Source organism: Nonomuraea sp. B12E4 (assembly GCF_039871825.1).
Lineage (GTDB): Bacteria > Actinomycetota > Actinomycetes > Streptosporangiales > Streptosporangiaceae > Nonomuraea.
In genome coordinates, this window is the sequence record NZ_JBDPME010000017.1 from 112,670 (window position 1) to 196,610 (window position 83,941).

83 protein-coding genes and 1 pseudogene (1 of these 84 only partly in view) are annotated in these 83,941 nt (G+C 71.9%); 42 read left to right on the plus strand and 42 right to left on the minus strand.

Annotation, left to right across the window (positions count from 1 at the left end):
* Positions 1-464, minus strand: the 5' portion of a protein-coding gene (locus ABGB18_RS31850) for a TetR family transcriptional regulator (protein WP_347699336.1). It extends 145 nt beyond the left edge of the window; the window shows 464 of its 609 coding nt (coding positions 1-464); it begins with the start codon at positions 462-464; its stop codon lies off the left edge, out of view.
* Between the two features lie 99 nt (positions 465-563).
* Between ABGB18_RS31850 and ABGB18_RS31855 the strand changes: the two genes are divergently transcribed.
* The 3 genes from ABGB18_RS31855 to ABGB18_RS31865 all read left to right on the plus strand — a co-directional run bounded on the left by ABGB18_RS31855 (position 564) and on the right by ABGB18_RS31865 (position 4,074).
* Positions 564-1,403: an oxidoreductase gene (locus tag ABGB18_RS31855; RefSeq protein WP_347699337.1), complete on the plus strand. Its 840-nt coding sequence runs from the start codon at positions 564-566 to the stop codon at positions 1,401-1,403.
* Positions 1,404-1,729: 326 nt separating this feature from the next.
* Complete coding sequence (crtI, locus tag ABGB18_RS31860) at positions 1,730-3,184, plus strand: phytoene desaturase family protein (RefSeq protein ID WP_347699338.1); 1,455 nt, start codon at positions 1,730-1,732, stop codon at positions 3,182-3,184.
* Positions 3,181-4,074 carry a phytoene/squalene synthase family protein gene (locus tag ABGB18_RS31865; protein ID WP_347699339.1) on the plus strand — a complete coding sequence of 298 codons (894 nt, stop codon included), beginning with the start codon at positions 3,181-3,183 and terminating at the stop codon, positions 4,072-4,074. The genes crtI (ABGB18_RS31860) and ABGB18_RS31865 overlap by 4 nt, the downstream gene beginning before the upstream one ends.
* Positions 4,075-4,079: 5 nt before the next feature.
* On the opposite strand, the gene ABGB18_RS31870 is transcribed toward ABGB18_RS31865, so the two are convergent.
* Positions 4,080-4,874 (minus strand): spheroidene monooxygenase, encoded by a 795-nt coding sequence (locus ABGB18_RS31870; protein WP_347699340.1) that lies wholly within the window; start codon positions 4,872-4,874, stop codon positions 4,080-4,082.
* Between ABGB18_RS31870 and ABGB18_RS31875 the strand changes: the two genes are divergently transcribed.
* Complete coding sequence (locus ABGB18_RS31875) at positions 4,849-5,445, plus strand: glycerol-3-phosphate acyltransferase (RefSeq protein ID WP_347699341.1); 597 nt, start codon at positions 4,849-4,851, stop codon at positions 5,443-5,445. The genes ABGB18_RS31870 and ABGB18_RS31875 overlap by 26 nt on opposite strands.
* On the opposite strand, the gene ABGB18_RS31880 is transcribed toward ABGB18_RS31875, so the two are convergent.
* The 7 genes from ABGB18_RS31880 to ABGB18_RS31910 all read right to left on the minus strand — a co-directional run bounded on the left by ABGB18_RS31880 (position 5,396) and on the right by ABGB18_RS31910 (position 13,729).
* Positions 5,396-6,529 carry a glycosyltransferase family 2 protein gene (locus tag ABGB18_RS31880; protein ID WP_347699342.1) on the minus strand — a complete coding sequence of 378 codons (1,134 nt, stop codon included), beginning with the start codon at positions 6,527-6,529 and terminating at the stop codon, positions 5,396-5,398. The genes ABGB18_RS31875 and ABGB18_RS31880 overlap by 50 nt on opposite strands.
* Positions 6,526-7,965, minus strand: a complete 1,440-nt coding sequence (gene crtI / locus ABGB18_RS31885; RefSeq protein WP_347699343.1) for a phytoene desaturase family protein — start codon at positions 7,963-7,965, stop codon at positions 6,526-6,528. The genes ABGB18_RS31880 and crtI (ABGB18_RS31885) overlap by 4 nt, the downstream gene beginning before the upstream one ends.
* Positions 7,953-8,723, minus strand: coding sequence for a carotenoid biosynthesis protein (locus tag ABGB18_RS31890; RefSeq protein ID WP_347699344.1), 771 nt, complete (start codon positions 8,721-8,723; stop codon positions 7,953-7,955). The genes crtI (ABGB18_RS31885) and ABGB18_RS31890 overlap by 13 nt, the downstream gene beginning before the upstream one ends.
* Before the next feature lie 92 nt (positions 8,724-8,815).
* Positions 8,816-9,922, minus strand: coding sequence for an FAD-dependent oxidoreductase (locus ABGB18_RS31895; RefSeq protein WP_347699345.1), 1,107 nt, complete (start codon positions 9,920-9,922; stop codon positions 8,816-8,818).
* 590 nt (positions 9,923-10,512) lie between these two features.
* Positions 10,513-12,006: an FAD-dependent monooxygenase gene (locus ABGB18_RS31900; RefSeq protein WP_347699346.1), complete on the minus strand. Its 1,494-nt coding sequence runs from the start codon at positions 12,004-12,006 to the stop codon at positions 10,513-10,515.
* Positions 12,003-12,626, minus strand: coding sequence for a TetR family transcriptional regulator (locus ABGB18_RS31905; RefSeq protein ID WP_347699347.1), 624 nt, complete (start codon positions 12,624-12,626; stop codon positions 12,003-12,005). Before ABGB18_RS31905 ends, ABGB18_RS31900 begins: the two co-directional genes overlap by 4 nt.
* Before the next feature lie 218 nt (positions 12,627-12,844).
* Complete coding sequence (locus tag ABGB18_RS31910) at positions 12,845-13,729, minus strand: LysR family transcriptional regulator (protein WP_347699348.1); 885 nt, start codon at positions 13,727-13,729, stop codon at positions 12,845-12,847.
* An 80-nt stretch (positions 13,730-13,809) separates the two neighbouring features.
* Here ABGB18_RS31910 and ABGB18_RS31915 point away from each other — a divergent pair, with 80 nt between their 5' ends.
* The 5 genes and pseudogenes from ABGB18_RS31915 to ABGB18_RS31935 all read left to right on the plus strand — a co-directional run bounded on the left by ABGB18_RS31915 (position 13,810) and on the right by ABGB18_RS31935 (position 19,974).
* Positions 13,810-15,030, plus strand: coding sequence for an MFS transporter (locus ABGB18_RS31915; protein WP_347699349.1), 1,221 nt, complete (start codon positions 13,810-13,812; stop codon positions 15,028-15,030).
* Between the two features lie 51 nt (positions 15,031-15,081).
* Entirely contained in the window at positions 15,082-16,296 is a 1,215-nt protein-coding gene (locus ABGB18_RS31920) for an MFS transporter (RefSeq protein ID WP_347699350.1), read from the plus strand.
* Between the two features lie 122 nt (positions 16,297-16,418).
* Positions 16,419-16,592, plus strand: a pseudogene (locus ABGB18_RS31925) (flavodoxin); the annotation flags it as partial.
* Between the two features lie 125 nt (positions 16,593-16,717).
* Entirely contained in the window at positions 16,718-18,697 is a 1,980-nt protein-coding gene (locus ABGB18_RS31930; RefSeq protein ID WP_347699351.1) for an ABC transporter ATP-binding protein, read from the plus strand.
* Positions 18,694-19,974, plus strand: coding sequence for a S41 family peptidase (locus ABGB18_RS31935; protein WP_347699352.1), 1,281 nt, complete (start codon positions 18,694-18,696; stop codon positions 19,972-19,974). The genes ABGB18_RS31930 and ABGB18_RS31935 overlap by 4 nt, the downstream gene beginning before the upstream one ends.
* On the opposite strand, the gene ABGB18_RS31940 is transcribed toward ABGB18_RS31935, so the two are convergent.
* Positions 19,975-20,775, minus strand: a complete 801-nt coding sequence (locus tag ABGB18_RS31940) for an SAM-dependent methyltransferase (protein WP_347699353.1) — start codon at positions 20,773-20,775, stop codon at positions 19,975-19,977.
* 494 nt (positions 20,776-21,269) lie between these two features.
* On the opposite strand from ABGB18_RS31940, the gene ABGB18_RS31945 reads away from it, so the two are divergent.
* From ABGB18_RS31945 to ABGB18_RS31960, 4 genes are all read left to right on the plus strand, one after another.
* Positions 21,270-22,937, plus strand: coding sequence for an FAD-dependent monooxygenase (locus ABGB18_RS31945; protein WP_347699354.1), 1,668 nt, complete (start codon positions 21,270-21,272; stop codon positions 22,935-22,937).
* A 39-nt stretch (positions 22,938-22,976) separates the two neighbouring features.
* Positions 22,977-23,687, plus strand: coding sequence for a methyltransferase domain-containing protein (locus ABGB18_RS31950; protein WP_347699355.1), 711 nt, complete (start codon positions 22,977-22,979; stop codon positions 23,685-23,687).
* 316 nt (positions 23,688-24,003) lie between these two features.
* Complete coding sequence (locus ABGB18_RS31955) at positions 24,004-24,378, plus strand: hypothetical protein (protein WP_347699356.1); 375 nt, start codon at positions 24,004-24,006, stop codon at positions 24,376-24,378.
* 63 nt (positions 24,379-24,441) lie between these two features.
* Positions 24,442-24,801, plus strand: coding sequence for a hypothetical protein (locus tag ABGB18_RS31960; protein WP_347699357.1), 360 nt, complete (start codon positions 24,442-24,444; stop codon positions 24,799-24,801).
* A gap of 171 nt (positions 24,802-24,972) precedes the next feature.
* Here the strand turns inward: ABGB18_RS31960 and ABGB18_RS31965 are convergent, their stop codons facing one another.
* Positions 24,973-25,779 carry a class I SAM-dependent methyltransferase gene (locus ABGB18_RS31965; protein ID WP_347699358.1) on the minus strand — a complete coding sequence of 269 codons (807 nt, stop codon included), beginning with the start codon at positions 25,777-25,779 and terminating at the stop codon, positions 24,973-24,975.
* Between the two features lie 80 nt (positions 25,780-25,859).
* Here ABGB18_RS31965 and ABGB18_RS31970 point away from each other — a divergent pair, with 80 nt between their 5' ends.
* The 3 genes from ABGB18_RS31970 (at position 25,860) to ABGB18_RS31980 (ending at position 27,634) form a co-directional block, all read left to right on the plus strand.
* Entirely contained in the window at positions 25,860-26,462 is a 603-nt protein-coding gene (locus ABGB18_RS31970) for a TetR/AcrR family transcriptional regulator (protein ID WP_347699359.1), read from the plus strand.
* Between the two features lie 111 nt (positions 26,463-26,573).
* Positions 26,574-26,756, plus strand: a complete 183-nt coding sequence (locus tag ABGB18_RS31975) for a hypothetical protein (protein WP_347699360.1) — start codon at positions 26,574-26,576, stop codon at positions 26,754-26,756.
* Positions 26,756-27,634 carry an NAD(P)-dependent oxidoreductase gene (locus tag ABGB18_RS31980; protein ID WP_347699361.1) on the plus strand — a complete coding sequence of 293 codons (879 nt, stop codon included), beginning with the start codon at positions 26,756-26,758 and terminating at the stop codon, positions 27,632-27,634. The genes ABGB18_RS31975 and ABGB18_RS31980 overlap by 1 nt, the downstream gene beginning before the upstream one ends.
* A 101-nt stretch (positions 27,635-27,735) precedes the next feature.
* Here ABGB18_RS31980 and ABGB18_RS31985 read toward each other — a convergent pair whose 3' ends face one another.
* The 11 genes from ABGB18_RS31985 to ABGB18_RS32035 form a co-directional block, all read right to left on the minus strand.
* On the minus strand, positions 27,736-29,181 hold the full coding sequence (locus ABGB18_RS31985) for a PLP-dependent aminotransferase family protein (RefSeq protein WP_347699362.1): 1,446 nt from the start codon (positions 29,179-29,181) through the stop codon (positions 27,736-27,738).
* A gap of 134 nt (positions 29,182-29,315) precedes the next feature.
* On the minus strand, positions 29,316-29,753 hold the full coding sequence (locus tag ABGB18_RS31990) for a MerR family transcriptional regulator (protein ID WP_347699363.1): 438 nt from the start codon (positions 29,751-29,753) through the stop codon (positions 29,316-29,318).
* Between the two features lie 228 nt (positions 29,754-29,981).
* The gene (locus ABGB18_RS31995; RefSeq protein WP_347699364.1) at positions 29,982-31,136 is read right to left on the minus strand and encodes a Glu/Leu/Phe/Val dehydrogenase dimerization domain-containing protein; all 1,155 of its coding nucleotides are present in this window, start codon (positions 31,134-31,136) and stop codon (positions 29,982-29,984) included.
* A complete protein-coding gene (locus ABGB18_RS32000) occupies positions 31,133-32,728 on the minus strand; it encodes a 5-guanidino-2-oxopentanoate decarboxylase (protein WP_347699365.1) in 1,596 nt (531 codons plus the stop codon). The genes ABGB18_RS31995 and ABGB18_RS32000 overlap by 4 nt, the downstream gene beginning before the upstream one ends.
* On the minus strand, positions 32,725-34,749 hold the full coding sequence (locus ABGB18_RS32005; protein ID WP_347699366.1) for an acetate--CoA ligase family protein: 2,025 nt from the start codon (positions 34,747-34,749) through the stop codon (positions 32,725-32,727). The genes ABGB18_RS32000 and ABGB18_RS32005 overlap by 4 nt, the downstream gene beginning before the upstream one ends.
* A gap of 37 nt (positions 34,750-34,786) precedes the next feature.
* A complete protein-coding gene (locus ABGB18_RS32010) occupies positions 34,787-35,956 on the minus strand; it encodes an acyl-CoA dehydrogenase family protein (RefSeq protein WP_347699367.1) in 1,170 nt (389 codons plus the stop codon).
* An 18-nt stretch (positions 35,957-35,974) separates the two neighbouring features.
* Positions 35,975-36,991 carry an ABC transporter ATP-binding protein gene (locus tag ABGB18_RS32015; protein ID WP_347699368.1) on the minus strand — a complete coding sequence of 339 codons (1,017 nt, stop codon included), beginning with the start codon at positions 36,989-36,991 and terminating at the stop codon, positions 35,975-35,977.
* Positions 36,988-37,773: an ABC transporter permease gene (locus ABGB18_RS32020; protein ID WP_347699369.1), complete on the minus strand. Its 786-nt coding sequence runs from the start codon at positions 37,771-37,773 to the stop codon at positions 36,988-36,990. The genes ABGB18_RS32015 and ABGB18_RS32020 overlap by 4 nt, the downstream gene beginning before the upstream one ends.
* Positions 37,770-38,621: an ABC transporter permease gene (locus ABGB18_RS32025; protein WP_347699370.1), complete on the minus strand. Its 852-nt coding sequence runs from the start codon at positions 38,619-38,621 to the stop codon at positions 37,770-37,772. Before ABGB18_RS32025 ends, ABGB18_RS32020 begins: the two co-directional genes overlap by 4 nt.
* Positions 38,618-39,661, minus strand: a complete 1,044-nt coding sequence (locus ABGB18_RS32030; protein ID WP_347699371.1) for an ABC transporter substrate-binding protein — start codon at positions 39,659-39,661, stop codon at positions 38,618-38,620. Before ABGB18_RS32030 ends, ABGB18_RS32025 begins: the two co-directional genes overlap by 4 nt.
* A 76-nt stretch (positions 39,662-39,737) precedes the next feature.
* Positions 39,738-40,331 (minus strand): TetR/AcrR family transcriptional regulator, encoded by a 594-nt coding sequence (locus ABGB18_RS32035; RefSeq protein WP_347699372.1) that lies wholly within the window; start codon positions 40,329-40,331, stop codon positions 39,738-39,740.
* Positions 40,332-40,633: 302 nt separating this feature from the next.
* On the opposite strand from ABGB18_RS32035, the gene ABGB18_RS32040 reads away from it, so the two are divergent.
* On the plus strand, positions 40,634-41,197 hold the full coding sequence (locus ABGB18_RS32040; RefSeq protein WP_347699373.1) for a DinB family protein: 564 nt from the start codon (positions 40,634-40,636) through the stop codon (positions 41,195-41,197).
* Positions 41,194-41,481, plus strand: coding sequence for a DUF1905 domain-containing protein (locus tag ABGB18_RS32045; RefSeq protein ID WP_347699374.1), 288 nt, complete (start codon positions 41,194-41,196; stop codon positions 41,479-41,481). The genes ABGB18_RS32040 and ABGB18_RS32045 overlap by 4 nt, the downstream gene beginning before the upstream one ends.
* A gap of 123 nt (positions 41,482-41,604) precedes the next feature.
* Here the strand turns inward: ABGB18_RS32045 and ABGB18_RS32050 are convergent, their stop codons facing one another.
* Positions 41,605-42,219 (minus strand): TetR family transcriptional regulator, encoded by a 615-nt coding sequence (locus tag ABGB18_RS32050; RefSeq protein ID WP_347699375.1) that lies wholly within the window; start codon positions 42,217-42,219, stop codon positions 41,605-41,607.
* Positions 42,220-42,268: 49 nt separating this feature from the next.
* Between ABGB18_RS32050 and ABGB18_RS32055 the strand changes: the two genes are divergently transcribed.
* Entirely contained in the window at positions 42,269-43,222 is a 954-nt protein-coding gene (locus ABGB18_RS32055; RefSeq protein ID WP_347699376.1) for an NADP-dependent oxidoreductase, read from the plus strand.
* A 430-nt stretch (positions 43,223-43,652) separates the two neighbouring features.
* On the opposite strand, the gene ABGB18_RS32060 is transcribed toward ABGB18_RS32055, so the two are convergent.
* A complete protein-coding gene (locus tag ABGB18_RS32060; RefSeq protein WP_347699377.1) occupies positions 43,653-44,153 on the minus strand; it encodes a MarR family transcriptional regulator in 501 nt (166 codons plus the stop codon).
* Between the two features lie 112 nt (positions 44,154-44,265).
* Here ABGB18_RS32060 and ABGB18_RS32065 point away from each other — a divergent pair, with 112 nt between their 5' ends.
* Together ABGB18_RS32065 and ABGB18_RS32070 are read left to right on the plus strand one after the other, a co-directional pair.
* Positions 44,266-46,446, plus strand: coding sequence for a hypothetical protein (locus tag ABGB18_RS32065; RefSeq protein WP_347699378.1), 2,181 nt, complete (start codon positions 44,266-44,268; stop codon positions 46,444-46,446).
* A gap of 122 nt (positions 46,447-46,568) precedes the next feature.
* A complete protein-coding gene (locus tag ABGB18_RS32070; RefSeq protein ID WP_347699379.1) occupies positions 46,569-47,600 on the plus strand; it encodes an LLM class flavin-dependent oxidoreductase in 1,032 nt (343 codons plus the stop codon).
* Here ABGB18_RS32070 and ABGB18_RS32075 read toward each other — a convergent pair.
* Complete coding sequence (locus tag ABGB18_RS32075) at positions 47,589-48,224, minus strand: GNAT family N-acetyltransferase (protein WP_347699380.1); 636 nt, start codon at positions 48,222-48,224, stop codon at positions 47,589-47,591. The genes ABGB18_RS32070 and ABGB18_RS32075 overlap by 12 nt on opposite strands.
* Before the next feature lie 109 nt (positions 48,225-48,333).
* On the opposite strand from ABGB18_RS32075, the gene ABGB18_RS32080 reads away from it, so the two are divergent.
* Entirely contained in the window at positions 48,334-48,567 is a 234-nt protein-coding gene (locus ABGB18_RS32080; RefSeq protein ID WP_347699381.1) for a hypothetical protein, read from the plus strand.
* 237 nt (positions 48,568-48,804) lie between these two features.
* Here ABGB18_RS32080 and soxR read toward each other — a convergent pair whose 3' ends face one another.
* Entirely contained in the window at positions 48,805-49,269 is a 465-nt protein-coding gene (gene soxR / locus ABGB18_RS32085; RefSeq protein ID WP_347699382.1) for a redox-sensitive transcriptional activator SoxR, read from the minus strand.
* 221 nt (positions 49,270-49,490) lie between these two features.
* On the opposite strand from soxR, the gene ABGB18_RS32090 reads away from it, so the two are divergent.
* From ABGB18_RS32090 to ABGB18_RS32100, 3 genes are all read left to right on the plus strand, one after another.
* The gene (locus ABGB18_RS32090; RefSeq protein ID WP_347699383.1) at positions 49,491-50,240 is read left to right on the plus strand and encodes an SDR family oxidoreductase; all 750 of its coding nucleotides are present in this window, start codon (positions 49,491-49,493) and stop codon (positions 50,238-50,240) included.
* A gap of 369 nt (positions 50,241-50,609) precedes the next feature.
* Entirely contained in the window at positions 50,610-51,536 is a 927-nt protein-coding gene (locus ABGB18_RS32095) for an RNA polymerase sigma-70 factor (RefSeq protein WP_347699384.1), read from the plus strand.
* A gap of 90 nt (positions 51,537-51,626) precedes the next feature.
* The gene (locus ABGB18_RS32100) at positions 51,627-51,836 is read left to right on the plus strand and encodes a hypothetical protein (protein ID WP_347699385.1); all 210 of its coding nucleotides are present in this window, start codon (positions 51,627-51,629) and stop codon (positions 51,834-51,836) included.
* Positions 51,837-52,032: 196 nt separating this feature from the next.
* On the opposite strand, the gene ABGB18_RS32105 is transcribed toward ABGB18_RS32100, so the two are convergent.
* Positions 52,033-52,473 (minus strand): hypothetical protein, encoded by a 441-nt coding sequence (locus tag ABGB18_RS32105; RefSeq protein ID WP_347699386.1) that lies wholly within the window; start codon positions 52,471-52,473, stop codon positions 52,033-52,035.
* 162 nt (positions 52,474-52,635) lie between these two features.
* Between ABGB18_RS32105 and ABGB18_RS32110 the strand changes: the two genes are divergently transcribed.
* The 3 genes from ABGB18_RS32110 to ABGB18_RS32120 all read left to right on the plus strand — a co-directional run bounded on the left by ABGB18_RS32110 (position 52,636) and on the right by ABGB18_RS32120 (position 57,837).
* Positions 52,636-52,875, plus strand: coding sequence for a hypothetical protein (locus ABGB18_RS32110; RefSeq protein ID WP_347699387.1), 240 nt, complete (start codon positions 52,636-52,638; stop codon positions 52,873-52,875).
* A 279-nt stretch (positions 52,876-53,154) separates the two neighbouring features.
* A complete protein-coding gene (locus tag ABGB18_RS32115) occupies positions 53,155-56,493 on the plus strand; it encodes a glycoside hydrolase N-terminal domain-containing protein (RefSeq protein WP_347699388.1) in 3,339 nt (1,112 codons plus the stop codon).
* Between the two features lie 141 nt (positions 56,494-56,634).
* A complete protein-coding gene (locus ABGB18_RS32120; protein WP_347699389.1) occupies positions 56,635-57,837 on the plus strand; it encodes a serine hydrolase domain-containing protein in 1,203 nt (400 codons plus the stop codon).
* Positions 57,838-57,877: 40 nt separating this feature from the next.
* Here ABGB18_RS32120 and ABGB18_RS32125 read toward each other — a convergent pair whose 3' ends face one another.
* The 3 genes from ABGB18_RS32125 to ABGB18_RS32135 form a co-directional block, all read right to left on the minus strand.
* Positions 57,878-58,111, minus strand: a complete 234-nt coding sequence (locus ABGB18_RS32125; protein WP_347699390.1) for a hypothetical protein — start codon at positions 58,109-58,111, stop codon at positions 57,878-57,880.
* Positions 58,112-58,166: 55 nt separating this feature from the next.
* On the minus strand, positions 58,167-58,532 hold the full coding sequence (locus ABGB18_RS32130) for a nuclear transport factor 2 family protein (protein ID WP_347699391.1): 366 nt from the start codon (positions 58,530-58,532) through the stop codon (positions 58,167-58,169).
* A gap of 223 nt (positions 58,533-58,755) precedes the next feature.
* Positions 58,756-59,517 carry an FCD domain-containing protein gene (locus ABGB18_RS32135; RefSeq protein WP_347699392.1) on the minus strand — a complete coding sequence of 254 codons (762 nt, stop codon included), beginning with the start codon at positions 59,515-59,517 and terminating at the stop codon, positions 58,756-58,758.
* 172 nt (positions 59,518-59,689) lie between these two features.
* Between ABGB18_RS32135 and ABGB18_RS32140 the strand changes: the two genes are divergently transcribed.
* The 6 genes from ABGB18_RS32140 (at position 59,690) to ABGB18_RS32165 (ending at position 64,916) form a co-directional block, all read left to right on the plus strand.
* Positions 59,690-60,943 (plus strand): sugar ABC transporter substrate-binding protein, encoded by a 1,254-nt coding sequence (locus ABGB18_RS32140; protein ID WP_347699393.1) that lies wholly within the window; start codon positions 59,690-59,692, stop codon positions 60,941-60,943.
* A 5-nt stretch (positions 60,944-60,948) separates the two neighbouring features.
* Entirely contained in the window at positions 60,949-61,890 is a 942-nt protein-coding gene (locus tag ABGB18_RS32145) for a sugar ABC transporter permease (RefSeq protein WP_347699394.1), read from the plus strand.
* Entirely contained in the window at positions 61,887-62,702 is an 816-nt protein-coding gene (locus ABGB18_RS32150) for a carbohydrate ABC transporter permease (protein WP_347699395.1), read from the plus strand. Before ABGB18_RS32145 ends, ABGB18_RS32150 begins: the two co-directional genes overlap by 4 nt.
* 63 nt (positions 62,703-62,765) lie before the next feature.
* Positions 62,766-63,995, plus strand: a complete 1,230-nt coding sequence (gene manD / locus ABGB18_RS32155; protein WP_347699396.1) for a D-mannonate dehydratase ManD — start codon at positions 62,766-62,768, stop codon at positions 63,993-63,995.
* Positions 63,985-64,521 carry a gluconokinase gene (locus ABGB18_RS32160; protein ID WP_347699397.1) on the plus strand — a complete coding sequence of 179 codons (537 nt, stop codon included), beginning with the start codon at positions 63,985-63,987 and terminating at the stop codon, positions 64,519-64,521. Before manD ends, ABGB18_RS32160 begins: the two co-directional genes overlap by 11 nt.
* Positions 64,521-64,916: a hypothetical protein gene (locus ABGB18_RS32165; protein WP_347699398.1), complete on the plus strand. Its 396-nt coding sequence runs from the start codon at positions 64,521-64,523 to the stop codon at positions 64,914-64,916. The genes ABGB18_RS32160 and ABGB18_RS32165 overlap by 1 nt, the downstream gene beginning before the upstream one ends.
* Positions 64,917-64,961: 45 nt before the next feature.
* Here the strand turns inward: ABGB18_RS32165 and ABGB18_RS32170 are convergent, their stop codons facing one another.
* Entirely contained in the window at positions 64,962-65,624 is a 663-nt protein-coding gene (locus tag ABGB18_RS32170; protein WP_347699399.1) for a phosphonatase-like hydrolase, read from the minus strand.
* A gap of 294 nt (positions 65,625-65,918) precedes the next feature.
* Between ABGB18_RS32170 and ABGB18_RS32175 the strand changes: the two genes are divergently transcribed.
* Positions 65,919-67,064 carry a TIGR03364 family FAD-dependent oxidoreductase gene (locus ABGB18_RS32175; RefSeq protein ID WP_347699400.1) on the plus strand — a complete coding sequence of 382 codons (1,146 nt, stop codon included), beginning with the start codon at positions 65,919-65,921 and terminating at the stop codon, positions 67,062-67,064.
* A 167-nt stretch (positions 67,065-67,231) separates the two neighbouring features.
* On the opposite strand, the gene ABGB18_RS32180 is transcribed toward ABGB18_RS32175, so the two are convergent.
* Together ABGB18_RS32180 and ABGB18_RS32185 are read right to left on the minus strand one after the other, a co-directional pair.
* On the minus strand, positions 67,232-68,482 hold the full coding sequence (locus ABGB18_RS32180) for an RICIN domain-containing protein (RefSeq protein ID WP_347699401.1): 1,251 nt from the start codon (positions 68,480-68,482) through the stop codon (positions 67,232-67,234).
* A gap of 120 nt (positions 68,483-68,602) precedes the next feature.
* Complete coding sequence (locus ABGB18_RS32185; RefSeq protein WP_347699402.1) at positions 68,603-69,679, minus strand: YihY/virulence factor BrkB family protein; 1,077 nt, start codon at positions 69,677-69,679, stop codon at positions 68,603-68,605.
* Between the two features lie 258 nt (positions 69,680-69,937).
* On the opposite strand from ABGB18_RS32185, the gene ABGB18_RS32190 reads away from it, so the two are divergent.
* Positions 69,938-70,474 carry a GNAT family N-acetyltransferase gene (locus tag ABGB18_RS32190; protein WP_347699403.1) on the plus strand — a complete coding sequence of 179 codons (537 nt, stop codon included), beginning with the start codon at positions 69,938-69,940 and terminating at the stop codon, positions 70,472-70,474.
* A gap of 130 nt (positions 70,475-70,604) precedes the next feature.
* Here ABGB18_RS32190 and ABGB18_RS32195 read toward each other — a convergent pair whose 3' ends face one another.
* The 6 genes from ABGB18_RS32195 to ABGB18_RS32220 form a co-directional block, all read right to left on the minus strand.
* Positions 70,605-71,738, minus strand: coding sequence for an acyl-CoA dehydrogenase family protein (locus tag ABGB18_RS32195; RefSeq protein WP_347699404.1), 1,134 nt, complete (start codon positions 71,736-71,738; stop codon positions 70,605-70,607).
* Between the two features lie 77 nt (positions 71,739-71,815).
* Positions 71,816-72,355 (minus strand): TIGR00730 family Rossman fold protein, encoded by a 540-nt coding sequence (locus tag ABGB18_RS32200; protein ID WP_347699405.1) that lies wholly within the window; start codon positions 72,353-72,355, stop codon positions 71,816-71,818.
* A 104-nt stretch (positions 72,356-72,459) separates the two neighbouring features.
* Complete coding sequence (locus tag ABGB18_RS32205; RefSeq protein WP_347699406.1) at positions 72,460-72,867, minus strand: VOC family protein; 408 nt, start codon at positions 72,865-72,867, stop codon at positions 72,460-72,462.
* A 154-nt stretch (positions 72,868-73,021) separates the two neighbouring features.
* The gene (locus ABGB18_RS32210; RefSeq protein ID WP_347699407.1) at positions 73,022-73,702 is read right to left on the minus strand and encodes a hypothetical protein; all 681 of its coding nucleotides are present in this window, start codon (positions 73,700-73,702) and stop codon (positions 73,022-73,024) included.
* Positions 73,703-74,555: 853 nt separating this feature from the next.
* Positions 74,556-75,185, minus strand: coding sequence for a carboxymuconolactone decarboxylase family protein (locus tag ABGB18_RS32215; protein WP_347699408.1), 630 nt, complete (start codon positions 75,183-75,185; stop codon positions 74,556-74,558).
* 60 nt (positions 75,186-75,245) lie between these two features.
* Positions 75,246-76,637 carry a cytochrome P450 gene (locus tag ABGB18_RS32220; protein ID WP_347699409.1) on the minus strand — a complete coding sequence of 464 codons (1,392 nt, stop codon included), beginning with the start codon at positions 76,635-76,637 and terminating at the stop codon, positions 75,246-75,248.
* 305 nt (positions 76,638-76,942) lie between these two features.
* Between ABGB18_RS32220 and ABGB18_RS32225 the strand changes: the two genes are divergently transcribed.
* The 3 genes from ABGB18_RS32225 (at position 76,943) to ABGB18_RS32235 (ending at position 78,847) form a co-directional block, all read left to right on the plus strand.
* Positions 76,943-77,578 (plus strand): cupin domain-containing protein, encoded by a 636-nt coding sequence (locus tag ABGB18_RS32225; RefSeq protein ID WP_347699410.1) that lies wholly within the window; start codon positions 76,943-76,945, stop codon positions 77,576-77,578.
* A 22-nt stretch (positions 77,579-77,600) separates the two neighbouring features.
* Positions 77,601-77,759 carry a hypothetical protein gene (locus ABGB18_RS32230; protein ID WP_347699411.1) on the plus strand — a complete coding sequence of 53 codons (159 nt, stop codon included), beginning with the start codon at positions 77,601-77,603 and terminating at the stop codon, positions 77,757-77,759.
* A gap of 140 nt (positions 77,760-77,899) precedes the next feature.
* Positions 77,900-78,847 (plus strand): sulfotransferase, encoded by a 948-nt coding sequence (locus ABGB18_RS32235; RefSeq protein ID WP_347699412.1) that lies wholly within the window; start codon positions 77,900-77,902, stop codon positions 78,845-78,847.
* A 119-nt stretch (positions 78,848-78,966) separates the two neighbouring features.
* Here ABGB18_RS32235 and ABGB18_RS32240 read toward each other — a convergent pair whose 3' ends face one another.
* The 3 genes from ABGB18_RS32240 to ABGB18_RS32250 form a co-directional block, all read right to left on the minus strand.
* Complete coding sequence (locus tag ABGB18_RS32240; RefSeq protein ID WP_347699413.1) at positions 78,967-79,563, minus strand: TetR/AcrR family transcriptional regulator; 597 nt, start codon at positions 79,561-79,563, stop codon at positions 78,967-78,969.
* A 4-nt stretch (positions 79,564-79,567) separates the two neighbouring features.
* Positions 79,568-80,536: an aldo/keto reductase gene (locus ABGB18_RS32245; protein WP_347699414.1), complete on the minus strand. Its 969-nt coding sequence runs from the start codon at positions 80,534-80,536 to the stop codon at positions 79,568-79,570.
* Between the two features lie 297 nt (positions 80,537-80,833).
* On the minus strand, positions 80,834-81,265 hold the full coding sequence (locus ABGB18_RS32250; RefSeq protein ID WP_347699415.1) for a hypothetical protein: 432 nt from the start codon (positions 81,263-81,265) through the stop codon (positions 80,834-80,836).
* A gap of 128 nt (positions 81,266-81,393) precedes the next feature.
* On the opposite strand from ABGB18_RS32250, the gene ABGB18_RS32255 reads away from it, so the two are divergent.
* From ABGB18_RS32255 to ABGB18_RS32265, 3 genes are all read left to right on the plus strand, one after another.
* Positions 81,394-81,609 (plus strand): hypothetical protein, encoded by a 216-nt coding sequence (locus ABGB18_RS32255; RefSeq protein ID WP_347699416.1) that lies wholly within the window; start codon positions 81,394-81,396, stop codon positions 81,607-81,609.
* A gap of 39 nt (positions 81,610-81,648) precedes the next feature.
* On the plus strand, positions 81,649-82,872 hold the full coding sequence (locus ABGB18_RS32260) for a hypothetical protein (protein ID WP_347699417.1): 1,224 nt from the start codon (positions 81,649-81,651) through the stop codon (positions 82,870-82,872).
* A 222-nt stretch (positions 82,873-83,094) separates the two neighbouring features.
* On the plus strand, positions 83,095-83,760 hold the full coding sequence (locus ABGB18_RS32265) for a tyrosine-type recombinase/integrase (RefSeq protein ID WP_347699418.1): 666 nt from the start codon (positions 83,095-83,097) through the stop codon (positions 83,758-83,760).
* Positions 83,761-83,941 lie beyond the last annotated feature (181 nt).

The window sequence follows — 83,941 nt, forward strand, 5'->3', positions numbered from 1 at the left end:
GCCAGGGTGAAGGCCAGCAGGTCCTCCGGCGTGAAGGCGGCCGCCACCTGCCCGCCCGCCTGCGCCGCCGCGATGGCGTCGGTCTTCTGGCGCATCGAGACACGCAGCCCGTCGGGCTCGTGACCGGTGCCCGAGCGTTCGAGGCGGTGCCAGCTCGCCAGGCGGAGCTGGTAGGGGTTGGCCAGCAGGAAGTCGAACAGGCGGCCCGCGTAGCCCGGCAGGTCCTCGGGCGTGAAGGGAACCTGGTCCAGGACGCGGGCGACGTGCGTGTCCATGACCGTGTCGAAGAGCCGCTCCTTGCTGCCGAAGTAGGTGTAGATGAGCGCCTTGTTGGCCTTGGCGGCGGCGCCGATGCGGTCCACGCGGGCGCCGGCGATGCCGTGGGCGGCGAACTCGTCCGTGGCAGCCTGGAGCAGCCGGGCCTTGGTCGCCTCGGCGTCGCGGGCGCGGGGTTCCTGGGGCATGATCCCAAGATAATCAACTAACTGGTTATTTGACAACGGGACGCGGAGGTCGCAGCATCTAAATGACTGTTTAGTTACAACTCGAAGCGGGGATGCATCATGTCCAAGACCTGGCTCATCACCGGAGGCTCGCGGGGTTTCGGCCTGGCGCTCGCCCACGCCGTGCTCGACGGCGGGCAGCGCGCCGTCGTCACCGCCCGCCGCCCCGAGCAGCTTGAGGACCTCGCGCGGCGCCATGGCGACCGCGTCCGGACCACGGCCCTCGACGTCACCGACGCCGGGGCCGCCCGCGCCGCCGTCGGGATGGCGCTCGACGCGTTCGGCCGCCTCGACGTCGTCGTCAACAACGCGGGCTACGCCACCAGCGCGGCCATCGAGGAGATGCCGGAGGAGGATTTCAGAGCCCAGATCGAGACGAACCTGTACGGGGTCGTCAACGTCACCAAGGCCGCCCTGCCGGTCCTGCGGCGGCAGCGCTCCGGTCACTTCATCCAGTTCTCCTCCATCGGCGGGCGCGTGGGCGGATCGCCGGGCCTCGGGGCGTACCAGACCGCGAAGTTCGCCGTCGAGGGCTTCTCCGAGGTGCTCAACGCGGAGGTGAAGCCACTGGGCGTCAAGGTCACCATCGTCGAGCCCGGCGGTTTCCGTACGGACTGGGGTGGCTCCTCGATGACCGCCCTGCCGGTGGGCGAGGACTACGAGCAGACCGTCGGCGAGATGAACCGCTACCGCGAATCCACCGTCGCCACCTGGCGCGGGGACCCGGAGCGCGCGGCGCGGATCATCACCGAGATCGCCGGCCTCGACGATCCGCCGCTGCGCCTGCTGCTCGGCGCCGGGGCGGTCGAGGCGGCGGAGACCTCCTCCAAGGCCCGCGCCGCGGAGGCCGGAAAGTGGGCGGAGGTGAGCCGCTCCGCCGACTTCCCGCCGGGCGAGTAGCCGCGTCCCCGGCAAGGGAAGACACTCCTGCTCACCCGCTGACCGTCGGGGAAGGGGCGGCTTTCCTGATCCTCGGATGGGTATGCGGGCGTGTCCCGTTTGGGAACCGGCGTCCCATGGTTACCGTGAAAGGGCGTTCCGGTCGGGTGCAACCGGGTCCTCTCCTCCTGCGAAGTGCGTTCCACAGCGACAGAAGGAGCTGCGTACATGGACACGGTAATCTCGCGGATCAGCCATGGGCGCGAGCCGGCCGGGCGGCGCCTGGCGCGATCGCTCGCCGGCGTGATGGGGGAGCTGGGAGGCCCGGGTTCCGAAGGTGAGCCCCGATGAGCCCCGTGGTGGTCGTCGGGGCCGGTCTGGGCGGCCTGGCGGCGGCCGTCCCCCTGGCCGCGGCGGGCCGCCGGGTCACCGTGGTCGAGGCGCTCGACGAGCCCGGCGGGTGTTGCGGCACCGCCCGCGTCGGGCCGTACCGGTTCGACATCGGCCCGTCCGTGCTCACCATGCCCGGCGTGCTCGCCGAGGTCTTCGGCGCGGCCGGGGAGGACCTGCGGCACTGGCTGCCGTTGCGCCGGCTGGACCCGTCGTACCGGATGGTGTTCGACGACGGGTCTCGGCTGGACGTGCTGCCGGAGCGCGAGGCGATGACCGAGCAGGTGCGGGCGGTATGCGGGCCGGTGGAGGCCGCGCGCTACGAGCGGTACCGGCGGCTGCTCGACGAGTTGTTCAGGGTGGAGTGGCCGGCGTTCATCGACGCGGACATGACGCGGCTGCGCGCCCTGGCCCGGCCGGCCGCGCTGCTGCGGCTGGCCGCGCTGGGCGGCTTCGGCCGGCTGGACCGCCTGGCGGCCCGCCACCTGAGGGACCCGCGGCTGATCAAGGCGCACACCTTCCAGTCCCTGTACGTGGGGCTGTCGCCGCGGCGCGCGCTGGGCATCTACGCCGTCATCGCGCACATGGACACCGTCGGCGGTGTGTACTTCCCCGAGCGCGGCGGCATGCACGCCATCCCGGCCGCCATGGCGGCGCTGCTGGAGAAGCTGGGCGCGGACATCCGGTACGGCGTGCGCGCCCGCAGGATCGACACCGACGGCGACGGCGTCACCGGAGTCCTGCTGGAGAACGGCGCCCGGCTGCCGGCCGGGAACGTGGTGGTGGCCTGCGACCGGCTGGCGGCCCGGCGGCTGCTCCCCGCCCTGGCGGACGACTGGCGGCTGTGCCGCCCCCGCCACTCCCCCTCCTGCCTGGTGATGCACGCCGGCCTGGACCGCCCGCTGACCGGCCAGGCCCATCACACGCTGCACTTCGGCCGGGCCTGGCGGGAGACGTTCACCGCGCTGGCGGCGGGCAGGCCGCAGCCGGACCCGAGCCTGCTGGTCACCTGCCCGGAGCCGGACGGCGAGGCGGCACCGGACGGGCACGCCACGCTCAGCGTCCTCGAACCGGCGCCGAACCTGCTCCGCGGCGGCTGGCACCGCCTGCGCCCGGAGCTGGAGGCTCGCCTGCTCGGCCGGATGACCGAACTCGGGTACGGCGATCTCGCGGGCGCGCCCCGGCTGGTCCTGGACCCGCCCGCCTGGGCGGCGCGCGGGCACAGCGCGGGCACCCCGTTCGCGCTGGACCACCGCTTCACCCAGACGGCGTGGCTGCGCCCGTCGGCCGTCGCCCGCCGGGTGCCCGGGCTGCACTTCGCCGGCATGTACACCGCGCCGGGCGTCGGGGTGCCCCCGGTGCTGATCTCCGGCCGGCTCGCCGCCGAACGCATCCTCAAGGAGGCCCGGTGACGCTCACCGCCAGCTACGAACGCTGCCGGCGGCTGCACGCCCGTTACGGCCGCTCCTACTACCTGGCCACCCGGCTGCTGCCCCGGTGGAAGCGGCGGCACGTGCACGCCCTGTACGGCTTCGCCCGCTACGCCGACGAGATCGTCGACTCCTTCACGATGACCGCCGACCGGTCCCGCGCGCTCGCCCGCCTGGCCGCCCGGGTGGAGGCCGGGCTGGCGAGAGCGAAGGCGGACGACCCGGTGCTGCCGGCGTTCCTGCACACCGTGCACTCGTTCGGCATCGACCACGGCGAGATCGGCGCCTTCCTGGCGTCCATGCGCGCCGACCTGTCGGTGACCCGGTACCCGACCTACGACGACCTGCTCGGCTACATGGCGGGCTCGGCCGCCGCCATCGGCACCATGATGCTGCCGGTGCTGGAGCCCGCGCCGGGCTGCGAGGAGGCGGCCCGCCTGCCCGCCCGCGAGCTCGGGCTGGCCTTCCAGCTCACCAACTTCCTGCGTGACGTTCGCGAGGACTTCGCCCGGGGGCGCGTCTACCTGCCGCTGGAGGATCTGGACAAGTTCGGGGTGCGGCCGGAGGAGCTGGGCGGCCACCGTACGGGGCCCGCTCTGCGGGAGTTGCTCGCTTTCGAGGCCGGGCGGGCCCGTGACCACTACCGGGTCGCGGCCGGCGGCATCGGCCTGCTCGCCGCCTCGTCGCGGCCGTGCGTGCGGGCCGCCTTCGAGCTGTACGGGGGCATCCTGGACGAGATCGAGCGCCGCGGGTTCGAGGTCCTGGCCGGCCGGGTACGGGTGCCGCGCCGCCGGAAGTCGGCTGTGTTCGCCCGCCAGCTGCTGGCCTCGGCCGCGGCGGGCAGGGCCGAGCTCCGCGTGGCGCGTCCGTGACCGGCTCAGCGCAGCGGGTCGGTCCCGTCCCAGGTGCCCTCGCCGGCATAGGGGGTGAAGCGGGCGAACAGCTCCTCGGCGTACCAGTCGTGCGCGCGCACCCGCTCGATGACCCGCTGGTGCGCCTCGCCCCGGTAGGCGAAGGCGCGCACCGCCGCGCGGTCGCGCCACAGGGAGAAGGTCGCCTGCCTGGCCAGCGGCCACTCCCCCATGCCGACCGAGGCCAGGCAGCCCTCCTGCCGCCGCAGCAGCTCGTCGACCGGCGGCACGGACCGGTAGAAGGCCACCAGGCGGCCGGGCCGGATCGACGCCCTGGTGAGCACCGCCACGGGCCCCTCCGCACCGCCACCCCGAGCCGCCGGGCCGTCGAGCGGGTCGCGTCCCGGCCGGACGTCGCGCGAAGGATCGCGTCCCGGCCGGACGTCGCGCGAAAGGGAGTGTCCCGGCCAGGCGCCGTGCACCGGGTCGTGTCCCGACCAGGTGCCGCGGGAGGTCACCGGGATCAGCCGTACCTGCCAGTGCTCGCGTGCCTCCGTCCGCCAGCGGGAGGCGATCGGCGAGGTGCGCAGGAACACCTCCAGGTCGGCCTCGCCGTGCCAGACCGCGAACAGCGCCCACCGGCGCAGGTCGGCGCCGAGCGACATCGAGCGACCCCGGCCGGTGCCGAGCAGCCGCCAGAACCGCAGGCCGCCCGTGCGCCGCAGCAGCGGCCGGTCGAAGGCCATGTGCCTCATCGCGCCGGCGCTGTCGTACCGGATGAGGTGGAACGACGCGATGGTTGAGGTGCCCGTGGCGGTCATCGCCGGTTACCTGCTCGGCTCGGTGCCGGTCGCGGTCCTGGTGGCGCGCGGGCACGGCGTCGATCCGCGTGACGTCGGAGACCGCAACCCGGGGTACTGGAACGTCAAGGAGCGGCTCGGGCGGCGGGCGGCCGTGCCGGTGTTCGCGGGCGACACGCTGAAGGGCACCCTGGCCGCCCTGGCGGGTCTGCTGGTCAGTGGCGCGCACACCACCGGGCTGGGTGTCGTGACGGGGGCGAGCGTGGTGCCGGTGTACGTGGCCGTGGCGGCGGCCATGGCCGGGCACGCCTGGCCGGTCTTCGCCGGCTTCCGGGGCGGCCGCTCCGTCCTGACCTTCGCCGGCGGCGTCGCGGTCATCTGCCCGCCGGCGTTCGTGCTGGCGGTGGGCGTGCTGGCGGTGGCGGCCCTGGCGCTGCGGTCGTTCGCGGTGGGGGCGCGCCTGGCGGTGTTCGGCGTGCCGGTGCTGCAACTGCTGTTCGCGCCCGTGGAGCTGGTGGCGGCCACCGGAGGGCTCATGTGCCTCATCGGGCTGCGTTTCGGCCAGGCCGCGCTGGCCGCGCGCCGCCGCTGACGGCGGGATACGTACGGACCGCCGGATACGTGCGGCCGCGCCACGTGCGGACCGGACGCAGCGTGGCCTGGGTCAGCCGCAGTGCGGAGGCCGGGTCGAGCAGCGGCGACAGCAGCAGGCCCGCGCCGGGCGTACGGTAGCTGCCGCGCAACGCGCCCGTCAGCAGCAGCCGCACCGCCAGCAGTGCCACGTCCAGGCCGGTGGGACGGCCGACGGCGAGCCGGAGCACGGGCAGCGCCCCGGTCAGCCAGATGACGGCGAGGTCGGCGGCCTGCCAGCCGGGCCCGGTCACGTCACGCAGCGGCAGCGAGCGCCCCCACTCCCGCCACAGCTCGCGGACCGAGTCGTGCATGTCGACCTCCAGCAGCCCGCCCGCGTCCAGGAAGCCCACCGACCAGCCCCGCCCGGCCAGGCACCGGGCCAGCGCCACGTCGTCGGCCATCCGGTCCCGCACCAGCGCGAACCCGTCCGCCTCGGTCATCCGCGCCCGGCGGAAGGCCATGCACTGGCCGTTGGCGACGACGCGGTGCGGCGGCGGCGGGCTCGCGGGGCCGACCGGTCCGAACCGATAGACCAGCGTGGCCAGCATGGAAGCGTGCAGGGCCTGCTCCAGCGCGCTGCCACAGGCGAACCGGGGGGCCGCGCTCACCAGGTCGTACCGCTCCAGGGCGCCCGCCAGCGCTCCGAACAGGCCGGGCGCGGGCCGGGCGTCGGCGTCCAGCGTGACCACGACGTCGCCGCCGGCGGTGGCCACCCCCTGGCGCAGCGCCCACTGCTTGCCCACCCACCCGCCGGGCAGCGGTCCCGCGGTGACGACCTTGGCCCCCAGCGAGGCCGCCACCTCGGCCGTACCGTCGCGGGAGCCGTCATCGACCACGATCACCTCGGTGACGGCGGCGGCCCCGAGCACGGCGCGCAGGCACGGCCCGATCCTGGCCGCCTCGTCGCGGGCGGGGATCACCACGGAGATCGTCCCGCGCGCGGCCGGGAGCGGCCGCAGCGGCGGCAACCGCCGCCGCCCCCGCGCGAGCCGCGCGACCACAACAGCACCCGCCACGACCTGCGCGGCGGTGAGAGGGCTCATTGGGGCCTGCTCGGGAAGTCCCGGGTGACCAGGTCGGCCACGATGTGGGCGCCCATGGTCACCATGGGCAGGCCGCCGCCCGGGTGGGCCGAGCCGCCCACCAGGTACAGGCCGCGGCGGGGTCCCCGGTTGCCGGGGCGCAGGAACGGGGCGAGCCTGCCCCGGTGGGCGGTGCCGTAGATGGCGCCGTCCCAGGCGCCGTAGCGGTCGCGCAGGTCCGCCGGGGTGAAGACGTCGGCGAAGCGCAGCCGGCCCGCCAGGTCGTGGCCGCGCTCGGCCAGCCGCTCCAGCACCAGGTCCCGGTACGCCTCCACCCGGATCGGCCACCGGCCCGGATCGCGGGCGGGCACGTTGACGAGCAGCGTCCAGTTCTCCGCGCCCGAGGGGGCCTGGGAGCCGTCGTCCACGGCCGAGCAGCCGACGTAGACGGTCGGGTCCCGGGGCGGGCTCCCGCGGTCGAAGATGTCGGCGAACTCCCGTTCGTAGTCGGCCGAGAAGAGCACCGAGTGGTGCGGCAGCCCGGGCGTGCGCCCCTCCACCCCGGCGAGCAGCAGCAGCGCCGAGGAGGAGGGTCCCAGCCGGGCGATCCGGCGCAGCCGCCGGCGATCGGGCAGCAGGCGCTCGTACAGGCTGGCGGCGTCGGTGTTGGCCACCACGACGTCGGCGCGGACGCGTTCCCCGCTCTCCAGCCGCACCCCCGTGACCCGGGAGCCGCGGGCCTCGACGGCGGCGACCGGCTCGGACAGGAACGCCCGCACGCCGGCGGCCTCCAGCAGCAGGGCCAGGTCGTCGGCCAGCCGCGCCATGCCGCCGGGCGCGTACCAGGCGCCCTGCCCGTGCTCCAGCGCCGGGACGCAGCCCAGCGCGGCGGGCGCTCGGTACGGGCTCGATCCGGCGTAGGTGGCGTAGCGGCCGACGTACTGCCGCAGGCGGGCGTCGCGGAAGTAGCGGCGGGCCAGCCCGTCCAGCGTGCGCGCGGGTGCCACCGCCAGCAGGTCGGACAGCCTGGCCTCGCCCGGCGGGCGGAGCAGCGGCCCGGTGAACGCGGTCCGGCCGGCCGCCCGCAGGCAGCCCAGCGCCCAGCCGTGGAAGGCACGCCAGGACCGCCCCTCCCCCGGAGCCAGCCGCTCCACCTCGGCGACCATCCGCTCCGGGTCGCGCCGGGCGTCCAGGACGGTGCCGTCGGCGAACCGGTAGCGGCACAGCAGCTCCGGCTCGACCAGCTCGCGCCGCACCCCCAGCGTGCGGAAGAGGTCCGGCATGGTGAGCAGCGTGGGCCCCAGGGAGAAGGTGAAACCGTCCCGGCGGTGCTCGGCCAGCTTGCCGCCCAGCCGCGGCAGCCGCTCGTACAGCCGGACCTCGTGCCCCTGCCTGGCCAGCAGCAACGCGCACACCATGCCGCCCACGCCGCCGCCGATCACCGTCACCTCCGCCATGACCGCCTCCAGGCCGGCGCGGCGAACGCGCCCATCGTGATTCCGCCGGCCACCGCCACCAGCGGGTCGGGCGGGTCGAACACCGCCGCGAAGGCGACCGTCTCCATCACCGCCATGACCGTGTACAGCGCGAGCAGCCCCCGGTCCGGCCCGGCCTCACCGGACACCCGCCCGACCGCCAGCATGACCAGCGCCGACACCAGCAGCCAGCCCGCGAAGTTGGTGAGCGGGATGCCGCGGTAGGAGCCGTCCTCCGCCCACGTCCACAACCCGAGGCGGACCATCTGCGGGTCCAGGAACAGGTCCCACGCCGTCAGCGCGCCCGCGCCCGCGCAGACGCGCGCCCACCCTCCGGCCGGCGCGACGGCGGCCGCGACCGCGTACGCCGCCAGGCCCATGCCGCCCCAGGCCAGCGCCACCACCACGGGTACGCCGCCCACCTGCGGCCACAGCACACCGCTGTAGCGGTAGCCGCCGAAGGGGAAGCCGGTCAGCACCCCGATCAGCTCGGCCGCGTACCCGGTCAGCACCGCCGCGCCGAACGCGGCCACCGCCCTGCGCGGCCCCCACGCGTACGCGGCGAAGGCCACGGCGCAGGCCGCCAGCAGCACCACGATGAGCCCGGTGAAGCGCTCGGGCCGCGAGCTCAGCCCGGACGCCACCTGGCAGCCCATCATGGCCAGCAGGGAGAGCGCGCCCAGCGCGCGTGCCGGCCCGAGGGCCGCACCCGCCGCCTGCTCGCCCCGCGTCTGTTTCACACCCTGTCTTTCGGAGGTGGCGCTTTCACAGGTGCACGTGCCCGGCGGCGTGCCAAGCCAGCGCCATGATCAGCCCAGCGTCAGGGCGAGGATCAGGGGGTGAAGGGGGCGAGCTCCGGTGGGGTGCGGCCGTCCAGGATCGATCGGGCCAGCGCGTCACCGGTGAAGGGGGCCATGGTCAGGCCCGCCGCGCCGAAACCGCTGATCACGTGGAGTCCCTTCACCGACGGCACGTGGCCGACCACGGGCAGGTTGCCGTCGGGCAGTGGCCGCAGGCCGACCCGGGTCTCGATGAGGGTCGCGCCGGCCAGCCCGGGCGCGATCCTGAGCGCGTCGCCGAGCACCTGCCACTGTCCCCCGGCCGTCACCCGCGGGTCGAACCCGCTGCCCGTCTCGCGTGTCGCCCCGACCACCACCCGCGCGTCGTCGAACGCGACCAGGTAGTGGTGGGACAGCGGGTGCACCGACGGCCACGCGGTGGTGTCGGCACCGGCGAGCCGGAGGTGGGTGATCTGCCCGCGCTGCGGCGCGACGGCGAGCCGCAGGCCGAGCGGCCCGAGCACCTCGTTCACCCAGGCACCGGCCGCCACCACCACCTCATCGGCCTCCAGGCTCTGTCCGCCCGCCTCGACCAGCGGCACACCGCCGGACCGCACCCGGAGCCGGGCGGGGCCGGACACGGTGAGCGCGCCGTGGTGCGCCGCGCCGGCCAGCAGCGCGGCGCACAGCGTGCGGCCGTCGACCCGGCCGCCGCCGGAGATGAAGACCCCTTCCAGGTCGGGTGCGAGCGCGGGGAACAGGGCGCGGACGTCGGCGTTGCCCACCCGCTGGATCTCGCCCACGACGCTCCCGGCGGTGCGGGCGCGCCTTTCGACCCGCTCCTGCGCCTCGCGCAGTTCCGCTTCGTCCGCGCTCACCAGGAGGGCGCCGTTGCGGCGGTAGTCGGTACGGGTCACGCCCGCCTCACCGAGCAGCTCGATCAGCGCCGGGTAGTAGGCGGCGCCGGCGGCGTACAGGTCGTAGAAGGGGCCTTCGACGGTGGTCGCCCAGGGCGAGATGATGCCCGCGCTGGCCGCCGTGGCCTGTCCCTCGCGTGCGGAGTCGACGAGCGTCACGGCCGAGCCGCGGCGGGCCAGGGCGAAGGCCGCGGCGGCTCCCGCGATGCCGCCGCCGATAACGATGACTCGGTGCTGGGGCACGGTGTCCTTTCTGCGCCGCGCCCCCCGGGGGGCACGCGGCAGGTTGTCCGAGCAGGGGGTGTGACGGGCGGGGACGACGTGCCGGTGCTGGAGCCGGTCCACGGTTTCACGGCCGCGGGCCGAGGTTCGGCCGGGCCTCCGCGATGACCCGCAAGGAACCGCATGAACCCTCCACTCGCCGGTGGCGTTCCCGACCCGTCGCCTCCTCCGTCTCGTGATCGTCCCTCTGATCATCTCCTTCCCGGTGTTCTCGATCACCTACCTGGCCCCGGGAACCTGATCGACTCGCGCCCTCACCGGGCGGTGGTCGTGAGTGCGTCTGGACCACGGATCCACCCCTGGCGGCCGGGCGTCCGATGTGACCTGCGCTGATGGCGATTCCGGCCGGGCCCCGGCCCACACAAGCCTGTTCCGTGGTCTGGCCCCGCCGCTCGCGCCGAGCGCTGTCGGCGAGGGTCACCGTGTCGACGCCCACCATGAGCGTCTCAGCGCCCGCTACGGCTCCAGGGGCCGTCTGAGCGAACCGTGACGCGTCAGCAGGCGCGTGCGCACCACGCGGCTCGAAGTCGTACTCCGGATAGGAGTCGCTGCTACGAAACCGCCCCGGCGAGGCTGTCGCCGAACCAGGTCCGCAACGCCTCGTCCAGGGTCTCGTCGGGGGTGCCCGCCCAGGCCACGTAGCCGTCGGGGCGCACCAGCACCGTCTCGGGTGCCTTCACCTGGACCACGTCCACGTGGGAATGCCTGACGCGGAGGCTGCCGGTGGGGTCGAGCAGCAGCGGCCGGGCGCCGTCGGAGGGCTCCTGGAGCGGGTCGGGCAGGTCGGCGAGGAAGCGGCCGACGAGCGGGTGCGGCGGGGCGGTCGTCGGGTAGGGCAGGTCGGCGCCGGCCAGGAGGGCGGCGAGGCGGCGGCGGTTGGCCTCCTCGGTCAGCAGCTCGCCGAACAGCTCGCGCAGCGCGGTGATCTCCGGTCCCGGTGCGGTCAGGGCGAGCTGGGCCTTGGAGTGCATCGCGACGCGCAGGGCGGCGGGGCGGCGCTCGGCCTCGTAGGTGTCGAGCAGCCCGGGCGGGGCCTGGCCGCGCACGGCCGCCGCCAGCTTCCAGGCGAGGTTCGCGGCGTCGTGCAGGCCCAGGTTGAGCCCGGGGGCTCCCATGGCCGAGTGGACGTGGGCGGCGTCCCCGGCCAGGAACACCCTGCCCGCCCGGTAGCGGTCGGCCACCCGGGTGTTGCGGCCGTTGAGGCGGCGCAGCAGGCGCGGGCCGTCGCCGGCGGGGGCGGCCAGGGGCAGGTCGGCGCCGGCCACGCGGGCCAGGCTGGCGCGCAGCTCGTCGATGGTCATCGGCACCTCGTCGCCGGGCGCTGTGTCGCCCCCGCCGGGAGCCGTGTCGCCCCACTCCATCGAGCTCACGGCCAGGACGCCCGGTCCGGTGGGCAGCATGGCGTACGCGCCGCGCTCGGTCCGATACCAGGCGTACAGCCCGAACGTGCCGATCCCCGGCACCTCCAGCTCGGCACGCTCGGGCCGCAGAGTCGCGCCTGGCACCGTGACCTCGGCGGCGCGGCTGACCACGTCGCTCTGGTTGACTCCGGGGAACTCGATGCCCGCGAGCTTCCTGACCGCGCTGTGCGCGCCGTCGCAGCCGACCAGGTAGCGGGTGCGCAGCTCGTAGGGGCCGTCGGGGCCGGTCAGGGAGAGCGTGACGCCCTCGGCGTCCTGGGTGAGGCCGGTCAGCTCGTGCCCGCGCCGGACCAGCGCGCCCGTCTCGATCGCCCGGCGCTCCAGTTGCTCTTCCAGCTCCGCCTGCTTGATCTGCATGCCGGTCAAGGGGTTGTCGCCGAGACCGGCCAGATCGAGCGGCAGCGCGCCGAACATGAAGGCGCGCGCCGGGTCGGGCCGGCCGGTGCCCAGCCCGCGGCGGTGCAGCAGGCGGACGACGTCGCCCACGATGGCGTTGGCCTTGGGCTGTCCGCTGCGGCGGGGCAGGCGTTCGATGACCAGCGGCCGGAGGCCGGCCAGGCCGAGCTCGCAGGCCAGCATCAGCCCGTTGGGGCCGCCGCCGACGATGACGATGTCCGCGCTCACGTGTCTCCTTGCGTTGAGGGGTCGGGCAGTCCCGCCGCCAGGCGACGCAACGCGTCGCGCAGCAGCGGTACGAGCGGGATGGGCGGGTCGGCGTAGAGCCAGTGCCCCACGGCCACCTGCACGGCGGTGGTCACGGTGCCGGCCACCAGGTGGGGGTAGAGGTCACGGCCGGCATCGGTGCCGGTGCGCTCGGCCACCGCGACCGCGAGCTCACGCTGGGAGGACTGGGCCAGCTTCAGCGCCTCGGCCTGCAGGCCGGGCTCGTCGACCAGCAGCCGGGTGGCGGCCAGCCGGTCCTGCTCGGGGGCGCGGGCCTCGGGCCCGGTGTGCAGCTCCCACGCCTGGACCGTCGCCTCGGTCAGCGCCTGCCACAGCGGCTCGCCCGGGGGCCGGGCGCGCAGGGCCGCCGCCTGGTGCGCGGCGCGGTCGGTGTGCCGTGCGGCGAGCGCTTCGTACTTGCTGGAGAAGTAGTTGCTGAACGTACGGGGTGACACCCCGGCCTCGGCCGCGATGTCCTCGTTGCGGACGTTCGCCAGCCCGCGCTCCAGCGTCAGCCGGAGCGCCGCACTCATCAGTGCCTCGCGCGTGGCCTGCTTCTTGCGTTCCCTCAGCCCGCTCACGGGGCCTTACCCTAGCCATATCTTGCCTAGTAAGCAAATTTGCCGACTAGGCAAGATCCGTGCCGACCTCGCCGAGCCCCTTCACGAGCCGGCCGGTGAATCGGTGCCGACGAGGCCGGCCTGCACGGCCCCTTCGGCACCTGGACCGGTCAAGCCGGCCAGGAAGACGAGCACCCTTCCATCCGTGTCGGCGCCGCTGTCGGGTCCGCCGGCATCCTTCAGACGGACGCGCTGTTCACGTGTTCAGTGGTGAGCAGCTCCAGGAAGACCGTGGCCGCCGGGGACGGGCGGTTGCCCCAGATCAGATACTCCATCCGCGTGGGTGCGTCGCGAATGCGGATGATGCGCAGGTCGGAGAAGCGCGGCACGTACGCGGCCGGGAGCATGCCCACACCGAGGCCCTGCCGTACCAGGTCGACCATGAAGTCCGCGGACGTCACCTCGAAGGGCACCTCACGCCGCACCCCCGCGGCCGCGAAGGCCTCGTCGGACTGTGCGCGCCCGGCCGCGCCGGAGCGGAAGTCGATGAACGGTTCGTCCGCCAGGCTGCGCAGGTCAACCTCGCGCTCCGTCCGGTGGTAGTCCGGCGCGACCACGGCGACCAGGTCGCCTCCGCCGAGCCGGCGGCTCTGCACGCCCTTCGGCTCCATGCGGGGCGGCAGGCCGAGGAACGCGACGTCGACACCGCCCTGCCGGACCCGCTCGATCAGGGCCTCGCTGCCCTCCGAGGTGAGCGTGATGTGCACCTGCGGATGGCGCCGCCGGTAGTCCCGCAGGGCGACCGGCAGGTTGACGGCCGCCACCGTGGGGATGGCGCCGACGGCGAGCCGCCCGCGGATCTCCCCGCCGGCGGCCGCGACCTCGGCCCGCGCCCGGTCCGCGGCCTCCAGGCACTGCCGGGCCGCGGGCAGGAACGCCTCCCCCGCCGGCGTCAGCCGCACGCGGCGGCTGGTGCGCTCGAACAACCGGGCGCCCAGCTCCCGCTCCAGACCGGCGATCTGGTGGCTCAGCGCCGACTGCACCACCCGGCAGCTCTCGGCCGCCCGGGTGAAGTTCATGGTCTCCGCGACCGCGATGACATACCTCAACTGCTGCAGCTCCATACAACCATCGTGCATCACGATTGATCGCTATGAAAAGTATGTGTTGGACTCATTGATGGGTGCTCGCGCACCCTTGAACCATGACAACGCAAACCCTGACCCGCGCGCCCATCGTCACCGCCGCCCAGCCGCGGCTGAACCGTGGGCTTCTGCTGCTCATGTCGGTTGCCACCGGACTCTCCGTCGCCGGCAACTACTTCGCTCAGCCCCTGCTCGACGTGATCGGGCGGGACCTGGGGCTGAGCACCACCATGGCCGCCACGATCGTCACCGCCGCCCAGGCCGGGTACGCCCTGGGGCTGATCCTCCTGGTTCCGCTGGGCGACCTGATCGAGCGCCGCCGCCTCGCGGCCCTGCTCTTCGCCGGAACCTCCGTGTTCCACCTCATCTCCGCCTTCGCGCCGAACGGTTCCGTGCTGCTGATCGGCACCGCGCTGACCGCGCTCACCTCGGTGGCCGCGCAGGTCGTGGTCCCGTACGCCGCCACACTCGCGGCCCCCGGCGAGCGCGGGCGCGTCGTGGGGATCGTCATGGCGGGCCTGCTGCTCGGCGGCTTGTTAGCCCGCACGGCCTCGGGAATGCTTTCCGCGCTCGGGGACTGGCGGACGATCTACTGGCTGAACGCGATCCTCGTGGCGGTCGTCGCCGTCCTGCTGTGGCGCTTCCTCCCCCGCCTGCACACCCCCGTCGGGCTGTCCTATCCGGGGCTGCTGCGGTCGACGCTCGGGATGTTCCGCCTCGAGCCGCTGCTGCGGTGGCGGGCCGCGATCGGCGGACTGTCCTTCGCCGCGTTCAGCGTGCTGTGGACGGCGATGACCTTCCTGCTGGCCGGGCCGTCGTACGGCTGGGGCGAGGCGGCCATCGGCATGTTCGGCCTGGTGGGGGTCGTCGGGGTGATCATCACACCGATGGCCGGCCGGCTGGCCGACCGCGGATGGGTGCAGAAGGTCAGCGGGGCCAGCGCCGCGGCCCTGGCGCTCGCCTGGCCCCTGATCGGTGCCGGCGCGAGCTCTCTGGGCTTCCTCTTCGCCGGGGTCCTGCTGTTCAACATGGCCCAGGTGGCGCTGATGAACGCCAACCAGAACGTGATTTACGCACTCCGCCCGGAAAGCCGCAACCGACTCAACTCCGCGCTCATGACCGCGTTCTTCCTCGGTGGCTCCGCCGGATCGCTGCTCACCTCCGTGGCCTGGACCGGCGCCGGTTGGACCGGGGTGAGCCTGCTCGGGGGCACGCTGTCCGCCGCCTCCTTCGTGCTGTGGGTGCTGGAGCGCGGCCGGGCGAAGAAGCGCCGGCCGTAGTCCATTCGTTCGCCCGCAAGCCTGCAAACCAGAACAATCAGAAAGAAGAAAATGGCCACCAACGACAAACACCCGCACTCGACCTTGAGATCATGGCTGGGTGTTTCAGCGATCACGGCCAGTCTGTTCGTCTTCCTCACCACCGAATTGATGCCGGTCGGCCTGCTCACCCCGGTGAGCACGAGCCTCGGTATATCGGTGGGCGTCGCCGGGCTGATGGTCACGCTCTACGGCGTGTCAGCCGGGCTCGGCGTACCGTTCATCGTGGCGTGGAGCAGGCGCGTCAACCGGCGCGTCCTGCTCTCCACGCTGCTCGCGATATTGACCCTGGGAAACGTCATCACCGCCGTCTCGCCGAACTACCCGCTGGTCCTGACGACGCGGCTCGTCATGGGATTCGCCAGCGGGGTGTTCTGGGGCATCGGCGTGGCCATGTCGATGCGCCTCGTCCCGCAGCGCCACGCGAGCAGGGCGGCCGCGGTCGTCATGTCCGGCATCTCGATCGCCGCGGTCGTGGGTATCCCGCTGGGAACAGTCGTCGAAAACCTCACCGACTGGCGAACCACGTTCCTCATCTGGGCCGGGCTCAGTGCGCTGGTGTTCCTCGCGGTCGTCACCATCATTCCCTCGCTGCCGTCGGCGAACGCGGTTTCGGTGCGGGAGGTCTTCGGGCTTCCGCTGAGGAACGTGCCGCTGCGGCTGGTGCTCATCACCGTCGTGCTCTTCGTGCTCGGCCATTTCGGCGCCTACACATTCGTACGCCCGTACCTGGAGGACAACGCGTCCGCCACGCCCGTGTTCATCACGGTGCTGCTGATGGTTTATGGCGTCGGCGGCGCGGCCGGTAACTTCATCGCCGGATTCACGGTGAACAAGAATCTGCGGGGCAGCTTCATCGCCGGCTGCGTGGGGCTCGTGGTGTCCCTGCTGTCGCTGCTCACGATCGGTCATGGGCAGGCCGGCTCGGTCGTCTCGCTGGTTCTCTGGGGAGTTTCCTTCGGCGTCGTCCAGTTGTGCCAGGTCAACATGACGCAGGCCGCCGCGCCCGACACCTTCGAGGCCGCGATGTCACTGAACACCATGGCCTACAACACCTCCATCGCGCTCGGGGCGCTGTTCGGCGGGCTGTTCGTCGACAATCTGGGGGTCACTAGTGTCGTCTGGTTCGGCGTGGCGCTGACGGCGGCTTCGCTGGTCCTCACCCTCGGCACCCGCCGGCGGACCTCGCCCGCCGTCCGCGAAGAGGCGTTGGCCGCCAGCGAATAATTCTGGACATGCGTATTCGCCCGTTCGTTCGGCATGACCTGGCCCGGCTCACCGACCTGACCTTCGAGACCTTAGGGCCGTACTGCGAGGACTACAGCGGCTTTTGCCAATGCCGGCCTCCCCACGTGCACGGCAACAACGACACGACCGGCGCGGTCCGCGCGGTGGAGTCGATCGCCACCGGGCTCGGCTGGGAGCGGGTCCAGCAGCCGGTGACGGTGATCGGCTCGCCGGGCAAGGACGATCTGGCGGCCTGCTGGGAGCTCGGCGCCACGGTCGCCGCGACGATCGGCTAGCTTCTCCTAACCGATTCCTTATCTGTGTATCCCTAAAGTGCTACCATGCTAGATAAATGGAGAAATCGGCGGATCAAGCGCGTGAAGTCCGGCCTGTCGCCGTCGGCTGACCAGGAGGTCACGGCGTGACCCCGGTCTTACGGGCCCAGGCCCTGGGCAAGAAATACGGCCGGCACTGGGCCCTGCGCGACTGCACCATCGACATCCCCACCGGCCACGTCGTCGGCCACGTCGTCGGCCACGTCGGGCCCAACGGCGCCGGCAAGTCCACCCTGCTGAAACTCGCCGGCGGCCACCTCCACCCCACCACGGGCACCATCACCGTCCTCGGCAACCCACCCGGCACCACCCCCGCCCAACTCGCCAGAGTCGGCTTCGTCGCCCAGAGCACCCCCATCTACACCCACCTCACCGTCGCCGAACACCTCCGGCTGGGCGCGCACCTCAACCCCCGCTGGGACCACGCCACAGCCCGCGACCGCATCACCCGGCTCGGCCTGTCCCCCACCCACCGCGCCGGCAAGCTGTCCGGCGGCCAGCGCGCCCAACTCGCCCTCACCCTCGGCCTCGCCAAACGTCCCGAGCTCCTCATCCTGGACGAACCAGTCGCCTCCCTCGACCCCCTCGCCCGCCGCGAATTCCTCCAAGCACTCATGGAGGCCACCGCCGAACACCAGCTCAGCGTGCTGCTCTCCTCCCACCTCGTCTCCGACCTGGAACGCGTCTGCGACTACCTGATCGTGCTCGCCGGCTCCCAGATCCAGCTCGCCGGGGAGACCGAGGACCTGCTGGCCACCCCACCACCGGCTCACCGGCCCCCACCGCGACCCCGACCGGCTCCCCGCCGACCAGCACGTCGTCTCCGCCCGGCACACCGAACGGCAGAGCATCCTGGTGGTCCGCACCGACGGTCCCATCCTCGACCCCGCCTGGACGGTCACCCGGCTCAGCCTGGAGGACCTCGTCCTGGCCTACATGGACCGGCGCCCCGCCGGCCTCCTGAGCGCCACGCTGGAGGTGCCACGATGACCTGGCTGGCCTGGCGCCAGTTCCGTGGCTCGGCCTCGATGACGGCCGCCGTGCTCGTCGTCCTCACCGCCGCCCTGGCTCTGACCGGCCCGGGGCTCGCCTCCGACTACGCCGCCGGGGCCGCCGGCTGCGCCCAGGACCGCACCTGCGACGACTTCTTCGACCGGTTCTTCGGCGCGTACGAGATCCCCTTCGCGGCCGTCACCCTGGTCGTGCTGCTCCTGCCGGCGCTGGTCGGGCTCTTCTGGGGAGCGCCGCTGATCACCCGCGAACTGGAGGCGGACACGCACCTGCTGGTGTGGAACCAGAGCATCACCAGGACGCGGTGGCTGGCGGTCAAGCTCGGGCTCACCGGCCTGGCGGCCATGGCCGCCACCGGCGTCTGCGGCCTCGTGGTGACGTGGTGGTCCGGCCCCCTGGACAAGTCCGCCGTTCCGGAGATGGCCCAGATGTCCCCCTTGGTGTTCGGCGCACGCGGCATCGCCCCGATCGGGTACGCGGCCTTCGCCTTCGTCCTCGGCGTGACCGTGGGCATGCTCGTACGCCGTACCCTGCCCGCCATGGCCCTCACCCTGACCGCCTTCGTCGCGATCCAGATCGCCATGCCCCTGCTGGTCCGGCCCCACCTGATGCCCCCGGTCACCGCGACCTTCGAGCTCGGCCAGGCGAACGTGGACGGCCTCCACCGGGGAGGGCACGGTGGCGGATCCATCCAGATCCTCCTGAGGACGTCGGCCGTTCCCGGCCACCCGGGCGCCTGGGTGCTGTCCAGCGGCCTCCTCGATCCCTCCGGACGTACGACCGACGGCGACGAGGAAGGCTCGGCGCCCTCGTCGACGATCGCGCGGTCCGTCCCGGTCTCCACGACGTCGGGACCCTGCGCACCGGCGGTGGGGCCACCGAGCGCGGACGGGTGCGTGGCCGAGGTCAACCGGCTCGGCTACCGGCAGCAGGCGACCTTCCAGCCCCTCGACCGGTTCTGGCCGTTCCAGTGGATCGAGACGGGGATCTACGCCTTGCTCGCCCTCGCCCTCACCTGGTTCTCCTTCTGGTGGATCCGGAGGCGCCTGTCATGACCATCGCCAGGATCGCCGCCGCCGGGCTCGCCCTCCTGCTGACGGCGGCCTGCAGTGCGCCGACGCCGCCGCGTGGCCAGACGGGCACCACGGCCGGTACGGTCTGCGCCCCGCTCCGGGGCGCCCCCGGCGCCGAGACGGCCACCACGATCGACGTCATCGAGCAGGCGTACTTCTGCATTTTCGGCAACTACTACGGCGGCGCCACGCTGGACGCCCGCGCGTTGCTGGCCGCCGGATTCGCCGCCCTGACGCAGGAGCTCAACCGCGACGGCCGCGACGTGCCCACGGCGACCATGCCGGCGCTGGCCGGTGACCGGAAGGCCGACTGGGCCGCGTTCGAGGCCGCCTACCGGAAGACGACCGATCAGGTCCCCGAGCTGCGCGACAGGCTGGCCGTCGTCACCCTGGAGGCGATCGTGGCCGCCCTCGGCGACAACCACGCCCGCTGGACGCATGACGTCGAACGTCCGCCCGGCTACCACGACGGCGACGAGTACGGCCTCGGTCTCGAAACGAACGTCGGCGGCCGGCAAGCGGACGACAGCCCCGGCACCGCCCTGCCCCCGCTGTTCGTCACCACCGTGGAGGGCGGCGCGGCGCGGGCCGCCGGGCTGCGTCCCGGCGACCTCATCGAATCGATCAACGAATCGGCGCCCTTCATCGACGGGCGGCCCACCCCCGCGATCGCCGCCCTCCGCCCGCGATACCCGGACGCGCGTCCCGTCCGGCTGCGGCTCCTGCGGGAGAGCACCGGCCGCCGCTGGAGCGTGACCCTCGAACCCGGCCTCTACCAGCGGGATCTGGCCGCCCTTCAGGTGGTGCGGTCCAAGCTGCTGGGGGACGACGTCGCCTACGTACGGATGACCGGATTCACTTCCGACTCCGCGGCCAGGGTGCTCAGGGCGGTCTCCAGGCTGCGTACCGGCCGGACGCTCAACGGTGTGGTGCTGGACCTGCGCGGCAACGGCGGCGGCAGCCCGGTGGAGGTGATCCGGCTGGTGAGCGCGTTCGTCCACGGCAAGGTCACCGGGCAGCTGTGCGCCGTGGACGGCACGTGCGAGACCCTGCGCACCGACGACACCGTCGAGCTGCTCGGCCTGCCGCTAGTGGTGCTCACCGACCGCGGCTGCGCCTCGGTCTGCGAGCACTTCAGCTCCGCGGTCAAGGACCTGCGGATCGGCCGGCTGGCCCGAGGTCAGGTTCTGCCCCGCGGCATGCGGCCGGTCCTGATCCCTACGGGCCGTGGACATCGACTCGTCCCGCGACACAGGTGATCAGGGCTTGCGGGCGACCACGCCGTACTGTGCCACGGGCTCGGGCAGGCCGAACGGCGTCTCCTCGGCCCGCCACAGCGAGCACGAGGTGAGGCCGGGTTCGAGCAGTTCCAGCCCTTCGAGGAAGCCGGACAACTCCTCCTCGCCGCGCGCGGTGATCTGCGGTGTGGCGTGGGCGTTGTAGAAGTCCAGCGCCTCGGCGTTGGACCCGTCGCCGATGTCCATCGTGGGGTGGGTGAGCGCCAGGTAACTGCCCGACGGCACCGCGTCCAGCAGGCGCCTGACGACCCCCAGCGCCTCCTCGGTGTCGTCGATGAAGTTGACGACGCCCAGCAGCATGATCACCACCGGCTGGGTGAAGTCGAGCGTCCGCCCGGCCTCCCGCAGGATGGTGTCCGGGTCGCGCAGGTCGGCGTCGATGTAGGCGGTCACACCCTCCTCGGTGCCGGTGAGCAGGGCTCGCGCGTGTACGAGCACCAGGGGGTCGTTGTCCACGTAGACGATCCGCGCCCGGGGGTTGACCCGCTGGGCGACCTCGTGGGTGTTGTTCGCGGTGGGCAGGCCCGTCCCGATGTCGAGGAACTGCCACATGCCGGCCTCGCCGGCCAGGTGGTGCACGGCTCGCCCGAGGAACTCCCGGTCGGCCCGGGCCACGTCCACGATGGCCGGGAACATGTCGCGGACCCGGTCACCCACCACCCGGTCGGCCGCGAAATTGTCCTTCCCGCCCAGCCAGTAGTTCCACACCCGCGCGTTGTGCGCGACTTCCGGCTTGAACTCCCGCTGCGATGTCTCTGCCACAACTGACCCCGTGCCCGCCGGTTCCTCGTACGTCATCTGTCCCGCCGACCGTCAGCGTAGCGACATTTGATGATCTATGTCGATCCGAGATGATCTCGTACGGCCTGCGCCGGACGGGGGACGACCACGCCCGGGGCCGGCACGAAGGCAGGCGGAGCCAGCGGGAAAACCTGTGACACGGTTCGCCCAAGCGGGTGTTCGCGCTGGTGGGGCGGCAATGGATAGCGGGAGCGCGGTCCACGCCCGCCTCAGCGGAGGTCGCCCGGCCGCCGGCTCGCCACGCAGGTCACCTACCTCGGGGCTCCCGGTCACCGACGCACTGACCACCCGCACCTGACCCGGCGTCGCCCGCCGGCGTCCGGCAGTGCGCGGCCGGGGTTCCACACAGCCGAGCCGTTGGTCGCCGGCGGGGTGGGGGCCGGATCGTTGTGGTGCCGGTTCGATTCGGGGTTGTCGGGCTCCTGAGACTGGGTTACCGTTGATTTCATCAAGCGATGAATTTTCAGGAGACGTCCATGCTCGACATCGACACCCCGGTGCTCGTGGTAGGCGCCGGGCCGAGCGGATTGACCATGGCCGGCGAGCTGGCCCGCCATGGCGTCACGGTGCGGATCATCGATCGCGCGCCGGCTCCGGCGACGACCTCCCGCGCGCTGGTCGTCCAGCCGCGTTCCCTGGAGGTCTTCGAGGACATGGGCGTCATCGACGACGCCCTCGCGATCGGCAACGAGGCGGCCGGCCTCAACATCATGTTCGGCGGCGGCAAGAGCGTCCGGATGCAGCTCCACGACCTGCTCAACGACCCGGTGACCTACACCAGATACCAGACCCTCTACACGCTCTCCCAGGACGACACCGAGCGGATCCTCACCAAGAAGCTCGCCGAGCGCGGCGTGCACGTCGAACGAGGGCTGGCGGTGACGGATCTCAGCGCGGACGAGGAGCACGTCACCGTGTCCGTACGCGGCCCCGACGGCGCGACGGACAAGATCCGGTGCCGCTGGCTCATCGGCTGCGACGGCGCGCACAGCACGGTCCGCCAGGCGGCCGGGATCCCGTTCGAGGGAGCCACCTATCCCGACGAGTTCATCATGGCCGACGCCGAGCTCGACTGGGAGTTTCCGGACGGCGACATCTACGCCTTTCCCGCCCGCAGCGGGTTCGTCGGGGCGTTCGCGATGCCGGGCGAACACCGCTTCCGGATCTTCGGCAACGTGTCCGGCGGCTCCGGCGCGGAGTACAGCGAGCCGACCCACGAGGAGTTCCAGGCGATGCTGGACGAGCGGCTCCCGGTGCCCGCCACCGTCGTCAAGGAGCACTGGGTGAGCCGCTACCGGCTGCACCGGCGGGTCGCGCCGCGATACCGCGACGGCCGGGTCTTCCTGGCCGGCGACGCCGCCCACGTGCACAGCCCGGCCGGGGCCCAGGGCATGAACACCGGCATCCAGGACGCCTACAACCTCGCCTGGAAGCTCGCCCTGGTGGTGCGCGGCCTCGCCGAGGAGCGTCTGCTGGACAGCTATCACGCCGAGCGCCATCCGATCGGCAAGCGGCTGATGACCACCACCGACCGCATGTTCTCGGTGATCTCCGGGCAGGCTTCCGCGGCCAGGTTCCTGCGCGCGCATCTCGCCCCGCAGATCGCCTCGCGGGTGCTCACCCGCGACTCGTTCCGCACCTGGTTCGTCGGCTGGCTGGCGCAGTTGCGCACCGCGTACCCGGCGAGCCCGCTCAACCGGGCGGACGGTTCGGGGTGGAAGGACGCGCCGGCCCCCGGCGACCGGGCCCGGCAGGCCGAGGTGGTCATCGGCGGCGAGCCCGGGCACCTGCACGACCTCCTCCACGGGACTCACCACACGGTGCTGCTGTTCGCCGGGCCGGGCGGGCCGGCCGCGGAGCTGTGCCGAGTCGCCGAGCGGGTCACGCGGGCATACCCTGGCCTGGTGAGCGCGTACGTGATCGGCACCGAGCGCGCCGCCGGCCACCCGGCGCTCGTCGAGGACCCGGACCGCTCCGCGCACACCCGCTACGGCCTCGACCGTGCCGCCGCGTTCGTGATCCGGCCGGACCTGCAGATCGGCTATCGCGGCACCCCGGTCGACGCCGACGCGCTCCTCGCGGATCTCGCCTTCCGGCTGCCGGGTGCGCCCGTGGCCGTTTGACTCCCCCGATCACGCCGGCGGGGAAAGTACCCTTGGCGGATGTTCTCCCCCAAAGGCCCGTCGATGCGCGAGCTGGTGGTCCAGGCGCTGTCCTCGGTCGAGCGCGGCTACGACCTGCTCGCGCCGAAGTTCGACCACACGCCTTTCCGCACCCCGGATCTCGTTCTCGACGCGACCGCCGACGCTCTGCGCCCGCTCGGGCCGTTCGGGCGGGGGCTGGACGTGTGCTGCGGCACCGGCGCGGGCGCGCGGATCCTCCAGCCCCTGTGCCGAGGACGGGTCACGGGCGTCGACTTCAGCGCCGGCATGCTGGCGCGGGCGCGTCGAGCGCACCCGGACGCCGGGTGGGTGCGGGCCGACGTCCGGGACCTGCCCTTCGACGGGTCCTTCGACCTCGCGGTCACCTTCGGAGCGCTCGGGCACTTCCTGCCCGCCGAACGGCCCGCGCTCTTCGCCGGGGTGCACCGCGCGTTACGGCCTGACGGGCTCTTCGCCTTCCCGATCGGCGCGCCCGCGCCGGTCACGTCGGGCCGTTACTGGGCGATGCTCGGATTCGACCTGGCCATGCGGGTGCGGAACGCCGTGTGGCGCCCGCCGTTCGTCATGTACTACGGCACCTGCCCGCTGCACGCGGTCCGCGCGGACCTGTCAGCCGCCGGATTCACCGTGACGACGGTCCCCTTGACGGCCCTGGGCCGGCGCGAGGACGGCAGCCCGCGCTGCCGACTCGTCCTCGCCCGCAAATCCTGACCGGCGACCGAGCCGGCTGAGCACCGGCGCCGACGGCCGCCGCGGCTCGGGCCGGGCACGCGGCTCCGTGCCGGTGACCGCCTCGTCCTGGCGGACCGGCCGCCCCTCGCTCGGGCGGCGTCGCACGCGTACGACCGCCGCGACCGCGGCCGCGGCGACGACAGCCGAAACGGCGAGCCATGACCCTCGGGACGTGTTCGGCCAGCGCACGACCGGCAGAGTATCGGGAACCAACCGGTACGCAGATCAAAACCCACCGCCTGGCGATCGGGAAACCGGTTCAGGACCGGTCCTGGCGACCACTACGCTGCCGCGCATGAATCAAACGTCCATGATCGAGACCTGGCGTCGCCTGCTGGACCCCGCCAAGTCCTGGGTGCTGTTCGAGCAGGGAACCTGCGTGATCCTCATGGAGCCGGCCGGCGAGCTCGCCCAGCAGGCGACCACGCTCCTGCGGGAGTACGGTCCCGTTGTCGGAGGCACGCCGGCGGGGGACTTCGACATCATCGACCTGGACGACGCACCCGGCTGGGCGGTGACCGGGCATCACCCCGACATTCTCACCTACGTCGATCCCAGCGAGGTGGACAACGAGGAGGACTTCGTGGTCGGCCTCTACGGCCGCGGCAAGCGCGATCAGGACGGGCATGATCTGACCGTCATCCACGTTGAGGACAAGCGCGCCGTCTGAAGCGCAAGCGCGGTCCGAGGCGCACCGTATGAGGCGTGGCAACGTTCCGGAGAGGGAGGACACGTGACGAAGGCACGAGTGCTGGTGGTCGGTCTCGATCCCGGCAAGATCCAGGGCTGGGACCCGGAGCCGGTCCAGGCGGCGATAGCACGCGGTCAGGCCCGTTTCGACGATCACGGTATCGAGGCCCACTGGTGTCAGGTGGCGCTCGACGAGAACCCCGAAGGGGCGATCGTCGAGGCGCTGACCCGCGAGGACTACGCCTGCGTGGTGATCGGGGGCGGCATCCGCAAGCACGAGCCGTTGCTGGAGTTGTTCGAGAGGGTGGTCAACCTGGTGCGGCAGCACGCGCCGGACGCGGCCATCGCCTTCAACAGCAGCCCCGAGGACTGCGCCGACGCGGCTCTGCGGTGGCTGCGCTAGCGACCTCGGGCCCCGACCGGCCCGAACCAGGCCCCGGCCTGGTTCGGGCGTGAAGGCTGCCCGTCAGAGGTCCGCTCCCCAGGCTCCCGACCCGACCACCGTCAAAGGTTTGCCCGCAGCGGGCGCTTTCTTCGAAGCATCCCCCGGCGGCGGCGTGGCCCTGGGGAGGCCTCAGAGCTTCGGTGACGCGGTGACCGCCATCGTCGTGTAGGACATGGTGAAGCCTTCGGTCGTGTCGATGGCGGCACCGACGGCCTCCAGGATCTCGGCCAGCCCGTCCGGCGGGAGGCGGGTGAGCCCGCCGGTGGTGGGCAGCAGGTCGAGCCATTCCTCGCGGGTGTAGTGGCGCTCCCAGCCGAATCGCCACTGCTCCGGCTCGCCGAACAGGGCGGCCTGCCGGATGCCGTCCGCGAACTTGGCGAACATCTGCTGGTAGATCTCCTGGGCCGGTCTCGGCGGGCCGTCGGGGAACGGCGAGTCGGGCACCGCCCGGCGCATCGCGGCGGCGAACGCCTCCGCGATCGGCGGCGGCGGATCGTACGCGTGGGCGAACGCCGCGAACAGGCCGCCGGGACGCAGCACCCGCGCGGCCTTGGCCGCGCCCGCGACCGGGTCCACCCAGTGCCAGGACTGCCCGGCGACGACCGCGTCGAACCTGCGCCCGGCGTCGTCCCAGTCCTCGAACGTCGCCACCTCGACCTCGACCCCGGTACGGCGGGCGAACTCGGCCATCCGCGCGTCCGGCTCCACCCCCAGCACCCTGCAGCCGGCCGCGAGGAACTGCCGGGCTTCGATCCCCGTGCCGCAACCGACGTCGACCAGGTCGGGGCCCGGGCTGGCGGCGATGATCCGCCGGACCAGGGCATCGGGATAGCCGGGCCGGGCCCGGTCGTAGCGTTCGGCGTCGACTCCGAACGATTCGGCCATCTGCCTGGCCTTATGAGGCTCGTTCGGTTGCTCCTGCGATATGGTGGGCATGCGCCCACCATAGTGGGCACGCGCCCACTCGACAACCGTCCCAGCGTTTCGCGCTGGATCTACGAAGGGGAGAACGGGCGATGCCGACGGGAGTGGCCCTCCGGGACGTGCGGCAGCAGTTGTTCGACGCCGCCGAGCGCGTCCTGTTCCGGGGCGGGGCGAACGGCCTGACCAGCCGGGCCGTCACCGAGGAGGCGGGCGTCGCCAAGGGAGTGCTGCACCGGCACTTCGAGGACTTCGACGCCTTCCTCGTCGAGCTGGTGCGGGAGCGCATCACCCGGCTCGACGGCGCCGCCGCCGACCTGCGCGTCTCCGCCGGGACCGGCACCGTGGCCGGCAACCTCACCACGGCGCTGATCCACCTGTTCGACCCGGTCGCCGTGTCGATCGTCAGCCTCATCATCTTCCGCGACGAGTTGCGCGCCCGGCTGCGCCGGGCGCGCCCCGGGCCCGGCATCCCCGTCCTGACGCAGGCCGCGGGCGTGATCACCGATTACCTGAGGGATGAGTGCGAGATGGGGCGCATCGCGGCGGACGCCGACGTGGACGCGCTCGCGCTCTCCCTGATCGGGGGCGCGCACATGCTGTTCGCCGACCGGGAGGCGGGCCCGCCATCGCCCGAGGCGGTGGACAAGCTGGTGAACGCGGTCATCGCCGACGTCGTGCAACGACGCCTGCTGTGAGCGACCTCCCCGCGGCCCGCGTGCTGGGCGATGTAGCCAGGCAAGTGGTACAGCCGAGGAGCCGGGAAGTGGACTACTTCACTGAACCGCCTGCCTAATAGCGTCGAGGGCATGAATCTGACAGGCAACACCGTACTGACCCTGCTCTTCGACGGGGAGCTGCCCCAGCCGCCCGATCCCGCCCACGTGATGACGGCGCTCATCGAACTGCCGCCCGGCGAGCCGATGCTCACCTACGTGGACGACGAGGAGCTCGCGGCCCGCCGTGACCGTCGTGCTCCGAGGCCGAACTGATGGCGCGGATCTTCCTCGCGGGCGCGACCGGGGTGGTCGGCCGGCGGCTGGTGCCGCTGCTGGTCGCCGGGGGGCACCAGGTCACCGCTCTCACCCGGAGGCCCGGCCGGACCGACACGCTGCGCTCGCTGGGCGCGGAGCCGGTCGTGGCCGACGCCCACGACCGCGCCGGGCTCGCCGCCGCCGTCAGGGAAGCCGCGCCCGACGTCGTGCTTCACCAGCTCACCGACCTGGCCGCGGGTGACATGGCGGCGAACGCGGCACTGCGCAGGGCGGGCACCCGCAACCTGGTCGACGCGGCACTCGCCGCCGGCGTGCGCCGGATGGTGGCGCAGAGCATCGCGTGGCTGTACGAGGCCGGGGAGGAGCCCGCCGACGAGACGACGCCGCTCGATCTCGCCGCACCGGGGGCGCGGGGCACGACGGTGGGGGGCCTGGCGACGCTGGAGGCGGCCGTCCGGGAGATGCCCGAGTGGATCGTGCTCCGCTACGGGCGGTTCTACGGCCCCGGGACGTGGTACGCGCCCGACGGCCTCGCCGCGGACCTGGCGCGGGCGGGGAAACTGGCCGCCGACGGCGAGGTGATGTCCTTCGTGCACGCCGACGACGCCGCCACCGCGGCCGTCCAGGCTCTCACCTGGCCCGCCGGCCGCGCGGTCAACGTCTGCGACGACGAGCCGGCGCCGGGCCGGGAATGGGTGCCCGCCTTCTGCGCGGCCGTGGGCGCGCCACCTCCGCCTCCCGCGGACCCCGGCCGGCCGGGGTGGGCGCGCGGCGCGGACAACCGCTACGCGCGCAAGCACCTCGGCTGGGTGCCGAGGTACCCGTCGTGGCGGGACGGCTTCGCGACGCCGACCGGCGGCACTTCTGCCCCGTAGTGCCAGGAGGGCCGGGATCAGCAGGCCGAACGCCACCACGACCCCGTGACGCCGGACGGCCAGGAGCAGCGCTCCTGGCCCGTGGCGCCGGACGGCCGGGGTCAGCGGGTCGAGCGCCTCCGCATCGTGGCACCGACCAGTGAGACCAGGAGGTCGAGTGCCCGGCGCCAGGCGTGCTGTGGCGGTGTGGCGTAGCCGAGGACCAGGGCGGCGGGGCGTTCCTGGCCTGCGGGGTGCCAGTAGCCGGCGGTGTGCAGGCCGTGCAGGAGCAGTCCCGCGCGTTGGGCGGTGTCGACCAGGTCGCGTTCGGCGGCGGCCGAGGGGACCGGCAGCAGCGTGTGCAAGCCGGCGGCGACGCCCGCGAGGCGCGTGTCGGTGACCGACGCCAGCCGTTCGGCCAGCTCGTGGCGGCGCCGCCGGTAACCCAGCCGGACCCGCCGTACGTGCCGGTCGTAGCCGCCGTGGGAGAGCAGGTCGGCGAGCACGAGCTGGTCGATCACGGCGGGCGCCGAGCCGGCCTCCCGCACGGTCCGCAGCAGCGGATCGCGCAGCGCCGCGGGCACCACCAGCCAGCCGAGCCGCACCCCCGGTGCCAGGGTCTTGCTGGTGCTGCCCGCGTAGATCACCCGGTCGGGCGCCAGCGCCTGCATCGCGCCGACCGGTTGCTGGTCGTAGCGGAACTCGCCATCGTAGTCGTCCTCGATCACGTAGGAGTCGTTCCGCCGGGCCCAGTCGATGAACACCGAGCGCCTCCCGGGCGCCAGTACGACACCCCACGGGTGCTGGTGGGCCGGCGTGAGCAGCGCGAGCCCCGCACCCTCCGGCAGGCCCGACGGGTCGGCGCCGTCCGCGTCCACCGGCAGCGGCACCGGGTGGAGCCCCGCCGCGGCCAGCAGCTCGCGGTGCAGCACGAACCCGGGGTCCTCGGTCGCCGCGCACCGGGCGCCGAGCCGGCGCAAGGTACACGCGAGCAGCGCGAACGCCTGGGTGGCCCCCGCGGTGATCACCGTCGATCCCGGGCTCGCCCACACCCCGCGGGTCCGGGAGACGTAGTCGGCGACCGCCACGCGCAGCGCGGGCATGCCCGCCGGGTCGGGGTAGCCCATCTGCTCGGACTCCATCGCCGACATCACCCGGCGAACGCTCGACATCCAGTCCGCGCGCGGGAACGCGCTGACGTCGGGCCGCCCGGGACGCAGGTCCCCCAGGGCCGCGGCCCGAGGCTCCGGCTGGCCCTGGCCGGCGGCCTCGCCGAGGTGGGACTCCGGCAGCACGCCGGCCACCCGGGTGCCGGATCCGCGCGCGCCCGTCAGCCAGCCCTCGGCGATGAGCTGCGTGTAGGCCTGGACGACCGTACCCCTGGACAGGCCGAGGTCGGTGGCGAGGCTACGGGTGCCAGGAAGCCGGGTGCCCGCGGTCAGCCGCCCCGACCGTACCGCCTCACGCAGGGCGGCCTCCAGCGACCGTCCCACCCCGCCGGTGCCGTGCAGGTCGAGATGCAGATCGAGCCCCGACCCGAGACCGCCCCCGTCCGGCGCGCCCCGCATCCACCGCCCCCTGTCGTGTCCCGCCCCTCCTGTCATATCAGGCCGCGACGGCAAGATCGCCCGCGGCTGGCATCACGGCTCAGATGATCTTGCCGGGGAGGCGGGCAGCCGGAATGTGAGCGCCCGGACCAGGCTCATCGCAGCGCCCCCAGGCCGCCGACCACGCCCATGACGCGCTGGATCGCCTCGGTCTCGGCGGCGGTGTCACCGCGGTCGCGGGCGTCCCACAGCGCCGCCTTCTCCCGCAGGTAGTCCAGCCGCGCGTGCTGCGCGGCGATCTCGGCCTCGATACGCTCGGCGTGCCGCAACAGCAGATCCCGCTGCTCGGCCGCCGCGGCCCGGCCCCGGGCACGGTTGGCCAGGTAGGTACGCATGTCCTCGATCCCCACGCCGACCGCGCGCAGGCACGCCAGCGCGTCGAGCACGTCCAGGTCCTCGCTGCCGTACCGGCGATGCCCGCTCCTCGCGTCACGGTCGATCGGGCCGACCAGCCCGACCTCCTCGTAATAGCGCAACGTCGGCTCGCTCAGTCCACTCCTCCGGGAGGCCTCCTGGATGGTGAAAGCTGTCATATCGGTAGCGTCACATACCTCAAGCGCTTGAAGTCAACCGCATGACGGCGGGCGGCCACCTGCGCCGCGAGCGGGCGCGTTCGCGACCTCAGCCGAGAGCCAGTTCGTGGCCGCGAGACCACCGGCGCCCCGAACAGCCACGGCTAAGGACGCGACATTCCGCGTCACCCCGTGAACCGTGGGCAGTGGCGGGCACACCCGCCACGGCCCACGGCCCACGGCGAGAACCTAACGTGGATGGCGGGCCGCGATGAGGGCCGCGTTCCGCTCGGCCAGGGCCAGCGCGGACTTGCGCAGCGACAGGTCGGCGGAGTCGCCGGTGATCGCGCCGGCCAGCCGCCGCATGGTCGAGGAGATCTTGGCGAACGCCGCCTCGGCCGTGGGCTCGATGTCGCCGAACACCACCCACCACCACCAGGCGTTCGTCATGACGTTGGCGAGGAAGTCCGGCACGACGGGAATGCCCCGGCCGATCAGCAGGGACTCCGCCTCTGGCAGGGTCGGCAGGTTGGCGCCCTCCACCACGATCCGCGCCCGTACCCGGGCGGCCTCCGCCGGGCAGAGCACGTACGACATCGCCGCCGGCACCAGCAGGTCGGCCGGGACGTCCAGCCACCGCGCGCCCGCCCCGGTCCGGTCGCCCGGCCGCAGGCAGGACCGGTCGACGACGCCGCGCCCGTCCCGCGCGCGCAGCATGGCCTCCACGTCGAGGCCGTCCTCGCACGTCATGATCCCGTCGCGGTCGGCGACCGCGACCACCCGGACGCCCGCCCGGTGCAGGTACCGGGCCGTCGCCCCGCCGATCGAGCCGAAGCCCTGCACGACCGCGGACGTCGCCTCGACGCCCTGCCAGCGGGCGACCGCCAGCGCCGCCTCCGCCACACCGTACCCGCCCACCAGGTCGGCCAGCGGCACGCCGTCCACCACCGTCGCCATCGCGGCGCGCAGCCGCTCGCGTGCCGCCACCTGGTCGTCGAGCAGCGCGAAGGCCGCCTCGACGGTGGAGGCGAGGCCCAGCTCGCCGGCCACCTCGTCGAGCAGTTCCTGCTTGGTCCCGAAGTCCTCGCCGGTGTTCCACTGCTCGCGCACCACGGGCAGGACCGCGGTGAGAAAGCGGCGCAGCACCGCGGGCGCGTCCGGGTCGTTCGGGTCCATGTCGATCCCGCCCTTGGCCCCGCCGAGTGGTACGTAGCGGTCGCCGGGCGTGTAGACCAGGGCCTCCTTGAGCGACATGCCGTGGGCCAGGCCGCGTACCTCATCCAGCGAGCATCCCTCACGCACCCGCAGCCCGCCGCTCGCGACGCCCCGTACCAGGCTGTCGATGACGACGTAACCCCGGCGGGCGGTGACCGGGTCGGTCCAGGTGATCTCCAGTAGGCTCACGGGCTGCCTTTCTCCCGAACGTGGATGACGGTGGGGCGTTCGCTCTTGAGCGCCCCGGCCAGGGCCTCGCGCAGGGTGCCGCGGTCGCCGACGTGTACGCCGTCGGCGCCGAGCGCCCGGGCCAGCAGCGCGAAGTCCGGCGACGGCAGCTCGACCGCGTGCACGGGGTCGCGGCGCGCCGCCATCTCGGCGCGGATCTCGCCGTAGCCGCCGTTGTCGACGACCACGACGGGCAGCGCCAGCCCCAGGTGCACGGCCGTGGCCAGCTCTGCCACGGTGAACATCACGCCGCCGTCGCCGAGCAGCGCCGCCACCGGCGCGCCGGGACGGCCGAGCGCGGCACCGATCGCGGCGGGCAGGCCATAACCCAGGGTGCCGTACCCGGTCGGGTAGAGGAACCGTCGCGGCGCGTACGCGGGGAGGTTGGCCAGCGCGCCGTAGTAGCAGGCCATGGCGCTGTCGCCGGCGATCACGCCGTCCCGGCCGAGCGTCTCGGCCAGGGTCTCCACGATCCACAGCCACGGCGCGCCCTCGCGTGCGGCCTGCGCGCCCTTGCGCTCGCGCCACCGGGCCGCCCGCTCCTCCCCCGGCGGGCCGGCCGGTGGCCCGTCGCCGAGCCGGGCCGACAGCTCGCGCAGCGTGAGCGCCGCGTCCCCGACGAGGGCGACCTCCGGCAGGGCGTTGGTGATGATCTGTACGGGATCGACGTCGATCCGGACCACCTTGCCGTCCAGGGGCAACGGGCCGTGCCAGAGGTCGGAGGGCGCCAGCTCGCAACCCACGACGAGCACCGCGTCCGACTCCTCGGCCAGCTCGCGTACCGCCTCCAGATGCAGGCCGGCGCCGAGCGCGAGCGGGTGGTCGTCGGGCAGCGCGCCCTTGCCGTTGGCCGAGGTGACCACCGGCGCGCCCAGCCTCCCGGCCAGGGCCCGCAGCTCGCCGGACGCCTCCCGGGCCCCGCCCCCGGCGATGACCAGGGGGAGGCGGGCGGCGCCCAGCAGGGCCGCCGCGGCGTCGAGCTCGGCCGGTGCGGGGCGAAGGGCCGCACCGGAGACGGGCGCCGCCCCGGCCACCTGCCCCCGCTCCTCCAGCACGTCGAACGGGATCTCCAGGTGCACCGGCCGCGGCCGCCCCGAGGTCATCGCCGCGAACGCCTGGGCCACGGCCACCGGGATCTCGGCGACGCTGGTCACCCGGTGGCTGTAGGCGGCCACCGCGTCCATCGCGCCGCTCTGGTCCCTGGTCTCGTGCAGCAGCCCGTTCCCCCTGCCGGGGTGGCGCAGCGGCATGCCGGGCGAGACGAGCAGCACCGGCACCGAGTCCGAGTACGCCTGCCCGACTGCCGCGGCCGCGTTGAGCGTGGCCGGTCCCGAGGTCACCACGGCGACCCCCGGCCGCCCGGTCACACGCGCGTAGCCGTCGGCGGCGTAGCCCGCTCCCTGCTCGTGCCGGGTGCCGACATGCCGCACGCCCTGCGCCGCGAGCGCCGCGTAGATCTCCAGGTTGTGCGTGCCCGGAATGCCGAACACGGTGTCCACCCCGTGCGCGGCCAGCGCCCTGACCAGAGCCTGTCCACCCGTCAAGGCCGTCATCGCGGCACCACCAGCGCGTCCACGCCCATCACTCCGTCCGGTCCCGCCCGCAGCGGGTTGACCTCGCACTCGGCCACGTCGGGGCGGCCGGCGATCAGCTCGGAGATCGCGGCGACGACCTCGGCGACCGTCCTGACATCCGCCGCGGGCGCGCCCCGCCAGCCGGTCAGCAGCGGGTACGCCGTCAGCCTGCGCAGCATCCGCCCGGCCACCTCCGCGGTGACCGGCGCGAGCTCCACGGCGACGTCGCGGTAGAGCTCGCTCGCCGTGCCGCCCGCCCCGACCAGGACCAGGGGGCCGAACGACGGATCGCGCCGGCCGCCGACGATCAGTTCGACCGTGCCCGGCCTGGTGTCCATCTCCTCCAGCACGTACTCCCCCGCGCCGAGCCGCCCGATGAGCTCCGCCAGCGCCGCGGCGGCCGCCGCCGGGCCGTCCAGCCCGGTCACGACGCCGCCCGACTCCGTCTTGTGCGCCAGCCAGGCGGCCTTGAGCACGTAGGGTGGCCGCAGCCGCCCGGCGGCGGCCCGCAGGTCGCCGAGCCCGCGCACCGCGGCGGCCGGCGGATAGGCCACCCCGTACTCGGCGAGCACGGCCCGCGCGGCGAGGTACCCCAGCGCGGCGCGCTCCTCGCCCGGCGGCGTCGTGGCCGGCACGTGGGCGGTGGCGCGCGGCCGCCTGATCGCCAGCTCGGTGGCCAGCCCCAGCGACCAGCCCACCTGGTCGATCGTCGCGTACGTGGGAATGCCGTGCTCTCTCAGCGCCCGCACGGCCACCGAGTCCCGGCTCATGCTGTGCACGATCACCGGCCGCCCGTGCCGGGCCGCCACGGCACCCACCGCGTCGACCACGGCGAGCTCGGCGGACTCCAACGACGGGGCGTCGGCGCCGTACGACCCGAAATAGCCGGTCAGCACCACTCCGTCCACCTCCCCGCTCTCCAGCAGCAGCTCCACCAGCGTCGAATAGGTGCTCAGATCCCGCTCCCCCGCGCCCGCGAGGTCGATCGGGTTGCGGACGCCGGCGGCCGTTGGGAGCAGCGCCGCCACGCGCGCGGCCACCGCCCCGAGTTCCGGCAGCTCCAGGCCGTTGCGGCTCAGCACGTCGGCCGCCACCGCGCCCTGGCCGCCGCTGTCACCGACCACCGCGACACGCCGCCCGACCGGGGTGGGCGCGTCCAGCAGCAACTGGGCCACGTCCACCGCCTGCGCCGGGGTCTCGACGAGCACCGCGCCGGCCGCCCGGCAGGCCGCCTCCACCACCTCGGTGCCGGAGGTCAGCGCCCCGGTGTGGGATCGGGCCGCCGCCCGCCCCGCCGCGCTGGCGCCCACCGTCAGCACGATGACCGGCTTGCCGAGCTCGCGCAGCCCGGCGAGGGTCGCCACCAGTGCCCTGCCGTCCCGGAAGCTCTCCAGGTAGAGCACCACCACCGCCGTCCTGTCGTGCCCGGCGAGGCCGGCGAGCACGTCGGCGGCGGTGACGTCGGCCTGGTTGCCCACCGAGACGAACCGGGACACGCCCACTCCCGCCTCGCCCGCCAGCCCGGCCAGTTCGAGGCCGAGCTGCCCGGACTGCGAGACGATGCCGAGGGCGCCCGGGGTGAAGTTCCCCCAGGCCAGCTCCAGCGCGGTCATGGAGTCGTAGACGCCGAGGCAGTTGGGGCCGATCAGGCGGGCGCCCGCCGCGCGGATCCGCCCGGCCAGCGCCGCCTCCTGTGCCGCGTCGAGGCCCGCGCTGATGCCGACGAAGGCCCGTACGCCGAGGTCCAGCGCCTCCTCGACCACCGCGGGCACGGACGCGGCCGGCACGCAGAGCACCGCGAGCTCGGGCGGCTCCGGCAGGTCCCGGAGGCCGGGCACGGTGGCGATGCCGTCGATGACCGCTCCCGACCGGTTCACCAGGTGCACCTTGCGCCGGTGCACGCCCCGCAGCGCGCCCCTGGCCAGCCAGTATCCCCATTTCGCCGGGTCCGCCGAGGCGCCCACCACGGCCACCGACGCCGGGTCGGAGAACGCCTTCACGTCGCCCGGCCCGCGCCCGGCCGGTCCGCTGCCCGGCTCATCCGGAATTCGCCAGGGACCGGGAGATGATGAGGCGCTGAATGTCGGACGTGCCCTCCTCGATCTCCTCCAGCTTGGCGTCGCGCATCCATTTCTCCAGCAGGAACTCGCGCGAGTAACCCCAGCCGCCGTGCGTCTGGAGGGCGGCCCACGTGCACCACATGGCGTTCTCGGAGGCGACCAGCTTCGCGATCGCCGCCTCCTGCGTGGCGGGCTCGCCGGCGTCGAACACCCGGGCCGCCCGCATGGCCAGCAGGTGCGCGGCGTCGGTCTTGGCCGCCATGTCCGCCAGCCGGAACGCCACGGCCTGGTGCTCGATGATCGGCTTGCCGAACTGCTCGCGTTCCCTGGCGTACCGCAGCGCCGTATCCAGCGCCGCGCGGCACAGACCGGCGCAGGCGGCCGCGATCAGGATCCGGGAGGCGTCGAAGGTCCGCATCAGCCCGTAGAAGCCCTGGCCCTCCTCCCCCAGCCGGCTCTCCTCGGGCACCCGGACGTCGTCGAGGAAGACCTCCGCGCTGACGATGGCCCGCTGCCCCATCTTCGGCAGGGCGCGCCCGACGCGCAGGCCGGGCGTGCCCCGCTCGACCACGAAAGCGGTGACCCCGCGCGATCGCAGCGACGGGTCGACCGTGGCGAAGACGACGATCCATTTCGCGTAGGGCGCGTTGGAGATCCACGTCTTCTGCCCGCTGAGCAGGTAGCCGGAGCCGTCGCGGACCGCCCGGGTCCGCAGGCCGGCCGCGTCCGAGCCGATGGCCGGCTCGGTCACCGCGAGCGCCGTCATGGGCGGTTCGTCCCCGGTCAGCGGAGTGAGCCAGCGGTGCCGCTGCTCCGGCGAGCCGAGCGCCTCGACGGGGCCGGCGAAGAAGCCGTTGGAGGTGAGCAGGTTGCCGATGCCGATGTCGCCGTAGCAGAGCTCCTCGGTGACCAGCGCCTGGGTCACCAGGTCGCCGACGCCGCCCCCGCCGTACTCCTCCGGCAGCATGAACGACGTCAGCCCCAGCTTGGCCGCCTTGGCCCACAGATCGAGCGGTGACTCGTGGTCGGCGTCGTCGACCTCGCGGGCGCGCGGCCGTATCTCGCGCAGCGCGAAGTCGCGGGCGAGGGCGACGAACTCGCGCTGGTCGGAAGTCAGCTCGACGCCGTCTTTCAGGGAACGCACCATGGATCCTCTCCAGAACGCTCAGGCGGGAACGGTGACGCAGTCCTGCGGGCGCCAGTGCGCGACGACCTCGTCGTCGGGGCTCGGCACCGGATCGAGCCGGGTTCCGGTGCGGGCGATCACCCGGCCTCCCGTGCGCAGCTCCACCTCCACGCGCAGGCCGCTGCCGAGGTAGATCACCTCGGTGACCTTCCCCTCGTGGGCGTGATCCCCGGCGGGCAGGCCGGCGCCCGGCCGGCTGAGGCGCACGTCCTGCGGCCGCACCAGGAACACTTCCGAGTCCTTCGGGGCGGGCAGCAGGTTCGACTCGCCGAGGAACTCCGCGACGTAGCGGGAGGCGGGCCGGTCGTAGAGGTCGGCCGGCGTGCCGACCTGCACGATCCGCCCGTCACGTAGCAGCGCGATCCGGTCGGACATGGTCAGCGCCTCGTCCTGGTCGTGCGTGACGAAGACGAACGTGATCCCCAGCTCCGTGTGCAGCCGCTTGATCTCCAACTGGAGCTGCTCGCGCAGCCGCTTGTCCAGCGCGCCGAGCGGCTCGTCCATCAGCAGGACGCGCGGCCGGAACACGATCGCCCTGGCCAGCGCGACCCGCTGCTGCTGCCCGCCGGAGAGCTGGGCGGGCCGCCGGTCGCGCAGCCCGCCCAGCTCCACCACGTCGAGCGCCTCGCTCACCCGCTTCGTCAGCTCCGCGCCGCGCACGCGCCGCCGGCGCAGCGGGAACGCCACGTTCTCGGCCACGCTCATGTGCGGGAACAGCGCGTAGTGCTGGAAGACCATGCCGAGATCCCGCTTGTACGGCGGATCCTTCGTGATGTCCCGGCCGTCGACCGCGACCGAGCCGGACGTCGGGCGGGTGAACCCGGCGACCACGTTCAGCAGCGTCGACTTGCCCGAGCCGCTGCTGCCCAGCAACGTCATGAACTCGCCCGGCTCCACGTGCAGCGTCACGTCGTCGAGCGCCACGGCCTGGCCATAGGTCTTCCCGACGCCGAGCACATCCACCGCACCGCTCTCGTGCGGGCCGGCCTCGTTCATGCTTTCCTCCTGCGTACCAGCCGGGCCACCCCGGCAGCGGCGAACAGCGACAGCGTGACGAGGAGCAGCATGCTCGACACCGCCGCGACCGTCGGATCGATCTGCACCCGCACCCCCGACCACATCTGCACGGGCAGGGTCGTGAGGTCGGGACCGGACAGGAACACGCTGGTGACGACCTCGTCGAAGGAGGTGACGAACGCGAACACCGCGCCGCTGGCCAGGCTCGGCGCGATCAGCGGCAACGTCACCCTGGCGAACGTGGTCACCGGCCCGGCGCCCAGGCCCATCGCCGCGTGTTCCAGGCGCCGGTCGAACGACATCAGCGCCGACGACACGGTGATCACGACGTACGGCACCGCCAGCGCGGTGTGCACGAGCACGAAACCCAGCGCGGTCTCGGTGATCCCCAGCTTCAGGAAGACGGCGTAGACCGCCAGCCCGACGATCACGTACGGAACCAGCACGGGGGCCATGACCAGCCCGGACACCAGCGCCTTGAGGGGATAGCGGCCCCGGACCATGCCGAGGGCGGCCGCCGTGCCCAGCACGAGGGACAGCAGTGTCACCTGCACGGCGATCTGCAGGCTGGCGATGGTGCTGTCGAGCCAGGTCAGGTCGGTGAAGAAGTTCTCGTACCAGCGGACCGACCAGTCCTGCGGCGGGAACTCCAGGAAGGCGCTGTCGGAGAACGACATGGGGATCACGATGAAGACCGGCAGCACGAGGTAGAGCGCGGTCAGCGCGGCGAGCGCCCACAGGGCGATCCTGGCCGGTCTCATCGCCCGCCTCCGATCATCCGCCGCAGGTCGACCACCCGCGCGGCCAGCAGCAACAGCACCCCGGTCACCACCAGCAGGATGACCGCCAGCGCGGAGGCGAAGCCCCAGCGCAGCACCCCGGAGAGCTGCTGCACGATCAGCTCGCCGATCATGACGTTCTTCGGCCCGCCCAGCAGCGCGGGCGTGACGTAGAAGCCGAGGGAGGAGACGAACACCAGCAGCGTCGCGGCGGCCACGCCCGGCAGGGTCAGCGGCGCGTAGACGCGCCAGAACGCGAACGCCGGCCGGGCGCCGAGCCCCTCGGCCGCCTGCAGGAGCCTGCGGTCGATGCCGCGCATGGTCGCGTAGATCGGCAGGACCGCGAACGGCAGCATCACCTGGACCATCCCGATCAGCACCCCGGCCAGGTTGCGCAGCAGCGGCACGGGCTGCCCGCCGAACGCGCCGAGCACGTCGTTGACCACCCCGGTGTCCCGCAGGATCAGCACCCAGGCGAAGGTCCGCACCAGCAGGCTGGTCCAGAACGGCACCAGCACCGCGGCCATCAGCACGCCTCGCCAGAACGGTGTGGCCAGCGTCATGAGGTAGGCGTAGGGGAAGCCGAGCAGCAGCGTCACCAGCGTGACCAGCCCGGCGATGACGAACGTGTTGACCAGGACGTTCGTGTAAACGGGCGAGTCGAAGAAGGCCGCGTAGTTGCCCAGGCCGGGTTCGGGGTCGCTGACGCTGCGCGCCAGCATGGAGACCAGCGGGTAGACGAAGACCACGAGCAGGAAGGCCACCAGCGGCAGCACCAGGACGCCCCACCCGTCGGGCAGGCGCCGCCCGGTCACCGCACCGGCCGTCACTGGGCCATCCACTCGTTCAGCCGCTCGGTGACCTCGTCGTAGTGCTCGGCCCAGTAGGTGTAGTCGACGATCGCGGCCCGCTGGTCCTCGTGCTCGGTGGGCAGTTCGCGGCGGACGTCGGGGTTGACGTACTGCAGGGCCTTGGCGTTGACCGGCGCGTAGGCGCTCTGGTTGGCGTAGTCCGCCTGCCCCTTGGCGTCGGCGAGGAAGTTGTTCAGCCACTCCTGCGCGAGGGCGGTGTCGCGGTATCCGGCCGGGATGACGACCTGGTCGTAGGAGAGCAGGTGCTGGTTCCACTCGTTGGCCACCGGCTGGCCGTCCTTGGCGGCGGCGAAGATGCGGCCGTTCCACGCCTGGATCAGCGGCACCTCGCCGCTGGAGACGAGTTGCTGCTGCTGCTCGCCCGTCTCGTAGAAGACGATGTCCTTCTTGATGGTGTCGAGCTTCTTGAAGGCCCGGTCGATGTCGAGCGGGTAGAGCCGGTCGGCGGGCACGCCGTCGGCCAGCAGGGCCGCCTCGAACATCGCGCCCGTGGCGTACTTCCAGAAGCCGCGTTTGCCGGGGAACTTCTCGGTGTCGAAGAACTCGGCCCACGTCTTCGGGTGGTTCTCGGCGGAGTAGGCCTTGGTGTTGTAGGCCATGGTGAAGGCGTATTCGAGCAGCGGCGCGGCGCACTCGCCGACGAGCTCCTTCTTGACCTGGGAGGTGTCCACCTTGGCCGGGTCGAGCTTGACCGCCCAGCCGTTCTTGCAGGCGGTGACCGCGAAGTTCGGCTCGACCTCGACGGCGCCCCAGCTCACCTTCTTCGACTCCACCTGGGCGCGGAACTTGGCGTAGTCGGTGGGAGAGTCCTGCTTGACCATCACGCCCTTGGCCTTGGCCCACGGCTCGACGTAGGCGGCCACCGCCTTCTTCTGGTCGTCGCCGCCCCACATGACGACGGTGAGCTGCTTCCCGTCACCGCTCGCGGCGTGACCGCCGCCGCACGCGGTGAGCGCGAGCAACCCCGTCACCGCGAGTATGAGCCCTCTGCGTGACATGCCGCCTCCATAGTTGACTGGCGCGCCAGTTATTTATCGCAGCACTGTGTCGCGAATCACCCCGGTATGTCAACGCTTACTTCTGTTCGAGCTCCGCGAGGAACCCCTCGCAGACCGCGCTCATCCGCTCCACGGTCATGCTGCGCGAGCCCACCAGCACCTGGATGGCCAGCCCGTCGATCATGCCGATCAGCCGGTTGGCGTACTCCACCGCGTCACCCTCGCGCAGCAGGCCGAGCGTCTGCCCGTCGCGGATCACGGCCGCCACGATGCGCCGCCACTCGCCGTAGACGCGCTCGTTGAGGTCCTGCAGCTCCGGCTCGCGCAGCGCCTCGCTCCACAACTCCATCCACACCCGCCAGGCCCGTACGGTCTCCTCGCCCACCGGCAGGTAGGAGCGGACGAAGGCGAGCAGCCTGGCCCGCGGGTCGTCCTCGCCCTCGAAGATCGGCCTGCGGCGGTCGATCGAGCGCTGGAAGTTGTACTCGAAGGCCGCGTGCACGACCTCGCGCTTGCTGGCGAAGTAGTAGTGAACGGTGCCGCTGCTCATGCCGGCGCGCCTGGCCACGTCGGAGATCCGCATCGACCGCAGCCCGACCTCCGCGATCACCCCGCAGGCGGCGCGCAGGATCTGCTCGCGGCGCTCGAACTCGACGCTGGGACGCGGCATGCGAAACCTCTCCACGATATCTGGCTGATCAGTCAATTTTGACGAACTGTATCCGCCCGTGAGGGTGGTTCGGCACAGTTCCCCGGCATCTCCCGTCAACCCGACGGCGGCGATCACCGTACATCGACCTGCCCGTACGTTCCGGAGGGTTGTCGCGGCTATCGCGACGCGGACTCGTCGTACAGGACACGGGTCCGGCACCCGGTCCGCCCGGAGATCGCCATGGCGGCAGCGTCGGCAAAAGGTCAGGCAAGGACGGTTTCCGGACGCGGAACGTCCGGAACCAGCCCTACGGTGGCGCCATGACCAACAGCGACCACTGGTGGGAACCGCCCACCACCGGCACCGAGGCCGAGCACCTCGCCGGCGCGCTCGACCGCCTGCGCGTGACCTTCCGCTGGAAGGCCGACGGCCTCGACGCCGCCGGGCTGCGGACCCGCGTGGGCTCCTCGTCCCTGACGCTGGGCGGCCTGCTCAAGCACCTCGCGTGTGTCGAGGAGCAGATCTTCGGCACCAAACTCAGCGGCACGCCGCTCGGCGCCCCGTGGAACACCGCCCCCTGGGACGCCGACCCCGACTGGGACTTCAACTCGGCCGAAGGCGACACCCCCGAAGAGCTCTACGCGCTCTGGGACACCACCGTCGAACGGTCCCGGGCCACCCTCGACGCTGCCCTCGCGGCCGGCGGGCTCGACCAGCTCGTCCACCTCACGTTCGGCGACGGGCGCCGGGTCAGCCTGCGCCGGCTGGTGTGCGACCTGGTCGAGGAGTACGGGCGGCACACCGGGCACGCCGATCTGCTCCGCGAAGCCGTGGACGGGCGGGTCGGCGAGGACCCTCCGGCCGGATGGCGTGTTTCCCGATGAACCTGGAGTTCAGCGGTGAGATGTGGTTCTGGAGGGGTCCGGCGCCGTGGCACTTCATCACCGTGCCGGACGAGGAGTGCCACGACCTGAGAACGACCGTTCCCGCGGTGAGCTACGGCTGGGGCATGATCCCGGTCACGGCCCGGATCCGGGAAACCCGGTGGAGGACGTCGTTGTATCCCAAGGACGGGCGCTATCTCGTGCCGGTGAAGACGGCCGTGCGGAAGGCCGAAGGACTCGACGTGGGAGACGTGGTGACCGTCTCCCTGACCGTCGGCGTCTGACCCATCCGGCACGGCCCGGCGATCAACGGATCGAATCCGAGCGCGCCCACGACTGAGGCGACGACCGCCAGGCCGTCCGAGACCGCGTCGAGCCCAGGACCCGGCGGGTGATCGTTCGCGGCCTCAGCGGGTGGAGAGGGGCAGGCGGACGGCCGGCGGGAGCGGGGCCGGGGCGGGGTTCGCCCGGAATGACTGGATCATCAGGGCGGCGAGGCGGCGTGAGGCCGCCGCCCGCATCTCGGGTGACTCGGCGCGGATGCCCTCGTTCGCCATCAGGGCCAGGATGATGTCCTCCAGGACGAAATCCGCCCGCAGGTCCCCCGCCTCCTTCGCGCGCCGGATGAGCCGGAGCAGCAGACGCAGCGTGCGGTCGCGGTCGGCGGCGAAATAGTCGACCCGCGAGACGAAGGCGCGGGAGAAGCCCCGGTCGAGGGCGTTGACCTCCATGAGCTTCTCGATCACCAGGCAGAACCCGCGCCACGGGTCGGCGGCCGCCAGGCCCTCCTCGACGACCGCCGAGCACATCGCCATCGCCTCGGCGAAGGCCTCGGCGAACAGCGCTTCCTTGGTCGGGAAGTGCCGGTAGACGGTCGCGGCCCCCACTTCCGCCCGCCGGGCGATCTCGCGGATCGGCACGTCGAGGCCCTCGGCGGCGAAGGCCGCGCGGGCGACCGCGAGGATGCGCTCGCGGTTGTCGCGGGCGTCCGAGCGCAGTTTCTGACTCACTTCGGCCGTCACCGCTCTCACTTTAGCCAAACGGACGGGGTGTTCCGTTACGGTGCGGCGCATGAGAGCTGTTCAGTTTTCCGAGTACGGCCCGCCGAACGTGGTGCATGTCGCCGAGGTCGAGGAGCCACACGCCGGGCCGGGGATGATCCGCATCGCCGTACGGGCGTCCGGGGTCGCGGCCGGGGAGGCCTATTTCCGCTCCGGCATGCTGCGTGACGTGGTGCCCACGACCTTCCCGTACCGGACCGGGTTCGACGCCGCGGGCGTGGTGGACGAGGTCGGCGAGGGGGTGACGGGCGTCGGCCCGGGCGACGAGGTGTTCGGCGTGACCACCACGACCGGGCGCGGCGCCAACGCCGACCACGCGGTCCTGACCGCCTGGGCTCCCAAGCCGGCCGCGTGGAGCTGGGAGGAGGCGGGCGGTGCCGCGGGCAGCGTCGAGACGGCCACCCGGGTCCTCGACCGGCTCGCCGTCGGGGCCGGGCACACCGTGCTGGTGCAGGGCGCGGCGGGCGGGGTGGGCACGATCGCCGTCCAGCTCGCGGTCGCCCGGGGTGCCGCCGTCATCGGTACGGCCGGCGAGCACAACCACGACTTCCTGCGGTCCCTGGGGGCGGAGCCGACGACGTACGGGGGAGGGCTGATCGAGCGGGTCCGCGCGCTGGCACCGGAGGGGGTGGACGCGGTGTTCGACTGCGCCGGAGGGGCGCTGCCCGACCTGGTCGCCATCGCCGGGGATCCGGCGCGCGTGGTGACGATCGCCGACTTCACCGCGGCGGCGCACGGCGTGCACATGTCGCAGACGGCGCTGGCCGACGACACGGGCGCCGCCGCCGTCGGAGCCGCCGCGGACCCGCTGGCGCTGCACGGCCTCGACGCCGCGGTCGCGCTCGCCGAGCAGGGACGGCTGCGGGTGCCGGTCGCGGCGGTGTTCCCGCTGGCCGAGGCGGCGGCCGCGCACGAGCTGAGCGAGAGCCGCCACGCTCGCGGGAAGATCGTGCTGGTGAACTGATCGGGCGCCCGTAACCGGCCCCGACGGCCGGTTGCGGGCCCGATGCCGTTGTGCGGACACCTCGCCCGCCGCTTCCTATCACTAATGACGAAGACCTGGCGGTGGTGTTTTGACAGCCTGTCGTTGGGCTTCAGTGAATGGCCATGCGTTGCCGGGTCCGTCCGATTCGGCCTCGGGGGACGCGGATCCCGACGCCTGCAGGCTCCCGAACACGCCGACCCGCCACAGCGGGGAGGTGACCTCGGCCGCTCCCATCACGAGCCTGACGATCACCCTCCAGGGCGTCGGGTTCAACCCCTACAACGGCGCCCGCGAATACTTCGACACGCAGACCCTGGACAACCCGTTCAACTGACCGGCCGCTGAGGGGATCGGCCGATCCCCTCAGCACATGTCCCGGGCGGTGGGCTCACGCCGGGCAGCGTGTGCCTCAGTCCCACGCGGGATCCTCGGCCAGCTTCTCCGCGATCCGGTCGTGAAAGCTCCTGCGCGCGAGGGCCTGCTCGATGTCGGTGACGACCCGGGTGAGGGGGTAGGGGATCTCGGCCTCGATCTCGGCGACGGCGGCCTCGGTGGCCCGCCACTCCGCCGCCAGGCGACCCACGATGCCGCGGGCCTTGTCGGTGAGCGTCACCTTCTTGCTGCGCGCGTCGTCACCCTCGACGGTGTGGACCCAGCCGGCCTCGCGCATCGCGGCGACCTTCTGGCTGAGCGCCGAGTGCGTCCGGCCGACCGACTCGGCCAGTTCGGTGATGGTCATCGGCCCGAGGGCGTGCAGCCGGAGCAGCTCCATGACGAAGCTCGGCCTGAGCCCTTCGATGCGCTTGTCGGTGTAGAGCCGGGCGATGTCCGCGTCCATGGCGGCCTGAAGGACCCGCAGCGGCCGCCAGATGCTCTCCTGGGTGGGATCGGGGGCGTGGGAATAGGTCATACGCGTATCATATAAGAACTTATATAAGTACTGTTATCCCAGTGATCGAAAAGATAGAGACACGACGGGGGCGGCTCTGCGAGGCTGTAGCGGCGATCTCGAGGGAGGTCCCGTGACGGACGACGATGAGCAGGCCCGCCTCGGTGCGTTCAGCGCCCGGCTCCAGAGTGACGACGTCCACGTCGTCTCCAGGGCCCTGGAGAGCTATCAGACGGCGGAGGCGCACACCAGGTTCGGCGGGGACAATCCCTACTGGCCGCTCGCCGGCGAAGTGCTCTTCGCGGCCCGCGACCTGCTGGGCATGCCTCCCTCGCCCGGGGACGAGGACATCCCGGAGGGCCGTACCCACTCCAGCGCTCTCACGGTGATGATGCACCTCGCCGAGGCCGAGGACGCGGACCTGATCGCCGACGCGCTGGAAGGCGCCCCGACCGCGGGAGTACGGGAGGCGGCGCTCCGCGCGGCCCGCTCCGCCCTCATGGAGGGCGAGGAGCCGAACCCGCGGCTGCTGGCGATGATCAGTGCCATGGTCCTCGACGAGACCCTGGACGTATCGGATCGGCAGGACGCCTTGAGCGCCCTGGACGATCTCGACTCCCCCGAGGTGGAGGCCCTGATCGTCCGCGTCAGCGAGTCGAGCGATCTCGAACTCCAGGTGTCCGCCGCGTCGTGTCTGGCGACGCCTCTGCGGCTCCGCGTGCACCGCGACCGGGTCCGGCGGCTCGTGGAGTCCTGGCCGCAGGAGGCGGGCCTGGCGGCCGAATGGGTACGCGAAGCGGTCGCGGGCTTCCACAGCACGTACTGGGAGGATGCCCGGCTGGACGATCCCGCACTCCGGAACGCCCACGACGAGCTGCGGTTCCCGCTCAGCGACGAGGCGTGCCTGCGGGCGTTCGCCACGTTGCTGCGCAGCGATGACCCGGTCGCCGTGGGCATCGCGCTCGACCACTACCAATCCTCGGACGGGTTGCGGCGCGTCCTGGAGGACAAGGAAGTGGCCAAGCCCTACCTGCCCGAGGTGCTGGATCGCGCCCGCGAGGTGCTCCGGCGGCCGATGTCACCCGCCGAGCCGAGCGCCCTGAACATGATCGGGGCCCATCATGCCGAGCCCGGGGACGCCGACCTGGTGCTGGACGTGCTCCGGCGAACCGACTCGGACGCGGTCCGCGACCAGGCGATCTGGATGGCGTACGGGGTCCTCGACGCGTCCGAGGTGAAGGACGGCAGGCTGGTCGACGCGCTGGCAGGCTTGATCTTCGAACCGTCCGCCGGCTTCAGCCTGGTCAAGGAGACGGCGGTGCGGATCCTGGCTCGCGGTCTGGGCGCGGCGGCGGACGACGTCCTCCTGCGCGCGCTGCGCGAGGGCGAGCCGCACGTGCAGTCACACGCAGCCCACTGGCTGGTCGAGACGGGTGGCCTGGAAAGGCACCGCGCCGTCTTGGAGGAGGTGGCCGAGAGCTGGGAAGACGGGCCCCCACGGCATGCCTGGGGCGAGGACCCCGTCGACATGATCTTCGGCACGCCGCACAGCGTCCACTGGGAAGGTCACCGGCTGGCGGACCCGGACCTGTATCGCGCCCACCGGAGGCTGAGGGCGCCCGGGGTGGACGAGTCCTACCACCGTGCTCTTCGCACCCTGCTCGACAGCGGCGACCCGGCGGCCGTGGGCATCGCCCTCGACCACTGGTGGAGCCCGGACGGCGCCGTGGACCGAGGCGGGGAGAAGGCACGGGAACCCGAGCGGGCGCTCGTCCTGGACCGCGTCCGGGAGGTGCTGCGGCAGCCGCCGTCACCGCCCGAGCTCAGCCGCCGGTACGGTCCCGGCGCCAATCACCTCACCGCCCTGTCGGTGCTGCGCGTCGTGGCGCCGGACGAGCCGTTCCTGCTGGCCGAGGTCGTGGAGGGCGCCACGCGCGACCTGATTCGCGACCAGGCCCTCGATGCGGTGGACACGATCTTCAAGAAGGCGGAGGAGGCCCACCCCCGGCTCGTCGAGGCCCTCGGGAACGTCGCGTGCGACGGCACGGTGCCGATGCGCGACCGCATCAGGGCCCTGGAGCTGCTGGACGAGTCCCCGGGTTTCAACTCCGTGAAGGCCCTCGTACGCGCGACGCGCTGCCCCGAGGTGGAGGTTCAGGCCGCTGCCGCGTGGGGCCTGATGTGGGAGGACATCATCGAGGACCATCGCCCCATGCTCAAAGCGCTCGACGCGAGCTGGCCGGCGGCGGACGTCCCCTACGAGATCACGCGAGTACGCGACCTGCTCAACGCGGCCGACGGGCCGGCCGACTGATCCGGCAGAGGCCGCGTTCACCGTCCTAGGATGGCCGTACGGCGAGCGATCCCCGTGTCACGCGCTCGGCCACCGGCGGCACCCCGGACGAGACCTTCCACGAGAGGGCGAGGAGAATCCCCATGCGGACCGGCATCGTCATGACAGCACAGCCGGGTCTGGAGCGCCTGGCCGCCCGCGCGGAAGAGCTGGGTTTCAGCAGCCTGTGGGTGTACGACACGCCGATGGTCCACGGCGACCCGTTCGTCAGCCTCGCGCTCTGCGCCAAGGCCACCAGCCGGATCAGGCTCGGCATCGGTGTCACCTCCCCGGCACTGCGCTCAGCCCCCGCCGCCGCCGCGGCGCTCGGCAGCCTCAACGCCCTCGCGCCCGGCCGCGTCATCTGCGGCGTCGGCACCGGCAACACGGCACGACGCACGCTGGGCATGCGGCCCACGAAGGTGGCGGAGCTGGAGTCGTTCGCGGCCGCCCTCCAGGCTCTCATCGCCGGCCGCGAGACGGACTACCGCGAGGGAGCCCGGTCCAGCAGGGTGCGATTCCTGCACGCCGGCCCGTACGTCAACACCGAGGACCCGGTGGAGTTCGTCGTGGCCGCGTTCGGGCCGAAGGTCGCCGCGCTCGCCGGGCGCCTCGGTGCGGGACTGATCTCCTTCGCGATGCACGACCCCGCGGCCTGGTCCGCGCTCGGCCAGGCCCGGCGGGCGGCCGGCGGCGGCGAGGGGAGTTCGTACCTCATCTCCGCCCTGCGGGTTCTCGCCGACGGCGAGGACCGTCACGGCGATTCCGTCAAGGACGCGGTGGGGCACATCGCGCTGAGCGCGCTGATCTTCGGTGCGGACGATCCCGACTTCCGCGCGGTCCTCCCCCCGGAGCAGGCGGCGGCCGTCGATCGCCTGCTCCAGTTGCGCGGCACCGGCGTCGCCGACCCCGGCCGGCACCACGCGCTCTACCACAACTACCTCGGGCCGCTGTCCCCCGCGGACCGCGGGCTCATCGTGCCCTCCCTGGTGGACAGGTTCGGCCTGGTCGGCACCAGGGACGAGCTCATCGGGCGGATCGACGTGCTGGAGAAGGCGGGGGTGGACGAGCTCGTGCTCCATCCCGCCGTGGACCCGGAGGCGGAGATGGCCGAGTTCGCGCGGCTACTGCTCTGAGGCCGCCGCACCGCCGCCGAGGGGCTTCTCGAAGCAGGTGGAGTAGGTCATCGCGGTGTAGGGCGGGTAGAGGGGGATGCGGGTGTAGCCCTCGCGCTCGTACAGGCGGATCGCCTCGGGCTGGCGGTCCCCGGTGTGCAGGATGACGCGGGCGGCGCCGAGGTCCCGGGCCGCCCGCTCGGCCGCCGCGAGGAGGCCGCGCGCCACCCCGCTCCCCCGGTGTGACGGGACGACGTACATGCGCTTGATCTCGATCTCCTCGTCGAGGCGGCGCAGCAGGATGTGGCCGACGGCCCGGCCGGCGTCGAAGGCGACGCCGGTGAACACCACGGACCCGGCCTCGACGGTCACCGGGGCGGTTCCGGGGCCGGAGAACCGGTCGCCGTAGCGCTGGTTCATCTCCTCGGTCATGGCCGCGCGCAGGTCCACGGCCGCCGGGTGGTCGAAGGGGACGGCCCGGACGAGGTACGTGGTCCACTCGGTCGTCATTCGCCTGCTCCCCGCGCTGTGTCGTCGTCCCTGCCGGCCCGCGTCGTCGCGCCGGCCGACGTCAGCAGCGTACGGGGTGCGCACCCGCCCACCCGCGGCCGGGGCCCGGCCCGCGCCTCGCTGGTAGGGCAGCATGGCGTCACCTCGCCCGACAACACTGAGTAACCTTCGGTCACGTTCCGCTACGTGATCGAGCGGCAATCACCACAACCGATCTGTCCAGCCGTATTGGAGGTACCGCGACATGCGCCGCACCCCGTCCGTCCTGCTCGTCCCCCTGGCCGCCACCGCACTGCTCCTGAGCCCGGCCCCGGCCGCGCAGGCCGTCGTCGATCCCGCGAAGATGCAGGTCCTGGAGTCGGTCCAGAAGCTCGATCCCGTGATGATGGCCAACTGTACGACCGGCGGCGTCGCCGATCCCGTCGGGGCCGTGACCGTCCCGCCCGAGGCACCGCTCGTGGGCTGTCTCACGCTCTGACCCTCCCGCGTGGTGGCGAGGGCCCGTGCGAGCCCTCGCCACCCGCGTCCCACGCCCGGCTCCGGACAAATCGCTCGACGGGGCCGGGTGGCCGCCTTCACGATGGTCCCGATGCATCGATCATGGGAACACGTCGATCAGCGGCAGGGGACGGTCCCCCCGCGCCGGCGGGCTCCGGGGCGGTGCGCAGCACGGCGATCCGCTGCCAGCTCCAGCCTTGCCGGCCGCGGCCCGGGGCTAATCCGCTCCTTCGTCGAAGTCGAGCAGGGTGTAGGCGTCACGTGTGGCGAGCTTGTCCCCCGGGTTGACCAGCAGGCACTGGCCGAAGGACAGGCAGCCGCAGCCGACGCACTCGGTGAACCGGTCGCGCATGCGCTCCAGCTTGGTGATGCGGGCGTTGATGGCCTCGCTCCAGCACTCCGACGCCCTCAGCCACAGCTCCCGGGTGGGAGCGACCTGGTGCGGCAGGTAAGCGAGCACGCCCTCGATCACCGACAGCGGCATGCCGACGCTCTGCGAGGCGCGGATGAACGCGAGCCTGCGCAGCGTGCTGCGGTGGTAGCGGCGCTGGTTGCCCGTGGTGCGGCGGCTGGCGATGAGCCCCTTGCGCTCATAGAAGCGCAGGGCCGAGGCGGGCACGCCGCTGCGCTCGGACAGCTCCCCGATGGTCAGCTCGGCGGCGATCGCGTCGGAATCCGGCATACGGCCAACCTAGCTTGACTTGAACCTTGGTTTAACGACGAGCCTGGTCGTGCCGGGGCGCCCGAAGGACGCCGCGTTTCCCATGTGACCAGCGGGTCCCGGCTCATCGGCCCTGCCCAGGACCCGCGGAGCACCTGTCCGGCGGATCGTCGCGGCCGGCTGGGCGCGCATCACCGGCAGGTGATCCCGTACACCTCCATCTGGCACAGCAGGAAGGCACCATGCGTACACTCCACGGCAAGACCGCCCTCATCACCGGCGCGAGCAGGGGAATCGGCCGGGCCATCGCCCTGCGCCTGGCGCGGGACGGCGCCCGGGTCGCCGTGCACTACGGCGGCAACGAGCGGGCCGCCAAGGAAACCGTCGCCGCGATCGAGGCGGAGGGCGGGCAGGCCTTCTGCCTGCAGGCCGAGCTGGGCACGCCCGGCGACGCCGAACGCCTGTGGGCCGCGTTCGACACGCGCGCCGGCGAGCTGGACATCCTGGTCAACAACGCGGGCATCCTCAACGACGAGCCCGGAATCGAGCATGTGACCAGAGGGCAGTTCGAGCGGATCTTCGCGGTCAACGCCACCGCCCCGTTCTTCGTCACCCAGCTCGCGCTGCCGCGGCTGCGCGACGGCGGCCGGATCGTCAACATCTCCACGATGCTGACCCGCGGCTCGGCCATGCCGCAATCCATCAGCTACGCCATGTCCAAGGGCGCGCTCGACGTGCTCACCTCGACGCTGGCCAAGCAGCTCGGCCCCCGCGCGATCACCGTCAACACCGTGGCGCCCGGCGTCATCGACACCGACATGCATCAGGGCAGGCTCGTCGGGGACGCGCTGGCCTGGCTGTCGTCGCTGTCGCCGTTGGGCCGCGTGGGCACCCCCGAGGACATCGCCGGCGTGGTGGCCTTCCTGGCCTCCGACGACAGCCGCTGGCTGACCGGCAACTGGCTGGACGCCTCGGGAGGAACCCTGCTCTGACGTGATGGACCGGGGCTGCCCGGCGGAGACGGATCCGGCGGATCGCCGCCGGATCGCCGCCGGATCGCGGCCGGATCGCCGCCGGATCGCGGCCGGATCGCGGCCGGCCGATCGTGCCGCGTCGTCGATGAGCTTCTGCTTGGCGGGGACCTCGTCCGGGGTGACGTAGGCTCAGCGGAGCTGATGTCCGTCCTGCAACCCCTGGTGGACTGGAGCTACCAGCGGCGTGGGCCGTCCGCCGCCGGGTGATGTCACAGGGGGTGCCGCTGTCTCGTCTTAGGGAGTGCAGGCAGTCGTCGGTCAAGGAGCAACGGTGATCAGGTCGAGCTCGAACGCAAGCGGCAGGTCGGGCCGGAAGGGGGAGCCGGCGTGAGCCGGACCGGGAAGTTCGAGGAGCTACGGCCGCTGCTGTTCTCGATCGCGTACCGGATCCTGGGCAGCGTGAGCGAGGCCGAGGACGCGGTCCAGGAGACCTGGCTGCGTTTCGAGGAGTCCGCGGCGGAGCCCCGGTCGGTCAAGGCCTACCTCTCGGCCACGGTGACCCGGGTCTCGATCGACGTGTTGCGCTCGGCCCGCGTCCGGCGGGAGGAGTACGTCGGGCCGTGGTTCCCCGAGCCGCTGCTCACCGACCCGTACGAGGATCCGGCGCGGGCGGCGGAGCTGGCCGACTCGGTGTCGATGGCGGCCCTGTTGCTGCTCGAACGGCTCAGCCCGCTGGAGCGGGCGGTCTTCGTCCTGCGGGAGGTGTTCGACTTCGGCTTTCCGGAGGTCTCCTCGGCGGTGGGCCGCTCGGAGGCGGCGTGCCGCCAGCTCGCGGTGCGGGCGAGGCGCCACATGGCCGCGGGCCGGCCCCGCTTCGAGGCCGGCCGCAAGGAACGGGAGGAGCTGGCGTCGCGGTTCTTCGACGCGCTGCGCGAAGGCGACGTCGCCGCCCTGCGGGGGCTGCTCGCCGCCGACGTGTCGATGGTCGGCGACGGCGGCGGCAAGGCCCCGCAGCTCGCCAGGGCCGTCATGGGCGCCGAGCGCGTGGCCCGGCTGCTCGCCACCGTCTTCCCCCTGATGGCCCGGTTCGACGTGACGTTCGAGCCGCACGAGGTCAACGGCCAGCCGGGCGCGATCTTCCGCGACCGGGACGGCAAGGTGCTCCACACCCTGGCGATCGACGTGCTCGGCGGGCAGATCCAGGCGATTCGCGCGGTGATCAACCCGGACAAGCTCGGGCACGTGGGCCCGGTCGCGGACGCCTGGGCGATCCACCGCGAAATACGGCAGGCACACTGGCCCCCGGCCCGATAGCTCACCGCCTTGAGGTACGCGGCTGAGGCGACACTGGTCTCTGAGCCCCGGCATCGAGTTACGATCATGGCTCTCGCAGTCTGATGTGGCGTGCTGCGGCGAATGGGGGACCGGACGGTGGACTGCTCCCGCGAGGCGGAGCGCGCCCGGCGTACGGCTGTCGACTTCGCAAACGAACTCATCGGGCAACAGGCCATGAAGGAAAACAAGACGATCGATGACGTGCTGCGTGAATCGCGCGAGCTGATCGAGAAGCTCCAGGTGAGCCTGAGGAAGTCCTCTACGTCGCCGGCGACTTGATGCGTTGGATGCCCGGCCGTGTTCGACGGAAGCAGAAGCGGCCACCTCGGCCACCTCGCCACTAGGTAGAAGCCCTCATCGGGATAGCGCCGTCCGGGAAGCCCGTACATGGGGGCCGGTGACGCGGGGTGGTGGAGACCAGCCCCTTCGGCCGGTACGGCTTCTACGCTGGTCGCCGTGGGTGATGCCGATCGGCTCAGGATGGTGGGGGGACGCCGGGGCCGGGCCGGCTGATCCAGTCGGCGCGTTCGGCGTTGGAGATGTAGCCGCCCCCGCCCGGGTAGACCCAGGCGCCGTTGAGGGTGCGGCCGTCGGGTCCGAAGGTGCCCTGGTAGTAGGCGGGGGAGCCGCGGTCGCCCGCCCAGATGGTGAGGGTGTCGTCCACGAGTTCGTAGGTGTAGTCGAGGGTGCTGCCGTCCTCGCCGTAGTAGCGGGATTTGAGGTCGGCGCTGGGCTCGGCCATCAGCTTCCGCTCCCGGCCGATGATCTCGAAGCCGTGCGTGCCGCCCAGCTCGACGTCCTGCTGGAGGAAGTAATCGTTCAGCCAGCGGTAGGTCACCGTTCCCTCGTGCCCTCCGGTGATCTTCCAGGTGCCGACGAGCCTGTTCAGGGCCTGCAGTGCCAGGTCTTCGGTCATCGCCGTCTCCTTCGAAGCGGGTTCTCACTACAGACCGGCCCCCGCGCGAAAATTCATCGGTAGTCATGAAATGTCATGTTCGGGGTCTCGCGCCTCCGTGCGGGGCATCCTTCATGCGCCGTTTGTTGTGTTCCGGCGCGGTCTCGCCGACCATGACGTCTCATGAGCCACGCCGCGTCGGATGACGGTAACCAGCACCATCACGGGCCTCTTCACGAGCTCGCCGAGCGCATTCACCACCACCATGAGGACGCCGTCCACCGCAGGGAGGAGGCGGAGCTGGTCGCCGCCGCCGAAGAGGCCGGGTTCGACCTGGAGACCGACCTCGGGCACCCCCTGTCCCACCCCGGCGGGGAGGCGTTCGACATGGACACCGACCTGGGCGTGGATCACGATCGCTGATCGCCGTCACTCACGCGGGAGGACTCCGGCGTGCGGGTGGCCGGAGTCCTCGCGGTCATCGGGGCCGCGCTGACCTCCCTCGACCAGGTCCGCCGGCGCCCGAGCACCTGGCTGCGCCGGCAGTCATCCGATCTCCGGCCCGCCGCGCCTCAGGCGGGATGACCGGTGGGTCCGCGGTACGCGCGCCCCTCCGGATACATCGGATGTCAACCCTTGTTAAGGGGAAGTTTCGATGCTAATTCCTAGGTCAAGGTTGCCGTGTGATCGGAGATAAATCCTGTGCCCCGCCCCTCACGGCGGCGTGTCGGCTCGACCTTGACCGCCGCGCTGGTGCTCGCCACCGGATTACCCGCCCCCACTTCGGCCGTCGCCGACAGCCACCACACACCCGATGACTTGACCCTCTGGTACGACGAACCCGCCACCGACTGGGAGACCCAGGCCCTGCCGATCGGCAACGGGCCCCTGGGTGCGAAGGTGTTCGGCGGCGTGGCCTCGGAGCAGCTCCAGTTCAACGAGAAGACGTTGTGGACCGGCGGCCCCGGCGTCACCGGCTACGACTTCGGCAACTGGAAGACGCCGCGGCCGGGCGCCATCGCCGAGGTACGGCAGCGGATCGACCGCGACGCGCGGATGACGCCGGAGGAGGTGGCCGCCAGGCTGGGCCAGCCCAAGACGGGTTTCGGGGCGTACCAGACGTTCGGCGACCTGTTCCTCGACTTCGCCGGCGCGCCCCAGAACCCCGAGGACTACCGCCGCGAGCTGAGCCTGCGCGAGGCCGTCGCGCGCGTCGGCTACACCGCCGGCGGGGTGCGGTACTCGCGTGAATACTTCGCCGGCAACCCCGGCAACGTCATCGTCGGCAGGATCGCCGCCGACCAGGGCGGCAAGGTGTCCTTCACGCTGCGGCACACCTCGCCGCGCAACGACAAGACGGTCACCGCCGCCGGCGGCCGGCTCACCATCCGCGGCCGGCTGAGCGACAACAAGATGACCTTCGAGGCCCAGGTCCAGGTGATCGCCCAGGGCGGCACCCGTACCGACGCCGGGGACAAGATCACCGTCACCGGTGCCGACAGCGCCGTGTTCGTGCTGTCGGCCGGCACCGACTATGCCGGCACCTATCCCGCCTACCGGGGCGAGGACCCGCACGCCAAGGTCACCGCCGCGGTGGACACCGCCGCCGCCAAGGGCTACGACGACCTGCGCAAGGCGCACGTCGCCGACTACCGCAAGCTGTTCGACCGGGTACGGCTCGACCTCGGCGGCGGAGTCCCCGCCGTCCCCACCGACGAGCTGCGCAGGAACTACACCGGCGGCTCCTCCGCCGACGACCGGGCACTGGAGGCGCTGTTCTTCGCCTACGGCCGCTACCTGCTGATCTCCTCCTCGCGGGAGAACGACCTGCTGCCCGCCAACCTGCAGGGGGTGTGGAACAACTCGACCAGCCCGCCCTGGTCGGCCGACTACCACGTCAACATCAACCTGCAGATGAACTACTGGCTCGCCGAGCAGACCAACCTGCACGAGACCACCGAACCGTACGACCGCTACATCGCGGCCATGGTCGAGCCCGGCCGCAAGACGGCGCGGGACATGTACGGCGCCCGCGGCTGGATGGTCAACAACGAGACCAACCCCTTCGGCTTCACCGGCGTGCACGACTACGCCGGCTCCTTCTGGTTCCCCGAGGCCGCCGCCTGGACCACCCAGCACCTGTACGACACCTACCGCTTCACCGGTGACACCGGCTACCTGCGGGAGACCGCGTACCCGGTGATCAAGGGCGCGGCGGAGTTCTGGCTGGACTTCCTGCACACCGACCCGCGCGACGGCAAGCTGGTCGTCTCCCCGAGTTACTCCCCCGAGCACGGCGACTTCTCCGCCGGGGCGTCGATGTCCCAGCAGATCGTCCGCGAGGTGCTCACCAACGCCCTCGCCGCGGCCAAGCAGCTCAAGGTCGACCCGGACTTCCAGGCCGAGGCGAGCGCGGCCCTGGCCAAGCTCGGCCCGGGCCTGCGCATCGGCTCCTGGGGGCAGCTCCAGGAGTGGAAGACCGACTGGGACTCCAAGACCGACACCCACCGGCACGTCTCCCATCTGTACGCCCTGCACCCCGGCAACCAGATCACCCCGGGCACCCCGGAGGCCGCGGCGGCCGAGGTCTCGCTGAACGCGCGCGGCGACGGCGGCACCGGCTGGTCGAAAGCCTGGAAGATCAACTTCTGGGCGCGGCTGCTGGACGGCGACCACTCCCACAAGATGCTCGCCGAGCAGCTCAAGTCCTCCACGCTGGACAACCTGTGGGACACCCACCCGCCGTTCCAGATCGACGGCAACTTCGGCGCCACCTCCGGCATCGCCGAGATGCTGGTGCAGAGCCAGCAGGACGTGGTGCACGTGCTGCCCGCGCTGCCGTCCGCCTGGCTCGACGGCTCGGTGTCCGGGCTGCGTGCCCGCGGTGACGTCACCGTGGACGCCACCTGGAAGGACGGCGCCCCCGACACCGTCACCGTGCACCCCGGCAAAACCGGCCCGATCAAGGTCAGGTCGGCGTTCGTCGCCGGCCGCTACCGCGTCTACGACGAGCGCGGCCACGAGGTCGGGCCGCACCGCGACGGCGACACCCTGAGCTGGAACGCCCGCGCCGGCAAGGCGTACACCATCCAGAACGAGGCCGCCGTCGCCCTGCGGGCCCCCGCCACCGCCATGCCGGGCACGCCGTTCGAGGCGGAGGTCACCGTGACCGCCACCCGCCGCCGCGCGGTCCCGGCCGCCGGCGTGACGCTCACCGCGCCGCAGGGCTGGACCGTCGAACCGGCCACCCGCGACCTGCCCGCCACGGCCCCCGGCCAGACCCGGACCGCCGTCTTCACCGTCACCCCGGGCCCGGCGGACGGCTCACGGCGGGCGGTGCTCTCGGCGGCGGTCACCGGGAGTTCCTGGAAGGGCGCGGCCGGCGCCGTGCTCGCCCTGGAACCCTGCGCGCCGGCCGAGCCCGGCTCGCTGCTGGTCGCCTGGGACCCGAAGGAGGGTGGCACGGTCGCCGACACCTCCGGCCACGGCCGCGACGCCACCGTCACCGGCGGCGCCCCGGCCTACGACTCCACCGCACCGAGCGGCAGCGGGCTGGAGCTGGACGGGAACACGTACCTGACGACCGGCGCGACCACGCTCGGGCTGGTGCGGGAGGCGACGTTCGCGGCCGAGGTCAAGGTGGGCGGCAGCGGCTACCGGCGGCTGTTCGACTCCCAGCCGTCCGGCGACCCGGGCACCGACGGCGTGCTCATCGACGTCACCCCGGACAACACGCTGCGCTTCATCGGCGCGGGCGCCAGTATCGGGCTCAACACCACGCTGCCGACCGGCCGCTGGATCGACGTGGTGGTCACCCTGGACCGGACGGGCGCGGTGACCGCGTACGTGGACGGTGAGCCCAAGGCCACGGCCCAGGCCACCGCGGACGGCATCGCCGGCTGCGCCTCCCGCCCGCTGCGCTTCGGCGCCGACCAGGGCGGTGGGCAGCGGCTGACCGGCGGGGTGGACCGCGCCGCCGTACTCGCTCGGGCGCTGACCGCCGAGGAGGTGAGGACCTGGCGGGACCTCGCCTTCCCGTAGGACCGCCCGCTGTCCCGCCCAAGCGGGAGTGAGTCCCCGTTCGAAAGTCGGCCCTGGCCATTGCCGGTGTGGTAACGCGCAGGAAACGCGCTGTTCTGTTGGATCTCCTCGAACGGCCGGAACCGAGGAGGAGGCAGCGTCATGGAGGGTCAGCGGTCAGGGGCGTCCCGGCGGTCGGTGCTGGGTTTGATGGGGGCCGTGCCGGTCGTGGCGGCGGGTGCCGCGATGGCGGGCCCGGCCTCCGCTGAGCCGGCCCGGCGCGCCAGGGTGCCGAAGGAGATGCGCCCGGGCGGGGAGTATGACCGGTACGCCGCCAAGCAGGCCGCCGCCGATGAGTTCTCGGGCACCATTCTGGTGGCGTACGACGGCGAACCGGTGCTGGAGCGGGCCTACGGCATGGCCGACAAGGACAGGTCGATCCGCAACCGGACCGACACCCTGTTCTATCTCGCCTCGATCGGCAAGTCCTTCACGGCCACGGCGCTGCTCCAACTGGTTCAGCGGGGCAAGGTGGACTTGAAGGAGAAGCTGGGCACCTACCTGGACGGGTTCCCGGCCAAGGTGGCCGGCACGGTGACCGTTCACCAGTTGCTGACGCACACCTCGGGCGTGGGCCGGTCACCCATCCGCACGGGGCCGCCTGATCCGGAGGAGCTGGCGTGGGACTCGGTCGAGGAGGTGTGGGAAGGCACCCTGAAGATCATCCGCGCGCAGGACCTGCGGTTCACTCCGGGGACGGACTGGCAGTACAGCAATGACGGGTTCACGGTGCTCGGCGCGATCGTGGCCGCGGCGTCGGGGCAGGACTACTACGAATACGTACGGGAGCACGTGTTCGATCCGGCCGGGATGGAGCGCACGGGTTTCTACACCAGGCCGGAGGTGCTGGCCTCGGACGACATCGCCCACAGCTACGCGACCGACCGCAAGACCGGCGAACTGGTCGACTTCACCAGAAGTGAGATGTTCCCGTTCGTCGGTCTGCCGGCCGGCGGCTCCTTCTCCACTGCTCGGGAGCTGCTGAAGTTCGTGACGGCGTTACGGGAGGACGGCAGGCTGCTCAAGCGCTCGTTCGCCGAACTGGCCACCAGCGGCAAGGAGCCGGATGTCGCCCCCGACGACCAGCCGGACCCGCGGCTACAGTGCACGCACTACGGCTATGGGTTCGCGACCAGCATCTTCAATTTCCAGCGTATTTACGGCCACACCGGCGGTGGCAGCGGGGTGGGCAACAGCTACAACGTCTATCCCGAACTGGACTGTGTGTCGGTGGTCCTCGGCAACTACGACAGCTCGCACTCCAGACCGCTGGTCCGGGTGGAACGCCGGCTCGTCACCAGGTAACGGCGTGTGCTGGTCGGAGCCGCCCGTGGAGGAAGCGGCGTCAGCCGGGCCGGCCCGGTAGCGGGGTGGCGCGGTCGGCCACGATCTCGTAGACCAGGTCGGTGGTGATGGAGCCGACCCGGGTCGGCTCGGAGGTGATCCGCTCCAGGTCGCCCATGCCGGTGGCGACGATCTTGACGGCGCTCGTCAGCCGGCAGATCACGCTTGCCCGTGAGGCTGGCGACGGCCGCAGCGCCCGCGGGGAGGCCGTACGGGGCAGCGCGTTCCTGTTCACCACCGCACGCTGAAGGTGAGACGGGCGGGAACCGCCGCGGGTTCCCGCCTTCCTGTCAAGGAGCCGCGTAGAGGGGCGCGAGGTCGATGAAGATGCGGTAGTCCGAGATCAGGCCGTCGTCGCGGGTCTGCCAGATCGACACGGCGGCGAGGCTGACCTCTCCGCCGTCGAGCCGCCGGTAGGTCACCTCGGTCTCGGCGATGGTGTCGGCGCCGACGCGCCACTCCCGCACGACACGGTGCTCCAGCCCGCCGATGGTGGCGAAGAACGCCCGCAGCCCGATGGTGATCGCCTCGTGTCCCACCATCGGCTCGGCGTTGCCGAACACCAGGGTGGCATCCTCGGCGAGTAACTTCACGAACTCGTCCGGCTCGAAGGAGTCGACTGTCTGGAACACCCGGCGTACCTCGTCATCGGACATGCCGCTCATCTCCCGGCTCAGGACCCTACGGAGCTATCACCAAGATGCGCGTCTTGCCGCCGCGGGGCAAGCGGCTCGTCAGAGCATCAGGACGCCCGGGCCGCCGGGCGATCCGGACACGGCCCTGGCCAGGCCGGTGGCGGCTTCTTCCAAGGAGTACGTGGCACCGACGGCCACGCTCAGGGAGCCGTTGCCGAGCAGGGCGGCCAGGGCGGTGGTCCGGTCACGCGCCGCCCGGCTCTGCGATCCGCTCCCACATCGACTTCATCTCGGCGAAGCCCTGCTCCATGATCCCCACCATGGCCTGCCTGGCCCGCTCGCCGTCGCGCCGCTGGATCGCCTGAGCCACGTCGGTGTGCAGCCGCAACGCCTGCTCGTCCGGATAGTGCGGCATCAGGTGGTAGTGGTGACGGCCGGCCAGCACCTCGGCGACGATCAGTTGCAGCTTCGCGAACATCTCGTTGTCGGAGGCGGCCAGCACCCGCCGGTGGAACTCGATGTCCAGATCGAGGAAGCGCGCCTCGTCACCGGCCTTCCCGGCGGCCCACATCTTGGCCGCGAGCCCCACCAACTCGCTCGCCTCGTCGTCGTCGATCCGCTCGGCGGCGAGCCAGGCGGCGTAGGGCTCGATCGCGGTCCGCAGCTCGGTGATCGAGCGCATCTGCGCCATCCGCCCGTCCGAGGCGAGCCGCCAGCGGATCACCTGCGGATCGAAGACGCTCCACGCCCCGGCGGGCTGGATCATGATCCCGACCCGGCGCCGGGTCTCGATGAGACCCATGGAGGCCAGCACCCGCAGCACCTCGCGAATCACCGAGCGGGAGACCTGGTAGCGGTCGACCAGCTCTTCGATGCTCTGGACGGAGCCCGCGGCCACGTCGCCGCTGCAGATGGCGGTGCCGAGGTGGCCGAGGACGCGTGCGTGCAGCCCGGCCTCGGCAGAGGCGGGCCGGGTGGGTGCGCCCCCTGGAGAGGACTGCTTCACGGCATAAAGCATATCAGTTGGAAGTCAGCCCTTGAATAAGTCAGCTTTTTTGTCCTAGCATCCCCGCATTAAACAGATGTTACGGCGATGTGGCGCTCATGCGGGGGCGGCGGCCATGACGGAAAGGCGAGATGACGTGCGACGTCGATCGATATTCGGTACATCTCTGGCCGTGGTTGTCGCCATGAGCCTGTCCGCCTGTGGCGGTGGTGGTGGCGACGACGGCGGGTCGAAGACGATCCGGGTCACCCTGGCCAACCACGTCTGGACCGACAACCTCAAGAAGGCGCTGCCGGAGTTCGAGAAGCAGACCGGGCTCAAGGTCGAGGTCACCCAGCTCGGCGAGGACCAGCTCTCCGACCAGTACAACGTCAAGCTGAACGCCGGCTCGTCCGACATCGACGTGATGATGTACCGGCCCCTGCAGGAGGGCAAGCTCTTCGCCAAGAACGAGTATCTCGCCGACCTGTCGGCCCAGGTGAAGTCGAACGCGGGCTGGAACTTCGGCGACTTCCAGGCCGGGCCGATGGAGGCCACCACCTACGAGGGCAAGCCGGTCGGCATCCCGATCATCACCGAGCAGGAGGTCCTCTACTACCGCAAGGACCTGCTCGACAAGGCCGGCCTGAGCGCCCCGCCGAAGACCCTCGACGAGCTGAAGACCGCCGCCGCCAAGATCAAGGCGGCCGAGCCGGACGTCGCCGGGTTCGTCGCCCGCACCGGCAAGTCGACGGCGGTCACCCAGTTCTCCAGCTTCCTCTACAGCTTCGGCGGCGACTTCGTCGACGGCGGCGGCAGGGCGGCGGTCGGCAGCGTCGTGGCCAAGCAGGCCTACGCCTTCTACGGCGGGCTGATCAAGGACTCCGGCCCGGCGAACGTCAGCACCGACATGGGCTGGCCCGAGGCGATGGCCATCTTCACCCAGGGCAAGGCCGCCTTCTACACCGAGGCGAACTCGCTCTACAAGAACGCCACCGACCCGGCCAAGTCCAAGGTCGCCGACCAGGTCGGTTTCGCGCCGTTCCCGGCCGGCCCGGCCGGATCGAAGCCGTACAACATCCCGTCCTGGGCGCTGGGCATCAACTCCAGCTCCGAGAACACGGCCAACGCCTGGAAATTCATCGAGTGGGCCACCGGCAAGGAGCAGACGCTCGCCCAGCAGAAGTCCGGCGTGCCGGGCGCCCGCGCCTCCGTCTGGGCCGACCCGGAGGGCACCGCGGGCTTCCCGAAGGACCTGGTTGAGGCCATCGAGGCCAGCACCAAGACCGGGGTGAGCCACGATCGGCCGGTGGTCGTGAAGGTCGCCGAGGCCCGCGAGATCGTCGGCCAGCCGCTCGTGGACGCGATCACCGGCAAGGACCCCGCGGCGGCCGCGGTCACGGCCAACACCGCCTTCCAGGCGTTCCTGGACGACGAGGCCAAGTAAGCCCCATGGCAACGATCACCACCGAGGCACCGCGCGGCGCCGCCGCCGTGCCCGAGACGCCCGGCTGGGCGCGCTGGGTCGACGACCACCGTAAATGGCTCTTCGCCGCGCCCGCGATGGCCTTCGTCGCGGCGCTGCTCGTGTTCCCGCTGGCCTGGACCGGCTACCTCAGCCTGACCGACGCCGAGGGGTCCGTCCGCGCGGAGAGCGAGTTCGTGGGCCTGCGGAACTACCTCGACGTCCTGTCGGACACCGAGCGGTTCTGGCCCGCCGTCGGGCGGACCGCCACGTTCACCGTCGTCGCGCTGCTGTTCGAGGTGGTGCTCGGGATGGCGATCGCGCTGCTGCTGTGGCGGCCGTTCAAGGGGCAGCGGTGGGTCCGGGTCGCCATCCTGCTGCCGCTCGTGGCCACCCCGGTCGCGGTCGGCATGATGTGGCGGCTCATCTTCGACCCGAACATCGGCATGGCCAACCAGGTCCTCGGCTGGGTCGGTGTCGGGCCGCAGCCGTGGCTCGCCGGCCGGCACTCGGCCCTGCCCACCACGATCTTCATCGACGTGTGGCAGTGGACGCCGATGGTGGTGCTGATCCTGCTCGCCGGGCTCACCTCGCTGTCGGACGAGCCGCAGGAGGCCGCGCGCATCGACGGCGCCAGCACCTGGCAGCGTTTCCGGCACGTCACCCTGCCGCTGCTGATGCCCACGCTGACCGTGGCGGTCCTGCTGCGCGGCATCGACGCGCTGAAGACCTTCGACATCCTCTACTCCACGAAGGGCCGCGGCGGCGGCTCGTTCCACGAGGTGGAGACGCTCAACGTGTACGCCTACGGTCTCAGCTTCGACTACAACGAGTACGGCGTCTCCTCCACCGTCCTCATCCTCTTCTTCCTGATCATCATCGGGGCGATGTGGGCCCTGACCGCCCGGCGCAAGGAGGCGCGGCGATGAGGCCCTCCCCCGCCTACCGGGTGTTCCGGGTGGTGGCGCTCGCCGTCGTGGTGCTCGTCCTGGTCGCGCCGCTGCTCTGGATGATCGCCGCGTCGTTCAAGACCAACGTCGACATCTACGACCCGGGCAAGGCGCTGGCCTTCTCCCCCACCCTGGCCAACTACGCCAAGGTGCTCCAGCAGGCGAACTACACCGAGTTCATCGTCAACAGCCTCTGGGTGGCCTTCGCCGCGACCGTGGCGTCGCTGATCCTCGGGCTGCCGGCGGCGTACTCGATGAGCCGGTTCAACATGAGGAAGTCGGCGCTGGTGGTGCTGATGGCGCGGGTCATCCCCGGCGTCTCGCTGCTGGTGCCCTGGTACTACGTCTTCTCCAACCTGAAGATGGTCGGCGGCTTCGGGGTGCTGATCATCAGCCACATGTTCGTGTCGCTGCCGCTCGTGGTCTACATCATGATGGGCTACTTCGACAGCCTGCCCACGGAACTGGAGGAGGCGGCGCTGGTCGACGGGCTGACCCACGTCGGCGCGTTCCGGCGGATCACCCTGCCGCTGTCGGTGCCGGGCATCGCCACCGCGGGGATCCTGTCCTTCATCTTCTCCTGGAACAACTTCATGTTCGCGCTCGTGCTCTCCGACGCCGACACCAAGACCCTGCCCGTGGCGATCTTCGACTTCGTCGGCTACGCCAGCATCGACTGGGGCGGCCTGATGGCGGCGGCCACCGTGGTCACTCTGCCGATCATGGTGATCGCCCTGTTCGTCCAGAAGTACGTGGTCTCGGGGCTCACCGCCGGCGCGACCAAGGGCTGACCGGCATGACGACCATCGCGCGCGTCGGAATGGTGCCTCGAACCCCGCGAGAAAGGCGGCAACGTGAAGATCATCGGAGCGGACGTCATCGTCACCAGCCCCGACCGCAACTTCGTCACCCTCAAGATCACGACGGATGACGGGATCACCGGGCTGGGCGACGCCACCCTGAACGGGCGGGAGCTGTCGGTCGCGTCGTACCTGGCCGACCACGTCGTCCCGCTGCTGAGCGGGCGGGACCCGCATCGCATCGAGGACACCTGGCAGTTCCTCTACCGCTCGGCGTACTGGCGGCGTGGGCCCGTCACCATGGCCGCCATCGCGGCCGTGGACGTGGCGCTGTGGGACATCAAGGCCAAGGCCGCCGGGATGCCGCTCTACCAGTTGCTCGGCGGTGCCTCCCGGAACGGGATCATGGCCTACGGGCACGCGTCGGGCCGGGACCTGCCCGAGCTGTTCGACTCGATCCGCCGGCACCTGGAGCTGGGATTCCGGTCGATCCGGGTGCAGACCTCCGTGCCGGGCCTCAACGCCGTCTACGGCGTGGCCGCCCAGCCCAGCACCGAGGGCAGGCGGTACGACTACGAGCCGGCCCAGCGTGCCGCGCTGCCCGCGGAAGAGGACTGGGACACCCGCGCCTACCTGCGCCACCTGCCCGGCGTCTTCGAGGCGGTGCGCAACGAGTTCGGCCCCGAGCTGCCGCTGCTGCACGACGGGCACCATCGGATGACTCCCATCCAGGCGGCCAGGCTCGGCAAGGCGCTGGAGCCGTACGACCTGTTCTGGCTGGAGGACTGCACGCCGGCGGAGAACCAGGAGGCGCTGCGCCTGGTCCGCCGGCACACCACCACCCCGCTGGCCATCGGCGAGGTCTTCAACACCGTGTGGGACTACCAGACCCTGATCAGCGAGCAGCTCATCGACTACGTCCGGTCCGCCGTCACCCACACCGGCGGGATCACGGCCATGCGGAAGCTCCTCGACTACGCCGCCCAATATCAGATCAAGTCGGGCATCCACGGGCCGACCGACATCTCGCCGGTGGGCATGGCCGCCGCCCTTCACCTGGACCTGGCGATCCACAACTTCGGCATCCAGGAGTACATGCAGCACGGGCCGGCGACCAACGAGGTGTTCCGGCAGTCGTTCACCTTCGCCGACGGCTACCTGCATCCCGGTGAGCTGCCGGGGCTCGGCGTGGAGCTGGACGAGCGGGCGGCGGCGCGCTTCCCGTACCAGACCGCTTATCTGCCGTTCAACCGGCTCAAGGACGGCACGGTCCATGACTGGTGAGCGCGGGCTCACCCGGCACGTCGTGGTCATGGGCGTGTCGGGCGCGGGGAAGACGACCGTGGCGCGCGGAATCGGCGCGCTGACCGGGCTGCGGTTCGCCGAGGCTGACGATTTCCACCCGGAGGCGAACGTGGCGCGGATGCGCGCCGGCATCCCCCTGGACGACGCCGACCGCTGGCCTTGGCTTCGTGCCCTGGCCTCCTGGATGGCCGCCCGGCACGCCGAAGGCGTCTCCACGGTGCTGGCCTGCTCGGCGCTCAAGCGCTCCTACCGGGACGTGCTGCGGCAGGGCCCGCCGCAGGTGGAGTTCGTTCACCTGGACGGGCCCGCCGAGCTGATCCGGGACCGGATGGCCCGCCGCACCGGTCACTTCATGGCCGCCGGGCTGCTCGATTCGCAGCGGGCGATCCTGGAGCACCTCGACCGGGAGGAGTCCGGGGTGGTGCTGGAGGTGACGCCCGCGCCGGACGAGCTGGTGGCGGCCGCGATCGCCCGGCTGGGCCTGCCGCCGGCCACCCGGCCCTAATGGAGGATCTTGTGCAGCAGGGTCGCGACGGCGGCGCCCGCCAGCACACCGGCGAGAAGGCCTACCCGCCGCCCGTCCATTCCGATCCACTATTGGATAAGTTGCGCGAACTGTCCGAACTCAAACGTGAAATAGACACACAAATTGAGCTTCTCGTGGCCTACGGCCGCCACTTCATGCGGCCGCGCCCGTATCAGTTGGCGCGAATAGCCGACGCGGGCAATCTCTCCATTTCCGGAGCCCGCGCCATGAGCAACAGAAAACGAACACGCGAGGAGGTAGCTCGCAACCTCGAAAGAAACGACATCAGGGGCAACATCGGGCCGTCAGTCACGCCCGATCGGGAGGAGTCCCTGGCGATCCTCGAACGGTACGCCCCCAAGGGCACCACCTGAACGCCGGCGGGACGGGCCACGCGCGCGGCGGGCCCGGCCGGGTGGTCAGTGCGGGGAGAGCAGGGCGGGGATGTCGGCGACGCTCGGCAGGAGATGGGTGTGGCGGGCGGTGCCGAGGGTGACGGCGTCCTGACCGCCGGTGAGGACCCCGGCCACGATGCGGGCGCCCGCGTTGGTGCCGGCCTGCAGGTCGCGGACGGTGTCGCCGGCGGTGAGGACGCGGCCGACGTCGTGGACGCCCGTCGCCTCCATCGCGCGGAAGATCATGTACGGTGCCGGACGGCCCGACGTCACGTCGTCCACGCACACCACCGCGTCCAGGACGCCGTGCTCCCAGCCGACCGCCGCCAGCAGCGCCGTGGTCACGTCTCGGTCGAACCCCGTGGTGAGCGCCACCTTCACGCCGGCCGCGCGGAGCGTGGCGATCGCCTCGGGGACGCCGGGCAGCGGGGCGGGCGGCCGGGCCGCGTAGGCGGCGCTCAGGCGGGCGCGGAAGTCGGCGAAGGCGGCTTCGACGGCGTCCGGGGCGGGCGACCCGGTCAGCAACGCGGTGATGGCCTCGCGCTTGTCGGCGCCCATCCAGCGTTGGATGTCGGCGGCGGCGGGGGCACCGCCCGCGGCTCGTACGGCCTCCTCCAGTGCGCGGTAGACGGCGCCGTGCTCTTCCACGGTGGTGCCGGCGATGTCCAGGACCGCCAGTTCGATCACGGGGTTTCTCCTTGGGGGACTCGGGCGGGGTCGCCGGGGCTCGGGCCGCGCATCTCGTCGGTGCTGATCGCGTCGATGACGTGCCGGGGCCCGGCTCAGGTCCACGCCGCATCGGCGCAGGCGAGGCGTTCGTGGAGAGGTGTGTCCATGTGGCTCGACCATACAGGTGGTACGGGGACGTTCTCCCCCGGGCGCCTGGCCTCTCGCGTGGGAAAATGACGTTGCAGGGAACGAGAGGTGACATGTGCGGTCCGGGATTGACGCCGTCCGGCCGGGCCGGGCAGCGTGCTCGTCATGACAGGTCAACCGCCGTGGGACAGGTCACTCGACGCGGCCGAGCTCGTGATCGTCGGCGCGGGCATCGTGGGGCTGGCGCACGCCGTGGACGCCGTGTCCCGCGGGCTGTCCGTCGTGGTGGTCGAGCGTGACGAGCGCGCCGTCGGCGCCTCGGTGCGCAACTTCGGGCACGGCTGCTTCACCGCCCAGGACGGCGCGGCCCTGCGGTACGCGATGGCCGCCAGGACCGCCTGGCTGCGCCTGGCCAAGGAGGCGGGCCTGTGGACCGAGGAGGGCGGCACCGTCGTGGTCGCCCGCGCCGAAGACGAGTACGCGGTGCTGGAGGAGTTCGCCGCGGCCCGCGACGACCAGGCCGTGCTGCTCGACGCCGGCCGGGTGGCCGAACGGGTGCCGGTGGGCCCGGGCGTGGTCGGCGGCGCCTGGCTGCCGCTGGACGTGCGCGTCGACCCGCGCCAGGCCGTCCACGCCATCGCCGCGTGGCTGGCCGGCCGGGGCGTGCGCTTCCACTGGGGCACCTCGGCGCACCTCGTCGAGCCCGGCCTGGTGACCACCAGCCGGGGCCGGATCCGGGCCGGGCACGTGATCCTGGCCGTCGGCCACGACGTCGATCGGCACTTCCCCGGCCTGGCCGAGCGCGCCGGGCTGCGCCGCTGCGTGCTGCGCATGCTGCGGGTGGCCGACCCGCACGGGCGCCGCGTCGAGCCGGCGGTGCTGTCCGGGTTCTCACTGCTGCGCTACGACGGCTTCCGGGCCTGCCCGACGCTGCCCGCGCTGCGGGCCCGGCTGGAGCGCGAGCGGCCGGCGCTGACCGGCATCGGCCTTAACCTCATGTTCACCCAGCGCCCGGACGGCGACCTCTCCATCGGCGACACCCACGCCTACGCCGTCACGCCGGAGCCGTTCGACGACGACGAGCTAGACCGGCACGTCCTGGCCGAGACCGCCGGCCTGCTGGGAGCCGGGCGGCTGGCGGTGCGGGAGCGGTGGCGCGGCGTCTACGCCTCGGCCCCGGACCCGTTCCTGATCGCCGCCCCCATGCCGGGCGTGCGCGTGGTGTCGGTCACCTCCGGCATCGGCATGACCACCGCCCTGGGGCTGGCCCCCGAGGTCCTCGACGACCTGCTGGCCACGAACACCATGTGAGTCACCCGGCCGGCCGGCGGGGAATCCCGGGAAAGCGGCAGGAGAGCGCGTTCTTGAAACCGGAGCGAATCGCGGTCGCGATATTCGCCGCCCGCCGCGTACGCTGAAGGCCCCGCGCCCGCCGGCGGGCTCCCTCCGGCCGTAAGGAGCCCGCCGGGATGCGGAGGTCAGGTACGGGTCCAGCGCTGGTTGGCGCCGCCGGTGCAGTCCCAGATCTGCAGCCGGGTGCCGTTGGCCGAGCTGTTGCCGGTCGCGTCGAGGCACTTGCCGGACTGGGGATTGACGATCTGGCCGTTCCCGGAGTCGAAGGTCCACCGCTGGGCACCGGTGCCGTTGCAGTCGTAGAGCTGCGCCTGTGCGCCGTTGGCCGTGGACGCGCCGGTGACGTCCATGCACTTGCCGAGCGCGCGTACCGAACCGTCGCTGTTCCAGGTCCAGTTCTGGGCGGCGGTGCCGTTGCAGTCCCAGAGCTGGACGGCGGCGCCGTTGGCGGTGCTCGCGCCCGCCACGTCCACGCACTTGCCGCCGAGGCCGGTGATCCGGCCGGACGTGCCACCGCCGCCGTTGTCGGGCGGGGCGTAGACGCGGACGTAGTCGACCGTCAGGGTCTGCGGGAAGGTGGTGGAGGCGTCGGGGTAGCCGGGCCAGAGCCCGCCGACCGCCACGTTCATGATCATGAAGAACGGGTGGTCGAAGACCCAGCGGCGGCCGCCGAGGGAGGCGGGGGTCCGGCGCTGGTACTCGTTGCCGTCCACGTACCAGACGATCAGGTTCGGGGACCAGTCGACGGCGAAGGTGTGGAAGGCGTCGGCGAACGCGCCGCTGATCGAGTAGGGGGCGCCGATGGCCCCGCCGCCGGAGTAACCGGGACCGTGGATGGTGCCGTGCACGGTGCTGGGCTCGCGGCCGATGTTCTCCATGATGTCGATCTCGCCGCTGTCGGGCCAGCCGACCGATCCGATGTCGTTGCCGAGCATCCAGAAGGCCGGCCAGATGCCCTGGCCGCGCGGGATCTTCATGCGTGCCTCGAACCGCCCGTACGCCCGGGTGAAGGTGGCGGAGGTGAGCAGGCGGGCGGAGGTGTACTGGCAGGTGCCGTAGTGGCACTGGAAGTTGGACGGGTTCTCGCGGCGGGCGGTGATCACGAGGTTGCCGGCGCCGTCCATGGCGGCGTTGCGGGTGCTGTTGGTGTAGTACTGCTGCTCGTTGTTGCCCCAGCCGCTGCCGCCGATGTCGAAGCGCCACTTCGACTGGTCGACGGCGCTGCCCGCGGATCCGTTGAACTCGTCGGACCAGACCAGCGGGCCGGGCGGAGGGGCGGCGTTGGCGGTCCCGGCCATCGGGACGAGCAGGGCGATCACCGTGGCGAGAGCGGCACCGACGGCGAGTAATGCCCTGGTTTGGGGGGTGTGAACCATTCGGGGCACCTCATCCCTTTATTAAGGATGCAGTTTTACCGAAACCTTCCGGCAACCTTAGGGCCGCTGTCAAGAGAGCGCTCTCCCGGACATTCGGTCAAGCGAAAGGGCGCTCCCTCCTCAGCGCGACCCGGAGTTCCCGGTGCGGTTCGTGCCCGGCCTTCTTCTCTCCCGGCCGGCGAACACCCGCCGGACGGCGGCGATCACGGCCGTGCCGACCTCCCCCACCAGGGGTTCGCGCTCCTCGTCCGCGGTGGGTCCCGGGTCGGCGTGCGCGGGCTCGTAGCAGCCGGCCCGGCATGCCTCCAACTGCGCCGCGAACGCCATCCCCAGGAAAAGCGCGATCGAGCTGAGGAACGACCACAGCAGCAGCGCCATGACGGCGGTCAGCGGCCCGTACGTGGCACCGAACGTGCCGTTGTACTCGGTGTAGAGGGCCAGCGCGAGCGTGAAGAGCGTCCAGAGCCCCAGCGCCACCAGCGCTCCGGCGGCCAGCCAGGTGTGACCGGGCTGCCTGCGCCGCGGTGCGGCCCGGAACATCGTGACCGTGGACGCCAGCGCGAGCAGGAAACCGAGCGGCCAGCGGACGAAGGCGTAGGCCCGGCGGGCGCCCGCGCCCCAGCCGAACGTCTGGCCCAGGGCCTCGCCGAGCTCGCCGCCGCCGACCAGGACCGTGAAGCCGGTGATCATGCAGACCCCGGCGGTCAGCGCCAGCACGGCGGCCCTGGCGTACTTGCGGTGGAACGGCCGGTCGCGCTCGACGCCGTAGATCCGGTTGGCTCCCCGCTCGAACTGGGCCATCGCGCTGGTCAGCGCGGCCAGCGTGGTGGCCAGGCCGAGCCACAGGGCCAGCTCGTCCCTGGTGCCGTCGCCGCCTTCGAGCGCCTCGGTGACGGCGTCCGCGCCGCCCCCGGGCGCCAGGGCCGTCAGCGTCAGCTCCAGCACCCGGCCCAGCTCCTCCTGGTCGGTGACCGCGCTCAGGCCGACCAGCGCGATGGCGCCGGGAATGATGGCCAGGCAGAGCTGGAAGGCCAGCGCCCGCGCGTGGCTCATGCCGTCGCCGTAGCGGAACCTGACCAGCGAGTCGCTGACGAAGTGCCAGCCGCCGTACTTGCGGAGCGTTTCCCACGCGTCGTCGGCGGACAGCTCCTCGCCGTCCATCGTGCGCGTCTGGGGGACGGTGACGGTAGATCCCACGGCGGACGTTCTACCCCAGTTTGCGGGCATTCAGCGGCGGGCCTCGCCGGAGAGGCCCGCCGTGGCCGCCCGTCAGGCGGAGGCGGTGGCCGATCCGCCGACGTCGCTCCCGACCGTGATCTGGTCGGGGCTGGAGATCCAAGCCCCGCTGGTCCGCGTAGCGGCCGCCACCGTTCGGTGCACGGTGTCATATCCCGCGATAGTCTCGGACCTCGTCCGATGTCGATCAAGGCCGTTCTTGGAGGAGGTGTGCAGCAGATGCGCCGGACCTGTCAGTGGCCGAGCCGCGGCTCTGTGGACACCCCGCATCCCGGCTACCGGCTGGTCGCCTGGGACGGGATCGTGCCCGACGAGCTGGCCGAGACGTTCGCCACAGCCCATCGCGCCCTGGACGACATGCCGATGGGCGACACCGACTACGGCACCGTGAGCTGGGACGTCGGGCGCGTGCGGGAGGCGGCGCAGGCGGTGGCGAAGAGAGGCGACCTGCTCCACACTGTCGCCGCCGTCGCCGAGCCGGACGGGTCCGTCGCCGGCTTCACCGAGCTGGTCGTCCCCGGCGATGGCAGGGGCGACGCCCAGCACTACGCCACCGGGGTGCTGCCCCTGCACCGCGGGCGCGGGCTGGCCCGCTGGATTAAGGCCGAGGCCATCAGGCAGGCGCGCGAGCGTCATCCGGAGCTCGAAGGGCTGCTGACCGACACCGCCGACGGCAACCACCCCATGCGTGCCGTCAATGACGCGCTCGGCTATGTGCCGACGCACCAGAGCGTGACGTTCCAGCTCACCCTGTAGCGCCGTCCTCACCGTTGTGGCGGCGGGCCGGCTTGCGGTCCTCGATGTCGGCCAGTTGGTGATGGTTCGTCGCGGCGCGATGCGCGGGTCGGCCGGTGAGCCGGGGAAGATCCTGGGGGCCGGCGTGGGCTCACCGGAAGGCGGGAACGGTGGGCGGGCGGCCCATGAGAACGGCGCCCGCGGCGTCGTACATCGCGGGGCTGAGGAAGGCGTGCTCCTGCGGCACCTGCGCGTCGCCGAGCAGGTGCTGCAGCGGGTGGTCGCGGTAGATCGCGGCGGTGCCGGACAGGGAGACGACCTTGTGGACCACCTCCGAGGACGTGCGGGCCAGGTGGGCCGCCGACAGCCGCATGTGGGCGTTCTGCTTGTCGCTGACCTGCCCGCCGGCGGCGACCGCCTGCCAGCTCTCGTCGGCGGCCTCGTAGAAGTAGGCGCGGGCGGAGCGGAGCGTGGCCTCGGCCTCGGCGATGCCGGCGCGGTAGTAGGCGCGCTCGGCGAGCGCCGGCGCGCCGGTGATGCCGGTCCTCCCGCTGCCGGCCTCCTCCGCGTGGTCGAGGGCGGCCCGGGCGATCCCGGCGGTGACGACGGACAGCGACTGGGCGGCGTACGTGATCGCGGGGTAGCGGTAGAGCGGCTCGTCGATCACCGGCGTCCCACCGCGGATGAAGGACCACTCCCGGCCCACCTCGACGTCCTTGGCCACCAGGTCGAACGAGCCGGTGGCCTGCATGCCGACGACGTCCCAGTCCTGCACGATCTCCAGGTGCGCCGGGCGTACCAGGACGCCGCGCGGCTTGCCGGCGGTGGCGTCGTCGCCGGGGATGCCGACGACGATGATGTCGGCGGCCATGCAGCCGCTGGCGAACTTCCACCGGCCGTTCAGCCGGAAACCGCGCTCGGTCGGGGCCGCCTGCTGGACCGGGAACAGGCCGCCGGCCAGGACCACGTCCGGGCCGGCGGCGTAGAGCTCGGCCTGGCTCTCCAGCGGCAGCGGGCCCAGGTAGATGAGCTGCGAGCCGAAGCTCGCCACCCAGCCGGTGGAGCCGTCCACGGCCGAGATCCGCTCGATCCTCTCCAGGAACCGCGCGGGCGGCATCGTCTCGCCGCCGAACCGCTCCGGCGTGGCGACCCGGTAGAGGCCGAGCCGCTTGAGCCGGGCGACGAAGTCCGCGGGGACGTAACGCAGGTCGCGGAACTCCTGGCGGCGGCGGGCCAGCTCCTGGAGCATCTCGTCGAACGCGTCGGTCCCGTGGTGCTGCGCCATCGCTGCTCCCTTGCGGCTCTGTCCTGGTCGAGAAGGGCCTCCCCGCTCCCCCGGTGAGCCACACGCCCGCCCCGAGGTCAGCGCACGCCGAGCGACTCCTCCAGGTGGGCCATCGCCCCCACCGGCTCCTCGGCGAAGACGACCAGGTCGGTGAGGGGGCGCGGCAGGAAACCTTCGTCCTCCATCCGCTGGAACTGGGCCTTGAGCCCGTCGTAGAAGCCTGCCGTGTTCAGTAGGACGACGGGCTTGTCCGTCCGCCCGTGTTTCTTCAGCTCCATGATCTCGGTGGCCTCGTCCAGCGTGCCCGTGCCGCCCACCATGACGACCACCGCGTCGGCCTTCTCCAGCAGCAGCTTCTTGCGCTCGGCCAGGTCGGGCGCGATGATCATGTCGTCCACACGGGGGCGTACCTTGTCGGCCAGGAAGTCCACCGAGACGCCCGTCAGCCGCCCGCCCGCCGCGTGCACCCCGTCGGCCACCACCTTCATCAGGCCCACGTTCGAGCCGCCCCACACCAGCGTGTGCCCGCCCCTGCCGATCAGCTCGGCGAACTCACGGGCGGGCTGGGTGTAGGTCTCGGACAGGTCGGCCGCCGACAGGAAGACGCAAATGTTCATGCGAACCACCGTAAGGGGTCCCCTGTCCGGCGGGAACGGGTGCCGCCGGCCGGGAGACCCGTGGGTTCAGCCGCCGCCGGGGCGTTCCTGGGAGACCCGTGGGCTCAGTTGCCGCCGGGGCGTTCCTGCAGCACCCACCCGTTGCCGTCGGGGTCGTCGAAGAAGGCGAACGTGTTCCACCGGCCGCCCTTGCCCTCGGCCAGCGTCCCGTCCTTGGCGTAGTGCTTGACGGGGCTGACCTCGACCCCGCGCCCGGCCAGCTCCTCCCTGGCCGCCTCGATGTCCGACACGACGAGCTGCACCCCCTTGACGGACCCCGGCCCCATCCCGTGGTGGTCGGGTCCGAGCACGATCGACCACCAGGAGCCCGGCGGCGTGAGCTGCACCCGCCGGGTCTCCGGGCCGATATGAGCGTCGAAGTCCACCACGAACCCGACCTGCTCACCGTAGAACCGCTTGGCCCTCTCCACGTCCGTCACCGGAATGGGGAGCACTTCGAGCTTCCAGTCCAACGGGCCTGATTCCCTTCTCCTCACCGGAACCGCGACGGTCCGGGGACCGGCGTGGCCCTGGTCGACGGTGACCAGGGCCACCCCGAAAACCTTCCAGAGTGGGCTTTCGTGTGGTCCGGCTCCGTGCGTGCGTCAGCGATCGCACCGCCGGGACTCAGTTGCCGCCGGCGTCCCTCGCCCGGCGGTACAGCATCGTCGGCATCGACTCGATGACCGCCGGATCGGGCGAGAGGACCATGAACAGCGTCTCGCCGGTCGCGACGTAGGAGACCTGCTTGATGTTGTTGACCGCGCTCGGCCGGCCGTCGGCCCCCCGGGGCGCGACGTAGCCGTACCTGGCCATGATCGCCGCGGTCGCGTCGTCGGCGGGCGCGTCGAACCGCACCTGGATCTGCATGGTCAAGGTGGTGGCCTCGGCCAGGGTGGGCGCGGCCAGCTCGGTGTAGGTCACCGTGCCGACGACCTTGGATTCCAGCGTCAAGGTGCCCGAGCTGCACCTGCGGGCCGCCTCCGCGATCCGGCCGACGTCGATGCCGCCGGGTGTCTCGATGACCATGTCGATGTAGAAGTTGTCGTGCGAGAAGGACTTGGAGCGGCGGTCGCTCAGCCGTACCCAGCCGTTGAGCCTGGGCAGGTGAGGGACTGCCTCTTCGAGGTAGTTCTGGCAGGCGGGCGGCGCCCAGACCATCCCCCAGGGGGCGGGCAGCGGGTCGGCGGCCATCGCCGCGACGCTGGACTCCAGGTCGATGAGCCGACCGGCAGGGTGCTCGTCAATGGGCACGAGCAGGCTGCGCAGCCGTTGCAGGCGAACCTCGTTGCCGGCGTTGTCGCTCACCACGTTGTCACCTTTTCTCGGAACGATCCGGCTCGGTTGCCCATAGCGTCCGCCTGCTCCGAACGGTCCGCTTCTCCGAGCATGCGCACTCGGCGGCCCCCATCGGCGCAGCTTGATCGGCTGCGCGCGGCTCCGGCGGCGCCCCGGGGCCCGCCCGACACGGACCGCCGATCGCCTCGGACGGGTCCTACTCGTGCGGGAGCAGGTAGCGCCACGACAGCGCGACCTGCTCGCCGGAGGGTGTGCGATAGGTGCACCAGGATCCGTCCCGCGGAAACTGCCGGGCGATCGCCGGCGCCTTGTCGCCCTTGTCGTCCTTTCCGTCTGAGCCGGACCGGGTTTCAGGCGGCAGGGGGACGCCTTTTCGGCCAGGGCTCGGCGGCCGGTGTGGTCCCTCCCGGCGACCGGGGGCGCGCCTGTGCCGCACGCGGCGAGCGCGAGCAGGAGCGCGGCGGCCCCCGGATCGCGCCGTACCGCTTGACGAGGTCGTTCATTTCGACGATTGCCATGCACCCAGGTCGCGCCGGCGGGCCCTCGTCCCGCATCGACCGGGCCGGCCAGCCAGCGCGACAGGGCGGACTTCAGGTCCGGCTCGCCCTGGAGCGCGAGCCGGGCCGCGCAGGCGGCGGTCATCTGCTTCGACAGGGAGACCGCGTAGGTGAGCGTCGTCGCGCCCAGCGGCTCACCGCCGGGCGTCAGCCCTCGGGCCAGCAGGATCGGTGGGTGGTCACGCTGCCGCGACCCCACCACGATCGGTTCGTCCTGGCGGTAGCCGGCATTGTCGACAAGGGCGGCCATGCGGCGTCGCGGGTGGGTCACGGAACCGGTCCTGCCAGCCGGGTGCCGCGCGGGGTCAGCCCGCCGCCCAGTAGTCCTCGCGGGCCTTCGCGGCCGCCGCGGCCTCGGCGTCCTCGAATCCCGGCGCCATCGACGCCGGCGTGCCGGCGAGATACTGGTGATGGTCGATGCCGAGCAACCTGATCCAGCTCTGCTGGCCGAAGGTGAGCGCGATGAAGCAGCCGAGCTCGACGAGCTCCGCCTGGGAGAAGTGCCGGTGCAGGCGCTCCCAGAAGGCGTCGTCGGGGTCGAGGCGCCAGGCGATCGCCTCGGCGTAGGAAAGCGCCGCCCGCTGCCGGTCGTCGTACTTCGGGGACTTCTCGAAGTTCAGCAGCTCGTCGTACTGCTGCTCCGACAGCCCGCCCGCGGCGGCCTTGATCGAGCGCTGGTTGCCGCAGAACTCGCACTTCACGGTCCGGGAGATGTAGACCCGGCACAGCTCCTTGATCGCGTGATCGCACACGCCGCCGTGGAACAGCGCCTTCCAGGAGTCGGTGAACGCCCAGAACGCGTTCGGCGCGTGCGCCCGCACCGCCGAGCTCTCCGGCCTCGGCGTGCCCTCACGGGCGCATCGGTGCATCTCCTCCCGCATCGGCTCGTCCATCGAATCGAGGGGCACGTAGCTGATGCGGGGCTCTTTCTGCACAGCGGGACTCCCATCCACCGGCGGTTCCTGTTTCCTTCATACCGCCGGACGGGCCGATCGTCATCGGGCGCGGCGCAGCCCGCGCAGGAAGCTCCAGAGCGGGGACCGGGACGGCTTGCCGGCCGGCTCGTCCGCCGGGGACGCCTGCGCGGCGGGTGCCTCGCCGGTGGCGGGATCGCCCGGGGGCGCCGGCTCCCGGGCGAGCTCGTACTGGACGGGCAGCGATCGCAGCGCCCGCATGAAGGGGGACGGGCGCCAGGGCAGTTGGTCGGCCGGGAGCGCGAGTTTCACCTTGGAGAACCGCTTGAAGAGCCGCTGCACGGCGATGGTGGCGATCCGGGTGGCCAGTAACTGGCCGAGGCAGCTGTGCGGCCCCGCGCCCCAGGCCAGATGGGCGCGGGTGCTGCGGATGGCGTGCCAGTCGATCGCCCCGGCGAAGCGCGGGTCGGCGTGGGCCGCGGCGACGGAGAGCATCACGGGGTCACCGGCGGGGATGGTGAAGTTGCCGAGTTTCACGTCGGTCAGCGCGTAGCGGAAGGTCAGGTTGGCCATCGGCGGGTTGAGCAGGGCGGCCCTGTTCACCGTCTCGTCGATGGCGCCCGCCGACAGGCTCTCTCGTACGTCCGGGTTGGCGACGACCTCGACGACCACGTTGCAGACGAGACTGGCGGTGAAGTCCAGCAGGCCGGGCAGCATGAGGAGCTCGCGGGCCAGCTCGTCCAGGGTGATGTCCGGCTTGGCGGCGATCATGTGGGAGGGCAGGTCGTCGCCGGGGGTCTCGCGCTTGGCGGCTCCCAGCTCGGTCATGGCGGCGTACAGGCGCTCGAACGCCGCGGCCGCGTCAGGGCCGGCGTCGAGCATCCGCCAGATGTCCATCACCACGTCCTCGCCGCGGGCGGCGGTGAGGCCGAGCATGCGGTTGGCCACCATCAGCGGAAGCGGTCGCGCGTACTGCGCGGCCAGGTCCGCCCATCCCGTGGTGCCGCCCTCCGACAGCACGCCGAGGAGCTCGTCGGCGTGGCTCACGACGGCCTGCTCCAGTCGCTGCGCCCCGGGGTGGCCGTGATCCTGGAAGGGGGCGAGCGCGCTGGTCCAGGCGTGGCGCAACTGGTTCAGCGCGGCGCCTTCCTGGAACGTCGAGTTGTTGACCTGGAAAATGGGCATCAGCGGCCAGTCGGCCGGTATGCGGCCCTCCGCGTTCATCTTCCAGTTGCGCAGGCGCTTGCTCCACGCGCCCCCGGGGTTCTGCAGGACGCGGAGCACCTCCTCATAGCCCATGACGAACCAGACGGGAACCCCGAGGAGGTCGACCGGCGCGACGGGACCGTAGATTTTGCGGAGTTTCTCGTGTACGAGTGCGGGGTCCGCGTCGTAGTCCCTGGTCAGCAGCGGCTCGGTGGTAACCGGCGCCGTTCTTGCGGGGGGCTGCTGGGGCCATGGGCCTTTGGTCACGGGTTGAACCGCCTCTCTCTGATCGCCGCTCCACACGTCACATCGGTCCCGGATCACGACACGCGTGACGCGCCCTGGGAGCTTACGGCTGTTTCACGCGAAAGGTGTGCGGCATCACGAGTTGCGACCGATCATCGCCACCAGGAGGAGAAGGACTTTCACCTGTGATCGGACGCGCTGCCGCCCGGGCGGATGTCCAATATTCACGCACAAGATCTTGGCCAGTATCTTCGATCGCATCCGAGTAAGCTCTCCTTCCGTCCAGTGACACTCAACGCCGTCGGCCCGCGAACGGAAGCAGACCCATGAAGCCGAAGAGCGAGCCGGGATCCAAGGACGCCCTCATCGCCGTAGGCGCGGAAGTCCGCCGGATGCGGCGCAACGCCGACCTCTCGTTGCGGGAGCTCGCCACCCGGTCAGGTCTCTCCTCGAGTTTCCTGTCACTCGCCGAGCGCGGCGAGTGCTCGACCTCGCTCTTCGCCATTGCGAACGCCCTGGAGGTGGCCCCCGCGGCACTGCTCGGCGCCGAGATGGCCGCGGCCACCCGGCCCAGGGAATACTCGCTCTGGCGCGGCACCGCCGCGGCGACCAGCCATGTCGTCGCCGGCGAACGCGAATACTTCCGCTTCGGCCCCGGCTTCGAGGGCCAGCAGCTCGGCTCGATGATCGTGCGGATCCATCCGACCTCGACGATGGCGCCGCCCTCCGTCCACGAAGGCGAGGAGGTGGCCCACATCCTGTCCGGCGAGCTCCACCTCCGCCTCCGGGACGAGGAGCTGATCCTCAAGCCGGGCGACGCGGTGCACTTCCCCTCCACGGTCCCGCACACCATGGCCAACCGCACCGACACGATCACCGAGGCCCTCTGGGTGCAGACTCATCCGCTCCCCACCCACCACCCGCAGCGGGGGGCGGGAGCCACCCTCCACGCGCCCTGCTGACCCCGGCGCCGGCCACCTGCCCATGATCGGCCCGGTGCCCGGCACGCCGGGACCGCACGTCCCGTCCGGGCTCGGGGCGGCGGGGCTCACCATGGGCCCGCTGACCGGCGATGCCCTGGCGCGCGGCGCGCTGGAGGGACGGACGCCGACCGAAATCGCCGCCTTCGCCCCGGCTTCCTGAGGCGGTCCCGGCTCTGACCATGCTTTATTCCGTGAATCGGTTTCGGTCACGGCCGCAGGACCGTAAGTTTACGCTCCTATGACCCCCAGACTACTCACCACCACTGTTCCTCCCACGGCGCGCTTCCCGGAGGTCGCGGCATGAGCGCGGCAGCCGGCCAACCGCGGCAGCCGGTCCGCATCCTGTTCCTCGGCGGCCACGGCAGATCGGGCAGCACCCTGGTCTCCCGCGCGCTGGGCGCGGTCGAGGGCGCGTCCTGCGTGGGCGAGCTGCGCTACCTCTGGACGCAGGGCGTGGCCAAGAACCAGCTCTGCGGGTGCGGACGGAGATTCACCGGATGCGACTTCTGGCAGGAGGTCGGCCGGGCCGCCTTCGGTGGCTGGCCGAACGTGGACGCCGCCGAGATGGCCAGGCTGCACCACTCGGTCATGCGCATCAGGCACGTACCGCGCCACGTGCTGACCGGCTCCACGAGCGCCTTCGCCCGGCGCGTCCACCGGTACGCCGAGACCATGGCCACGGTCTACCGGGCGATCGCCGACGTGAGCGGCAGCTCGGTGATCGTGGACTCCTCCAAGTTCCCCACCTCGGCGCTGCTGCTGCGCCGGGTGCCCGGCATCGACCTGCGGATCGTCCAGCTCGTCCGGGGCCCGCACGGCGTCGTGCACTCCTGGTCCCGCCGGGTCCAGCGCGCCGACAAGGGCGGACGGCTGATGGCCACCCACTCACCCGCGCAGACCGCCGCCGAGTGGCTGGCCTTCAACGCCGCCATCGAGTCCTTCCGCCTGACCGACACCCCGTGGACGCTGATGCGGTACGAGGACTTCGTCGACCAGCCGCATCGCGAGCTGTCCCGGATCCTGGAGTTCGCCGGGCTGCCGGCGGCGGCCACGCCGTTCCTCGGCGACGGCACGATCGACCTGCCCGCCGATCACAGCGTCGCCGGCAACCCGATGCGCATCCGCACGGGTGTGGTGCCGCTCAGAGCGGACGAGGAGTGGCGCACGGCGATGCGCCCGGGCCGGCGCCGCCTGATCACCGCCTTCACCACCCCGGGCATGCTCCGCTACGGCTATCCGCTCCGCTAGAGCGGCAGCCGGGCTGAGGCCCGCGTGGCGGCCCCCGGCCTGCCCCGGTCGGCGGTCAGGCCGCTCCCAGCCGGGTGCGGCCCGCGATCAAGCCCCTCCTTACCGGCCGCGGCCCGCGATCAAGCCCCTCCCAGCCGGGTGCGGCCCGCGATCAGGGCGAGCGTGGCGTCGGCCGCCCGCCGCACGGCCAGGTCCTCGGCCTGCTCGCCGCTCCCGAACAGGCCCAGGTGCAGCAGCGCCGCATGCCCGTGCGCGGTGGCGGCCACCGCCAGCCCGAGCGACTCGGCGGCCGCCGGGTCACCACCCGACAGGTCCATGGCTCCCGATCGGAACGCCTCCTTGACCGGCTGGGAGGCCCGCTCCAGATCGGGCGCCCAGGAGCCGAACATGGCCTCGAACAGCGCCCGGTGCCGGGCGGCGAACCGTACGTAGCCCCTGACCACCGCCACCAGCCGATCCTCCGGCGCGCTGCCGCCGCGCTCCGCGGTCACGGCCGCCAGCAGCAACTCCCCCGCGCGCACCCCGACCGCCGACAGCAGCTCGTCACGGTCGGCGAAGTGCCGGTAGGGGGCGCTGACCGCGACCCCGATCCGCCGGCTCGCCTCCGCCATCGAGAACCCCTGGACCCCCTCCTCGGCGATGATCTCCAGGGCCGAGTCGATGAGCGCGGCCCGCAGGTCGCCGTGATGGTAGCTGTGTCGTTTCGCAGGTGGCACCGACTCAGGTTAGCGACAGCTCGTCCAGCCTTCCGACCTCCGCCTCCGTCAGCGCGAACCCCATGGCCCCCGCCGCCTCGGCCGCCTGCGCCGGCTTGGACGCGCCGGGGATGGCCACGACGGTGTCGCCGTAGCGGGTGATCAGCCAGTTGAGCGCCACCTGCGAGATCGTGGCGCCGTACCCCTCGGCGATGCCGCGCATCGCCTCGATCAGCGGCCGGGTGCGCGCGAGCCCCTGGGCGCTGAGCACCTTGCGGCTGAAGAAGCGCCGCGCCGGCGGCGCGGACCCGGCCAGCGCCGGGTTGTCGTGGAAGCGTCCCGTGAGCACCCCGCCCTCCAGCGGCGAGTACGCGATCAGCGTCACGCCCAGCTCCCGGGCCGCCGCAAGGACGCCGTCCCGCTCGACGTTCCGGTGCAGCAGGCTGATGCGCACCTGGTTGGCGGCCAGTGTGAGGCCCTCGGCGGCGAGCACGCGGTGGGCCAGCACCAGCTGGCGGGCGGAGAAGTTGCTCACGCCGACCGCCCGGACCTGACCCGACCTCGCCAGCCGCGCCATGGCCCTGAGCTGGGCGGGGATGCCCGACAGGCTGCCCACGGGCAGGTGGATCTGGTGCAGGTCGACGGGATAGCCGCTCAGGTGGGCGAGGCGGTCGCCGATGGTCCTGGTGATGCTGGCCGCAGTGCGCAGATAGGGCGTCCACTTCGTCGCGACGGCGACCTGGCCGGGGCTGACGCCGCACTCCTTCAGCGCGGTGGCCAGGGCCTGCTCCGACCGGCCCTTGCCGTACATCTCCGCGGTGTCGAACCAGGTGATCCCTCCGTCGAGGGCGGCCCGCACGATCGAGGTGGCCGTCTCCTGGCCGATGGGCCTGATGATCAGGCGCGTGTAGTTCTCGGCGCCCGCGAACTGCATGCACCCCAGGCCGATGGGGCTGACGTCGATGTCGGTCCGGCCCAGTTTGCGCGTCTCCATTTCCGCTCCTCAATGTGATGACGATTCACATTGTGAAACTCTATCACATCGCCCGCCGCCGCTGGATCTCGTTCCAGGGGGCAGACCAAGTGCGGGAGAAAGGGACAGCGGGGTGTTGAGGCGCTGCTCAGAGGGTTCGTTTGTCGGATGATGTAACTTTCCGCTTTGGTTTGATAGCGGCGGCGCGCGGTAACCGACCGGCGCCGTCCCGGCATGGTGGCGCGGCGGCCCTTCGAGGCGATGGTGTTCTGCTACCTGGCCGAGGAACTGCGCACCGGCGATGTGGCCGTGCTCGGCTCAGGCGAGTACGCCGACTGGGGCGCCCACCTGCTGCCCTGGCCGGAGTGCCAGTCGAAACTGGCTGCCTTCTGCGAGAAGGTCGGGTTGCCCGACACCCCCGCCGGTTTCGTCGCCCATCTCAAGGACGCCCACCTGACTGCGGCTGCGCACCTGGACGCCGGCTACCTCGACAACGCCGACCTGGTCATCGACGAGGGCGGCGTGCCCACCCTCAAGCGCTGCCATGGCAAGGGCACCGATGCCGAGGCCGAACGGCTGGCGGCCGCGATCGAACGGCGCATGCCCGAACGTTCCCTGCTGTCCATCGTCGCGCGCACCGCCCACTGGCTGAGCTGGTATCGCCACTTCGGCCCGGCCTCCGGCTCCGGCCCCAAGATCAAGGACAAGCTGGGGCGGTACTCGCTGGCGGTACTCGCTGTCGGTGTTCACCGGCGGCATCCACATCGGCCCGTACGAGGCGGCCAAGCACATCGCCGGCGTCACCGCCCGCGAGCTGTCCATGGTCCGCAACCGGTGCCGGTGATGGAGGACGACTCGTCGCCGGCCAGGAAAGCGCGGTGTGGGCGATCTCGTCGGCCTTGCCGCTGCGCCGCAGCAGGATGGTGTTGTTCATCGTCTTGTCCGACATCTTGCGCGCCAGGGGATTGGACCTCATGGCCTCGGTCATGTCGGTCTCGATGAATCATGGCTGGATGACGTTGCAGCGGATTCCCGAGTCGGGCAGCAGATACGCCGCGGACCTGGACAGCCCTTCGAGTTCCTCCACACTCTGAGGACCGTTTCTGACGCTGGAGATCTCTACACTGCCGCGTATGAATCGTGAGCGGATTCTCCTGACCCATCCCGGCACCTCGAAGCCCAAGTATCTGGAGCTTCGGGCCGACGGGGCCGAGCTGCACCGGAGCTGGTGGACCGGTGCCGGGAAGCCTCAGGAGCGTACGAAGTCGTTCGACAGCGGGCGCGCGGCACGCGAGGCCCTGGAGAAGCTCGTCACCCAGAAGATGCGTGACGGGTACGCCGTGCTGCGTGACGCCGCCACGACCGCACCGGGCGACGTTGTCGTCCAGTGTGCGACGCCCGCCACCAACGGGGTCGTGGCGTTCGCCCTGCACCCGAACGGCGGCACCCTCGCGATCGCCCGCGGCATCCCTGACCGGGTCAGGCTGCAGCTTGGCATCGAGGTGCAGACGGTCGACCTACGGACCGGCGCCCGCCAGGTGGTGTACGCCGACGCATCCCGGCACACATGGGTCGATGGCATGGCATTCGACCCGGACGGATCGCACTTGACGTTCACCGTTCGCGACACAGTCAGCACACTGAACGGGAGTAGCGGCTACACGGTGGCCCTCGCCACCGGTCACGTCCAGCGCTTGCCCTACACGCGATTAGGACGGGACGCCGCCCGCCGCCGAATGCTGGTGGCCGACGGCCCCACGTTGCAGGTGCTGGGCCCAGACGGCGGTTCGTGCCTCGACTTTCCGGCACGCGAGCGCTCGCGGATCAGCGCCACCGCCCTGTCTCCGTCGGGGCGGTTTGTCGGTGTCATCCACCAGCAGGACGACCGCGACGCGGAGGACGACCTCGAGATCTGGGATGCTGACACCGGTCGGCGCGTGCTCGGTGGCCCGTTCCCCTTCCCGGCGGGGTTCGACGGCCCCCACCGGCTCGACAAGCTCGCGTTCGACAAGTCTGAGCATCTTCTCGTCGCGAGTGGCGATACGTCGGGATGCTTCGGCGTCTCGGTGGATTCAGGTGCCCTGTGCTGGGCGATCGCGGACCGGTTTGAAGATTTCGTCCTGTCACCCGACGGCACCCGGCTCGCTGGCGCCCACGTCCGTGGCCCGGTCGTCGTGTATGACGTCGCGACCGGACAGCCGCTGGAGCCGCGCTTCGTCGTACCCGGCGAGCAATCGCTCTACTACCACGCGGTTGATCTCTCCGCCGACGGCCGGCTGCTGGCGGTCGGCGACTCTCCTGGCCGCGTCACGGTGTTCCGGTTCGACGGCCTGGAGTTCACCAAGCCCGGCGGCTGACAGCGAGAGCGCTCAGCTGAAGAGCGTCAAAGGAACCATCTTCACCAAGTGACATCCCGCCGAGAGGCCGACCCTGAGATGCCCTCGATGGGCTCATGTACGTGATAAGGCGTACATGGGCGATTATGGCGGAGCGGCGACCAGGACATCCCTCCGCCGGGACGGTGTACGACTCCGCCACGTTATCCGGTACATCGCCGCAGGCCTCTCACGGCCGGCGGCATGAGCACCGCGCCGAAGGTCGCCGCCTGGCACGGCGGACACGTCACGCTCGCTGCGGCCGCCGACGCCTTCCTGGCTACCCCGCGCACGGCCAATCCCAACACCCACCGCGCCTACGCCTCGGCCTTCGACCGCGTCACCGCCCTGCTCGGCCGGGATCGGTCGCTGGCCGAGATCGCCGATGCCGAAATCGGCACCACCCTCGCCGAGCTGTGGGGCGCGAGCGCGCCGGCGACCTGGAACCGTAACCGCGCCGCCATCACCTCCTGGCTGACCTGGTGCCAGACCAAGAAGCACTGGCCCACGCCCTCGGTTCCGGCCGACGCCGAACGCCGAAAGGAGAGCACCGACGAGACCCGCGCCGTGGCCAAGAGCACCATCCACCGGCTGCTGTCCCGCCGCGACCTCCCGCTCCGGGAGAAGACCCTGTGGCGGATGCTGTACGAGACCGCCGCCCGCGCCGCCGAGGTCCTGGCGCTGAACGTCGAGGACCTCGACCTGGAGCACCGGCGCGCCCCGGTCCGGTCCAAGGGCGGCGCCGTCGCATGGGTGTACTGGGAGCGCGGCACCGCCCACTTGCTGCCCCGCCTCCTGCGACTCCCGGACGGCAGCACCCGCACGCACGGCCCGCTGTTCCTGTCCGAACCCCGCCGCCGTGCCCACTGACCAGCAGTTTCGTCAGGGCGGAATGAGCCACTGTCCCTTTCTCTCGTACTTGGCAACCGGCCGCAATTTCATCTGATGAAATCTCAGATTGGTTTGCGTGCGAGGTGCGCAGGGGGTAATCACTGCTGCTCTCCGGCCTGGCATGGGACACGCCTCGCGCCTGAGGATCAGACGCTACCGG

Bases quoted from the DNA above. Each gene is read 5' to 3' on its own strand.
- ABGB18_RS32265 (WP_347699418.1), top strand. From the start codon at position 83,095: ATGAGCACCGCGCCGAAGGTCGCCGCCTGGCACGGCGGACACGTCACG.
- soxR (WP_347699382.1), bottom strand. From the start codon at position 49,269: ATGCCGGATTCCGACGCGATCGCCGCCGAGCTGACCATCGGGGAGCTG.
- ABGB18_RS32235 (WP_347699412.1), top strand. From the start codon at position 77,900: ATGAGCGCGGCAGCCGGCCAACCGCGGCAGCCGGTCCGCATCCTGTTC.
- ABGB18_RS32045 (WP_347699374.1), top strand. From the start codon at position 41,194: ATGAACCTGGAGTTCAGCGGTGAGATGTGGTTCTGGAGGGGTCCGGCG.
- ABGB18_RS32195 (WP_347699404.1), bottom strand. From the start codon at position 71,738: ATGGCGCAGCACCACGGGACCGACGCGTTCGACGAGATGCTCCAGGAG.
- ABGB18_RS32145 (WP_347699394.1), top strand. From the start codon at position 60,949: ATGGCAACGATCACCACCGAGGCACCGCGCGGCGCCGCCGCCGTGCCC.
- ABGB18_RS32230 (WP_347699411.1), top strand. From the start codon at position 77,601: ATGATCGGCCCGGTGCCCGGCACGCCGGGACCGCACGTCCCGTCCGGG.
- ABGB18_RS31875 (WP_347699341.1), top strand. From the start codon at position 4,849: ATGGTTGAGGTGCCCGTGGCGGTCATCGCCGGTTACCTGCTCGGCTCG.
- ABGB18_RS32130 (WP_347699391.1), bottom strand. From the start codon at position 58,532: ATGTCCGATGACGAGGTACGCCGGGTGTTCCAGACAGTCGACTCCTTC.
- ABGB18_RS32165 (WP_347699398.1), top strand. From the start codon at position 64,521: ATGGAGGATCTTGTGCAGCAGGGTCGCGACGGCGGCGCCCGCCAGCAC.
- ABGB18_RS31910 (WP_347699348.1), bottom strand. From the start codon at position 13,729: ATGGAGCTGCAGCAGTTGAGGTATGTCATCGCGGTCGCGGAGACCATG.
- ABGB18_RS31980 (WP_347699361.1), top strand. From the start codon at position 26,756: ATGGCGCGGATCTTCCTCGCGGGCGCGACCGGGGTGGTCGGCCGGCGG.
- ABGB18_RS32190 (WP_347699403.1), top strand. From the start codon at position 69,938: ATGCGCCGGACCTGTCAGTGGCCGAGCCGCGGCTCTGTGGACACCCCG.
- ABGB18_RS31990 (WP_347699363.1), bottom strand. From the start codon at position 29,753: ATGACAGCTTTCACCATCCAGGAGGCCTCCCGGAGGAGTGGACTGAGC.
- ABGB18_RS32200 (WP_347699405.1), bottom strand. From the start codon at position 72,355: ATGAACATTTGCGTCTTCCTGTCGGCGGCCGACCTGTCCGAGACCTAC.
- ABGB18_RS31985 (WP_347699362.1), bottom strand. From the start codon at position 29,181: ATGCGGGGCGCGCCGGACGGGGGCGGTCTCGGGTCGGGGCTCGATCTG.
- ABGB18_RS32080 (WP_347699381.1), top strand. From the start codon at position 48,334: ATGCGCCGCACCCCGTCCGTCCTGCTCGTCCCCCTGGCCGCCACCGCA.
- ABGB18_RS31970 (WP_347699359.1), top strand. From the start codon at position 25,860: ATGCCGACGGGAGTGGCCCTCCGGGACGTGCGGCAGCAGTTGTTCGAC.
- ABGB18_RS32160 (WP_347699397.1), top strand. From the start codon at position 63,985: ATGACTGGTGAGCGCGGGCTCACCCGGCACGTCGTGGTCATGGGCGTG.
- ABGB18_RS32035 (WP_347699372.1), bottom strand. From the start codon at position 40,331: ATGCCGCGTCCCAGCGTCGAGTTCGAGCGCCGCGAGCAGATCCTGCGC.
- ABGB18_RS32110 (WP_347699387.1), top strand. From the start codon at position 52,636: ATGAGCCACGCCGCGTCGGATGACGGTAACCAGCACCATCACGGGCCT.
- ABGB18_RS32055 (WP_347699376.1), top strand. From the start codon at position 42,269: ATGAGAGCTGTTCAGTTTTCCGAGTACGGCCCGCCGAACGTGGTGCAT.
- ABGB18_RS32245 (WP_347699414.1), bottom strand. From the start codon at position 80,536: ATGGAGACGCGCAAACTGGGCCGGACCGACATCGACGTCAGCCCCATC.
- ABGB18_RS32175 (WP_347699400.1), top strand. From the start codon at position 65,919: ATGACAGGTCAACCGCCGTGGGACAGGTCACTCGACGCGGCCGAGCTC.
- ABGB18_RS32070 (WP_347699379.1), top strand. From the start codon at position 46,569: ATGCGGACCGGCATCGTCATGACAGCACAGCCGGGTCTGGAGCGCCTG.
- ABGB18_RS32040 (WP_347699373.1), top strand. From the start codon at position 40,634: ATGACCAACAGCGACCACTGGTGGGAACCGCCCACCACCGGCACCGAG.
- ABGB18_RS31920 (WP_347699350.1), top strand. From the start codon at position 15,082: ATGGCCACCAACGACAAACACCCGCACTCGACCTTGAGATCATGGCTG.
- ABGB18_RS32090 (WP_347699383.1), top strand. From the start codon at position 49,491: ATGCGTACACTCCACGGCAAGACCGCCCTCATCACCGGCGCGAGCAGG.
- ABGB18_RS31935 (WP_347699352.1), top strand. From the start codon at position 18,694: ATGACCATCGCCAGGATCGCCGCCGCCGGGCTCGCCCTCCTGCTGACG.
- ABGB18_RS31965 (WP_347699358.1), bottom strand. From the start codon at position 25,779: ATGCCCACCATATCGCAGGAGCAACCGAACGAGCCTCATAAGGCCAGG.
- ABGB18_RS31955 (WP_347699356.1), top strand. From the start codon at position 24,004: ATGAATCAAACGTCCATGATCGAGACCTGGCGTCGCCTGCTGGACCCC.
- ABGB18_RS32260 (WP_347699417.1), top strand. From the start codon at position 81,649: ATGAATCGTGAGCGGATTCTCCTGACCCATCCCGGCACCTCGAAGCCC.
- ABGB18_RS32010 (WP_347699367.1), bottom strand. From the start codon at position 35,956: ATGGTGCGTTCCCTGAAAGACGGCGTCGAGCTGACTTCCGACCAGCGC.
- ABGB18_RS32105 (WP_347699386.1), bottom strand. From the start codon at position 52,473: ATGACCGAAGACCTGGCACTGCAGGCCCTGAACAGGCTCGTCGGCACC.
- ABGB18_RS32150 (WP_347699395.1), top strand. From the start codon at position 61,887: ATGAGGCCCTCCCCCGCCTACCGGGTGTTCCGGGTGGTGGCGCTCGCC.
- ABGB18_RS32075 (WP_347699380.1), bottom strand. From the start codon at position 48,224: ATGCTGCCCTACCAGCGAGGCGCGGGCCGGGCCCCGGCCGCGGGTGGG.
- ABGB18_RS31945 (WP_347699354.1), top strand. From the start codon at position 21,270: ATGAATTTTCAGGAGACGTCCATGCTCGACATCGACACCCCGGTGCTC.
- ABGB18_RS32120 (WP_347699389.1), top strand. From the start codon at position 56,635: ATGGAGGGTCAGCGGTCAGGGGCGTCCCGGCGGTCGGTGCTGGGTTTG.
- ABGB18_RS31915 (WP_347699349.1), top strand. From the start codon at position 13,810: ATGACAACGCAAACCCTGACCCGCGCGCCCATCGTCACCGCCGCCCAG.
- ABGB18_RS32015 (WP_347699368.1), bottom strand. From the start codon at position 36,991: ATGAACGAGGCCGGCCCGCACGAGAGCGGTGCGGTGGATGTGCTCGGC.
- ABGB18_RS32225 (WP_347699410.1), top strand. From the start codon at position 76,943: ATGAAGCCGAAGAGCGAGCCGGGATCCAAGGACGCCCTCATCGCCGTA.
- ABGB18_RS32000 (WP_347699365.1), bottom strand. From the start codon at position 32,728: ATGACGGCCTTGACGGGTGGACAGGCTCTGGTCAGGGCGCTGGCCGCG.
- ABGB18_RS31950 (WP_347699355.1), top strand. From the start codon at position 22,977: ATGTTCTCCCCCAAAGGCCCGTCGATGCGCGAGCTGGTGGTCCAGGCG.
- ABGB18_RS31880 (WP_347699342.1), bottom strand. From the start codon at position 6,529: ATGAGCCCTCTCACCGCCGCGCAGGTCGTGGCGGGTGCTGTTGTGGTC.
- ABGB18_RS31975 (WP_347699360.1), top strand. From the start codon at position 26,574: ATGAATCTGACAGGCAACACCGTACTGACCCTGCTCTTCGACGGGGAG.
- ABGB18_RS32020 (WP_347699369.1), bottom strand. From the start codon at position 37,773: ATGAGACCGGCCAGGATCGCCCTGTGGGCGCTCGCCGCGCTGACCGCG.
- ABGB18_RS31855 (WP_347699337.1), top strand. From the start codon at position 564: ATGTCCAAGACCTGGCTCATCACCGGAGGCTCGCGGGGTTTCGGCCTG.
- crtI (WP_347699338.1), top strand. From the start codon at position 1,730: ATGAGCCCCGTGGTGGTCGTCGGGGCCGGTCTGGGCGGCCTGGCGGCG.
- crtI (WP_347699343.1), bottom strand. From the start codon at position 7,965: ATGGCGGAGGTGACGGTGATCGGCGGCGGCGTGGGCGGCATGGTGTGC.
- ABGB18_RS31870 (WP_347699340.1), bottom strand. From the start codon at position 4,874: ATGACCGCCACGGGCACCTCAACCATCGCGTCGTTCCACCTCATCCGG.
- ABGB18_RS32030 (WP_347699371.1), bottom strand. From the start codon at position 39,661: ATGTCACGCAGAGGGCTCATACTCGCGGTGACGGGGTTGCTCGCGCTC.
- ABGB18_RS32180 (WP_347699401.1), bottom strand. From the start codon at position 68,482: ATGGTTCACACCCCCCAAACCAGGGCATTACTCGCCGTCGGTGCCGCT.
- ABGB18_RS32060 (WP_347699377.1), bottom strand. From the start codon at position 44,153: ATGACCTATTCCCACGCCCCCGATCCCACCCAGGAGAGCATCTGGCGG.